At 70.0% G+C, this 113741-nt stretch carries 111 protein-coding genes, 4 tRNA genes and 1 other RNA gene (2 of these 116 running past the window's edge); 71 read left to right on the top strand and 45 right to left on the bottom strand.

The window, feature by feature from the left end; all coding sequences use genetic code 11:
* The 3 genes from ACSQ18_RS11335 to ACSQ18_RS11325 all read left to right on the top strand — a co-directional run.
* On the top strand, positions 1-911 hold the 3' portion of the coding sequence (locus ACSQ18_RS11335) for an ABC1 kinase family protein (protein ID WP_436037441.1). The gene continues 778 nt to the left of window position 1, outside the view; the window shows 911 of its 1689 coding nt (coding positions 779-1689); its start codon lies off the left edge, out of view; its stop codon occupies positions 909-911.
* Positions 912-1059: 148 nt separating this feature from the next.
* Positions 1060-2280 (top strand): MFS transporter, encoded by a 1221-nt coding sequence (locus tag ACSQ18_RS11330; protein WP_436037440.1) that lies wholly within the window; start codon positions 1060-1062, stop codon positions 2278-2280.
* Positions 2281-2434: 154 nt separating this feature from the next.
* Complete coding sequence (locus tag ACSQ18_RS11325; RefSeq protein ID WP_436037439.1) at positions 2435-2989, top strand: NYN domain-containing protein; 555 nt, start codon at positions 2435-2437, stop codon at positions 2987-2989.
* A 212-nt stretch (positions 2990-3201) separates the two neighbouring features.
* Here ACSQ18_RS11325 and ACSQ18_RS11320 read toward each other — a convergent pair whose 3' ends face one another.
* The 3 genes from ACSQ18_RS11320 to ACSQ18_RS11310 all read right to left on the bottom strand — a co-directional run bounded on the left by ACSQ18_RS11320 (position 3202) and on the right by ACSQ18_RS11310 (position 6468).
* Positions 3202-3660 carry a hypothetical protein gene (locus tag ACSQ18_RS11320; protein ID WP_436037438.1) on the bottom strand — a complete coding sequence of 153 codons (459 nt, stop codon included), beginning with the start codon at positions 3658-3660 and terminating at the stop codon, positions 3202-3204.
* A gap of 338 nt (positions 3661-3998) precedes the next feature.
* Entirely contained in the window at positions 3999-4910 is a 912-nt protein-coding gene (locus tag ACSQ18_RS11315) for an ATP-grasp domain-containing protein (RefSeq protein ID WP_436037437.1), read from the bottom strand.
* Between the two features lie 118 nt (positions 4911-5028).
* Entirely contained in the window at positions 5029-6468 is a 1440-nt protein-coding gene (locus ACSQ18_RS11310) for a DUF222 domain-containing protein (protein WP_436037436.1), read from the bottom strand.
* A gap of 458 nt (positions 6469-6926) precedes the next feature.
* On the opposite strand from ACSQ18_RS11310, the gene ACSQ18_RS11305 reads away from it, so the two are divergent.
* From ACSQ18_RS11305 to ACSQ18_RS11295, 3 genes are all read left to right on the top strand, one after another.
* Positions 6927-7103 (top strand): hypothetical protein, encoded by a 177-nt coding sequence (locus tag ACSQ18_RS11305; RefSeq protein ID WP_174236249.1) that lies wholly within the window; start codon positions 6927-6929, stop codon positions 7101-7103.
* A gap of 51 nt (positions 7104-7154) precedes the next feature.
* On the top strand, positions 7155-7931 hold the full coding sequence (locus ACSQ18_RS11300; protein ID WP_436037434.1) for an isocitrate lyase/PEP mutase family protein: 777 nt from the start codon (positions 7155-7157) through the stop codon (positions 7929-7931).
* Between the two features lie 72 nt (positions 7932-8003).
* The gene (locus tag ACSQ18_RS11295; protein WP_436037433.1) at positions 8004-8405 is read left to right on the top strand and encodes a hypothetical protein; all 402 of its coding nucleotides are present in this window, start codon (positions 8004-8006) and stop codon (positions 8403-8405) included.
* A gap of 32 nt (positions 8406-8437) precedes the next feature.
* On the opposite strand, the gene ACSQ18_RS11290 is transcribed toward ACSQ18_RS11295, so the two are convergent.
* The 4 genes from ACSQ18_RS11290 to ACSQ18_RS11275 form a co-directional block, all read right to left on the bottom strand.
* Positions 8438-8821, bottom strand: a complete 384-nt coding sequence (locus tag ACSQ18_RS11290; protein WP_436038435.1) for a hypothetical protein — start codon at positions 8819-8821, stop codon at positions 8438-8440.
* Entirely contained in the window at positions 8821-9117 is a 297-nt protein-coding gene (locus ACSQ18_RS11285; RefSeq protein ID WP_436037431.1) for a hypothetical protein, read from the bottom strand. Before ACSQ18_RS11285 ends, ACSQ18_RS11290 begins: the two co-directional genes overlap by 1 nt.
* Complete coding sequence (locus tag ACSQ18_RS11280) at positions 9114-9650, bottom strand: PadR family transcriptional regulator (protein ID WP_436037430.1); 537 nt, start codon at positions 9648-9650, stop codon at positions 9114-9116. The genes ACSQ18_RS11285 and ACSQ18_RS11280 overlap by 4 nt, the downstream gene beginning before the upstream one ends.
* A 67-nt stretch (positions 9651-9717) precedes the next feature.
* Positions 9718-10755, bottom strand: coding sequence for a lactonase family protein (locus ACSQ18_RS11275; RefSeq protein ID WP_436037428.1), 1038 nt, complete (start codon positions 10753-10755; stop codon positions 9718-9720).
* Between the two features lie 89 nt (positions 10756-10844).
* On the opposite strand from ACSQ18_RS11275, the gene ACSQ18_RS11270 reads away from it, so the two are divergent.
* Both ACSQ18_RS11270 and ACSQ18_RS11265 read left to right on the top strand, forming a co-directional pair.
* A complete protein-coding gene (locus tag ACSQ18_RS11270) occupies positions 10845-11570 on the top strand; it encodes an NUDIX hydrolase (protein ID WP_436037426.1) in 726 nt (241 codons plus the stop codon).
* 63 nt (positions 11571-11633) lie between these two features.
* A tRNA-Ser gene (locus tag ACSQ18_RS11265) sits at positions 11634-11724 on the top strand.
* 67 nt (positions 11725-11791) lie between these two features.
* Here the strand turns inward: ACSQ18_RS11265 and ACSQ18_RS11260 are convergent.
* The 5 genes from ACSQ18_RS11260 to ACSQ18_RS11240 form a co-directional block, all read right to left on the bottom strand.
* Positions 11792-12538, bottom strand: coding sequence for an ATP-binding cassette domain-containing protein (locus ACSQ18_RS11260; protein ID WP_144806015.1), 747 nt, complete (start codon positions 12536-12538; stop codon positions 11792-11794).
* Positions 12535-13527 (bottom strand): ABC transporter permease, encoded by a 993-nt coding sequence (locus ACSQ18_RS11255; RefSeq protein ID WP_144806014.1) that lies wholly within the window; start codon positions 13525-13527, stop codon positions 12535-12537. The genes ACSQ18_RS11260 and ACSQ18_RS11255 overlap by 4 nt, the downstream gene beginning before the upstream one ends.
* A gap of 44 nt (positions 13528-13571) precedes the next feature.
* Complete coding sequence (locus ACSQ18_RS11250) at positions 13572-14615, bottom strand: substrate-binding domain-containing protein (RefSeq protein WP_436037423.1); 1044 nt, start codon at positions 14613-14615, stop codon at positions 13572-13574.
* Between the two features lie 107 nt (positions 14616-14722).
* Complete coding sequence (locus ACSQ18_RS11245) at positions 14723-15886, bottom strand: LacI family DNA-binding transcriptional regulator (RefSeq protein ID WP_436037421.1); 1164 nt, start codon at positions 15884-15886, stop codon at positions 14723-14725.
* Complete coding sequence (locus ACSQ18_RS11240; RefSeq protein ID WP_436037419.1) at positions 15879-17261, bottom strand: FGGY family carbohydrate kinase; 1383 nt, start codon at positions 17259-17261, stop codon at positions 15879-15881. The genes ACSQ18_RS11245 and ACSQ18_RS11240 overlap by 8 nt, the downstream gene beginning before the upstream one ends.
* 143 nt (positions 17262-17404) lie before the next feature.
* Here ACSQ18_RS11240 and ACSQ18_RS11235 point away from each other — a divergent pair, with 143 nt between their 5' ends.
* A complete protein-coding gene (locus ACSQ18_RS11235) occupies positions 17405-18373 on the top strand; it encodes a ketose-bisphosphate aldolase (RefSeq protein WP_436037418.1) in 969 nt (322 codons plus the stop codon).
* Between the two features lie 69 nt (positions 18374-18442).
* Here ACSQ18_RS11235 and ACSQ18_RS11230 read toward each other — a convergent pair whose 3' ends face one another.
* From ACSQ18_RS11230 to ACSQ18_RS11220, 3 genes are read right to left on the bottom strand one after another with little or no spacing between them, the layout of a single operon-like run.
* Positions 18443-20722: a transglutaminaseTgpA domain-containing protein gene (locus tag ACSQ18_RS11230; RefSeq protein ID WP_436037417.1), complete on the bottom strand. Its 2280-nt coding sequence runs from the start codon at positions 20720-20722 to the stop codon at positions 18443-18445.
* Complete coding sequence (locus ACSQ18_RS11225; RefSeq protein WP_436037416.1) at positions 20709-21956, bottom strand: DUF58 domain-containing protein; 1248 nt, start codon at positions 21954-21956, stop codon at positions 20709-20711. Before ACSQ18_RS11225 ends, ACSQ18_RS11230 begins: the two co-directional genes overlap by 14 nt.
* 8 nt (positions 21957-21964) lie before the next feature.
* The gene (locus ACSQ18_RS11220) at positions 21965-22987 is read right to left on the bottom strand and encodes an AAA family ATPase (RefSeq protein WP_436037415.1); all 1023 of its coding nucleotides are present in this window, start codon (positions 22985-22987) and stop codon (positions 21965-21967) included.
* Between the two features lie 83 nt (positions 22988-23070).
* Between ACSQ18_RS11220 and ffs the strand changes: the two genes are divergently transcribed.
* Positions 23071-23165: signal recognition particle sRNA small type (gene ffs / locus ACSQ18_RS11215), an RNA gene on the top strand.
* Positions 23166-23215: 50 nt separating this feature from the next.
* Here ffs and ACSQ18_RS11210 read toward each other — a convergent pair.
* The 5 genes from ACSQ18_RS11210 to ACSQ18_RS11190 all read right to left on the bottom strand — a co-directional run bounded on the left by ACSQ18_RS11210 (position 23216) and on the right by ACSQ18_RS11190 (position 27072).
* On the bottom strand, positions 23216-23809 hold the full coding sequence (locus tag ACSQ18_RS11210; RefSeq protein ID WP_436037414.1) for a hypothetical protein: 594 nt from the start codon (positions 23807-23809) through the stop codon (positions 23216-23218).
* Positions 23810-23841: 32 nt separating this feature from the next.
* Positions 23842-24435, bottom strand: a complete 594-nt coding sequence (locus ACSQ18_RS11205; RefSeq protein ID WP_436037413.1) for a hypothetical protein — start codon at positions 24433-24435, stop codon at positions 23842-23844.
* 56 nt (positions 24436-24491) lie between these two features.
* The gene (locus ACSQ18_RS11200; RefSeq protein WP_436037411.1) at positions 24492-25124 is read right to left on the bottom strand and encodes a hypothetical protein; all 633 of its coding nucleotides are present in this window, start codon (positions 25122-25124) and stop codon (positions 24492-24494) included.
* Positions 25121-26713, bottom strand: coding sequence for an alpha/beta hydrolase (locus tag ACSQ18_RS11195; RefSeq protein WP_436037409.1), 1593 nt, complete (start codon positions 26711-26713; stop codon positions 25121-25123). Before ACSQ18_RS11195 ends, ACSQ18_RS11200 begins: the two co-directional genes overlap by 4 nt.
* A 74-nt stretch (positions 26714-26787) precedes the next feature.
* Entirely contained in the window at positions 26788-27072 is a 285-nt protein-coding gene (locus ACSQ18_RS11190; protein WP_436037407.1) for a hypothetical protein, read from the bottom strand.
* Between the two features lie 184 nt (positions 27073-27256).
* Between ACSQ18_RS11190 and pta the strand changes: the two genes are divergently transcribed.
* Genes pta through ACSQ18_RS11170 form a run of 4 tightly spaced genes read left to right on the top strand, consistent with a single transcriptional unit; the run spans position 27257 to position 33975 of the window.
* Positions 27257-29401 carry a phosphate acetyltransferase gene (pta, locus tag ACSQ18_RS11185; RefSeq protein WP_436037405.1) on the top strand — a complete coding sequence of 715 codons (2145 nt, stop codon included), beginning with the start codon at positions 27257-27259 and terminating at the stop codon, positions 29399-29401.
* Positions 29398-30603 carry an acetate/propionate family kinase gene (locus ACSQ18_RS11180; protein WP_436037403.1) on the top strand — a complete coding sequence of 402 codons (1206 nt, stop codon included), beginning with the start codon at positions 29398-29400 and terminating at the stop codon, positions 30601-30603. The genes pta and ACSQ18_RS11180 overlap by 4 nt, the downstream gene beginning before the upstream one ends.
* Positions 30604-30653: 50 nt before the next feature.
* Positions 30654-31385, top strand: coding sequence for an HAD family hydrolase (locus ACSQ18_RS11175; RefSeq protein WP_436037402.1), 732 nt, complete (start codon positions 30654-30656; stop codon positions 31383-31385).
* 49 nt (positions 31386-31434) lie between these two features.
* Entirely contained in the window at positions 31435-33975 is a 2541-nt protein-coding gene (locus tag ACSQ18_RS11170) for a glycoside hydrolase family 65 protein (protein WP_436037400.1), read from the top strand.
* On the opposite strand, the gene ACSQ18_RS11165 is transcribed toward ACSQ18_RS11170, so the two are convergent.
* Positions 33972-35141: an NAD(P)-binding domain-containing protein gene (locus ACSQ18_RS11165; RefSeq protein WP_436037399.1), complete on the bottom strand. Its 1170-nt coding sequence runs from the start codon at positions 35139-35141 to the stop codon at positions 33972-33974. The genes ACSQ18_RS11170 and ACSQ18_RS11165 overlap by 4 nt on opposite strands.
* Positions 35142-35212: 71 nt before the next feature.
* Between ACSQ18_RS11165 and ACSQ18_RS11160 the strand changes: the two genes are divergently transcribed.
* From ACSQ18_RS11160 to ACSQ18_RS11150, 3 genes are read left to right on the top strand one after another with little or no spacing between them, the layout of a single operon-like run.
* Entirely contained in the window at positions 35213-37426 is a 2214-nt protein-coding gene (locus ACSQ18_RS11160) for a DNA polymerase III subunit gamma and tau (protein WP_436037398.1), read from the top strand.
* Between the two features lie 2 nt (positions 37427-37428).
* On the top strand, positions 37429-38022 hold the full coding sequence (gene recR, locus ACSQ18_RS11155) for a recombination mediator RecR (RefSeq protein WP_144805995.1): 594 nt from the start codon (positions 37429-37431) through the stop codon (positions 38020-38022).
* A complete protein-coding gene (locus ACSQ18_RS11150) occupies positions 38022-38942 on the top strand; it encodes a DMT family transporter (protein ID WP_436037396.1) in 921 nt (306 codons plus the stop codon). The genes recR and ACSQ18_RS11150 overlap by 1 nt, the downstream gene beginning before the upstream one ends.
* Before the next feature lie 57 nt (positions 38943-38999).
* On the opposite strand, the gene ACSQ18_RS11145 is transcribed toward ACSQ18_RS11150, so the two are convergent.
* Entirely contained in the window at positions 39000-39416 is a 417-nt protein-coding gene (locus ACSQ18_RS11145; protein WP_436037395.1) for a DMP19 family protein, read from the bottom strand.
* Positions 39417-39549: 133 nt separating this feature from the next.
* Between ACSQ18_RS11145 and ACSQ18_RS11140 the strand changes: the two genes are divergently transcribed.
* Complete coding sequence (locus ACSQ18_RS11140; RefSeq protein ID WP_436037394.1) at positions 39550-40836, top strand: aspartate kinase; 1287 nt, start codon at positions 39550-39552, stop codon at positions 40834-40836.
* 238 nt (positions 40837-41074) lie between these two features.
* Here ACSQ18_RS11140 and ACSQ18_RS11135 read toward each other — a convergent pair whose 3' ends face one another.
* Positions 41075-41824, bottom strand: a complete 750-nt coding sequence (locus ACSQ18_RS11135) for an SDR family oxidoreductase (RefSeq protein WP_436037393.1) — start codon at positions 41822-41824, stop codon at positions 41075-41077.
* A gap of 87 nt (positions 41825-41911) precedes the next feature.
* Here ACSQ18_RS11135 and sigJ point away from each other — a divergent pair, with 87 nt between their 5' ends.
* From sigJ to ACSQ18_RS11100, 7 genes are all read left to right on the top strand, one after another.
* A complete protein-coding gene (gene sigJ / locus ACSQ18_RS11130) occupies positions 41912-42811 on the top strand; it encodes an RNA polymerase sigma factor SigJ (RefSeq protein WP_436037392.1) in 900 nt (299 codons plus the stop codon).
* Between the two features lie 120 nt (positions 42812-42931).
* Positions 42932-44002, top strand: coding sequence for an aspartate-semialdehyde dehydrogenase (locus ACSQ18_RS11125; protein WP_436037391.1), 1071 nt, complete (start codon positions 42932-42934; stop codon positions 44000-44002).
* A gap of 104 nt (positions 44003-44106) precedes the next feature.
* Entirely contained in the window at positions 44107-45579 is a 1473-nt protein-coding gene (locus ACSQ18_RS11120; protein ID WP_436037390.1) for a malate:quinone oxidoreductase, read from the top strand.
* A gap of 24 nt (positions 45580-45603) precedes the next feature.
* A complete protein-coding gene (locus tag ACSQ18_RS11115; protein WP_436037389.1) occupies positions 45604-47541 on the top strand; it encodes a DUF2207 family protein in 1938 nt (645 codons plus the stop codon).
* 21 nt (positions 47542-47562) lie between these two features.
* A complete protein-coding gene (locus ACSQ18_RS11110) occupies positions 47563-48219 on the top strand; it encodes a thymidine kinase (RefSeq protein ID WP_436037387.1) in 657 nt (218 codons plus the stop codon).
* A 210-nt stretch (positions 48220-48429) separates the two neighbouring features.
* Entirely contained in the window at positions 48430-49152 is a 723-nt protein-coding gene (locus tag ACSQ18_RS11105) for a FadR/GntR family transcriptional regulator (protein WP_436037386.1), read from the top strand.
* 41 nt (positions 49153-49193) lie between these two features.
* Positions 49194-50465, top strand: coding sequence for an alpha-hydroxy acid oxidase (locus ACSQ18_RS11100; RefSeq protein WP_436037384.1), 1272 nt, complete (start codon positions 49194-49196; stop codon positions 50463-50465).
* A gap of 37 nt (positions 50466-50502) precedes the next feature.
* On the opposite strand, the gene ACSQ18_RS11095 is transcribed toward ACSQ18_RS11100, so the two are convergent.
* The 4 genes from ACSQ18_RS11095 to ACSQ18_RS11080 all read right to left on the bottom strand — a co-directional run bounded on the left by ACSQ18_RS11095 (position 50503) and on the right by ACSQ18_RS11080 (position 55068).
* On the bottom strand, positions 50503-51267 hold the full coding sequence (locus ACSQ18_RS11095; protein WP_301037816.1) for an HAD-IIB family hydrolase: 765 nt from the start codon (positions 51265-51267) through the stop codon (positions 50503-50505).
* Between the two features lie 77 nt (positions 51268-51344).
* Positions 51345-51418 (bottom strand) — tRNA-Pro (locus tag ACSQ18_RS11090).
* 33 nt (positions 51419-51451) lie between these two features.
* Positions 51452-52393, bottom strand: a complete 942-nt coding sequence (locus tag ACSQ18_RS11085; RefSeq protein WP_436037382.1) for a metallophosphoesterase — start codon at positions 52391-52393, stop codon at positions 51452-51454.
* 44 nt (positions 52394-52437) lie between these two features.
* Positions 52438-55068, bottom strand: coding sequence for a transglycosylase domain-containing protein (locus ACSQ18_RS11080; protein ID WP_436037380.1), 2631 nt, complete (start codon positions 55066-55068; stop codon positions 52438-52440).
* A gap of 88 nt (positions 55069-55156) precedes the next feature.
* Here ACSQ18_RS11080 and ACSQ18_RS11075 point away from each other — a divergent pair, with 88 nt between their 5' ends.
* Entirely contained in the window at positions 55157-55372 is a 216-nt protein-coding gene (locus ACSQ18_RS11075) for a hypothetical protein (RefSeq protein ID WP_436037378.1), read from the top strand.
* Positions 55372-55839, top strand: a complete 468-nt coding sequence (locus ACSQ18_RS11070; RefSeq protein WP_436037376.1) for a RidA family protein — start codon at positions 55372-55374, stop codon at positions 55837-55839. The genes ACSQ18_RS11075 and ACSQ18_RS11070 overlap by 1 nt, the downstream gene beginning before the upstream one ends.
* 335 nt (positions 55840-56174) lie before the next feature.
* On the opposite strand, the gene acs is transcribed toward ACSQ18_RS11070, so the two are convergent.
* Positions 56175-58139 carry an acetate--CoA ligase gene (acs, locus tag ACSQ18_RS11065; RefSeq protein WP_436037375.1) on the bottom strand — a complete coding sequence of 655 codons (1965 nt, stop codon included), beginning with the start codon at positions 58137-58139 and terminating at the stop codon, positions 56175-56177.
* 402 nt (positions 58140-58541) lie between these two features.
* Between acs and ACSQ18_RS11060 the strand changes: the two genes are divergently transcribed.
* From ACSQ18_RS11060 to ACSQ18_RS11010, 11 genes are all read left to right on the top strand, one after another.
* Positions 58542-59597: a TadA family conjugal transfer-associated ATPase gene (locus ACSQ18_RS11060; RefSeq protein WP_436037374.1), complete on the top strand. Its 1056-nt coding sequence runs from the start codon at positions 58542-58544 to the stop codon at positions 59595-59597.
* Positions 59594-60502: a type II secretion system F family protein gene (locus ACSQ18_RS11055; RefSeq protein ID WP_436037372.1), complete on the top strand. Its 909-nt coding sequence runs from the start codon at positions 59594-59596 to the stop codon at positions 60500-60502. The genes ACSQ18_RS11060 and ACSQ18_RS11055 overlap by 4 nt, the downstream gene beginning before the upstream one ends.
* Positions 60503-60555: 53 nt before the next feature.
* Complete coding sequence (locus ACSQ18_RS11050) at positions 60556-60795, top strand: DUF4244 domain-containing protein (RefSeq protein WP_436037370.1); 240 nt, start codon at positions 60556-60558, stop codon at positions 60793-60795.
* Between the two features lie 71 nt (positions 60796-60866).
* Positions 60867-61199, top strand: a complete 333-nt coding sequence (locus tag ACSQ18_RS11045; protein ID WP_436037368.1) for a TadE family type IV pilus minor pilin — start codon at positions 60867-60869, stop codon at positions 61197-61199.
* Positions 61200-61215: 16 nt separating this feature from the next.
* Positions 61216-61533, top strand: coding sequence for an Rv3654c family TadE-like protein (locus ACSQ18_RS11040; RefSeq protein ID WP_436037366.1), 318 nt, complete (start codon positions 61216-61218; stop codon positions 61531-61533).
* Positions 61534-61787: 254 nt separating this feature from the next.
* The gene (gene topA, locus ACSQ18_RS11035) at positions 61788-64427 is read left to right on the top strand and encodes a type I DNA topoisomerase (protein WP_436038434.1); all 2640 of its coding nucleotides are present in this window, start codon (positions 61788-61790) and stop codon (positions 64425-64427) included.
* On the top strand, positions 64424-65080 hold the full coding sequence (gene tmk / locus ACSQ18_RS11030; RefSeq protein ID WP_436037365.1) for a dTMP kinase: 657 nt from the start codon (positions 64424-64426) through the stop codon (positions 65078-65080). The genes topA and tmk overlap by 4 nt, the downstream gene beginning before the upstream one ends.
* Before the next feature lie 42 nt (positions 65081-65122).
* Positions 65123-66313, top strand: coding sequence for a DNA polymerase III subunit delta' (locus tag ACSQ18_RS11025; RefSeq protein WP_436037364.1), 1191 nt, complete (start codon positions 65123-65125; stop codon positions 66311-66313).
* A complete protein-coding gene (locus tag ACSQ18_RS11020) occupies positions 66310-67872 on the top strand; it encodes an alpha/beta hydrolase (protein ID WP_436037363.1) in 1563 nt (520 codons plus the stop codon). Before ACSQ18_RS11025 ends, ACSQ18_RS11020 begins: the two co-directional genes overlap by 4 nt.
* A 108-nt stretch (positions 67873-67980) precedes the next feature.
* Positions 67981-68053: transfer RNA gene (locus tag ACSQ18_RS11015), tRNA-Thr, on the top strand.
* Between the two features lie 80 nt (positions 68054-68133).
* Positions 68134-68526 carry a hypothetical protein gene (locus ACSQ18_RS11010; protein ID WP_436037362.1) on the top strand — a complete coding sequence of 131 codons (393 nt, stop codon included), beginning with the start codon at positions 68134-68136 and terminating at the stop codon, positions 68524-68526.
* Between the two features lies 1 nt (position 68527).
* Here ACSQ18_RS11010 and ACSQ18_RS11005 read toward each other — a convergent pair whose 3' ends face one another.
* On the bottom strand, positions 68528-69421 hold the full coding sequence (locus ACSQ18_RS11005; RefSeq protein WP_436037361.1) for an EamA family transporter: 894 nt from the start codon (positions 69419-69421) through the stop codon (positions 68528-68530).
* A 102-nt stretch (positions 69422-69523) separates the two neighbouring features.
* On the opposite strand from ACSQ18_RS11005, the gene ACSQ18_RS11000 reads away from it, so the two are divergent.
* The 15 genes from ACSQ18_RS11000 to ACSQ18_RS10930 all read left to right on the top strand — a co-directional run bounded on the left by ACSQ18_RS11000 (position 69524) and on the right by ACSQ18_RS10930 (position 83722).
* Positions 69524-70105 (top strand): isochorismatase family protein, encoded by a 582-nt coding sequence (locus ACSQ18_RS11000; RefSeq protein WP_436037359.1) that lies wholly within the window; start codon positions 69524-69526, stop codon positions 70103-70105.
* The gene (locus ACSQ18_RS10995) at positions 70102-71097 is read left to right on the top strand and encodes a DUF2510 domain-containing protein (RefSeq protein ID WP_436037358.1); all 996 of its coding nucleotides are present in this window, start codon (positions 70102-70104) and stop codon (positions 71095-71097) included. The genes ACSQ18_RS11000 and ACSQ18_RS10995 overlap by 4 nt, the downstream gene beginning before the upstream one ends.
* 1 nt (position 71098) lies before the next feature.
* Entirely contained in the window at positions 71099-72094 is a 996-nt protein-coding gene (locus ACSQ18_RS10990; protein ID WP_436037357.1) for a hypothetical protein, read from the top strand.
* Between the two features lie 46 nt (positions 72095-72140).
* The gene (chrA, locus tag ACSQ18_RS10985; protein WP_436037356.1) at positions 72141-73331 is read left to right on the top strand and encodes a chromate efflux transporter; all 1191 of its coding nucleotides are present in this window, start codon (positions 72141-72143) and stop codon (positions 73329-73331) included.
* Positions 73332-73495: 164 nt separating this feature from the next.
* Positions 73496-73636: a hypothetical protein gene (locus ACSQ18_RS10980; protein ID WP_436037355.1), complete on the top strand. Its 141-nt coding sequence runs from the start codon at positions 73496-73498 to the stop codon at positions 73634-73636.
* Entirely contained in the window at positions 73633-73722 is a 90-nt protein-coding gene (locus ACSQ18_RS10975; protein WP_436037354.1) for a potassium-transporting ATPase subunit F, read from the top strand. The genes ACSQ18_RS10980 and ACSQ18_RS10975 overlap by 4 nt, the downstream gene beginning before the upstream one ends.
* The gene (gene kdpA / locus ACSQ18_RS10970) at positions 73722-75395 is read left to right on the top strand and encodes a potassium-transporting ATPase subunit KdpA (protein WP_436037352.1); all 1674 of its coding nucleotides are present in this window, start codon (positions 73722-73724) and stop codon (positions 75393-75395) included. Before ACSQ18_RS10975 ends, kdpA begins: the two co-directional genes overlap by 1 nt.
* The gene (gene kdpB, locus ACSQ18_RS10965) at positions 75392-77527 is read left to right on the top strand and encodes a potassium-transporting ATPase subunit KdpB (RefSeq protein ID WP_436038433.1); all 2136 of its coding nucleotides are present in this window, start codon (positions 75392-75394) and stop codon (positions 77525-77527) included. The genes kdpA and kdpB overlap by 4 nt, the downstream gene beginning before the upstream one ends.
* A 21-nt stretch (positions 77528-77548) precedes the next feature.
* On the top strand, positions 77549-78163 hold the full coding sequence (gene kdpC, locus ACSQ18_RS10960; RefSeq protein WP_436037350.1) for a potassium-transporting ATPase subunit KdpC: 615 nt from the start codon (positions 77549-77551) through the stop codon (positions 78161-78163).
* Between the two features lie 2 nt (positions 78164-78165).
* Positions 78166-80658 (top strand): DUF4118 domain-containing protein, encoded by a 2493-nt coding sequence (locus ACSQ18_RS10955; protein ID WP_436037348.1) that lies wholly within the window; start codon positions 78166-78168, stop codon positions 80656-80658.
* Positions 80655-81341, top strand: a complete 687-nt coding sequence (locus tag ACSQ18_RS10950) for a response regulator (RefSeq protein ID WP_436037346.1) — start codon at positions 80655-80657, stop codon at positions 81339-81341. The genes ACSQ18_RS10955 and ACSQ18_RS10950 overlap by 4 nt, the downstream gene beginning before the upstream one ends.
* A 114-nt stretch (positions 81342-81455) precedes the next feature.
* Entirely contained in the window at positions 81456-81785 is a 330-nt protein-coding gene (locus tag ACSQ18_RS10945; protein ID WP_144808788.1) for a PadR family transcriptional regulator, read from the top strand.
* A gap of 1 nt (position 81786) precedes the next feature.
* Positions 81787-82155, top strand: a complete 369-nt coding sequence (locus ACSQ18_RS10940) for a DUF1048 domain-containing protein (RefSeq protein WP_436037344.1) — start codon at positions 81787-81789, stop codon at positions 82153-82155.
* Positions 82152-82964 (top strand): ABC transporter ATP-binding protein, encoded by an 813-nt coding sequence (locus ACSQ18_RS10935; RefSeq protein ID WP_436037342.1) that lies wholly within the window; start codon positions 82152-82154, stop codon positions 82962-82964. The genes ACSQ18_RS10940 and ACSQ18_RS10935 overlap by 4 nt, the downstream gene beginning before the upstream one ends.
* Positions 82961-83722, top strand: coding sequence for an ABC transporter permease (locus ACSQ18_RS10930; protein ID WP_436037340.1), 762 nt, complete (start codon positions 82961-82963; stop codon positions 83720-83722). Before ACSQ18_RS10935 ends, ACSQ18_RS10930 begins: the two co-directional genes overlap by 4 nt.
* A gap of 163 nt (positions 83723-83885) precedes the next feature.
* On the opposite strand, the gene ACSQ18_RS10925 is transcribed toward ACSQ18_RS10930, so the two are convergent.
* Positions 83886-84473 (bottom strand): hypothetical protein, encoded by a 588-nt coding sequence (locus ACSQ18_RS10925; protein ID WP_436037338.1) that lies wholly within the window; start codon positions 84471-84473, stop codon positions 83886-83888.
* Positions 84474-84582: 109 nt separating this feature from the next.
* On the opposite strand from ACSQ18_RS10925, the gene ACSQ18_RS10920 reads away from it, so the two are divergent.
* Positions 84583-84813 carry a hypothetical protein gene (locus tag ACSQ18_RS10920; RefSeq protein WP_436037336.1) on the top strand — a complete coding sequence of 77 codons (231 nt, stop codon included), beginning with the start codon at positions 84583-84585 and terminating at the stop codon, positions 84811-84813.
* Between the two features lies 1 nt (position 84814).
* Here the strand turns inward: ACSQ18_RS10920 and ACSQ18_RS10915 are convergent, their stop codons facing one another.
* Positions 84815-84937, bottom strand: a complete 123-nt coding sequence (locus ACSQ18_RS10915) for a hypothetical protein (RefSeq protein ID WP_436037334.1) — start codon at positions 84935-84937, stop codon at positions 84815-84817.
* Entirely contained in the window at positions 84934-85068 is a 135-nt protein-coding gene (locus ACSQ18_RS10910) for a hypothetical protein (protein WP_301037788.1), read from the bottom strand. Before ACSQ18_RS10910 ends, ACSQ18_RS10915 begins: the two co-directional genes overlap by 4 nt.
* Before the next feature lie 92 nt (positions 85069-85160).
* Between ACSQ18_RS10910 and dinB the strand changes: the two genes are divergently transcribed.
* Entirely contained in the window at positions 85161-86357 is a 1197-nt protein-coding gene (dinB, locus tag ACSQ18_RS10905) for a DNA polymerase IV (RefSeq protein WP_436037332.1), read from the top strand.
* Positions 86358-86366: 9 nt separating this feature from the next.
* On the opposite strand, the gene ACSQ18_RS10900 is transcribed toward dinB, so the two are convergent.
* Both ACSQ18_RS10900 and ACSQ18_RS10895 read right to left on the bottom strand, forming a co-directional pair.
* Positions 86367-87146, bottom strand: coding sequence for a response regulator transcription factor (locus ACSQ18_RS10900; protein ID WP_436037330.1), 780 nt, complete (start codon positions 87144-87146; stop codon positions 86367-86369).
* Between the two features lie 23 nt (positions 87147-87169).
* A complete protein-coding gene (locus ACSQ18_RS10895; RefSeq protein WP_436037328.1) occupies positions 87170-88471 on the bottom strand; it encodes an ATP-binding protein in 1302 nt (433 codons plus the stop codon).
* Between the two features lie 146 nt (positions 88472-88617).
* Between ACSQ18_RS10895 and ACSQ18_RS10890 the strand changes: the two genes are divergently transcribed.
* The 3 genes from ACSQ18_RS10890 (at position 88618) to ACSQ18_RS10880 (ending at position 91763) form a co-directional block, all read left to right on the top strand.
* Complete coding sequence (locus ACSQ18_RS10890; protein ID WP_436038432.1) at positions 88618-89628, top strand: tripartite tricarboxylate transporter substrate binding protein; 1011 nt, start codon at positions 88618-88620, stop codon at positions 89626-89628.
* Positions 89629-89872: 244 nt separating this feature from the next.
* Positions 89873-90217 (top strand): tripartite tricarboxylate transporter TctB family protein, encoded by a 345-nt coding sequence (locus tag ACSQ18_RS10885; protein ID WP_436037326.1) that lies wholly within the window; start codon positions 89873-89875, stop codon positions 90215-90217.
* A 1-nt stretch (position 90218) separates the two neighbouring features.
* Positions 90219-91763 carry a tripartite tricarboxylate transporter permease gene (locus ACSQ18_RS10880; protein ID WP_436037324.1) on the top strand — a complete coding sequence of 515 codons (1545 nt, stop codon included), beginning with the start codon at positions 90219-90221 and terminating at the stop codon, positions 91761-91763.
* A 6-nt stretch (positions 91764-91769) separates the two neighbouring features.
* On the opposite strand, the gene ACSQ18_RS10875 is transcribed toward ACSQ18_RS10880, so the two are convergent.
* From ACSQ18_RS10875 to ACSQ18_RS10850, 6 genes are read right to left on the bottom strand one after another with little or no spacing between them, the layout of a single operon-like run.
* Complete coding sequence (locus ACSQ18_RS10875; RefSeq protein WP_436037322.1) at positions 91770-92651, bottom strand: hypothetical protein; 882 nt, start codon at positions 92649-92651, stop codon at positions 91770-91772.
* Between the two features lie 49 nt (positions 92652-92700).
* Complete coding sequence (locus ACSQ18_RS10870; RefSeq protein ID WP_436037320.1) at positions 92701-95130, bottom strand: DUF6493 family protein; 2430 nt, start codon at positions 95128-95130, stop codon at positions 92701-92703.
* Positions 95127-96470, bottom strand: coding sequence for an SWIM zinc finger family protein (locus ACSQ18_RS10865; protein WP_436037318.1), 1344 nt, complete (start codon positions 96468-96470; stop codon positions 95127-95129). The genes ACSQ18_RS10870 and ACSQ18_RS10865 overlap by 4 nt, the downstream gene beginning before the upstream one ends.
* 32 nt (positions 96471-96502) lie before the next feature.
* Positions 96503-97129, bottom strand: coding sequence for a hypothetical protein (locus tag ACSQ18_RS10860; protein WP_436037316.1), 627 nt, complete (start codon positions 97127-97129; stop codon positions 96503-96505).
* A gap of 10 nt (positions 97130-97139) precedes the next feature.
* The gene (locus ACSQ18_RS10855; RefSeq protein ID WP_436037314.1) at positions 97140-97460 is read right to left on the bottom strand and encodes a winged helix-turn-helix transcriptional regulator; all 321 of its coding nucleotides are present in this window, start codon (positions 97458-97460) and stop codon (positions 97140-97142) included.
* Positions 97457-97861 carry a VOC family protein gene (locus tag ACSQ18_RS10850; protein ID WP_436037313.1) on the bottom strand — a complete coding sequence of 135 codons (405 nt, stop codon included), beginning with the start codon at positions 97859-97861 and terminating at the stop codon, positions 97457-97459. Before ACSQ18_RS10850 ends, ACSQ18_RS10855 begins: the two co-directional genes overlap by 4 nt.
* 87 nt (positions 97862-97948) lie before the next feature.
* Here ACSQ18_RS10850 and ACSQ18_RS10845 point away from each other — a divergent pair, with 87 nt between their 5' ends.
* The 3 genes from ACSQ18_RS10845 to ACSQ18_RS10835 all read left to right on the top strand — a co-directional run bounded on the left by ACSQ18_RS10845 (position 97949) and on the right by ACSQ18_RS10835 (position 99581).
* Positions 97949-98473 carry a hypothetical protein gene (locus ACSQ18_RS10845; protein WP_436037311.1) on the top strand — a complete coding sequence of 175 codons (525 nt, stop codon included), beginning with the start codon at positions 97949-97951 and terminating at the stop codon, positions 98471-98473.
* Positions 98474-98665: 192 nt separating this feature from the next.
* Entirely contained in the window at positions 98666-99064 is a 399-nt protein-coding gene (locus ACSQ18_RS10840) for a hypothetical protein (protein WP_436037309.1), read from the top strand.
* Entirely contained in the window at positions 99057-99581 is a 525-nt protein-coding gene (locus ACSQ18_RS10835) for a 2'-5' RNA ligase family protein (protein WP_436037307.1), read from the top strand. The genes ACSQ18_RS10840 and ACSQ18_RS10835 overlap by 8 nt, the downstream gene beginning before the upstream one ends.
* A 41-nt stretch (positions 99582-99622) precedes the next feature.
* Here the strand turns inward: ACSQ18_RS10835 and ACSQ18_RS10830 are convergent, their stop codons facing one another.
* Positions 99623-100318: a hypothetical protein gene (locus tag ACSQ18_RS10830; RefSeq protein ID WP_436037305.1), complete on the bottom strand. Its 696-nt coding sequence runs from the start codon at positions 100316-100318 to the stop codon at positions 99623-99625.
* Positions 100319-100421: 103 nt separating this feature from the next.
* Between ACSQ18_RS10830 and ACSQ18_RS10825 the strand changes: the two genes are divergently transcribed.
* The 3 genes from ACSQ18_RS10825 to ACSQ18_RS10815 are packed head-to-tail and all read left to right on the top strand — an operon-like array spanning position 100422 to position 102333.
* Positions 100422-101129 (top strand): HEAT repeat domain-containing protein, encoded by a 708-nt coding sequence (locus tag ACSQ18_RS10825; protein WP_436037303.1) that lies wholly within the window; start codon positions 100422-100424, stop codon positions 101127-101129.
* A 10-nt stretch (positions 101130-101139) separates the two neighbouring features.
* Positions 101140-101514, top strand: a complete 375-nt coding sequence (locus ACSQ18_RS10820) for a hypothetical protein (RefSeq protein WP_436037302.1) — start codon at positions 101140-101142, stop codon at positions 101512-101514.
* Positions 101515-101517: 3 nt separating this feature from the next.
* Positions 101518-102333 carry a hypothetical protein gene (locus tag ACSQ18_RS10815; protein ID WP_436037301.1) on the top strand — a complete coding sequence of 272 codons (816 nt, stop codon included), beginning with the start codon at positions 101518-101520 and terminating at the stop codon, positions 102331-102333.
* A gap of 73 nt (positions 102334-102406) precedes the next feature.
* On the opposite strand, the gene ACSQ18_RS10810 is transcribed toward ACSQ18_RS10815, so the two are convergent.
* Complete coding sequence (locus ACSQ18_RS10810) at positions 102407-102883, bottom strand: DNA alkylation repair protein (RefSeq protein ID WP_436037300.1); 477 nt, start codon at positions 102881-102883, stop codon at positions 102407-102409.
* A gap of 65 nt (positions 102884-102948) precedes the next feature.
* Here ACSQ18_RS10810 and ACSQ18_RS10805 point away from each other — a divergent pair, with 65 nt between their 5' ends.
* Both ACSQ18_RS10805 and ACSQ18_RS10800 read left to right on the top strand, forming a co-directional pair.
* Complete coding sequence (locus ACSQ18_RS10805; RefSeq protein WP_436037299.1) at positions 102949-103818, top strand: aminoglycoside phosphotransferase family protein; 870 nt, start codon at positions 102949-102951, stop codon at positions 103816-103818.
* A gap of 65 nt (positions 103819-103883) precedes the next feature.
* Complete coding sequence (locus ACSQ18_RS10800) at positions 103884-104273, top strand: YybH family protein (RefSeq protein WP_436037298.1); 390 nt, start codon at positions 103884-103886, stop codon at positions 104271-104273.
* 567 nt (positions 104274-104840) lie between these two features.
* Here ACSQ18_RS10800 and ACSQ18_RS10795 read toward each other — a convergent pair.
* Complete coding sequence (locus ACSQ18_RS10795) at positions 104841-105914, bottom strand: hypothetical protein (protein ID WP_436037296.1); 1074 nt, start codon at positions 105912-105914, stop codon at positions 104841-104843.
* A gap of 300 nt (positions 105915-106214) precedes the next feature.
* On the opposite strand from ACSQ18_RS10795, the gene ACSQ18_RS10790 reads away from it, so the two are divergent.
* The gene (locus ACSQ18_RS10790; protein WP_436037295.1) at positions 106215-108596 is read left to right on the top strand and encodes a hypothetical protein; all 2382 of its coding nucleotides are present in this window, start codon (positions 106215-106217) and stop codon (positions 108594-108596) included.
* A gap of 276 nt (positions 108597-108872) precedes the next feature.
* Here the strand turns inward: ACSQ18_RS10790 and ACSQ18_RS10785 are convergent.
* Both ACSQ18_RS10785 and ACSQ18_RS10780 read right to left on the bottom strand, forming a co-directional pair.
* Positions 108873-108945 (bottom strand) — tRNA-Lys (locus ACSQ18_RS10785).
* 118 nt (positions 108946-109063) lie between these two features.
* Complete coding sequence (locus ACSQ18_RS10780) at positions 109064-109717, bottom strand: fasciclin domain-containing protein (RefSeq protein ID WP_144805931.1); 654 nt, start codon at positions 109715-109717, stop codon at positions 109064-109066.
* Between the two features lie 155 nt (positions 109718-109872).
* On the opposite strand from ACSQ18_RS10780, the gene ACSQ18_RS10775 reads away from it, so the two are divergent.
* The 4 genes in view from ACSQ18_RS10775 to ACSQ18_RS10760 are tightly spaced (at most 49 nt apart) and all read left to right on the top strand, a layout consistent with a single transcriptional unit that may run on beyond the window.
* Complete coding sequence (locus ACSQ18_RS10775; RefSeq protein WP_436037294.1) at positions 109873-111603, top strand: cytochrome c biogenesis protein DipZ; 1731 nt, start codon at positions 109873-109875, stop codon at positions 111601-111603.
* A 34-nt stretch (positions 111604-111637) separates the two neighbouring features.
* Positions 111638-112237, top strand: coding sequence for an ECF RNA polymerase sigma factor SigK (sigK, locus tag ACSQ18_RS10770; RefSeq protein ID WP_174236244.1), 600 nt, complete (start codon positions 111638-111640; stop codon positions 112235-112237).
* Entirely contained in the window at positions 112234-113205 is a 972-nt protein-coding gene (locus ACSQ18_RS10765) for an anti-sigma factor domain-containing protein (RefSeq protein WP_436037293.1), read from the top strand. The genes sigK and ACSQ18_RS10765 overlap by 4 nt, the downstream gene beginning before the upstream one ends.
* 49 nt (positions 113206-113254) lie before the next feature.
* Positions 113255-113741, top strand: the 5' portion of a protein-coding gene (locus tag ACSQ18_RS10760; protein WP_436037292.1) for a DNA-directed RNA polymerase subunit beta. 152 nt of this gene lie beyond the right edge of the window; the window shows 487 of its 639 coding nt (coding positions 1-487); it begins with the start codon at positions 113255-113257; its stop codon lies beyond the right edge, outside the window.

Here is a 113741-nt window from a genome sequence, read left to right as displayed (position 1 = left end):
CGGCGGGCATCGACCCGGCAGAAGTCGCCACCGAGTTCGCGGCCGTCATGTTCGACCAGCTCTTCGGAGACGGCTTCTTCCACGCCGACCCGCACCCGGGCAACATCTTCGTCACCCCGCACCCTCCCGACGAGGCGGGCCGCACGTGGCGTTTCACCTTCATCGACTTCGGCATGATGGGGCAGGTTCCCGAAGGACTCCGCCGGGGGCTCCGACGCGTCGTCATCGCGGTCGCCGCGCGCGACGGACGGGGGCTGGTCGCCGGCATCCAAGAGGTCGGTGTGCTGCTGCCCTCCGCCGATACGGCCGACCTGGAGCGCGCGCTGACGCAGCTGTTCGCCCGCTTCGGGGGCATGGGGTTCGCGGAACTGCAGGAGGTCGACCCGCGCGAGTTCCGCGACTTCGCCGACGAGTTCGGCGAGGTCGTGCGCTCGCTCCCGTTCCAGTTCCCCGAGGACTTCCTCCTCATCATCCGCGCGATGTCCCTGACGTCGGGACTGTGCAGTGCGCTCGATCCGTCGTTCAACATCTGGAATGCGGTCGAGCCGTACGCCCAGCGCCTCCTCAGCGAGGAGAGCGGCGGCGTCGTCCGCGACGTCGGCGCACGCGCATGGGGCGCCGTGCGGGGTCTCGCCGCCGTGCCGGGGCGCCTCGACGAGCTGCTGACGCGGGTGGAGGAGGGGCGGCTGGAGGTGCAGAGCCCGTCGGTGGAACGCCGCCTCGGACGCCTCGAACAGGGCCTCCGCCGCCTCGTATCGGCCGTCCTGTTCGCGGCGCTCTTCGTGGGCGGGATCGCGCTGCGCGCACAGGATGCCGTCTTCGGCACGATCGTCATGGCGCTGTCGGTGCCGCCGCTGCTGCACGCCGTCCTCGCGGGCATCGGCTCGCGTCGCTCGCGCTCTCGACGGTAGACGCTCCCGCTCTGTCAGGTGGACGATTCCGCTCTCGACGGTAGAATGGGGGTCTGTCCGCGCCGTCCGGCGCTGGACTCGGTGCATCTACCTGCTTCTGGAGCAAGGCGGCACGTACACACGAGCTGACCGTTCCGGAGGCACCTGCATGACGTCGATCGTCGACGACCGTTCCCTCATCCAGCACACCGGCTGGGGCTATTTCCCCGTCGCGTTCGTTGCGCGACTCCCGTTCGCGATGATGGTCGTGGGGGTGCTCACCCTCGTCGCGTCCGCGACCGGGTCGGTCGCGCTCGCCGGCCTCACCTCGGGTGTCGTGGGCGTCGGTGTCGTCGTCGCGGGGCCTATCATCGGCGACCTCGTCGACCGGCACGGGCAGCGCGCGGTGCTCGTCCCCGTGGGGCTCGCCAACGGCATCCTTCTCGCGCTGTTCCCCGTCGTCGTGCTCGCGGGGATGCCGGAGCCGCTCATGCTGGTCGCCGCCGCGCTGATCGGGCTCTCCGCGCCGCAGGCCGCCGCCCTGTCCCGCACGCGTCTCGTGGCGATCGCGCGGGATCGCGTGCACGGAGCGCGTCGCGAGCGCACCCTCTCCCGCGTCATGTCGTACGAGTCCGCGGCGGACGAGACCGCCTTCGTGATCGGACCAGTGCTCGTCGGCGTGCTCGCCGCCTTCCTCGCGCCCTGGGCGCCCATCGCGGTCGCCGCCGCCCTGAGCTTCGCGTTCGTGACGGCGTTCGCGCTGCACCCCACCGCGGCGCTCGCCGACGGTGACCCCGCGGTGCCGACCGAGCGCGCGCCGTGGTCGGCGGTGCTGTCGCGGCCCGTGCGGATCCTCGCGGCGGCGACGTTCGGCGTCGGACTGTTCTTCGGGTCCACGCTGACCTCGCTCACCGCATTCGCCCAGAGCGCGGGCGACGGAGAGATGGCCGGGCTCCTGTACGGACTCATGGGAGTGGGATCGGCGGCCCTCGCGCTCACCGTGATGCTCCTCCCGGCGCGCTTCTCGCTGCGCGCGCGGTGGCTGGTCTTCGGCGGCGTGCTCGTGGCATCCGCGGCGGGTTACGCGCTGTCGCGCGATCTTCCGGCTGTCATCGTCATGCTGTGTCTCATGGGGCTGGGAGTCGGACCGACGCTCGTCACGCTCTTCAGCCTCGCCGGTCAGCGCAGCCCCGTGGGGCGATCCGCGTCGGTCATGACGCTGCTCGGCTCGTCACTCACCCTCGCGCAGGCGCTGTCCTCGGCGGTCACCGGTGCGCTCGCCGAGGCGACGTCCGCTCAGGTGGCGATGGCCCTCCCGCTCGTCGCGTCGGTGCTCGTGCTCGCCCTGGGGGTCGCCAACGCCGCCCAGACCCGTCGTCGCCGCCGCTGAGACTCAGGTCGGCGCTGAGGTCGAGCCTGAGGCATCGCGGTGATTCGTCCTGCGAGGTGTCGCGCTGATTCGTCCTTGGGCGCGCGGGCCCGGTGCGCGGCGCGGGCCCTGCTACGGTACGGGGGCAGTGGTCCTCAGAGCGGTGGGAGTTTCCGTGGCCGAACGCAACACCTGGGTCCTCGTCGACGGCGAGAACATCGACGCGACCCTCGGTGGATCGATCCTCGGGCGCAGACCCCAGCCCGATGAGCGCCCGCGCTGGGATCGTCTGCTCTCGTTCGTCGCCGGCCGGTGGAACCAGCAGGCGAAAGGCCTCTTCTTCCTCAACGCCACGGAACATCTGCCGATGTCGTTCGTGCAGGCGCTCCTCGCCCTCGGCTACCGGCCGGTGCCGCTCTCGGGCCCGTCGGATGCCAAGGTGGTCGACCTCGCCATTCAGCGGACGCTCGCGGCACTGGAGGCGCGGGATGCCGATGTCGTGCTCGTCAGCCACGATCGCGACTTCGTCGAGGGTGTCGCCGCCCTCGCCGGGCCCGAGCGCCGCGTCGGGGTCATCGGCTTCCAGGAGTTCCGCAGCGCCGAGCTGACCGCCATCCCCGACGTCGAGTTCTTCGATCTGGAGTACGACGCGCAGGCGTTCGACGCCCGTCTCCCGCGCGTGCGGATCATCCCCATCGAGGAGTTCGACCCCGCCGCCTTCCTCGACTGACTCCGCGGCCCCGCGCGTCGGTGCGGTGCGGGCGGTGGGAGGTGGTGCGTGCGGTGCGGTGCGTGCGAGGTGGTGCGGTGCGGTGCGCGGTGGCGTGCGTCGCGGGCACAACGGAGGAGAGTCGCGTTGGGGAGGGAGCGCTTTCGGCATCCCGTCCTCCGAAACGTCGATCTCCTCCGCTGTGCCGCACGGTCTGTGCCGCACGGGCGTGGTCAGGATGCCGCGTCGTCGTCGCCGGTGTGCTCGCCCGAACCTTCGCCGATCCCGTCGGACGGCGGGAGAGCACGGCGACTGCTCGCGCGGGCGATGCCGTCGAGGTCGCGCTTCCCGCCGCTGCGCCGCGTCGCCGACCGGTAGGAGGAGCGGATCTCGCGGGTGACGAGGTCGACGACGAAAGTCCACGGGTCGGTCGTCACGAGGAGCCAGCTGCGGCGTCTGCTCCACGCCTCGTCCTCCACGACGTCGAGGGCGACGCGCGCGATCCCGCCGGGGTCGGTCGTGGCGCCGATGTCGGCGAGGAGCCGCTGCTGCACGGAGGGAGCAATGCGCACCCGCGCCTGCGCGAGGAAGCGGTCGCGGGCGTCGTCGTCGCGGTCGGAGCCGCACACGTCGGAGCGCAGCGCTGCGAAGAAGGAGCGGAACTGGTCGTCGCTCCACAAAGGAGTGTTCATGATGGGTGTCTGTTCTGGAGAGTGGGTCGATCAGAGGGCACGTGCCGGCGGGATGCCGACGCGTGCGCGCTATGCCTCTGGGAAGGCACAGCCTCCGAAGCCCGAGGAACACGTCACGGTCGCACGCCGAACGGCGCCGAGAGCGGCGCGGTAGGGGCGATCGGTGACAGACACGGTCACTGAAACTAGCGGTGCGAGTCGCTCCGGGTCAAGCGCGGCGGCTGCGGGTCAAGCGAGGCTCAGGGCGACGGGCGACGGGCGACGGGCGGCTCACGGTCGACGAGAGCTCCGGGTCAAGCGAAACTCAGGATGACGGGCGGCTCACCGTCGACGAAAGCTCAGGATGTGGTCGCCGCGGCGATGATCGCGTCGGCGACGATCGCGGTGGCATCCGGAGCGACGTGGAGGTTGAGCGCGGGTTCGATGAGCTCCGCCTCGAGGACGACCAGTCCGTGTTCCTCGGATGCCACGGTGTCGACGCGGGCGTAGAGGGGGAGCCCCGCGCCCGTGATGCGAGCGACGGCGGCGAGCACGTCGCCCGCGAAGGCGCGTTCGACGTCGCTCGTTTCGACGGGTTCGGGATGCTCGACGTAGACGCCGCCGATCAGCCCGCCGCCGTGCGCGAGCAGCGCGCCCTTCGCGATCGCGTGGCTGAAGTGTCCGTCGAACAGGTACAGGGCCCTCTCCGCCCCGGCGGTGAGTTCCGCGATCTCGGGCTGGATCATCGCCACGCCCCCGGCGGCGATGATGCGTTCCGCCAGCGCGAGGGCGGCCGGGTCGGACGCGTCGTAAAGGCCGGTGTCTCGCGCGCCGGCGGACACGGTGGGCTTCACGACGACGCGATCGTGACCTCGCGCGGCGAGATCTTCCCGCGCTTGCGTGACCGTCGTGGCGTAGACCGTTGGCACCGTGCGGATGCCCTCGGCTTCGAGGTCGCGCAGGTAGGACTTGTCCAGGTTCCAGCGGACGACGCTCGGCGGATTGAGAACACGAGTCGCCCTTTCCGCGCGGTCCAGCCACGCGGCGAACTCGGGAGCGCGCTCAGGGTAGTCCCAAGGTGAGCGGATGACCAGCAGGTCGTATGCCGCGGGGTCGTCGCCGCGATGCCATACGACCGATTCGGCATCCACGCCTCGCTCGCGCAGCGCGCGGAGCAGCAGGGGCGTGTCGTGGTCGGGGTCTTCCGCCGAATAGCTGTCGGTGACGACGATCCCGATGCGCGCGTCGACGCGGGGCGAGGTGGATGACACGACGCCCCAGCGTACCGGTGCTGTAGGTCTGCGTCGTTTCGGCCTGCACCGCTTCGGCCTGCGTCGCTTCGGCCTGCGTCGCTTCGGCCTGCATCGATGAGGGCTGCATCGATCGCGCTCAGGATGATGCTGGCTCGGTGGGCGGACCGGTGCCGGTCGGCTCTGTCGCCGTCGCCTGTTCTGTGGTGAACACGATGGTGCGGGCGGGGTGGTCGGGGTAGTGGCGTCCGGTGGGGCTGGTCCAGTGGAGGATGCCGTCGGGTGTCTGCCTGACCCGCCAGGCGGAGTGGTGTTTGAGGGTGTGGTGGCGGCGGCAGAGGTGGGCGAGGTTGGTGAGTTCGGTGGGTCCGTCGTGTTCTCTGGCGGTGGTGTGGTCGATGTCGGACCGGTGGGTGGGGATGCGGCAGCCGGGGAATCGGCAGTGTTCGTCTCTGACGCGGAGGGTGCGTTTGAGGTGGTCGGAGGGTCGGTATCGGTCTACGGCGAGGACGGTGCCGGTGATGGGGTGGGTGAGCACCCGGTCCCACCCGGTCGCGGTTCCTGCGAGGCGGAGGGCGGTGGCGGTGTCGATGGGGCCTTTCCCGATGAGTTCGGCGGGGGTGTCATCGTGTCCGACCGCGGTGAGGGCGGGGACGGTGACCTGCACGCGGGCGATGATCGCGTCCCCGGCGGGGATGGCGTCGTTGGTGGTTTCGGGGGTGGCGTGTCCGGTGAGGAGGAGGTCGGCGAACACGTCAGCCCGCACCTCGCTGACGCGGCGGGCGTCGATGGGGCGGGTGTCGGGGCGAGTGCCGGGCGTGTCGGGGTGGGGGAGGAGCGCACCGTCGGAGGTCGCGCCAGTTGCGGCGCCCGCGCCCGCGTTCACTCCGCCAGCGGTGCTGCCCGTCTCCGTTCCGCCGCCCGTGAGCGCGCCTCGGGCGTCCATGACGCGTCTCGCGTATTGGTCGATGCGGTCGCGGATGCCGTGCGCGATCGCCGCGGGAAGGATCGCGATCAACTCCGCCATCCCGTCGTCGAGATCACGCACCCACACCTCCCGCTTGGTAGCGGCAGCCGTGTGGCGTTCCTGCAGCGGGATCGGGTGCAACCGTGCGGCAAGGACCCGTGCGGCGGGCTTCAGGCGCCCCGGAGTCTCCCGCCGCGCGACCCCTAGCGCCGCGTCTTCGAACACGGCCCGCGCCGCGTCGTCTTCGATCGCGACCCCCGCGTCGACCACCACGCGCACGTGCCCGCGGGATACGTCTCCGGCGGCCCACGCCGCGAACGTCGCGGGGAACCGTTCGACGAGTACGACGGCATCGGACATGTGCTTCTGTACCGTCCGGTCCGACACCCGCGCGGCGGCACCGATCTGTGCCGCAAGGGAGCGGATCGGGATGTCGGTGACGGACGTCGGGCCGCCGGCATCCTGTGCCATCGCCTGCGCGATCTCGACTGCCTCGGCCAGCAACGCGACCTCACGGGCTTGGGCTGCGGCGGCATCGCGGCGGGCGTCGGCGAGCGCGCACAGCAGCGTGTCGATGCGCTGTTGCCATGCGGTCGGCGTGGTCCCTGTCATGCTCCGATTCTTCTCGGGGGCACCGACATTCAGGTCGACAAAACCCAGATCAAGAGTGCTTCCTGTGGACAACTGCCGACACGCCGAGGCTGTGGAGGAGGGTGCGCCGTTTCGTCTCGCTGCGCTCGCTCAACGACCGAGTGCCGTTTCGTCTCGCTGCGCTCGCTCAACGACTGGTGCGGCGTTTCGGCTCGCTGCGCTCGCTCAACGACCGGTGCGGCGTTTCGTCTCGCTGCGCTCGCTCAACGACCGAGAAGGCGACGGCGTTTCGGCTCGCTGCGCTCGCTCAGCGACCGGTGCGGTGTTTCGTCTCGCTGCGCTCGCTCAACGACCGAGTGCCGTTTCGTCTCGCTGCGCCTGCTCAACGACCGGGCGGCGTTTCGTCTCGCTGCGCTCGCTCAACGACCGGACCGCCGCCCCGCTCCGACCGGCCCGGCTGGCTCGCCTACGCTGGAGGTATGAACAAGAGCACGCTGTGGACCGTCGTCGGAGTCATCGTTGCGGTGATCATCGCCTGGGTGCTCGTCAACGTGCTGTTCAGCCTCATCGCCTTCGCCTTCAAGCTGCTCGCCGTTGCGGTCGTCGCGCTCATCGTCTTCTTCGTGCTGCGCCTCGTCTTCCGTCGCGCCGACTGAACGCTCGCCGGGATCGGCCCCGCCGCGCCGCTTCGTGGGTAGCGTGGAAGCATGACCACGAGCCAGCGCGCCCAGACCCTGTCCGCCCTCCACGCCGCGCCGGAGATCCTCCGCGTCGTGAACGTGTGGGACGTCGTGTCCGCCCGTGCGGTGCTCGACCTCCCCGAGACGAAGGCGATCGCCACCGCCGGGCACTCCATCGCGGCCACCTTCGGGTATGCCGACGGTGAGAACATCCCCCTCGACCTGGTGCTCGACATGGTGGGTCGCATTGTCGCGGTCGCCGGAGACGTGCCCGTCAGCGCCGACCTGGATGCCGGTTTCGGCGACCCCGGCGAGACCGTCCGCCGGGCGATCGGTGTCGGCGCGGTCGGCGCGAACGTCGAGGACCGGCTGAAGCCCCTCGCGGAGTCGGTCGCCGCGGTCGAAGCGATCGTTCGCGCGGGAGAAGCGGAGGGTGTGCCCTTCGCGCTCAACGCCCGCACCGATGCGTTCGTGCGGGCCGGCGACCGGCCGCTGTCGGAGTCGATCGCCGATGCCGTCGAGCGCGGGCGGGCCTACCTCGCGGCGGGAGCAGATGTCGTGTTCGTGCCCGGCATCCTCGACGCCGACACGACGCGCCAGCTGGTCGAGGGGATCGGCGAGCGCAAGGTCTCCGTCATCGGTCTGCCCGGTGCGCTGACGGCGGCCGAGTACGAGGCGCTCGGCGTCGCGCGCATCTCCTACGGTCCGATGACGCAGCGCGTCGCGCTCACCGCCCTGCAGGATCTCGCCAAGGATCTCTACGCCGACGGAGCGATCCCCGCCTCCACGCGCGCGCTCAACTGACCGACGGCCGCGGCGCGGCGCAGTGAGGTCGCACAGGATGCCATGTCGGCGGCCGGTGTCAGACTGACGGTCATGACGCGATTCGCCATCGACGCCGCCACCGCGCTGCGGCTGGTCGCCGACGGTCGCGTGCCCATCGCGCCGCACACGCTCGTCGGGCCCGCCGTGCTGCGCACCGACGCGCTGGAGAGCCTCTATCGAGACCTGCGCGAGGGTCGGATCGACGATGCGGAGGGGCGCCGGCTCCTCGACGGCATCGCCACGCTGAGGATGCGGCTCCTGGGCGATCGCGTGTCGCGGGCGACGGCATGGCGTCTCGCCGTGCGTCTCGACGCGCACGACACCCGGCAGGCGGAGTACCTCGCCGTCGCGGTGCTGCAGGCCGACGCGCTCGTCACCGAAGATCCCGAGCTCTGGGAGGCCGCCGCGCGCATCGACCTGCCCCTGGCCGGCTACGCCGACCTGCTGCGCTGACGACTCCCGGCTGCCGACTCACCGCTTCCGACTCACGCCAGCGCGACGATGAGCGTCGTCCCCGCGAGCACGAGGCACGTCGGTGCCATGACGGCACGCTCCGGAACGCTCCGGGATGCCAGATTGACGAGGATGCCGAGGCCGAAGTAGGCGACCATCACCCACGCAGCACCCTCGATCACGGGTGAGCCGGCGCCGCCGGCAAGACCGCCGCTGACCGCTCCCGACCGCAGCAGCAGCACCGCCGCGAAGGCCGCGTAGATCACCACCGACACCGCGCTGCCGACCCGCAGCCGACGGGGCAGTACGCGGTGCGCACCGCCCCACACCAGCCGACCCCAGGGCGCACCCGCCGCCACCGCGATCTGCAGCGTGGCGAGGGCGGCGAGGACTGCCGTTGCGATCCACGCCGCCATCACGGCCACAGGAACACCGCCGACAGGAACAGGAGATAGAGCCCACCGGCCGCGAGGGCGAGCACCTGCGAAAGACGTCCCCACCGACCGCGCACGGCCGCGCTGAGGAAGGCGAGCGCCAGGAGCATCCAGACGAGGGTGTGACCGGCATCGATGACCACGGCACGCACCCCGGATGCCGTCGGCACCTCCACGCCGTCGCCGACCGTGGCGAAGACGGTCGCGATCAGCGCGGACGCGGCGGCGGCGGCGGCGAGCCACGCGCGACGAGGACGTGCCGGCCGCTCGCCGCTCACGGGGCCACCGCCCGCAGACCGTCGACCCAGTCCACGGCGAGGCGGCTGGACCGGATGCCGTAGTCGAGCACGGCGCGCTGATACGCGAAGGCGTCGGCCTGTTCGGCCGGCACGTCGGCGGCGACCGTGTCGAGTTCGGCGGAGAGCGCCTCCAGTTCCCGCAGGCTCGCGTCGGCCCGCGCCGCCGCCTCCTCGAGCACGCGGGAGCGATCGGAGGGCTCCAACCTCCCGAGCAGGAACACCTTGGCGAGCGTCAGTGTCTCGGCATCCACCCCGGCGGGGATCGGCGCGAGCATCCAGGCGTGCCAGCGAGCGCGGCCGGACGGGGTGATCGAGTGGAATTTCCGACCCCGGGTGCTCTCGGCATCCTCTTCGACCGTGACGTCTCCCTGCGCGACGAGCTGCGCCAAGTTGCGCTGGATACTGCCGTAGCTGGCGCTGTAGAAGAGCGAGACACCGGCGCGGAACCGCTTATGCAGGTCGTAGAGCGACAGGGGGCCGGACAGCAGCAGTCCGAGGATGACGAAGGGCATGCGCGCTCACTCTCACGATATATCCGTGAGATATATCAATATCTCCTCAGGAGATATTGCGCAAGCGTCAGACGAACCGTACCCAATTGGCCCCGCGGCCGGTCTCGGTCCGCTGCAACAGGTGAAGGTGCGCGCCGTCGACGGCGTAGAGCGACACCTCCGTCGACCTCTCGCCGGCCGCGACGAGGAATGCGCCGTCCGCACTCGTCGCGAATCCGCGCGGCTGCGGCTCCGTCACCGTGAAACTCTGCGCCGCCGACAGGCCGCCGTCGGCGTGCACGTCCAGTGATCCCAGCGTGCTCTCGGTGCGCTCCGAGGCCCAGAGGCGCCCGCCCGCACCCCAGTGCAGGTCGGCTCCCCAGATGAAGTGGTTCGCCATCGGATCGGCACCGAACACGCTGTGACCGAGGCCCTTCGAGGGGTCGACGAACGAGGCGGCTCCCCGAGGGGACAGTGCGCCCGTCTCGGTGTCCCGCGCGAAGTGCAGCACCTCGCCGGAGAACTCGGTGATGACGTACACGGCATCCTGCGCCTCGTTCAGCTGAAGGTGGCGAGGCCCGCTCCCGGCCGGGGCGGGAGCCGTCGCCGGAGCGAGGGGGGCGAGCGCGAGGTCGTCGCCGAGGGCGTACTGGGCGACGAGATCGGCCCCGAGCGACACGAAGTACACGAACCGGCCGTCGGTGCTCGGCATCACCGAGTGGAGGTTCGGGTAGTGGATGGTGGAGACCGGCTCTCCGACGACGCCGTCGACGACGGGGGCGCTGATGCCGTAGCCGCCTCCGTAGGACGCTGCCAGAAGGGCCGTTCCGCCTCGCGTGAGGGCGAGGTAGTTGGCGTTTCCGGCAGGGAGGTCGCGGCGCGTCAGCAGAATGAGCCGGCCCGTCGTGCGGTCGAGCGAGAGGGTCTGGATGCCGGGCGGCTGCTCGGCCGTCGAGCCCTTCACGGCGGCGAACACGAGGTCGCGCTCAGGGTCGACGGCGAACGTCGAGCAGCCCGGGAGGCCGTCGGTGACGGAGAGGCGATCGAGCCGCTCCCCATCGAAGCGGAAGGTGCTGATTCTGCCGTCGGCGGCGTTCGCGACGAGGACGAGGGAGGGAGAGGTCACGCTTCGATCGTAGGCCGCGCCGGTGGGACAACGGGCGCGGCCGTCGCCCGCCTCGCCTCGGCGTCGCCGGCGCGTCGTAGCCTGGACGGGTGTCGACCGAACCGCTTCCGCCCGCCGCTCGCGACGGGCTCACGGATGCCGGTGCCCGCGCAGAGCTGACGGCCCTCGCCGCCGCGGGCGGTCCTGCCTTCGCACGCGACGCGCCGCCCGCGGCGGAGGGAGCGCGGGCCGCGGCGGTGCTCATCCTCTTCGGCGTCCTCGACACCGTTCCCGCCGGCCGCGACGCCGCGGATGCCGTGGTGTCGCGCGATCTCGATGTGCTCCTCCTCGCGCGCGCCGCGACGCTCCGCTCCCACCCCGGACAGGTCGCCTTTCCCGGCGGCCGCGTCGACCCGGGCGACGACGGCCCCGTCGCTGCCGCGCTGCGTGAAGCGCAGGAGGAGACGGGGCTCGATCCGGCCGGCGTCGACGTGCTCGGCATCCTCGACGAGATAGCGCTCGACTACTCCCGCCACCTCGTGACACCCGTGCTCGGGTGGTGGCGGCAGCCGTCGCCGGTGCGCGTCGTCGACGTCGCGGAGTCGTCGGCGGTCTTCCGCGCGCCCGTCGCCGATCTCCTCGACCCGCGTCGTCGTGGCGTGACCGTCATCCGCCGCGACGGTCAGGAGTGGCGGGGACCGGCCTTCCTCGTGCCGCGGGAAGGCGGCTCGCATCTCGTCTGGGGGTTCACAGGGATCGTGCTGGACACCCTGTTCACCCGTCTCGGGTGGACCGAGCCGTGGGACGAGTCCCGCGAGATCCCGCTCGAGGGCTGACCGCCGCGATCGACGGTGGCCCGGGAACGGACCACGGATGCCGTACTGATAGAATCGACCCTTGGAAGTGTGTCCGAGCGGCCTAAGGAGCATGGCTGGAATCCATGTATACGGTTTTCCCGTATCGCAGGTTCAAATCCTGTCACTTCCGCCACAGATGAAGAGCGCCACCCCGTCGGGGGTGGCGCTCTTCGCTTTCCGGGGTCGGCCTCCGGGACGCCTCAGACGGTGCGCACGGCGCCGGTGACCATCCCGACGAGCTGCTCGCCCGTCACCTCCTCGGTGCGCGTGCCGCCCACGACGCGGCCGCCGCGCATCACCCACACCTGCTGCGACAGGCGCTTGACCTGCTCGAAGTTGTGCGACACGACGAGCACCGTCTTGCCGCCCTCCACGACGCGGCGGATGAGCGCTTCGACCTGCGCCGTCTCGTTCAGACCGAGCGCGGCGGTCGGCTCGTCGAGGATGATCATGTTCTTCGCCCACATGACGCCCCGGGCGATCGCGACGGCCTGCCGCTGACCCCCGGACAGTCGCTTGACCGAGCGGCCCACACCGGGCACGTTGACGGCCAGGTCGGCCACGAGCTCCGCCGCACGCCGCTTCATCTCGCCGCGGCGGAGGAAACGGAAGCCCGGGATGCCGGAGACGAGCTCACGGTCCATGTACATGTTCTGCCAGACGCTCAGCTGGTCGCTGAGGGCGAGGTCCTGGTAGACCGTCTCGATGCCCTTGTCCCGGGCGTCGCGAGGGCTGGAGAAGCGCACCGGTTCGCCATCGATGCGGATCTCGCCCTCGTCGGGCGTGTACAGGCCGGTCAGGCACTTGACGAGCGTCGACTTGCCGGCGCCGTTGTCGCCGACGATCGCGGTGATCTCGCCCGCCTTGATCGTGAGCGACGCGCCCTTGAGGGCGTCGACGTTCCCGAAGGACTTGTGGATGTTCTCGACGACGATCTTGTCCGTCACTTCCGCCCCCTCATGAGCGTCGCGGCCGCGATGACGACGATGCCGATCATCAGCGGCGAGTAGAAGGCGCTCACGCCGAGCAGCGTGAGGCCGGACTGCAGGAACGTGAGCAGGATGGCCCCGATCACCGGACCGTAGATGGTGGCGCGTCCGCCGAAGAGGCTCACTCCGCCGAGCACGACGGCGGCGATCGCCTTCAGCAGGTAGTCGGTGTTGGTCGCCGGCTGGCTCGATCCGATGTAGCTGGTGAGCATGATCGCGCCGATCCCCGCCATGCCGCCGCAGATCATGTACCCCGCGAGCTTGATGCGCGGCACCTTCAGGCCCATGGCCTTCGCGGCATCCGGATTGTCGCCGACGGCGAGCAGGTGGGTGCCGAAGCGGGTGTGGAAGAGCACGACGTGCAGCACGATGGCCAGGGCGATCGCGATGAGGAAGTTCACGCGGATGCCGCCGAGGTTCGCGGTGCTGATCGCGGTGAGCGCGCGCTCGGGGATCTGCACGGGCTTGCCCTGGGAGATGATGAGGCTCAACCCCATCACGACGCTCAGGGTGCCGAGGGTCACGATGAAGTCGGGGATCCTCACCCAGCCGATGAACGTGCCGTTGAGCGTTCCGATCGCGAGCCCCGTGAGGAGTGCGATCCCGCAGCACGCGAGCAACGGCAGCCCCGCCTGGTACGCCGTCGCCAGCGTGACGCTCCCCAGGGCGACCGTGGCCGCCAGAGAGAGGTCGATGCCGGCGAGAGTGACGGCGAACGTCGCACCGAGGGCGAGGATGATCGGGATCGTCGCGTCCGCCAGCATGCTCGTGATGCTCGGCCACGAGAGGAATCTCGGGTTGATCGAGCCGAGCACGATGGCGAGCACGACGAGCGCCACGGGCGCAGCGAGCTTCATCCACGTCTCTTCCGAGCCGAGGGTGCGGCGCACGGCGTGAGCCGCGTCGTCGACGCTCGGTCGTGTGCGTGAGGGCGTCTGGGTGGTCATGGGTGAGGATCCCCGTCTCTTCCTGTGTTCTCTGGCTGTCCGGGTCAGTCGAACGGGTTCGGCACCTCGAAGCCCTCCGGCGGAGCCGGGAAGGCGTCGAGCGCGGCCTGCGCGTTGTCCTTGGTGACGATCAGGACGGGCGTCTCGACGTTGTCGGGGATGTCCGCCCCGCCCATCGCCGCGACGCAGGCCTGCACGGACTGCACACCCATGAGGTACGGGAACTGCTCGATCGCGGCCGGCTGACCACCCGCGACGATGTCCTTGAGCTGGTCCTGCGTGCCGTCGATGCCGACGACGGCGACCTCACCGGTCTTGCCGGCTTCCTCGACGGCCTGCTGGATGCCCATCGCCATGTCGCCCGACGGGGTGAAGAAGCCCTTGATGTCGGGGTTCGCGATCAGGATCGTCGCCGCCGCGCTCTTGGCCTTCGCCTTGTCGAAGTCGGCCGCGACCGTCTGGGTGATCTCGAGCTTGCCCTCGACGGCCTTCTCGAAGCCCGCGAGGCGCGCGATGTTGCCCGGGTCGGCGACCAGTCCGCCGATGAGCGCCACCTGCGAGCCCTCGTCGACCAGGCCGAGCATGGCCTCGCCTCCGGCGGCGCCGGCCGTCTCGTTGTTCGTGCCCACGTAGGTCGTGACGTCGACGCCCGCGTCGGCGGCGGCATCCAGGTCGATCGGCAGGTCGAGGTTGACGATCGGCGTGCCCGCCTCGCTGACGGGGACGAGACCCGTGAGCAGGTTGGTCTGGCTCGTCGGGTTGACGACGTAGCAGTCGTAGCCCGCGGTGACGAGCGCGTTGAGCTTGGAGGCCTGGCCCGAGTCGTCGGTGACGTTCTCGGCCGCCACCACGGTGAGCTCGACTCCCGCCTCGTCGGCGGCCGCCTGGGCACCCTCGGCCATCGCGCCGAAGTACGTGTTGTCCAGCGGCTTGATGACGAAGGCGATCTTGCCGCCCTCCGTCGTGGTGCCGCCGGGCTCGGTCGCGTCGGGCGTCTCGGTGCCCGCGCAGCCGGCGAGGGCCAGCGCTAGGATGGTCGCCGTCGCAGCGGCCGCTCCCGCGGTCCGCATCCGGGTGATCGTGGTCATTTCTCTCCTTCGAGTGTGATTCGTTCTCTGGTGCGACGCGGCTGGCCGCAGTGGTTGCTTTGCTGGCACACTGCGGTCAGCTGACCCGTCCGTCGCCGACGGGAGTCTCAGGATGCCGGGAGCGGCCCCATCATCAGCGGCGCCTGCGTCAGCGGTATGCATCCGCACGTGGTGCCGAACTCGATGTCGATGTCGACACTGACGCTCCGCGGCGGCAGCGTCGGGTCTTCCGTTCGCTCTGCGAGCAGCTTCATGGCCTTCGCCGCCACCGTGTGCACGGGCACCACGCCCTGCGTGGGCTTCAGCCCCGTCACCGTCGCCTCGCCGATCGAGTCGATCGTCGTGACGAGGACGTCGCGGGGGATGTGCAGCCCGAGGCGCGCGATCGCCGCCATCGCGCCCCAGAACATGCGGTTGTTGGTCGTGAAGACGCCGAACGGCGGCGTGAGCGTGCGGAACAGCTCCAGGGCGCCGGCCGCCGCGTCGTCGGGGGTGGTGTGGCCCGCGCTGACGTGGTGCTCCAGCCCCGCCGCGTTCATCACCCGCGCGTATCCACTCTGGCGGTCGCGGACGTTCGAGATGGCCGTATTCCCGGCCAGCAGGGCGACCTGGCGCAGCCCGTGGTGCGTCACGAGGTGGCCCACGAGCCGTTCGGCGGCGCGCCGATTGCCGGCGAGCACGTGATCGGCGGTCTTGCGCACCGAGGGCACGGTGCGGTCGACGATCACGGTCGGGATCTCCGAGACCGCGTCGGGCAGGCTCGGCGCACCGCTGGGGAGCACGATCAGGCCGTCGACGCGCTGCTGCCGGAAGGTGCGCAGGTAGCGCTCCTCCTGGTCGGCCTCCTCGTCGGAGTCGCCGAGGAGGAGGGTGGGGGAGGTCGGCGCCAGCCGCTCCTCGATCGCGCGGGTCAGCAGGGCGAAGAAGCCGTTGCGCACGTCGGGGATGATGAGGCCGATGAATCCCGACCGCTTCGTGCGCAGGCCGGTCGCCGCGGCATCCCCGACGTAGGCGAGCTCCTCGACGGCGGCCATCACCTTCTCGCGCATGGCGGGCGCGACGTAGGCCTCGCCGTTGAGCACGCGCGAGACGGTCTTCGTCGATACGCCGGCGTGCTGGGCGAGGTCGACCAGCCGTGTCGGGCGGCGGAAGCCGCGCGGTGCACCCGCGTCGAGCTCGCTCACGACACCCGCCGGTACACGCAGGCGGTGCAGGACGACGATGCCCAGGATGATGACGCACGCATGGATGGGTGCTCCTCTCTCACCCATGGCGCAGCGCGCTCGGGGACTCGGGGACGACGGCGGACAGCGGAACGGTGTCGGCGGGCGGGTACTGCTCCGGTGTCCACCATCCTGCCGCGACACCGGCCAGCAACCCGGCGCCGCGCGAGACGGCCTCGCGTTCGGCGGCCATGGCGAGGGGATGCCGTGCCCGGCGCAGCTTCGCCTCCACCCACCGGCGGCTGCGCAGGCCGCCCCCGATGAGCAGCGTGGGTCCGGTGACGCCGCTCAGCGCGCGCAACTGGGCCTCGGCCTCCGCCGAGGCGGACGCGTAGCCCTCGAGCGTCGCCGCCCAGGCCTCCTCGGCGGGACGGGCGAGGAGATCGGTCGGGATGCGTCCCTCCTGCATGTCCACCAGGGTGGCGAGGTCGAGCGGCTCGGCCTCGACGCGGATCGCGCGGAACTCGATGTCGTCGCGCTTGACGCGCAGCGCCCGCTGCAGGTGCCGGGTCGCGAGGCCGGGACGAAGCGTCTCCCACAGCAGCATGTGCCGCGGGGTGCCGGGCCACGCGGTGACGGTGAGGTCGCCGAGCTGGTCGGGCCAGGCCGGATGGGGCTGCGCGGGGTCGGCCTCCCAGGCGACGACGAGCGGCTCGCCGGTGCCCATGGAGTCGATCACCTCGGTGCGGTCGCCTCCCGCGCCGATGACGCCGACGGGGTGATCGTGCCCGGCGATGGTGACCGGGATGCCGGCGGGCAGCCCGCTCCAGGCGGCCCCGTCGGCCGAGATGTGTCCGAGGGAGGTTCCGGCGATGCGGGCGGGAGCCCACACGAGGGAGTCGAGACCGACGCGTGCCAGGATCTCGCGGTCGTACTCGCCGCGGGTGGGGTCGAACGCGCCGCTCGTGGCGGCGAGGGAGTGCTCTTGCGCGAGGGCGCCGGTGAGGCGCCACACCGTGAGGCCGGCCACGCCGGTCCACGTGCCGCGTGCGTCGTAACCGTGCCGGGCGAGCCAGCCGAGCTTGGCGATGCTCGTCACGCTGCGGGCCTGGCGGCCGGTGCGCCGGTGGATCTCGGCCTCGCCGAACGCCTCGAGAAGTTCGTCGACGATCTCGGTTCCGCGTTCGTCGTGCCAGGCCACGAGGGGGAGGTCGCTCGGTCCGTCGGCGTAGATGGCCGTGCCGGTCTCGCCCATGCTGGCCACGCCCACGGCGGCGATGCGCGTGGCGAGGACGCCAAGATCCTGGATCGCGGCGCGGATCGCGGCGAACAGAGCCTCCGTCGACATCTCGACTCCGAAGGCGCTCGCGGCGAACGGCGTCGGCGCGACCCCGATGCCGAGGGAACGGCCGTGGCGGTCGATCGCGTTCGCCTTGATCGACGACGTGCCCAGGTCGATGCCCAGCAGCAGCTCGTCGCGCATTCTCACTCCTCGTCTTCCTCGACTCCGGCGGACAATCTCTGTCCATCGATGGACAAACTAACACCCGACACCTAGTCTGTCTACCGTTGTCAGAAATCACCGCCCGTCGTCGCAGACGGGCACGAGAAACGGAGGACGAGCTCTTGGCTCTCATCACTCTCAGGGCGGCGCTGGATGCCGCACGCGCAGGAAGCTACGGTGTCGGAGCCTTCAACGTGACCGATCTCGCCCAGGCCGAAGCGGTGCTCGACGCCGCCGCGGCCACCGACTCCCCGGTGATCGTGCAGACGATCGCCGGAGCCTCGGTGCACGGTCGCGACGAGCTCTTCTGGCAGGCGCTCGTGAACCTCATCGGCAATTACCCCGATGTGCCGGTCGTGCTCCACCTCGACCACGGCGCCTCCTACGACGACTGCGTGCGGGCGATCGGCGCCGGCTTCACGAGCGTCATGATCGACGGCAGTATGCGGGACGACCACGTCACCCCGGCGACCTTCGAGGAGAACGTCGAGGTCACGCGCCGCGTCGTCGAGTACGCCCACGCGCGCGGTGTCTCCGTCGAAGGCGAGCTCGGCACGATCGGCGGATCGGAGGACGGCGGGGCGAGCAGCAAGGAGATCATCCTCGCCGACCCCGACGAGGCGGCACGGTTCGTCGCCGAGACGGGCGTCGACGCCCTCGCGGTCGCCATCGGCACCTCGCACGGCGCGTACAAGTTCACGAGCCCGCCCGACGGCACCGTGCTGCGCATGGACCTCATCGAGGAGATCGCCGCGCGCATCCCCGACACCCACCTCGTCATGCACGGGTCGTCCTCGCTCCCGCCCGATCTGCGCGAGACGATCAACGCGCACGGCGGCAAGCTCCCCGAGTCGTGGGGCGTTCCCGAGAGCGAGAAGGCGCGCTCGACGAAGCTCGGCATTCGCAAGATCAACCAGGGCATGGACTCCCACATGGCCCACAGCGCCGCGGTGCGGGCTTACCTCGACGCGGACGGCATCGGCGTCGACCCCGCGCTGTATGGCAAGCCCGGCCGTGAGGCGATGCAGCGCATCGTCGCCGATCGCATGCAGGTGTTCGGCCAGGCGGGCCAGTCCTACCGCCACCGCTGAGCGGGCCAACCGAGCAACCCGATCGCCGGATCGGCCCGACCCGCGAGCGTCCGCTCGCCGGTCGGGCCGTCAGCTCGCCGGTGTCGCCGAGGAGCCGGCGAAGGCGGAGCCGGGCCGCACCACGAGCGATCGCGGCAGGAACACCGCGGCAGCACGGGTGCCCGCAGACAGCTCGGACAGTAGCGCGGTGCGCACCGTCTCGGCATCCTCCCCGAGCGTCGCCGATCCGGTGACGCCCTTGCTGTCGCGGGCATAGCTCGCCCGTTCGATCGCGGCGACGAGACGCGCGACGACGGCATCCGGCGCTCCGTGCTCCGCGACCAGACGCGCGCCGAACCCACGGGGCGACTCCGCCGCGGGAACGGAGATGCCCACGTCGATCGCCGCCTCCTGGAGCATGCGCCATGCGGCACCGGCATCGCCGTCCGCCGCCCGCCGGGAAAGGCTCCGCCGGCGCACCGTGCGCACAAGTACGGGCAGACCGCCGACGACGAGGATGCCGCCCACGGTCAGCAGGTACGGCCGCAGATCGACGAGGCGCAGGGTGGAGGCCGTGGCATCCGTCGGGATGTCGTCGGGACGCTCGACGGGCGCTGCCGAGGCCGTCGAGGTGGGCGTGGTCGTCGGCGTCGGGCCCGCGATATCCTCCCCGCCGTCGTCGACGCCCGCCTCACTCGCGGGCAGGAAGCGCGTCTCGTTGCCGAGGCTCTTCGTGGGCTCGAAAGCCACCCACCCGATGCCCTCGAAGTGCACCTCGGGCCAGGCGTGCAGCTGGCTGGTCTTGACCTCCGCGAGCCGCTGACCCTCTTCGGTGTCACCCGTGTAGGTGCCCGGGAGGAATCCGACGACGATCCGTGACGGCATGTCGAGGGCGCGAGCCATGAGCGCGAACGCCCCGGCGAAGTGGATGCAGTACCCCTCCTTCGCCTGCAGGAACGCGGCGACGGCATCCGAGCCCGTCCCGTCGAAGCCCTCCAGCACGGGGGCTTCCAGCGAGTAGGTGAACTCGGGTCCGCGGAACCACTCCTGCAGTGCATCGAGTCGGTCGTAGTCCGTCCGGGCGCCGGCCGTCACCTGCTCCGCCAGCTCTCCCACCAGCGCGGGCGTGGACTCGGGGAGAGCCCGCACATCGAGCGTGAGCCCGCGCACCGTGGCCCGTGAGGCGCGCACCTGCTCCAGCGTCGGGCGCGGCACCTGCGAGACCACTTCGTACCGTTGGCCCTGGGTGCTCGCCTGACCGCTGAGCACCGTCCGGCTGTACGGCACGGCGCGCCACAGCCCCTCCAACCCGTCCACGCCCACCGCCGGGTACGACACCGGCAGGTAGGAGGAGGAGAGATTGGAGATCGCGATGTTGGTGCGGTACTGCGTGACCCGGATGCCGTCGTCCACGACGACGGGCTCCATCCCCTCGTCCCACAGGGGCACCGAACGCGGTCGATCCGGTCGCCACACGTCACCGTCGAACTCCGACAGCGTCGCGACCCTCAGATAGGGGAGCGTCGGTCCGTCGGTGCGCACCGTCATCACCGTCACGTCGTCGCGGCGGCGCAGATCGTTGCCGAGATCGAGGGTCGGGTCGATCGTCGCCAGTGTTCCCGTGCCCGATCCTGCGGCGACGGGCGCCGGGAGCGCGGGCGCGCTGATGAGCGTCGCCACGACGGTCACGACGCCGATGGTCGCTGCCATCGCGGTCACACCGGACGAGGTTCCCGGCTCGGGCGCTTCCCGGGTGCGCGTCTCGGCGCGGATCAGCGCGAGCACCGCGCACGCGAGGAAGACGAACGCCAGCACGTTGACGCCGCTCGGGACGGCGATCGCGGGGATCAGCCAGACCGCGACGAGAGCGATGGATGCCAGAAGCGGCATACGCGCGGTCAGCACGACGTGGTCGAGGGCGATCGTGAGGATGCCGATCGCGCCGATGATCAGAAACGTCAGCGACTCCGATGGTGCCATCGGCGCCACGCCCAGCAGGATCTCGGCCGACGCCTGCTGCACCGCGGCGACCGCGGCGTCGACGACATCCGGCGTGGGCACGATTCCCAAGAGGGCCTCGCGCCCGAAGAACACCGCCGTGATGCCGGCGGCCCACACCGCCACCTCGGCCAGCGTCACCCCGACGGCGGGGGTGCGCAGACGCCGCAGCGCCCCCCCCACCAGGAGGAGCGTTCCCGTCACCGCGGGAACCCCCCACAGCCAGGCGCCCGGGGCGACGACCGTCAACAGGGGAGCCGCCGCCGCGATCATCCCGAGCCAGAGGGCGATCGACAGGCGTCGTTCGCCGCGCCGATGCGCCGACTCCGCCTCGGGCGCCGCGAGGGCCGTCGCCGTGTCAGACGCCGACACGGCGGCCTCCTCGGTCGACAGCTCCCGCCCAGGCAGCGGCGAGGTCGCTACCCGGCGGGATGGATGCGGTCCGCCACCCCGTCGCCGCGGCCCGTGCGAGCGCATCGGCGCGGGGTGCCACGACCAGCAGGAGGGGGAGGGCGCTGTGGTGAGGCAAGGCCGCCAGTGCGTCGGCATCCGTGCCGTCGAACACACCCGTGACGACGACGAGCGGACCTGTCTGCACCCCCGCGAACAACCGCACGAGCGGCGTCGGATCGGCCGACCGGCGCACGGCGGTCACGCGCGCGAAGCTCGTCAGGAGCCGGTCGACTCCCGCGGCGTCGCCGCCGTCGATCGGCTCGGCGAGTTCGGACCCGTCGAGGTCGATCACGGTGACGCGATAGCCCTCGCGCACGAGACGGGCGGCGGCGGAGACGCACGCCGTCACGGCGGCTTCGAATCCCGCGTCCTCGCCGGGTGCCCGCATCGCCTCCTCGCTCCAGCGCGCGGCGCTGCAGTCGAGCACGACCACCGCTTCCGGCGTCGTCTCCTGTTCTTCCTGCCGCACCATCAGTTCGTCGCGGTGCGCACTGGCACGCCAATGGATGCGGCGCATCGAGTCGCCGGGCACGTAGTGGCGGGGGATGAGGTTGTCCGCGCCCTGGCCGAGCTGGTTCGTCGTCGAGTGCATGCTGCCGCCGGCTTCCCCGGGTAGTTCGGAGAGGGCGCCGAGTTCGACCGCCTGCGGCGCCACCGTCAGCAGCGACGGCTCGCCGACGGTCGTGCGGCGCCGGGCGAATCCGAACGGGTCGGTCGAAGTGACCGTGAGCGGGCCGACCGGGTGGATGCCGCGTCGCCCCGGGGTCAGGTCGTACTCGAGGTCGACGCCCCGACTCGCGATCCCCATGCCGGATGCCGTGGCGGGGAATCGGCCGTGCGCTTCGGCATCCATGCCCGGGGCGAGCGCATCGCGCCACGCCCCCTGCGCGACGGGGAGCGGCGAGCGGATCTGCACCCGCGCGTGCACACGAACGTCTTGGCCGGTCGTCGCGACGTCGGGGTGGAACGACCGCGTCACCGTCTCGGACCGCCGCACGACGTACAGGGTCACGATGCTCGCCGCGACGGCGGTGAGCAGCAGCACACTGACGTAGATCAGCTCCGTGACGACGAACTCGTGCGCCAGCACGAAGCAGAGCACGCCGAGAACCACCGCACCGGTGCCTCGGAGCGTCAGCGGCCAGCGATTCACGGTGGGCCTCAGCGGGTGGCGAGCGGCACGCGCACGGAGTCGGCGATCGAGCGCAGGACGGAGCTGACGGCATCCGAGGCGGTGCGTCCGCGGGTCGCGCTCGTCCCCCGGGCGGCGATCATGCGGTGCGCGAAGACCGGGTCGAGGAGGGTGACGACGTCGTCGGGGATGACGAACTCGCGACCGTCCAGCGCCGCCCAGACCTTCGCGGCGCGCACGAGCTGCAGCGTGGCGCGCGGGCTCGCGCCCAGACGAACATCGGGATGCGACCGCGTCGCCCGCGCCAGCCCCACGGCGTACTCCTCGACGGCGGGGGAGACATGGACGTTGCGCGCCCACGCGATGAGCTGCCGAACGCGCGACGAGGCGACGACGGGCCGAACATCGTCGAGCGGATTCAGGGTGTCGCGCTGGCGCAGCATGAGCGCTTCGGATGCCGCGTCGGGGTACCCCATCGAGACGCGCATCATGAAGCGGTCGCGCTGCGCCTCCGGGAGTGCGTACGTGCCCTCCATCTCCAGCGGATTCTGCGTGGCGACGACGAGGAACGGGTCGGGAAGGGCTCTACTCGTTCCGTCGACGGTCACCTGGTGCTCCTCCATCGCCTCCAGGAGGGCGGACTGCGTTTTCGGTGAGGAGCGGTTGATCTCGTCGGCGATGACGATGTGGGCGAACACCGCGCCCTGCTTGAACTCGAACACCCGGTCCACCGGGTTGTACACGCTCACGCCGGTCACGTCGCCGGGAAGGAGGTCGGGGGTGAACTGGATGCGGCGGACCGTGGCATCCACCGTCGCCGCCAGCGCCCGCGCGAGCATCGTCTTGCCGACGCCCGGGACGTCCTCGATGAGAAGGTGCCCCTCGGCGAGGAGACATACGAGCGCCGCGCGGACGGCGTGGGGCTTGCCGTCGATCACTCGCGTGACGGACTCGGTGATCGCCGTGGTCTCCCGCGCGAACTGCTCAGCCGTGACGTCCTCGCGAATCGGTGGAGCGTCGTCACGGAGCGTGTGGGTGTGATCGTCGGGCATGCGTTCCCCTTCGCCGCGGCGGTGCGTTTCTCGATGCTAACCCGGGGCGGCATGCGCGCGGCCGGACGTCGGGTAAACTTGCAGAAGCTCTCCGCGAGACGGCATCCAGGCCAACTCCCCCAGGACGGAAACGTAGCAAGGGTAACCAGGCTCTGCCGGGTTCGCGGAGAGTCTTTCTTTTGCCCGGGGACTGCCGGCCGCACGGCCGCTCGATCCCGCGCCTGGGGTTCATGGGCTCGGGGTAGCGGGGGCGTCGAGGGGGAACAGGAAGAGAGGTTCGGCGTCCGGGCGTTCGGTTTTGGGGAAGTAGGGGGTCGCGTCGAACACCGGAGTGGGTTCGTCGAAAAGGAGGGTGACCAGTTCCTCGCTGTCGCCCGGGTGGCAGTCGGTGGTGATGCTCAAGTGGAATCCGCCGCCGCGGGGGGTGGAGTCGAACACGAGCCGGCTGATTCCGTTGCCGCGGGCGATGATCACCCAGATCGCGTCGGGATCGTCGGACGGACTGACCGACGCGTCCAACCCCGCGGCGGTGATCGCCGCGGCCGCCGCTTCATACCGTTCCAACCGCAACGCCGGATCGGCCGAGCGCAGATACCGCGTGAAGTAGAACTCGTATCCGCGACCGTCGCGACACGAGTCCGGCAGAGCGCCGTATCCTGCGCCCGCCCCGCCGACGTCCCATTCGCCGTCGTAGACGGCCGTGAGGATATCGGCTGCGATCGCCCGGTAGGCGAGGTAGTGACTCTTCGCCTGTGCATACAGCTCCGATCCCGTCGGCACCGGCTGCGCCGCGCAGCCCGTCACCACAGCCACCACCAGCACCACCACACCAAACCACCGCCCACGCCTTGGTCTCATGGTGTGGGGGTCGGGTCGGGGTATCGGGGGGCGTCGAGGGGGAACAGGAAGAGCGGTTCGGCGTCCGGGCGTTCGGTTTTGGGGAAGTAGGGGGTCGCGTCGAACACCGGAGTGGGTTCGTCGAAAAGGAGGGTGACCAGTTCCTCGCTGTCGCCCGAGTGGCAGTCGGTGGTGATGTTGAGGTGGAATCCGCCGCCGTGGGGGGTGGAGTCGAACACCAGACGGCTGATTCCGTTGCCACGGGCGATGATCACCCAGATCGCGTCGGGGTCATCGGTCGGACTGACCGACGCGTCCAACCCTGCGGCGGTGATCGCCGCGGCCGCCGCTTCATACCGTTCCAACCGCAACGCCGGATCCGGCGAGCGCAGATACCGCGTGAGACGAAAGTCATACCCGCGGTTTCCGTCACATGACCCGGGGAGCGCACCGTAGTCGCCGACTTCCCACTCGCCGTCGTACACGGCCGTGAGGATATCGGCTGCGATCGCCCGAAAGGCGAGGTAGTGACTCTTCGCCTGCGTATACAGCTCCGCTCCCGTCGGCACCGGCTGCGCCGCACACCCCGTCACCACCGCGACCACCAGCACCACCACACCAAACCAACCGCCATGCCGCAGCCGTCCTCTCATTCCGACCCGACCTGTCATGGTGTGGGGGTCGGGTCGGGGTAGCGGGGGGCGTCGAGGGGGAACAGGAAGAGGGGGTCGGCGTCGGGGCGTTCGGTTTTGGGGAAGTAGGGGGTGCGGTCTCCGATACCGGTCTCTTCGAACATTTCGGCTTTGAGCGCCCGGTTGTTGCCGGGGTGGCAGTCGGTGGTGATGCTCAAGTGGAATCCGCCGCCGCGGGGGGTGGAGTCGAACACGAGCCGGCTGATTCCGTTGCCGCGCGCGATGATCACCCAGATCGCGTCGGGATCGTCGGACGGACTGACCGACGCGTCCAACCCGGCGGCGGTGATCGCCGCGGCCGCCGCCTCGTACCTTTCCAACCGCAACGCCGGATCGGCCGACCGCAGATACCGCGTGAAGTAGAAGTCATACCCGCGGGTTCCATTACATGACCCGGCGAGCGCGCCGTAGTCGCCGACTTCCCATTCGCCGTCGTAAACCGCCCTGAGGATATCGGCTGCGATCGCCCGGTAGGCGAGGTAGTGACTCTTCGCCTGCGCATACAACTCCGCCCCCGTCGGCACCGGCTGCGCCGCGCAGCCCGTCACCACCGCCACCACCAGCACCACCACACCAAACCAACGCCCATGACGCATCCGCCCTCTCATTCCGACCCGATTCCTCCCTGCGCGGTACCCGGGGAACCCGTCGCGATGATCGAGACGAAGTTGTAGAACGACTCCGTTCCATCGACGAGGTAGCCCTGATCGGTGAAGTCCCACGGCGCTTCTGCGCCCAGGCCCGAGGCGTGCGTCGAATGGCCCGGTGTCGGAGTGAGCCGCGTTCCCGTGTGCTGCGACGACGTCGCGAGCGAGCCGTCGTCGTTGCGCGGGTATCCCCCGTCCGAGTCGAACGTCGTCACGCCGGGCACATCCTCGGGCGCGACGGCGTGCACGCCGGACGCCCGGCCGACGATCGCCAGCGAGTCGCCCGGTGCCCGTGTGGCGAACATCTCGACCCCGGAGAAATCTCCGCGGGCCGTCAGCGGCTCGTGCCGCGTCGTTGCCGTGAGGTCGGGGATGAGCCCGGCGCTGCCGAACGTCACGAAGCGATCGACCGAGAGGTTGTGGGCGTCGGCGCCGATGGCTGCCGCCGCCGTCGTCGAACCGTACGAATGCGCACCGACCGTGAGCGTGGCCGCCGCGTTCGCGCTCCGCACGCCGCCGAGGAACGTCGTTAGCCGGCCCGCCCCATCGTCCGCATGGGCGTTGCCGGGCTCCTCCACGAAGTTGGGGGTGTCATAGCCGAACCACACGATCGATGCTGCCGATGGCACCTCGTCGAGTACCCGATTGATGTCTCGTGCCGTTTCGGCCCACGGTTCGAGGTCGGCCGTCGTCGTCATCATGCCGGGCACCAGCACCGTGACGTGGGACGCGCGTGCGACGTCGCCGAAGCTCACCGACGCGAGCACCTGCGACTCGGCATCCGGCTGGAAAGATAGGAGCTTTCCGCCGCTTCGGATGGACTTCGCGATGGCCGTGAACTCCGCGTTCTCGGGGTCAGCCGCGATCACGCGTTCCAGACGCACCATGTTCGCGGTGTGACGCGCGGCATACGGGATGCCTTCCAGATTTCCGATGATCTCCGGAGACGTCGCGATCAGCTCCTCGCGCACGGAGGGGGACAGGGCGGCCCATTCCTCCGCGACTCGATCGGGGTCGCCCGAGATCACGGCGTGTAGACGCGATCGCAGCGCGAGCCCGGAGTCGCCCGTGACCGCGATCACATCGGCGAACTCGTCGAGCGCGCGTTCGTAGGCGGCATCCCACCGTCCGAACCAGTACTCGTAGTCCTCCCACGCGGCATCCCGTCGCGCTGTCGCGGCCGTCGTGGCCTCGTGCGCCGTCTGCCGCGCCGACGTCGTTGCCGGGTCATCGTCGTCGAGCAGGCGCGTCGCCGCCTCTTCCTGCTGGGCTGCCTGCGCCGCCGCGTGCGCCGCCGTGATCTCCGCGACGAGGTCGCGGATGCGCGGGTCGGCCGCGTCGAACTCGTCGAGGTAATGACCGAGCGCGCGTTCCACGCGACCGGCCAACGTCGTCACGGCCGAGAGGACATCGCCGGCCGTGGTCGCGTCGGCACGCAGCGCATCGATCGCCTTCCCCTCGCCGTCGATCCGCGCGACGCCGTGAACGAACGGTGCGAGCCCATCCAGGTCGTCGCGGAGCATGCCCATGACCCGCACCACTTCGGTCATCCGACCCGACCGGCCATCGAGCTCCAGAAGGGGGTACCCGCGCGTGGGTGAGATAAGGGAGACGACCTCGACCATCAGCTGACCGCCCGCGCGATCTCGACGTCGAGCGCGGGGAAGTCGGCGACGATCGACTCGGCCCTCATCCGCAGGTCGCTGAGCCGGGAGTCCAAGAGGGTGCGCGAACGCTCGAACTCCTGGAGCGATTCGCCCGCGATGACGATCAGCTGCCCGCGGTTGGCGGGGAATCCGATTCCCGGATCTTCGGAGAACTCGCCGCCGCCGGCCAGCATGCTCTGCAGCGCCGCCAGGGTCGAGGCCACCATCTCGAGGCTCTGGGTATCGACGTCCACATCTGCCACGCGCCACCGCCGCCTTTCCTCATCGCCTGCATCGACGCTTCGCCGATTTCTCTCCTTTCGTGGACGCGCGAGGGCCCGACATCTGACGGCGCGCTCGCAGACACCTCCGATTTCCGGGGGACCGGGAGGTTTTGTCCGGGGCCCCTCCTGGCCGCCTCTCGGGCGCGCCGCCTAGGCTGAAGCAGTGGCCAAGAGCATCTACATCACGTCGACCGAAGGTCTCTCGGGAAAGTCCACGATCGTCCTCGGGGTGATCGACGCCCTCACCCGCGTGTCACCCAAAGTCGGTGTCTTCCGAGCGATCGCGCGGTCGACGACCGAGCGCGACTACGTGCTGGAGATGCTCCTCGACCACGTCGGCGTCGAGCTCAAGTACGACGAGTGCATCGGCGTCACCTACGACGACGTGCGTCGGGATGCCGATGCCGCGCTCTCCAAGATCGTCGAGCGGTTCAAGGCCGTCGAGGCCAAGTGCGACGCGGTCGTGATCGTCGGCAGCGACTTCACCGATGTCGGGTCGACCTCGGAACTCGGGTACAACGCGCGGATCGCCGCGAACCTCGGCGCGCCGGTGCTCCTGGTGCTCAACGGCCGCGCGGGGGAGGGTGACCGGCTGGGCGTCAGCGTCGCGCGCACCCCCGAGCAGCTCGCCCAGGTCACCGAACTCGCCGTGGCGGAGGTGCGCATCCACCGCGCCGAGTTGTTCGCCGTCATCACGAACCGGGCCGACCCGGTCAAGCTGCACGCGATCAACGACGGCATCCGCAAGGTCGTCGCCGATGTCCCCGCCGCCGACGGGCACCGCGAGGCGGCTGTCGGAGTGTGGTCGATCCCCGAAGACCTCTACCTGGTGGCTCCGGCCGTGCGCGACGTGATGCTCACGCTCGAGGGGCGTCTCCTCCGCGGCGACGAGGACCTCCTCACGCGAGAGGTGCTCGACGTCGTGGTGGCGGGCATGTCGCTCAACAACATCCTCCCGAGGCTGCGCGAGGGCGCGATCGTCATCGTCCCGGCCGACCGCACCGAAGTGCTGCTCGGGCTTCTGCTCGCCAACTCCTCCGGCACCTTCCCGTCGATCTCCGGGATCATCCTCAATGGCCCCTTCCCGCTCCCGGATGCCGTGGAGCGCCTCATGGTGGGCCTCGACTCCTCCCTGCCGATCATCCAGACCGACCTCGACACCTATGACACGGCGGTGCGCGTGATGGGCACGCGCGGGCGTCTCGCGGCCGGTTCGCAGCGGCGCTACGACACGGCTCTCGCCCTCTTCGAGCAGAACGTCGACACCGAGGAGCTGACGACGTCGCTCGGCCTCACGACCTCGCACGTCGTCACGCCCCTCATGTTCGAGTACCAGCTGCTGGAGACGGCGCGCGCGTCGCGGAAGCGCATCGTGCTGCCGGAGGGCGGCGACGATCGCGTGCTGCGCGCCGCCGCGACGGTGCTGGCCCGCGGCATCGCCGACCTCACGATCCTCGGAGACGAGGCCGAGGTCCGCGGACGCGCGGTCGAACTGGGCCTCGACATCAGCGCGGCGCAGGTGCTGAGCCCCTTCGACCCCGCGACGGTCGACCGCTTCGCAACCGCGTATGCCGAGCTGCGCAAGCACAAGGGCGTCACCTACGAGAAGGCCGCCGACACCATCACCGACGTCTCGTACTTCGGCACGATGATGGTCCATCTCGGGATGGCGGACGGCATGGTCTCCGGCGCCGCGCACACGACCGCGCACACGATCCGGCCGGCGTTCGAGATCATCAAGACGCGCCCGGGTGTCTCGGTCGTCTCCAGCGTCTTCCTGATGGCCCTCGCCGACCGGGTGCTCGTCTACGGCGACTGCGCGGTGATCCCCGATCCCAGCAGCGAGCAGCTCGCCGACATCGCGGTGTCGTCGGCGGCGACGGCCGCGCAGTTCGGCATCGAGCCGCGCATCGCGATGCTGTCGTACTCGACGGGGGAGTCGGGCACGGGCGCCGATGTCGACAAGGTGCGCGCGGCCACCGTGCTCGTGCGCGAGCGTGCTCCGGAGCTGCTGGTGGAGGGCCCGATCCAGTACGACGCTGCCGCGGATGCGGCCGTCGCGAAGGCGAAGATGCCCGAGTCCGAGGTCGCCGGGCGGGCCACGGTGTTCGTGTTCCCCGACCTGAACACCGGCAACAACACCTACAAGGCGGTGCAGCGTTCGGCGGGCGCCGTCGCGATGGGCCCCGTCCTGCAGGGACTGAACCGCCCGATCAACGACCTGTCGCGCGGCGCTCTCGTCGAAGACATCGTCAACACCATCGCGATCACCGCGATCCAGGCACAGAACCAGGGAGAGCACGCGTGACCGTCGTCCTCGTCATCAACAGCGGCTCGTCGTCGTTCAAGTACCAGCTCCTCGACGTCGAGAGCGAGCGGTCGCTGGCATCCGGTCTCGTCGAGCGCATCGGCGAGGAGCTGGGTTCGGCGCGTCACAAGGTGATCGGGGCGGAGGGGGATGCCGAATCGGCGCGGGAGCTGCCGATCCCCGACCACGCCGCGGGCTTCGCCGTCATGCTCGCCGCGTTCGCGGAGAACGGCCCGTCGCTCACCGACAGCCCTCCGGCGGCGATCGGTCATCGGGTCGTGCAGGGCGGCGCCCGGTTCTTCCAGCCGACCTTGATCGACGACCTCGTGGAGATCAACATCGACGAGCTCTCGGTGCTGGCGCCGCTCCACAATCCGGGCGCCGTCCAGGGCATCCGCGCTGCTCGGGAGGCGTTCCCCGACCTCGCTCACGTCGCCGTGTTCGACACGGCGTTCCACCAGACACTGCCGCCGGCGGCATACACCTACGCGATCGACCGCGACATGGCGCGCAAGCACCGCATCCGGCGCTACGGGTTCCACGGCACGAGCCACAAGTTCGTCAGCCGCGCGGCCGCCGAGCACCTCGGCAGGCCCCTGCGCGAGCTGAAGCAGATCGTGCTGCACCTGGGCAACGGCGCGTCGGTGACCGCGGTCGACGGCGGGCACTCCGTGGAGACCTCGATGGGGCTCACGCCGCTGGAAGGGCTCGTGATGGGCACCCGATCCGGTGACATCGATCCTTCCGTGCTCCTCGTGCTCGCCCGTCGTGAGGAGATGAGCCCCGGCGAACTCGATGCGTTCCTCAACAAGCGCAGCGGCATGCTGGGCCTGGCCGGTGTCTCCGACATGCGCGACATCGAAGAGCGCAGGGATGCCGGCAACGGCGCCGCGATGCTCGCCTTCGACGTCTACGTCCACCGGCTGCGGGCCTACCTCGGCGCCTACATCGCGCAGATGGGCGGCGTCGACGTGATCTCGTTCACGGCGGGCGTCGGCGAGAATTCGCCGCTCGTGCGGGCCGCCGCGCTCGAGACACTCGGCTTCCTCGGCATCCGGGTCGACCCCGTGCGCAACGAGGCACGCGTCCGCGGCATCCGCGCGATCTCGACCGACGACTCCGACGTCACGGTGCTCGTCGTGCCCACGAACGAGGAGCTCGAGATCGCCCGTCAGACGATGTCGATCGTCGGGCGCGCCTGATCCCGCACACGCCTCTCCCACGCGTCGGGCCTCGCGACTACGCTGGTCGAGTGACAGCCGCTCAGCTCCCCGATCTGACCTCGTACGACGGCGTGCTCTTCGACCTCGACGGAGTGCTCACTCCCACGGCGGAGGTGCACATGCACGCCTGGCAGACCATGTTCACCGAGCTCTTCACGGCGTGGGACATCACCCCGCCGTACTCGGAGCGCGACTACTTCGAGTACCTCGACGGCAAGAAGCGCTACGACGGCGTCGCGAGCCTCCTGCGCTCGCGCGACGTCGAGGTGCCGTGGGGTGACCCGTCCGATCCGCCGTCGGCCGACACCGTCTGCGGCATCGGCAACCGGAAGAACGACGTGTTCTCGAGCGTGCTGCGCGCCGAGGGGATCGCGCCGTACCCCGGCTCGCTGGCCCTCGTCGATCGGCTGCGGGCCGCGGGCGTGCCGATCGCGGTCGTCTCCAGTTCCAAGAACGCGGAGGAGGTGCTGCAGGTCGCCGGCATCCGAGACCTCTTCCCCGTCGTGATGGACGGTGTCATCGCCGAGCGCGAGGGCCTGCCGTCCAAGCCCGCTCCGGACGTCTTCGCGGAGGGGGCGCGCATGCTGGGCGTCGATCCCGCTCGCAGCGCCGCCGTCGAAGACGCGCACTCCGGCGTACAGTCCGCCGCCGCGGCCGGGTTCGCGCTCGTTGTCGGTGTCGACCGCGGCGTCGGTGCCGACGTGCTCCTGTCCTCGGGGGCGCACGTCGTCGTCGACGACCTGTCCGCCTTCGTCTCCTGAACGACCCCTTCGTTCCGTTCTCCGTCGACCTCCAGACCAGAGGAGCTCCATGATCGATCGCGATCGCTTCCCCGTCGACCCGTGGCGTCTCGTCGAGCGCACGTTCTCCCTCGACGATGTGGGGGTCACCGAGACCCTCTTCGCCCAGGGGAACGGCTATCTCGGCCTCCGGGGTAATCACCCGGAGGGTCGCCACGCCCACGAGCACGGCACTTTCGTGAACGGCTTCCACGAGATCTTCCCGATCCGCCATGCCGAGCAGGCCTACGGCTTCGCCGAGGTCGGGCAGACCATCATCAACGCGCCCGACGCCAAGGTCATGCGCGTGTACGTCGACGACGAACCGCTCTCGTTCGACGTGGCCGACGTGCGCGAGTACGAGCGGGCGTTCGACTTCCGCACGGGAGTGCTGACGCGGCACGTGCGGTGGACCACCCCGAGCGGCAAGGACGTCGTCATCGACTTCGAGCGCATCGTGTCGTTCGAGGAGAAGCATCTGGCGGTCATGCGCGTCACCGTCACGGTGCTCAATGCCGACGCCCCGGTCACCGTGAGCTGCCAGCTCATCAATCGGCAGGACGGCCAGGACGTCTACGGCGGCGGCGGACCCGCCGGGAAGGCCAAGGCCGGCTTCGATCCCCGCAAGGCGGAGAAGATCGACGAGCGGGTGCTCCAGCCGCAGGAGTTCTGGCAGGACGGCCTGCGCTCGGCGCTGGCGTACCGCGTCACCGCCTCCGGCATGACGATCGCCGTCGTCGCCGACCATGTCGTCGACACCGAGAACGAGTACTCGGCGCGCACGCTCGCCGAGCCCGACATCACCAAGAACGTCTTCCGCATCCAGGCGAAGGCGGGCGTTCCCACGACGGTCACGAAGCTCGTGAGCTACCACACCTCCCGCGGCGTGCCCGCGCGCGAGCTCGTCGACCGCGGTCGCCGCACCCTCGACCGCGTCGGTGCGGAGGGCGTGCAGGAGCAGTTCGACCGCCAGGCCGCGTGGGCCGAGGCGTTCTGGCAGCGGTCCGATGTGGTCATCGAGGGTCGCGACGACCTCCAGCAGGCCACCCGGTGGTGCCTCTGGCAGTTGGCGCAGGCGGCCGCGCGGGCCGACGGGCAGGGGGTGCCGGCCAAGGGCGTCTCGGGCTCGGGCTACAGCGGCCACTACTTCTGGGACACGGAGATCTACGTGCTCCCGTTCCTCATCTACACGACGCCGCTGTGGGCGCGCAACGCGCTGCGGATGCGGTACCTCATGCTGCCGTCGGCGCGGAAGCGTGCCGGTCAGCTCAACGAGGCGGGTGCGCTCTTCCCGTGGCGCACGATCAACGGCGAGGAGGCGTCGGCCTATTACGCGGCCGGCACCGCGCAGTACCACATCAACGCCGACGTCAGCTTCGCCCTCGGCAAGTACGTGCGAGCGACGGGCGATGACGAGTTCCTCCACCGCGAGGGCGTGGACATCGCCGTCGAGACCGCTCGCCTGTGGACCACGCTCGGTTTCTGGCGCTACAACGAGACCGGCGACCCCGAGGTGTTCCACATCCACGGCGTCACCGGTCCCGATGAGTACACGACGGTCGTCAACGACAACCTGTTCACCAACGTCATGGCCCGCTACAACCTGCGCTTCGCGGCGCGTGCGGTGCGTGAGATGGAGGAGAACGAGCCGGAGCGCTACGCCCACATGGTCGACCGGCTCCGCCTCGAGCCGGGAGAGCCGGATGCCTGGGACCGTGCCGCCGAGGCGATGCACATCCCGTACAGCGAGGCGCTCGGCATCCACCCGCAGGATGCCGTGTTCCTGGAGCGGGAGGTCTGGGATCTCGAGAACACCCCGCCGGAGCAGCGCCCCCTCCTCCTGCACTTCCACCCGCTGGTGATCTACCGCTACCAGGTGCTCAAGCAGGCCGACGTCGTGCTCGCGCTGTACCTGCAGGGCAACCACTTCACGGCGGCGGAGAAGCTCGCCGACTTCCAGTACTACGACCCGCTCACGACGGGCGACTCGACGCTGTCCGCCGTCGTGCAGTCGATCCTCGCCGCCGAGGTGGGGTACCAGGATCTCGCGCTGGAGTACTTCCGGGAGTCGATCTTCGTCGACCTGGGTGACCTGCACCACAACGCCGCCGACGGTGTGCACGTCGCGTCTGCGGGCGGTGTGTGGACGGCGTTGGTGGCCGGTTTCGGCGGCATGCGCGACCACTTCGGCGACCTGTCGTTCGACCCTCGCCTCCCGGCCGACTGGCCGTCGCTGTCGTACACGCTGCACTGGCACGGCACCGAACTGAAGATCACGGTGACCGCGGACGCTCTCACGGTCGTGGCCGGCCCGGGTGAATCGGTGGGCTTCGAGGTGCGCGGGGCCTGGTACACGGTCGAGGGCGGAGAGACCGTCGTTGTGCCGCTCGAGGGTCAGGGGCCCGTGCTGCCGGGCCGCCCGACTCTCGGCGACATCAGCGAGCAGTTGCGCGAGGACGGGTCGATGATCTCGGCATCCGTCCCCATCTCCACGGCCACGTCGTCGATCCCGGTGATCACCGGATCGTCGCCCACGTTGACCGAGAACGGCAACCTCGGCGTCGACTCCTAGGTCGCGGCGAACCCGGCGGGTGCGGAGGCGACGGCTTCCGCATCCGCCGTTCGCGATCCTGCCGCCTCGACGGAGGCGCCGCGACGGTCGGCGACGATGGCGCGCACGGCGTCGCGGCCGGCGCGATTGGCCCCGACGGTGGACTGTGAGGGCCCGTAGCCGATGAGGAAGAGCCGCGGGTCGTCGAGCGAACGTCCGTCGGCCACGCGGATGCCGCCGGCGGGTGTGCGCAGCCCGAGCGGCGCGAGGTGGGCGATGTCGGCGCGGAATCCGGTGGCCCACAGGATGACGTCGGCCGGTTCGAGGGAGCCGTCCGGCATCCGCACGCCGTTCTCCTCGATCGAGACGAACATCGGATGCCGTGCGAGCACACCCCGTGTGCGAGCGGCGCGCGCCCACGGCGTCCAGTGCTGGCCGGTCACGGAGATGACGCTGCCGGGCGGGAGGCCTCGGCGCACGCGCTCTTCCACGCCGGCGATCGCGGCGATCCGCGCGGCCGTGTCGAAGTCGCCGGCATCCCACTCGACCTCGCGGCGCGTCACCCAGAACGTGTCGGCGACGCGGGAGATCTCGTCGAGGAGCTGGATCGCGGAGACGCCTGCCCCGACGATCACGACGCGGCGGCCCGCGAACTCCTCGGCGGCGACGTAGTCGTGGACGTGGAGCTGCCGGCCCGCGAACCGGTCCTGCCCCGGATAGTGCGGCCAGAACGGCCGCCGCCACGTGCCGGTCGCGTTGATCACGTACGCGGCACTCCACGTTCCCGCGTCGGTCTCGACGAGGAGACGCCCGTGCGGGTCGTCGTCGGCGCGACGGACGGCCGCGACCCGCACGGGACGGCGTACCCGCAGGTCGAAGCGCGCCTCGTAGTCGGCGAAGTACGCGGGCAAGACGTCGCGGCTCGCCGCTGCCGGGTCTGCCGGAGGCACCGCGAATCCCGGGAGTTCGTGGATGCCGTTGACCGTCGCCATGCGGAGAGACGCCCAGCGGTGCTGCCACGCACCGCCCGGTGCGGTCTCGGCGTCGAGCACGACGAACGACCCGGCTCCCGCGTCGCCCGGCGGTCCGTCGACGGGACCGAACCCTCGGCGGCGGAGGTGATAGGCGGCCGAGAGGCCCGCCTGCCCGGCGCCGATCACGACGACGTCGACGGGTGAGGGCTCCATGCCGGGGGCAACGTCCGCGGGGGCGGGGTTCTTCCCGTCGCGATGTCTGCGGGACGCCGTAGTCTGTTCTGGTGACCACCGCCCTGTATCGCCGCTACCGGCCCGAGTCGTTCGGCGAGATGATCGGGCAGTCCCAGGTCACGGAGCCGCTCATGACCGCGCTGCGCGGCGACCGCGTGGGTCACGCCTACCTCTTCTCCGGCCCTCGCGGCTGCGGAAAGACCACGTCGGCGCGCATTCTCGCCCGGTGCCTCAACTGCGCTCAAGGCCCCACCGACACGCCCTGCGGAATGTGCGACAGCTGTGTCGAACTCAGCCGCGGCGGCGGTGGTTCGCTCGACGTCGTCGAGATCGACGCGGCATCCCACAACGGCGTCGACGATGCGCGCGACCTGAGGGAGCGCGCGGTGTTCGCGCCGGCGCGCGACCGCTTCAAGATCTTCATCCTCGATGAGGCCCACATGGTCACGGCGCAGGGCTTCAACGCGCTGCTCAAGCTCGTCGAGGAGCCGCCGGCGCACGTCAAGTTCATCTTCGCGACGACCGAGCCCGAGAAGGTCATCGGCACGATCCGCTCGCGCACCCACCACTATCCGTTCCGGCTGGTCGCCCCGGCGGCCATGCTCGAGTACGTCGAGCAGTTGTGCACGGCTGAGAACGTCTCGGTGGAGCCGGGCGTGCTGCCGCTCGTCGTCCGTGCCGGTGGCGGATCGCCGCGCGACACGCTCTCGTTGCTCGATCAGCTCATCGCCGGTTCCGACGACGGCGTCGTGGGATACGAGCGGGCCGTGGCACTGCTCGGCTACACGCACGGCGAGCTGCTCGACGAGGTCGTGGAGGCGTTCGCGCGCCACGATGCCGGAGCGGCCTTCGCCGCCGTCGACCGCGTCGTGCAGACCGGTCAAGACCCTCGACGCTTCGTCGACGACCTCCTCGAGCGCCTGCGCGATCTCATCATCGTCTCCGCCACCGGGGCCGGGGCCTCTGCCGTGCTGCGGGGAGTTCCGGTCGACGAACTGGAGCGCATGGGCGTGCAGGCGTCTGCCTTCGGCGCCGACCGTCTCTCGCGCGTCGCCGACATCGTGGTGACGGCCCTCGACGACATGTCCGGCGCCACGTCGCCGCGGCTCCAGCTCGAGCTGCTGGTCGCGCGGGTTCTGGCGAGCGCCGCGCCCGCGCCCCTCGTCTCCGCGGCGCCGTCCGCTGCTCCTGCTGCGCCGGTATCGGCTCCGGCGGCCCCGTCGCCCGCTGTTCCCGCTCCTGCTGCACCGGTCTCGGTTCCGGCGGCTGCGTCGCCCGCCGCTCCTGCTGCGCCGGTCGCGGCTCCGGCCGCCGCTGCCGCCGCGGCACCCGAAGCGGCTCCCGTCGCCGACGCGGTCCCGGCCGCACCCGCCGTGCCGTCCGGCCCGCTTGCGCTGTCCGACGTCGTCACGGCGTGGCCCCGGGTGCTGGCGGCCCTCGAGCCGGTCAGCCGATCGTCGTGGATGCTCGCGTCCGCCGCGCATCCCGTCGCCTTCGCCGGTGACGTGCTGACCCTTGCCTTCCACAGTGCGTCCGACGTCACGTCCTTCAAGAAGCTCGCCGGCGGCAAGGGCCCGCGCGAAGACCTCCGCGGCGCGATCGTGCAGGTGCTCGGCGTGCGGGTCAAGTACGTCGCACGCCACGACCCCGCGATCGGCACTCCCGGCGATGTCGGCGGCCCCGCCGGTTCCGGTGGCACCGCTGCGTCCGGCGACGCCGATGCGGAGGGTGCGTCAGGTCCGGTACCCGATACCGGGCCGGACGGCGATCGCCGCGACGCGCCGTCGGCACGACGCCCCGGTGTGCCGGCCGCCTCGGCGGTGTTACGACCTGCCCCCGCCCGCGCGCCCGAGCCCACGCGATCCGCGCCCGTCGCCTCGGCAGCCGCCGCTCCCGTGACGGAGTGGGCCGTCGCCCCGATTCCCGGAGGTGACGCCGCTCCCGCACCGCTCGCCGTCGATGAGGAGCCCGAGGATGCCGCGGCCCCGGCATCCGTTCGCACGCTCACGCGTGAGCACGACGGCGACGTGCTCACCGACGCGGACGCACCGATGACAGCCGAGGAGGAGGAAGAGCTTCCGCCTCCCGTGATCGCCGACGCTCCGCTGCCGCCTCGCGCTCCCGTCGCCGTCGAGCGCGCCGCGCCCGCCCGGACGTCGAGGCCCGGCGGGATCGAGCGTGTCGGCGAGGCCGTCGTCCGCCAGATGCTCGGCGCGACCTTCGTGCGCGAAGAGCCGTACACCCCGCCCGCGAGGTTCCAGTAATCATGTACGACGGCATCGTCCAAGACCTCATCGACGAGTTCGGTCGCCTTCCCGGCATCGGACCCAAGTCGGCGCAGCGCATCGCGTTCCACATCCTCCAGACGCCCACGTTCGACGTGTCCCGGCTCTCGCACCTGCTGGGGGAGCTGCGTGAAAGGGTGCGGTTCTGCGAGATCTGCGGCAACGTGTCCGAGCAGGAGCGCTGCGGCATCTGCCGGGATCCGCGTCGCGATGCCACCTTCATCTGTGTCGTCGAAGACGCCAAAGACGTCTCGGCCATCGAGCGCACGCGGGAGTTCCGAGGGCTGTACCACGTGCTCGGCGGCGCGATCAGCCCCATCGCGGGGATCGGTCCCGACGACCTGCGCATCACGCAGCTGATGCAGCGACTCGCCGACGGCACGGTGCAGGAGGTCATCCTCGCGACCAATCCCAATCTGGAGGGCGAGGCGACCGCGACCTACCTCAGCCGGCTGCTGCATACGCTCGAGATCCGCGTCACCCGCCTGGCATCCGGGCTGCCCGTGGGTGGCGACCTCGAGTACGCCGACGAAGTCACCCTCGGCCGCGCCTTCGAGGGGCGTCGCACCGTCTGATGGTCGCGACCACGGTCTCGGCGCGCGGTTGGCTGCTCTACGGCGCCATGGCCGTGCTGTGGGGCATCCCGTACCTGTTCATCAAGGAGGCGGTCGACTCCTATTCGCCCGCCGCCATCGTCGCCGGGCGCACCCTGTTGGGGGCGCTCATCCTCCTCCCGCTCGCTCTGCACCGACGCGCGCTCGGTCCGGCGCTTCGCCTCTGGCCGTGGGTGCTCGCTTTCGGCGCCATCGAGATGGCCGGTCCGTTCCTGCTCCTCGGTCACGCCGAGCAGACGCTCTCGTCGGGACTCACGGGTCTTCTCGTCGCCACCGTGCCCCTCTTCGCCGCGATCATCTCGCTGCTGCGCGGGGATCGCGGCGTGCTGTCCCCGGCACGCGCGATCGGTCTGGGTGTCGGCTTCGCGGGGGTCGCGGTCATCGTCCTCGGACCGGGACTCGCCGTCGCCGATCCTCGCGACGCGCTCTGGGCGGTGGGACAGGTGCTGCTGGTCGCCGTCCTCTACGCCATCGCGCCGTTCCTCATCGCGACGAAGCTGAAGGACGTGCCATCGCTCGGCACGATCACGCTCTCCCTCCTGATGATCGGCATCGCCTACCTGCCCTTCGGCCTACTGACGCAGCACGAGGTGCCGACCGTCCGCTCCACCGTGTCACTGGTGGCCCTCGGCATCCTCTGCACGGCCGTCGCCTTCCTCGGGTTCTTCGCGCTCATCCGCGAGGTGGGCCCGGTGCGGGCGCCGCTGTTCACCTACGTCAACCCCGTCGTCGCGATCCTCCTGGGGGTCGTGATCCTGGGCGAGCCCCTCTCGCCCGGACTCCTGCTGGGCTTCCCGCTCGTCATCGTCGGATGCTGGCTCGCGGCGACGGGTGGACGGTTGCGCAGGCGACCGATCGCGAACGAGCTCCCCATCGTCTGAGCCTGCATGCCTCGCGCCCGGAGGCGTCTGCGGGAACGGGTGCGTCTGCGGATGCCGTCAGTCGAGCGGCGCGAAGGTGTCGGGATCGTTCGCGAACGCGACCTGCAGTGCGGCATCGATGTCTTCGTCGGTGAGGGTGTAGGTCGCATCGATGCGTTCCGCCGCGTCGGAGAAGTCGTCGTCGTCATTGTCGTCGTCGTCGCCGGTGACGAGGTCGCGCTCCTCCAGCACCGCGTTGTCGATCGCGGCGGCGGCGTCTTCGAGGCCGAGGAAGCGGTATGCGTCGACGACCGCGTCGCTCGTGTAGACGTCGTCGTGCGCGTGCAACTCGACGGCGTTCAGCAGCCCGCCGTTGCGGACGAGGCCGTGGAACGTCAGCACCGTCAGGAGGGCGGCGTCACCGGGGTGAGTGGCATCGGCGGGAGAGGCGAGGTCGAGGGCGCGGTCCCAGATCGCGTCGGTATGAGCGCTCATGCGTTACACGCTACGCGCTCGGGCCCGTACGTCACATGGCCGTCGTGGCATCCGCCCCCTCCTAAGATGGGACGTCGGGGCCGGTTCCGGCCCGCCCGGCCCCTGCGGCCGGAGGTTTCCCGGGAGTTGTGCAGTGGCGCTGATCGTCCAGAAGTACGGCGGATCGTCGGTCGCCGACGCCGAGAGCATCAAGCGCGTCGCGAAGCGGATCGTCGACGCCCGCCGCGCGGGTCACGATGTCGTCGTCGCCGTCAGCGCCATGGGCGACACGACCGACGAACTCCTCGATCTCGCGCACGCCGTCGCGCCCATCCCCGCGCCGCGGGAGCTCGACATGCTGCTCTCCTCGGGTGAGCGCATCTCGATGGCGCTCCTCGCGATGGCGATCCACTCCATGGGTTTCGAGGCCCGCTCGCTCACCGGCAGCCAGGCGGGCATGATCACGACGGCGCACCACGGTGCTGCCCGCATCGTCGACGTCACACCGGTGCGCGTGCGGGAGGCGCTCGACGAGGGCGCGATCGTCATCGTCGCGGGCTTCCAGGGCTTCAACCGCGACACCCGCGACATCACGACGCTCGGGCGGGGCGGGTCCGACACGACCGCCGTCGCTCTCGCCGCCGCGCTCGACGCCGACGTGTGCGAGATCTACAGCGACGTCGACGGCATCTTCACGGCCGATCCGCGCGTCGTTCCCAAAGCTCGCAAGCTCGGCACGATCGGTGCCGAAGAGATGCTCGAGCTGGCCGCCAACGGCGCCAAAGTCCTGTACATCCGTGCGGTGGAGTACGCTCGCCGCCACGGCGTCATGATCCATGCCCGCTCGACGTTCAGCTCGGGGGTGGGCACGTTCGTGCTCGGACCCGGGATGACCATTCCCGAGGGCGTAGAAGGGGTTGAAGTGGAAGAGCCGATCGTCGCAGGAGTCGCGACCGACCTCAGCCAGGCGAAGATCACGGTCATCGGGGTTCCCGACGTGCCCGGCAAGGCCGCGGAGATCTTCAAGATCGTCGCGCGCAGCGGGGCGAACGTCGACATGATCGTGCAGAACGTCTCGGCAGCCGCCACGGGGCGCACCGATATCTCGTTTACGCTTCCCAAGGCGGATGCCTCGGCGGCGCTGCGGGCGCTCGCGGCCGAGCAGCAGGGCGTCGGCTTCGAGAGCCTCGTCCACGACGATCAGATCGGCAAGCTGTCGGTCGTCGGTGCGGGAATGCGCGCCCACAGCGGCGTCTCGGCGACCCTCTTCGAGGCGCTGTCGACGGCGGGCGTGAACATCGAGATGATCTCCACGTCCGAGATCCGCATCTCGGTCGTCGTCCGCGGCGACGAACTGGCCGATGCTGCGCGCATCGTCCACACCGCCTACGGTCTCGACGGCGACGCGGAAGCGGTCGTCTACGCCGGCAGCGGCCGCTGATCCGGCCTTTCCCCGGTCGTTGAGCGAGCCGAAACGCGTTCTCCGTTTCGTCTCGTCGCTGCGCTCCTCGCTCAACGACCGGGGGTGTTCTCCGTTTCGTCTCGTCGCTGCGCTCCTCGCGCAACGACCGGGGGTGTTCTCCGTTTCGTCTCGTCGCTGCGCTCCTCGCTCAACGACCGGGGGTGTGGCGGGCCGTTTCCCCGGTCGTTGAGCGAGCGCAGCGAGTCGAAACGCAGCTTCAGCCCTGCGCGGCGAGCCAGGCGGTGAAGGTCGGGCCGAGCAGCTGCGCCTCCGGTCCCGGTAGCGCGAGCCCGTGCCGCATCCCGCGCATCTGCGGTCCGGGAATGCTCACCGGCAGCACCGGTCCCCGACGGCCCTCGTGTCGCACCCACGCGCGGACCATGTCCGACAGCGCCTCCTCGTGGGGGCCGGCGATGTCGTCGGCGTGCCCCGCGGGAGCACCTTCCGCGAGGGCCACGAGTCTCTCGGCCACGGCCGACGCCGCGATCGGCTGCACGCGGGCGCGCGGGGCGATCTGCAGGGGTCCGAGTTTCGCCTGAGCGGCGACCTGCTGCGCGAACTCGTGGAACTGGGTGGCGCGCAGGATCGTGGTCGGCACCGTGCCCGCCGCGTACTCCGCCTCCTGGGCGACCTTCCCGGCGTAATAGCCGTGCGGGTTGCGATCGATCCCCACGATGGACAGGACGACGACGTGGCGGATGCCGGTGTCGACGGCGGCCGCGACCAGGTTCCGCGACGCCTGCCGGAAGAACGCGACCGACTCTTCCGCGCTCATCGTCCCGACGCTGGCCACGTCGATCGCGACGTCGGCACCGGCGAGGGCGGCGGCGAGACCCGCACGAGGCGGCTGCAGCACGTCGACGCCCGTCGAGCGCGCCACGACGACCGTGTCGTGCCCGCGGGCGTGTGCGGCAGCGACGACCTCCCTTCCGACGGTGCCTGTTCCTCCGATGACGGCGATCCTCATGGTGTTCCCTTCCTTGGTCGGTCACTGTAACGACGACGCAGCCCCGCAGAATGTGAGGTGACGCGTGGGCGCACGAGAGGGCGGGGTGTGGACGAGACGACGAGCGAAGCGGAATTGGCCGGCGGCGGACTGCTGGCGGCGGAGCGACCGCGTCTCCTTGCCGCCGCCTATCGGATGCTCGGTACCCGTGCCGATGCCGAGGATGCCGTTCAGGAGGCGTTCGCCCGATGGCTTCGCCTGAGCGACGAGGAACGCGGCGGCATCCGTGCTCCCGGCGCCTGGCTCCTCCGCGTCACGGGGCGCGTGTGCCTGGACGTCTGGGGCTCGGCGCGGCGCAGGCGCGAGCTGTACGTGGGGGAGTGGCTCCCGGAACCCCTCCCGGTGCATGCGGATGCCGCGGACGACGACCCCGCCGCGCGAGTCGAACGGGCAGACAGCGTCTCGACCGCGCTGCTCCTCGTGCTGGAGACGCTGACGCCCGCCGAGCGGGTCGCGTTCGTGCTCCACGACGTGTTCGCGGTGTCGTTCGCCGAGATCGCCGAGGTCGTCGGCCGGTCGCCGGCGGCGTGCCGTCAGTTGGCGGCGTCGGCCCGTCGCCATGTGGGATCGCGGCCGGGCGCCGGGGTGTCGCGCGAACGCCACTCCGCCCTCGTCCGCGCCTTCGCGGATGCCGCGGGGTCCGGCCGCCTCGATGCGCTGGTCGCCGTCCTCGACCCCGACGTCGTGCTGCGCTCCGACGGGGGAGGCCGCGTCTCCGCCGCGCGGCGTCCGGTCCGCGGCTCCGACGACGTCGCCCGCTTCCTTCTCGGCCTCGCGCGGAAGCAGCCGGAGGCCACGTACGAGCCCGTCGTTCACGGCGACGGCGACGGCATCCTGATCCGGCTGGACGGTGCCGTCGCCGCAGTCATCTCCTTCGCCACCGATGGGGCACGCGTGACCGACATCTGGATGATGCGCAATCCCGAAAAGCTCGGTGCCTGGCGCTGACGGATGCCGGTGCGTGCCGGTGCACGGGCGTCATACGGTCGGGGTGGTGGTGAGCGGCCGGTAGAATCGCGGCAAACGCCCCCTCGGGCAACGCCCCCGCTTCACCGGCAAGGATCCACCATGACTCGCATCTCCGAATCCGGACTCTCCGTCGCCGTCGTCGGCGCCACCGGCCAGGTCGGCACGGTCATGCGCGAGATTCTCGCCGAGCGCGATTTCCCGATCCGCGAACTGCGTCTGTTCGCCACCGCCCGCAGCGCGGGCACGTCGGTCGAGTTCGCGGGCGAGTCGATCGTCGTCGAAGACGTCGCCACGGCCGACCCGTCGGGCATCGACATCGCGCTGTTCAGCGCCGGCGCCACCGGCTCTCGCGCGCACGCCCCACGCTTCGCCGAGGCCGGTGCCGTCGTCATCGACAACTCCAGCGCCTGGCGCATGGACCCCGAGGTACCGCTCGTCGTCAGCGAGGTCAACCCGCACGCGATCGAAGACCTGCCCAAGGGCATCATCGCCAATCCCAACTGCACCACGATGGCCGCCATGCCCGTGCTCAAGCCGCTTCACGCCGAAGCGGGGCTCGAGCGCCTCATCGTCAGCACCTACCAGGCGGTCTCCGGCTCGGGACTCGCGGGAGCGCAGGAACTCCTCGGCCAGGTGGAGGGGGTCCTCGCGCAGGGCAACACTCTCGATCTCGTCCACGACGGCTCCGCTGTCGACTTCCCCCAGCCGGAGAAGTATGTGGCGCCGATCGCCTTCGACGTGATCCCGCTCGCCGGCTCGCTCGTCGACGACGGACAGGGTGAGACCGACGAAGAGAAGAAGCTCCGCAACGAGAGCCGGAAGATCCTGGAGCTGCCCGACCTCCGCGTCGCGGGAACCTGCGTCCGTGTGCCGGTCTTCACCGGTCACTCGCTGTCGATCCACGCCGAGTTCGCTCGGGAGCTCACGCCCGAGCGGGCGCGCGAGGTCCTGGCATCCGCTCCGGGCGTCGCGCTCGAAGAGGTCCCGACCCCCCTGCAGGCCGCCGGGAACGACCCGAGCTACGTCGGTCGCATCCGCGCCGACCAGTCCGCCCCGGAGGGCAAGGGTCTCGTGCTGTTCATCAGCAACGACAACCTCCGCAAGGGCGCCGCGCTCAACGCCGTGCAGATCGCCGAGCTCGTCGCGGCACGCCTCACCGCCGCCGTCTGACCGGGGCGCCGCGCATATCCGGGGTGAAAGAACCCCGATCCTTGACGGATGAGGATGCCGCAAGCCGTCGGAGCCGGGGAAAACCGGGCCTAGACTGGAACATCGTGAGTGAACCAGTCGACGTCGTCCTGATCGGCGGTGGCATCATGAGCGCCACCCTCGGAACCCTCCTGAAGCAGTTGCAGCCGGAGTGGAAGATCGTCGTCTGCGAACGCCTGTCCGAGGTGGCCCAGGAGTCCTCCAACGCGTGGAACAACGCGGGCACCGGGCATGCGGCGCTGTGCGAGCTCAACTACATGCCCGAGGCTCCCGACGGCACGGTCGATCCGGCCAAGGCGGTCGGCATCAACGAGCAGTTCCAGCAGAGCCGCCAGCTGTGGACGTCGCTCGTGGAGCGGGGCATTCTCGACGAGCCGTCGACGTTCATCAACGCCGCGCCGCACATGACGTTCGTCCGCGGCGAGAAAGACGTCGCCTACCTGAAGAAGCGCTACGAGGCGCTGAAGACGCAGCCGCTGTTCGCCGGCATCGAGTACTCCGAAGACTCGCGCGTGATCAACCAGTGGGCACCGCTGCTCATGCAGAAGCGGCGCAAGGGCGAGCCGTTCGCGGCGACCCGCGTGCCGGCCGGTACCGACGTCGACTTCGGCTCGCTCACCCGCCAGCTCTTCGACGACCTCACCGACAAGGGTGTCGAGGTCGTCACCAACCGTGAAGTGCGCAACCTCACGCGCCAGAAGGACGGCACGTGGAAGGTCTCGTACCGCCACTCGCTCGGAAAGACCCCGGGCAGCCTCACCGCGCGTTTCGTCTTCGTCGGCGCGGGCGGCTGGGCCATCAAGCTGCTGCAGCGCTCCGGCATCCCGGAGATCAAGGGATACGGTGTCTTCCCGATCGGCGGGCAGTGGCTGAAGACCAGCAACCCCGCCATCGTCGCCCAGCACAAGGCGAAGGTGTACTCGCAGGCGTCGGTCGGCGCGCCGCCCATGTCGGTGCCCCACCTCGACACGCGCATCGTCGACGGCGAGGCGTCGCTGCTGTTCGGACCGTTCGCGACGTTCAGCCCCAAGTTCCTCAAGAACGGGCGGATCACCGACATCATCGCCCAGGTTCGCCCTTCCAACCTGTGGCCCATGATCAAGGTCGCGATCGACAACCCGGGCCTCATCGGCTACCTCGTCAGCGAGCTTCTCAAGAACCACAAGAAGAAGGTCGACTCCCTGCGCACCTTCATGCCGACCGCGAAAGACGAGGACTGGGAGCTCCTGCAGGCCGGTCAGCGGGCGCAGGTCATGAAGAAGGATCCCGAGAAGGGCGGCGTGCTGCAGTTCGGCACCGAGGTCGTGACGTCGGCCGACGGCTCGATCGCGGGGCTCCTGGGTGCATCGCCGGGCGCGTCGACGGCGGCGTCGATCATGCTCGGTCTCCTCAAGCGCTGCTTCCCCGACCGGCTCGCCGAGTGGGAGCCCACGCTGCGCGAGCTGATCCCCAGCTACGGCGACACGCTCAACCCCCGTCCCGAGGTCGCCGAGGAGTCGCTGCGACGCACGGCGGCGGCCCTGCAGATCAACCCGTGACAGCGGTTCGATAGCCTGGAGCGCGTGCCCAGACGACGGATGCCGCGCGCCCTGCTGACCCTCAGCCTCCTCGTCGGAGTGCTCCTTCCGCTCGGGGCTCCGACCGCCGCGCACGCGGGTGTCGACGACTTCACGTTCGACTCGTTCACGGGCGACTACTACGTGAGTCGCTCGAGCTCCGACGCGGGCGAGCTGTACGTCATCGAGACGCTCGTGGCATCCTTCCCGGACTTCGATCAGAACCGGGGGATCGTGCGGGCGCTCCCGCGCGTGCAGTCGGGGATCGATCTCGCGACGCGTGTCGTCAACGTCGTCGGGGCCGACGGTGAGGCCGTGCCGTGGTGGACGGAGTCCGACGACGAGTGGGTCTACGTGCTCACCGGCGACGATTCCTTCGTGCACGGCGATCAGACCTACGTCATCAGCTACACGATGAGCGACGTCGTCGTGCGCTATCCCGACACCGAGGCGGACGAGTTCACGTGGGACACCGTCGGCGTCGATCATGCGCAGCCCTTCGACGACGTGACACTGACGGTGCACCTGACGGGCGACGTGGCCGCCGACCTGCTCGACGATCGGACCGCGTGCTACCAGGGGCCCGAGGGATCGACGACTGCCTGCACCCTCTCCGGCCCCGAGACCGACGCCCCGTGGCCGGCCGAAGTGACGTCATGGGCCGGATGGCACGGATCGTCCGCCGCCGGCGCGCAGGCGTTCTCGGTCGCGGCGGGTGCCCTCGGACCCGGTGAAAACGTCACCGTCTCGCTGGGGTTCCGCCTGGGCAGCTTCGCGGCCGCCAGCCCGCCTCCGCCGCCGCCCTACCCGTGGTGGCAGTGGATCGTGCCCGCGCTCGCCCTGCTCGCCGGTGGCCTCGGCATCCCGATCATGCTCGTCGTCCGCGCGCGGATGCGGCGCAATCCCGACACGACGCCGGTCATCGTCCGGTACGAGCCCCCTGCCGACGAGTCGCTCACCCTCTCGGCGGGCACCCTCGACGTTCCCGCCCGAGCACTCGCCGCGCACACCGTCGACCTCGCCGTGCGCGACAAGATCGCCCTCCACGCAGACGGAGGCCGCGACGATCCGGCCGACTTCACCGTCGAGCTGATCGACCGCGACGGCCTCGACCACGACGACCGTCGCGTCATCGAGCTGCTCTTCGGACGCGCCGCCGAGGTCGGTGCGACCGCGTCGCTGGCCACGTTCGCCGAGCGGCCACCCAAGCGTGCGGTGACCTACGTCCGGCGCATCGACGAGTTCACGATCCAGCGCGGCTATCGCGCCGCCGCTCCGGGATGGGTCGCCTCGCTGCGAACGTGGCTGCAGTTCGGGAGCCTCCTGCTCGGCCTCGTCCTGCTCATCGCGCCGGAGTGGTTCACGGCCGTCGACGACGGCGGATTCGGGTGGGTGCGCGTGCTCGCTGTCGTCCTGTGCGGTGTGACGATGTTCGGGATGCCGTTCGTGCCGCTGCCGCGATCGGTGCTCACCGTCGCCGGCGGCGAGCACGTCCACGAACTCGACGGCATCCGCACCTACCTGGCGCTCGCCGAAGAAGAGCGGCTCCGTGCCTCCCAGTCGCCGGCCACCGCCGATCTGGTGTCGTCGGGTCGCCGCGCCTTCGGTGACGACACCCCGGGCTCCGTCGTCAACCTCTACGAGAGGCTGCTGCCGTACGCCGTCCTGTTCGGACAGGAGCAGGAGTGGGCGAGGGTGATCCGAGCGCGGCTGCCCGAGACGGCGGTGTCGCAGGTGGCGCTGCTCGACGCATTGGGATCGCACGCACTCGCGGATGCCTCGGCGTCGGTGGGCCGGTTGGCCGCCACGCCGATCTCCTCACCCGGAACGAGCCGTGGGTCGTCGTGGAGTTCATCGAGCAGTGGATGGTCCAGTTCGGGGTCGTCGTCGGGCGGCGGCTTCTCCGGCAGCGGCGGCGGGGGCGGCAGCTTCGGCGGACGCTGACGGGCCGCATAGACTCGTCCGGTGGCCAAACTGTACTTCCGCTACGGCGCGATGAACTCCGGGAAGTCGACGGCTCTGCTGCAGGCGGCGTTCAACTACGAGGAGCGCGGTCAGCACGTGCTCCTGGCCAAGCCCGAGATCGACACGAAGGGCGCCGATCGGATCTCGAGTCGCCTCGGCGTCGATCGCCTCGTGGACTTCCTGATCACCCCCGGCGACGATCTCCGCGCGCTGTTCGGCGTGCATCGAGAGCGGGTGCGGGCCGCCGCCGAGCAGGAGGCGCTCATCCCGGAGTCCGCCGCGACGGGAGCGCGTCCGGATGTCGCGTGCCTCATGATCGACGAGGCGCAGTTCCTCACCCCGGCGCAGGTGGACGATCTGCTGCGGATCGTGGTGGAGGACGGCATCCCGGCGTTGGCGTACGGCATCCGCACCGACTTCCAGACGCGGGCGTTCCCCGGGTCGGCCCGCCTCATGGAGCTCGCGCACAGTCTCGAGGAGCTCAAGACGATCTGCCGGTGCGGGCGCAAGGCGCTGTTCAACGCGCGGCTCGTGGGAGGCCGGTTCGTGTTCGACGGCGATCAGGTCGCGATCGACGAGCTCACAGCCGACCGGATCACGTACGAGTCGATGTGCGCGGAGTGCTATCTGCGCGAATCCGGTGGTCGTCTCAGCTGACGCGCGTCGGCAACTCCTTCGAAACGTGAGTCTACGCGGCCGGAAGTCGCGGGATTCCAGGGGAGCGGTCGCACGAGAGGCGCACGGTGGAGGAGTTGCCGACATCCGCCTCGTGAACGCGCCGACCGCGGGAACTGTTGTAACGTTTCATTCGGTGGTGGCGCGGCCAGACCACACGAGGTAATGTGGCCAGACCACGGAAGGGATCCGATGACCGACTCCACACCGGCACGCGCCTGGCGCGTCGTGCTCGAGAAGATCGAAGCCGACCTCCTCGAAGGGCGACTCGGGCCCGGCGATCGCCTGCAGCCCGAGCGCGAGCTCGCCTCCACGCTCGGCGTCGGGCGGTCGAGTGTGCGTGAAGCGCTGCGAGTGCTCGAGGTCATGGGGCTCATCCGCACCGCGACCGGCTCCGGGCCGACCGCCGGCGCGATCGTCACCGCCACGCCCCACGGCGGACTCGCCCAGCTGCTGCGCCTCCAGGTCGCCGCGCAGGGCTTCCCCATCCCCGACGTGTACGAGACCCGCCTCCTGCTCGAGGAGTGGGCGGTCGCCCACCTCGCTGCGCAGTCCGACGCCGACCTCGGCCCGGCCCGGGCGACGCTCGAGGCGATGGATGCCGAAGGCCTCACGGCCGAGGAGTTCCTCGCCCTCGACACCCAGTTCCACCTGCGCCTCACCGACGCGGCGGGCAACATCGTGGTGGCGGCGACGATGGCGGGCCTTCGCACGACGATCGAGAGCTACATCCGCGCCGGCGCCGAGCGGATCCCCGACTGGGACTCGACCTCGACCCGCCTCCGCCACGAACACGCCGACGTGCTCCAGGCGATCGAGGGCGGCGACGCCGGCCGGGCCCGAGAACTGCTGCGCGCGCACATCACCGGCTACTACGCCGACGCCGGCCTCCCGGCTCCCGCACATTCCCTCTGACGACCCCCACCCCGGCGATCCCGCCACGAGAAGGACGACACATGGTTCAGCGCCAGCTGCCGAAGATCCCCGAGCTCCTGGAGCTCATGCAGTTCAAGAAGCCCGAGCTCGACGGCACCAAGCGTCGCCTCGAGTCGGCGCTGACGATCTCCGACCTGCGTACGATCGCGAAGCGTCGCACCCCGAAGGCCGCGTTCGACTACACCGACGGCGCCGCGGAGGGGGAGCTCTCCCTCTCGCGAGCGCGCCAGGCGTTCGAGGACATCGAGTTCCATCCCGACATCCTCCGCCCCGCAGAGCACGTGGACACGTCGGTCGAGATCCTCGGCGGACCGTCCGCTCTGCCGTTCGGCATCGCGCCGACCGGCTTCACCCGGCTGATGCAGACCGAGGGGGAGATCGCCGGCGCAGGCGCTGCGGCGGCCGCCGGCATCCCGTTCACCCTGTCGACGCTCGGCACGACGTCGATCGAGAACGTGCGGGCCGCCAACCCCCACGGACGCAACTGGTTCCAGCTGTACGTCATGCGCGACCGCGAGATCTCCTACGGACTCGTGCGACGGGCGGCGGATGCCGGATTCGACACGCTCATGTTCACCGTCGACACGCCGATCGCCGGCGCGCGGCTTCGTGACAAGCGCAACGGCTTCTCGATCCCTCCCCAGCTGACCGTGGGCACGATCGTCAACGCGATCCCGCGGCCCTGGTGGTGGATCGACTTCCTCACGACGCCCAAGCTCGAATTCGCCTCGCTCACGACCACGGGCGGCACGGTGGGCGAGTTGCTCAACGCCGCCATGGACCCGACGATCAGCTACGACGATCTCGCCGTCATCCGGGAGATGTGGCCCGGGAAGATCGTGGTGAAGGGCGTGCAGAACGTCGACGATTCGAAGCGCCTCGTCGACCTCGGGGTCGACGGGATCGTGCTGTCCAACCACGGCGGGCGCCAGCTCGACCGCGCGCCCATCCCGTTCCATCTGCTCCCGCAGGTGGTGCGTGAGGTCGGCAAGGACGCCACCGTCATGATCGACACGGGCATCATGAACGGCGCCGACATCGTGGCATCCGTCGCTCTCGGCGCGAAGTTCACGCTCATCGGCCGCGCCTACCTGTACGGCCTCATGGCCGGAGGGCGTCGCGGAGTCGACCGGACGATCGCGATCCTGAGGTCGGAGATCGAGCGCACGATGACGCTCCTGGGGGTGTCGTCGCTGGCCGAGCTCGAGCCGCGTCACGTCACTCAGCTGCAGCGGCTCGTTCCCGTCGCGGCACCCGCCGCGCGCCGTTCGCCGACGCGCGTCAAGGCCTAGCGGGGCTCAGCGCACCGGGGTTTCAGAGCGCCGGGGCTCAGCGCACCGGGAGGGTCGGCAGGAGCGCCTCGAGATAGGTGACGGTGTCTTCCCACCCGGTGACCGCGTGGCAGGTCACACCCATCGCGAGCACGGGGTAGTCGTTGCCGTGCTCGTCGAGCCGGTCGCCGACGAAGAGCATGTCGTCGAGAGGGATGCCGGTCTGCTCCGCGAGCTGACGCATCCCGTAGGCCTTGTCGATGCCGCGTCGTGTGATGTCGACCGACGTCGATCCGCCCGAGCGCACTTCCAGGTCGGGAACGCGCGCGGCGACCGCGTCGCGCAGGGCGTTCTTCTTCGCACCGTCGGGGTCCCAGGCCGTCTTCGCGTCGACGGGGGCCTTCTGGCCGAGCGCCGAGAAGGTGATCTGCGACCCGCGGTCTTCCAGGATGTCGCCCCAGGTGTCGGACTCCCACACGCCCAGCCGGCGCGCTTCCTCTTCCACGGCGGTCAGGGCGCGCTGCTTCTCGTCATCGGTGAGTGCATGGGCGTAGACGGTGCGGATGCCGTCGCCCTCGATGCGGTAGTACTGCGTGCCGCAGGTGGGCAGCAGGTGGAAACGGCCGAGGGATGCGGCATCCGCTTCGGGCAGGCGGTCGACGACCTGCGCCGTGAACTGCTGCAGCTGCCCGCCGGAGATGATCGCGACATCGACGCGCTCGGCCAGCGCGAGCAGGAGCTCTCCCATGCGGGGGGAGATCGCGCTCTTGGACGGTGCGAGCGTGTCGTCGAGGTCGAAGGCGACGAGGCGGGGCGTGGTCATGGCGCAGACTCCGTATCGGCGGTGGTGCGAGAAAGGCTCCGCCCGTGATCGAAATCAAAGGCGGAGCCCTCGTGCAGTCGGGGTGACAGGATTTGAACCTGCGGCCTCGTCGTCCCGAACGACGCGCGCTACCAAGCTGCGCCACACCCCGTGGCAACCCTCCGAGTCTACCCCGTTCCGGCGCTCACACCGAATCGGCGCGCGACTCGTGCTCCGGGCGACGAGCGACCAGCTGCAGCACGGAGGCCTCGGGACGGCATCCGAAGCGCACGGGCGCGTAGATGGAGTGTCCGAGCCCGGCGCTGACGTTGAGCGGCACGGTGCGACCCGCGTGATGCCACTCGCTGAGACCGCGCGCCTGATCGAGCGGGATGTCGCAGTTGGCGACGAGAGCACGCCGTGAGAACGGGATACGGACCTGCCCGCCGTGCGTGTGCCCGGCGATCAGCATGTCGGCGCCGAGCTCCGTGAAACGGTCGAGTACGCGGCGATACGGCGCGTGCGTCACGCCCACGGTGAGGTCGGCGGGCGCGGGCACCTGCCACCAGCGACCGCGTCGCACACGATCGAGCGCCGCAGCACTCGCGTCGATATCGTCCCAATCCCGGTGCGCGTCGTCGACGCCGAACGCGTCGATCACGAAACCTCCGACGGTGCGTCGCGCCGCGGTGTCGTTCACGTCGGTCCAGCCGAGCTCGTCGGTGAAGAACGCGTCCATCGCGGGGGTGTCCAGGCTCGACGCGCGTGCCTGATGGCCGGACGGACCGGTGAAGTACAGCAGGGGATTGCGAGCCGAAGGCCCGACCACGTCGTTGGAGCCGTGGACGAAGAAGCCCGGGACGCCTCGCAGGGGAGCGAAGGCCGAGCGGATGCCGCGAAGTCCCTCTTCGTGGCCGAGGTTGTCGCCCGTGTTGATGACGAGATCGGGCTGCACCGCCTCGGCAGTCGCCGCGATCCACTGCTGCTTGCGTCGCTGCCACGGAGCCATATGCGCGTCGGACAGGTGGAGCACCGTCAGTGAGGGCGCCCCGGGCGGGAGCACGGCGAGCTCGTGCCGGCGGACGGTGAACAGGAAGCGCTCGATGCCGATACCCCAGACGGCCGACCCGACGCCGACCGCCCCCACGGCTGCAAGAGCCGTGAGGGCGGTGCGGGTCGCGGCGGAGGCGCTCAGTCGTTGCCCCCGTCGTTGCCGTTCCCATTGCCATTGCCGCCACAGTTGGGGGCCTGGTACTGGATCGTGATCCGGTCGTTGCGACCGACGATCGTGCCGGCGGCCGGATCGGTGCCGGTCACGACACCCGGACCGGGCGCGCCTTCGGTCTGCGTGCACTCCCGCTCGAGCCGACTGAATCCGGCGGCACGCAACGCGTTTTCCGCGTCGTCGGGGGTGCCACCCACCGACGGCACGGCGACACCGCGACCGTTGGAGGGGGTGATCGTCACGGTGGTCCCGCCGGCCACACGGCCGGCACCGGGGTTCTGCTCCACGATCGTGCCGGCAGCCTCGGTCGCATCGATCTCATCGGCGACGGTAACCGAGAAGCCTTCGGCGCGCAGCGTCGAGGTGGCCTCGTCCACCGTCATACCGACGACGTTGGGGAGCTCGACCAGCACGCGCTTGGTGAGCTCCTTGTCGGGGCTCGGGAAGGCGTCGCCACCGTACTTCGCGTTGGCCGCGCGCTGCATGTTCGGCCAGATGCTGTTACGGATCCGCGACAGTCGGTAGCCGGCCATGTAGTGGTTGTCGAGGCGCTCTTCACCCTTGACGTTCCCGACCCACACGACGGTGGTGACCTCGGTGCTCGATCCATCCATCCACGTGTGGAGGAACTGGTGGATACCGGTCTTGCCGAAGATCGGCGTGCCGTCGTAGGTGCGGGCACCCGAACCGGTGCCGTCGCCCTGCATGACGCCCTGCAGCGTGTACGCCGTGGTCGAGGCGACAGCCTCGCTCAGCACGCGCTTGCAGGTCGTCTCGGGGATGGCGTGGTCGGTGCCGTCCGCGTTGACGACGCGATCGATGGCCTTCGACTCGCAGAGGGTGCCGTTCGCGGCGATGGCCGCGTACGCCTGTGCCATGTCGATCGGCGCGACGTCGACCGAGCCCAGCACGTCGTACGGAGCGTTGTCGCCCTCGGCGATCGACTTGCCGTTGCCGAACGTGACGCCGAGCTTGCCGGCCACCTTGTTCGTGCTGCACACCGAGATGCGCTCGGCCATCGCGATGAAGCCAGAGTTGAGCGAGTCCTTCGTGAAGTTGTAGATCGAGCCGTTGTAGCCCTGGCTGTTCTCGAAGTTTCCGACCTTGTTGTTGCCGTTGGCATCCTTGCCGGAACCCGTCTGGACCACCTGGGTTTGGCCGTCGCAGCGGTCGACCGTCTTGGGTCCGACGCGCCCGTTGAGGTACTCGTTGACAGAGTGTCCCTGCTGCAGCCAGTTGATGAGGCTGAAGACCTTGTACGTCGATCCCGCGGCGTGACCGCCACCGCCGTCCTTGCTGCGGACGTTGTAGTTGACCGCGGTCGTCTTGCCGTTCTCCTTGGTGGCCGCGGCTTCGTAGTCGCGGTTCTGGACCATCGAGAGGATGCGGCCGGTACCGACCTCGACCTGGATGCCGGACGCACCGAGGTTCATGTAGTCGACGCGCGGCTCGACGATGGAGATGGCGGAGTTCGCGGCCTTCTGGAGGTCGTAGTCGAGAGTCGTGTAGACCTTGAGTCCACCGCGACGGAGGGCGGCGGCGCGCTCTTCCTTCGTCTCGCCGAAGGCCTTGTCGTTACGGATGATGTGGGTGACATAGTCGCAGAAGAATTCCGCGCCCTTGGCCTGCCCGCAGCCGCTCGTGCGCTTCTTGATCTTGGGCTCGATCTTCGAGGCTTTCGCCTCGTCGTACTCGTCCTTGGTGATCTTGCCGTCGGCGAACATGCGACCGAGCACGTAGTTGCGTCGGTCGAGCGTGTCGGCATAGCCGTCCTCCGCGCTGTTGCGCGCGTTTCCGTCCTTGTCGGTCCAGGTGCCGTCGGGGCGGTCGATCCGGAAGGTGTTCGGCTCCTGCACCATGCCCGCGATGGTGGCGGCCTGCGCGATCGTGAGCTTGTCGGCCGAGGTGCTGAAGTAGTACTGGGCGGCGGCGCCGATGCCGTAGACGGTGCCACCGAACGACGCGATGTTCAGGTAGCCGAGCAGGATGTCGTTCTTCTCGTACTCCTTTTCGAGCTGGATCGCGTAGCGCATCTCCTGGAGCTTGCGCTGGTAGCCTTCCGCGCCCTTATTGACCGTCGTCTGGAGGTAGCACGCCTGCACTTCCTCGTCGGTCGTCGCGTCGAACTCGCAGTTCTGCTGCAGCACGTTCTTGACGTACTGCTGCGTGATCGTCGAGCCACCGCGGGTGTCGCTGCCCGATGCGTTGCCCGCGAGCGCCTTCAGCGTGCCGAGGAGGTCGACGCCGCCGTGCGAGTAGAAGTTCTTGTCCTCACTGGAGAGGATCGCGTCGTACATGACCGTCGCGACCTGGTCGTACTTCACAGGGATGCGGTTCTGGTCGTAGAACTGCGCCATCAGCACGTTCTTGCCGTCGGCGTTCTTCTTGTAGATGCGCGTCGGGAGCATGAGCGAGGCGGGCTCGAGATAGCTCGGCATCTTGTCGAACATCGTGATCGCGCTGGAGGCCGCGTATCCGGACACCGCGATGGCGGGGGTCACGGTCGCGGTGATCAGCACACCGGCCACGGTGCTGAGACCGATGAGGCCGAGAAGGCCTCCGAGCACGCCGGTGGCTGTCCGTTTCGATTGGGGCATAGGCTTGATCGTAAGGGAGATACCTGGGGGAAGCCTCGGTAGGGCCCCGCATGCCGCGCCTATCCGTGACGTCGAACGGGAGCACCGAATGACCACGTGGGAGTACCTCACCACGCCGCTGCTGATCCACAACACCGCTGCGATCCTCAACAACTGGGGTAAGCAGGGGTGGGAGCTCGTCCAGGTGGTGCCGGGGCCGGAGGGCGGACTCGTCGCCTACTTCAAGCGTCCCACCGGCGGTGGAGCGGCCAACGCCGGACTCGGTGCCGCCGCCCAGGCGGCTCAGCAGTTCGAGGAGGCGTGATGAGCATCTCCCAGCGGCTCGCCGAACTCGGCATCGACCTTCCTCCCGTCGTCCCGCCCGTCGCCGCGTACGTGCCGGCGACCGTCCACGGTGACCTCGTGTACACCGCGGGGCAGTTGCCCATGGTCTCCGGTGCGCTTCCCGCGACCGGCAAGGTCGGCGACGGCCACGGGCTTGTCCCGCCCGCCGACGCGCAGGCCTACGCCCGCCAGTGCGCGCTGAATGGAATCGCCGCTGCGGCCGCTGTCGCCGGCGGCGTCGACAATCTGGCGAGGGTCGTCAAGGTCACGGGCTTCGTGGCATCCGTGCCCGAGTTCACGGGTCAGCCGCTCGTCGTCAACGGCGCGAGCGAGCTACTCGGTGAGGTGTTCGGCGAGGCAGGCGTCCACGCGCGTTCCGCGGTTGGTGTGCCCGTCCTGCCGCTGGACAGCCCCGTCGAGGTCGAGTTCATCTTCGCCCTCGCCTGACGGTCTCTGTCGGCCCGCCTATGGCTGCGGCCGGCGATGCGGCTAATGCGGCCGGGGATGCGGCGGACCATGTCCCACTTTGTGCGGCCGCAATGGCTGCGGCCGCGGCGGCGGCGGACCATGTCCCACTTTGTGCGGCCCATGTCCCACGTTGTGTAGACCATGTCCCAGTTGCGGTCGTTCGGCGGGTGCAAAAGCGACCGAAACTGGGACATGCCGAAGCGAAAGAGACGACCGACCGAAACGGGGACATGCCCAAGCGAAAGACACGGCTGCCCGAAAGTGGGACATGACCCGACCGAAACCGGGACATGCCCCACCAGGGATGCCGCGGGCTACTTGACCTGCGCCGAGATCACCGACATCACCGCGGTGTCGGCGAGGGTCGTCGTGTCGCCGACCTCGCGTCCCTCGGCGACGTCGCGCAGCAGACGGCGCATGATCTTGCCCGACCTCGTCTTGGGCAGTTCGCCCACGATGTAGACGTCGCGCGGCCGAGCGATCGGCCCGATCTGTTCGCCGACCCACGCGCGGAGCGTTCCCGCCAGGCCCTCGGGGGAGTGCGCGTCGAGGTAGGACTGCTTGATGATCACGAAGGCGACGACCGCCTGACCGGTCGTCTCGTCGGACGCTCCCACGACGGCCGCCTCGGCGACGGCCTCGTTGCCGACGAGGGCCGACTCGATCTCCGTCGTCGACAGGCGGTGGCCCGAGACGTTCATGACGTCGTCGACGCGACCGAGGAACCAGACGTCGCCGTCGTCGTCCAGCCGCGCGCCGTCGCCCGCGAAGTAGAAGCCCTGCTTCTCGAACTTCTCCCAGTAAGTCTCCCGGAACCGCTCCGGGTCTCCCCAAATGCCCCGCAGCATGCTCGGCCACGGCTCGGTGAGCACGAGCAGCCCGCCGTTGCCGTTGCCGACGTGCTCACCGCTCTCGTCGACCACGTCGACGGAGATGCCCGGCAGCGGCACCTGCGCGGAGCCGGGCTTCGTCTCGGTCACGCCGGGGAGGGCCGACACCATGATCGCGCCGGTCTCGGTCTGCCACCACGTGTCGACGATGGGGGCCGTCTTCCCGCCGATGATCGAGCGGTACCACATCCAGGCCTCGGGGTTGATCGGTTCGCCGACCGATCCGAGCAGCCGCAGTGACGACAGGTCGAACTTCTGGGGGATCGCGCGGCCGAGCTTCATGAACGAGCGGATCGCCGTCGGGGCGGTGTAGAGGATCGTGACGCCGTACTTCTCCACGATCTCCCACCAGCGTCCGGGATGCGGGGTGTCCGGCGTGCCCTCGTAGAGCACCTGCGTCGCTCCGTTGGCGAGCGGGCCGTAGGCCACGTAGGAGTGGCCCGTGATCCAGCCGATGTCGGCCGTGCACCAGAAGACGTCGGTCTCGGGGTGCAGGTCGTGGACCACCTTGTTCGTGAAGGCCGCCTGCGTCAGGTAGCCGCCGGAGGTGTGGAGGATGCCCTTCGGCTTACCCGTCGTGCCCGACGTGTAGAGGATGAAGAGAGGGTTCTCGGCGGGGAACGGCTGCGCCTCGTGCTCGGCGGATGCCGCGGGCACCACGTCGTGCCACCACACGTCGCGGTCGGCCTTCCACGTGACCTCGTTCTCGGTGCGGCGGACCACGAGGACGTGTTCGACGCTCTCCTGCGGACCGGCGCCCCGGTCGGAGAGCGCCTGATCGACGGCAGGCTTCAGGGGTGAGACGCGGCCCTTGCGGTAGCCGCCGTCGGCCGTGATCACGAGCTTCGCGCCGGCATCGTCGATGCGCGTGCGGAGGCTGTCGGCCGAGAAGCCGCCGAAGATGACGGAGTGGATGGCGCCGACTCGCGCGACGGCGAGCATCGCGGCGATGGCCTCGGGGATCATCGGCATGTAGATCGCCACGCGGTCGCCGTGGCCGACGCCGAGGTCGCCCAGCACGTTCGCGAGACGCTTCACCTCATCGGTGAGTTCGGCGTACGTGACGCGACGCTCATCGCCCGGTTCTCCCTCCCACAGGAGCGCGACACGGTCGCCGTGGCCGGCCTCGACGTGGCGGTCGAGGCAGTTGTACGCGACGTTCAGCTCGCCGTCGGCGAACCATTCGGCGAACGGCGGGCGGGACCAGTCGAGAACCGTCGAGAACGGGGTGTGCCAGTGCAGCGCGCGCGCCTGCTCCGCCCAAAAGGCCTCCCGGTCGGCCGTCGCCTGCGCGTACAGGTCGGCGGTCGCAACGGCATTGCGGGCGAACTCCTCGCTCGGCGCGAACCGGCGATCCTCGTTCAGCAGGTGGTCGATCTGGCTGCTCATGCGCGCTCCCTTGCGGCTCGGGCTCACGGGACGACGTCGTGACTCCGTGACGATTGCGCACAATCTATCCGCGGCGCGCACCGTCGACTACCGCCGATAGTGGGTGGCACGCTGAGGGTGATATATCGGTGCGCCACGCGCTCCGGGTGTTTGGCCGGTTTACGGCCTCCGCGTATGCTCGGAGCCGGCCGAACTCAGATTCTGGCGTGACGGCGTGCCCGCAATCCCCCGTAGCGGACGCCGTCCCGGGCGGCATCCTTCCCCCCAAAGGATGCCGCCCCTCTCCATCTCCGGAGAGCCGTCGCGCTCGGCGGTTCCTCCCCAATACCCTGCGGCGACAGGTCTTCCACGGTGGGTGCCGGCGGCCCGGGCTCGCGTCGTTCGCCGCCCTAGCGTCGGGGGATGACCGCACCGTTCCTCGTCCGCCCTCACGCTGCCCAGGCCGCCGGACCGTCCCGCGCTGCGGCGGATCCCGTCGCGGGCGTGCCGTCGGCGCGACGGGTCGGCTCGGGGGATCGTGCGCGTGTCGTGCCGGAGCATCCCGCACTCGGCGCCCTGTCACCGCACCTTGCCGACCCCGAGGTCACCGACGTGTTCGTGAACGGCGTGGATGGGCTCTTCGTCGACCGGGGTCGCGGGGCGGAGCGCATCGCCGGCTGGCATGCCGACGAAGAGTCGGTGCGGGAGCTCGCGGTCGCGGTCATCGCTCTCGGAGGCCGCCACCTCGACGATCTCTCCCCGCTGGTCGATGTGCGCTGGGACAACGGCGCACGGGTCCACGCCGTGCTCCCTCCGGTCGCGTGTGCGGGGGCGACCGTCTCCATCCGGTTGCCTTCCGCCGTGCCTCCGTCGCTCGACGAACTGACGCGGCGAGGTGCGATGGACGCCGTGGTCGAACGGCGGTTGAGGGAGCTCGTCGTGCGCCGTGCGAATCTGCTCGTCACGGGATCGACCGGAGCGGGCAAGACCACCCTGTTGGCGAGCCTGCTCGGTCTCGTGCCCGCTACGGAGCGGATCGTGACGATCGAAGACGTCGCCGAGCTGCGCATCGACCATCCGCACCACGTGCGGCTCGAGGCACGCCAGCCCAATCTCGAGGGAGCCGGCGGCGTGGGGCTCGCGCGGCTCGTCCGCGAAGCGCTGCGGATGCGCCCGGATCGCCTGGTGATCGGAGAGTGCCGCGGCGAGGAGGTGCGCGAGCTGCTCACGGCGCTCAACACCGGCCACGACGGCGGTGCCGGCACCGTCCACGCCAGCGGGCTCGCCGACGTTCCGGCCCGGCTCGAAGCACTCGGCGCGCTCGCGGGCATGAGCGACCGCGCGATCGCTCGCCAGGTCGTCAGCGCCATCGATGCGATCATCCACATCGAGCGCGGACGAGACGGCATCCGCCGGGTCACCGGGATCGCGCGTCCCGTCGTCGTCGACGACCGCCTGTCGATAGCGGAGACGTCGTGACGAGGGCGGAACGTCGATCCATCCCGGATGTCGAGACGGTCGCGACCGACGTCCACCGGCTCGCGGTGTTGCTACAGGCGGGTCTTGCTCCGGCGCGGTCCTGGGAGGAGATCGCGACGAGCCGCGCACCGGTCGAGCGTGCGGCAGGCCCGATCGATGATGCGGCGATCGCGAGCGAGGTGATCGACGGTGCCGGGGTCGCCGAGGCGTGCCGGCAGCGCGGCGGTGCGTGGGCGGAGGTGGGCATCGCGTGGCGCGTGGCCACGACGGTGGGCGCGCCCCTCGCGCCGAGCCTGCGGACGGTGGCCGAGGCCCTGCGCGACGCGGAGCAGGCCCGCCAGGACGTCGCCGTCGCGCTGGCGGAGCCCGCGGTGACCGCGCGGCTCATCGCGTGGCTTCCCCTCCTCGCGATCGTTCTGGTCGCCGCCTTCGGCTTCGACGTCGCCGGCGCGCTGTCCAGTCCGCCGGGGCTCGCCAGCGCCGGGGGCGGCATCGCGCTCATGGTCGTCGCTCGACGGTGGACGGCGTCGCTCGTCCGGCGAGCCCAGCCGCCCGACGGCATCGCGGGATGGCCGCACGAACTCGTGGCGATCGCGCTCAGCGGGGGCGTGTCGATCGATCGCGCACTCACCGTGGTCGAGGGTGCGGGGTGCGCCGATGCGCGGGATGCCACGGCCTCCGTCCTCGCGCTGTCACGCCGATGCGGCGCACCGGCCGTCGAGCTTCTGAGAGCGGAGGCGGCAGACCGCCGCCGCGCCGCGCGGACCGAGGGGCGGCTGCGGGCCGCGAAACTGAGCGGCCGGCTCCTCCTGCCGCTCGGGGTGTGCACCCTGCCCGCCTTCCTGCTCCTGGGGGTGGCGCCGATGCTCCTGTCCGTCCTCTCGTCCGCCCCCGTCGTCTTCTGACCGTCGAGCTCGCTTCCAGACCGCCCAGCCACCCGAACCAGAAAGGAGTCCTCATGACTCATCACCGCCGGCTCTCCCGGAAGCCTCATCTGCGTCCGGCCGGCTTCCCCGATCTCACTCGTCGACGGTCGGCGCGGCTGTTCGCCGACGAGACGGGCGCCGCCACCGCGGAGTACGCGATCGCGACGATGGCCGCGGTCGCCTTTGCGGGTCTCCTCGTCGTGATCATGCGCAGCGACGAGGTGCGAGGCATCCTGACCGACCTCGTGCGTCGCGCCCTCACCGTCGGGTGAGCGGCCAGCGGGTGACCGGCGGTCGGGTGAAGCGCCGTCGGGCGAGAAGCCGTCGATGTATCGGCGGTCGGGTGATCGGTGACGACCGCGGCTCGGCGGCGGCGGAGTTCGCGGTCGTCGTCCCCGCCGTCGTGCTGGTCATCGCGCTCGCCGCGGCCACCCTCGCGGGCACGTCCCGGCAGGTTCGACTCGAGCAGGCGGCAGCGCAGGGCGCGCGACTCGCAGCACGTGGCGAAGGTGACGGCCGCGTGCGCGAGGCGGCTGCCGGCCTCGTCTCCGGTGCTCGCGTCGCGATCGGCTCCGACGGAGACTTCGATTGCGTCGAGGTCTCCGCTCCCAGCGGAGTGCCGCTGCCGCTGCCCGCCCTGACGGCGAGATCGTGCGCCCTCTCGGGAGGACTCTGATGGCGGGGTCGCACCCGTGAGCGGCCTGGCGCTCGCCGTCGGCGCCGCAGCCGTCGTGGCGACGCTCGCGGTGGGCTGCGGCACCGCCGGCGCGGTATCAGTGCGCATGGTTCGGGCGGCGGGTGCGGCCGACGCCGCCGCGCTCGCCGCGGCCGATGCGGCATCCGGAGCCATCGCGGGGGAGCCCTGCGCGCGGGCGACCGAGACGGCTCGGCGCGTGGGCGGCGTCCTGCTCGGGTGCGACATCGAGGGGATGGTGGCGACGGTCGCCGTGACCGTGCCGCTCGGCCCGTTCCAGCCGACGGCGAGGGCACGGGCGGGGCCGCCGGGGTGAGCTCGCCCCGTACCGTCGTCTCGCTGGGCGCCGCACCTGCGCCCTGAGAGACAGGGGTGCTGAGAGAACCTGCGCCCTGAGAGAACACGGGTGCTGCGACCTCGATCCCCGGGCGCTCTCGGAGATTGCACCCCTGTGCGGTGTGTATGGTGTGCATCGAAGAAAGGACGCCAGTGGCTGAAGGCACCAAGGGCACGAAAGGCGCGGGCACGAAGAGCGCGACCGGCACGAAAGGCGCGAGCGGCAAGAAGCTCGTGATCGTCGAGTCGCCGACCAAGATGAAGTCGATCCAGGGGTACCTGGGCGACGGCTACGAAGTGCTCAGCTCCGTCGGTCACATCCGCGACCTCGCAGAGAAGAAGGACATCCCCGCCGAGCTCAAGAAGACCTCCGTGGGCAAGTACTCGATCGACATCGAGAACGACTTCACCCCTCTATATGTGGAGAGCGATCGCGGCAAGAAGACCGTCGCCGAGCTCAAGCGCGCACTGAAGACCGCGGACGAACTGCTCCTCGCCACCGATGAGGATCGCGAAGGCGAGGCCATCGCGTGGCACCTGCTCGAGGCGCTGAAGCCGAAGGTGCCCGTCAAGCGCATGGTGTTCCACGAGATCACGAAGGATGCCATCCGCGCCGCCGTCGACAACACCCGCGAGCTCGACCTCGCGCTCGTCGACGCGCAGGAGACCCGCCGCATCCTCGACCGTCTGTACGGCTGGGACGTCTCCGACGTCACGCGCCGCAAGGTGGGTCAGGGAACATCTGCGGGCCGCGTCCAGTCCGCCGCCACCCGTCTCGTCGTCGACCGGGAGCGCGAGCGCATGGCGTTCGTGTCCGCGTCGTACTGGGACGTCGAGGCGCACGCGGCGAAGGAGTCCTCCGACGCCTTCGCGACGCGACTCTCCCGGCTCGACGGGGCGCCGCTCGCCCGGGGCACCGACTTCGACGACCGCGGTGAGCTCAAGAAGGCCGTCGTCGTGCTCACGGAAGGCCAGGTGCGCGACCTTGCCGCCGCCATCGAAGCCGTCGGCACCGGCACCGTCACCTCCGTCGAGGCCAAGCCCGGCACCCGCAGCCCCAAGCCGCCGTTCACGACCTCCACGCTCCAGCAGGAGGCCGGTCGCAAGCTCTCGATGAGCGCCAAGCACGCCATGGGCGTCGCGCAGCGGCTCTACGAAAAGGGCTTCATCACCTATATGCGCACCGACTCGACGGCGCTCTCGACGCAGGCCGTGTCGGCGGCACGCGCACAGGCCGTCGCGCTCTACGGCGACACGGCGGTTCCGGCGAACCCGCGCAGCTACCGCAACAACAGCAAGAACGCGCAGGAGGCGCACGAAGCGATCCGCCCGTCCGGCGAGGACTTCCGCACCCCCGCCTCCGTCGCCTCGTCGCTCGACCGCGACGAGATGCGTCTCTACGACCTCATCTGGAAGCGCACCGTCGCCAGCCAGATGGCCGACGCGAAGTACGAGACCACGACCGTCACGATCGATGTCGCCGCCGGCGGCAAGGTCGCCGCGTTCACGGCATCCGGGACCGTCTACACCTTCAAGGGGTTCCTCGACGCCTACGAGGAAGGACGCGACGAGAAGCGCGGCGACGCCGACAAGTCCGACGACCAGTCGCTCCCGGCGCTCGCCGTCGGCGACGCGGTCACCCTTCGCGACATCGAGGCGAAGGGGCACGCGACGAGCCCGAAGCCCCGCTACACGGAGGCGTCGCTCGTCAAAGCGCTCGAAGAGAAGGGCATCGGTCGGCCCTCGACGTTCGCGAGCATCATCGACGTCATCCTCAACCGCGGGTACGTCAGCAAGCGCGGCCAAGCGCTCGTGCCCAGCTGGCTCGCGTTCAGCATCGTCCGCCTCCTCGAGCAGCACTTCTCCGACCTCGTCGACTACGACTTCACGGCGGCACTGGAGGACGACCTCGACGCGATCGCCCGCGGTGAGCAGGACCGCGCCGAGTGGCTCCGGAAGTTCTACTTCGGCGCCGACGACCACGTCGGGCTCCGCAACGTCGTCGACAACCTCGGTGACATCGATGCGCGCGAGATCAACTCGACGCCGATCGGCGACGTGGCCGTGCTCCGGTTCGGCCGCTACGGGCCGTACCTGGAGGTGCCCGGCGACGACGAGAACCCGCGCCGGATCAACGTGCCCGACGACCTCGCACCCGACGAGCTCACGCCCGCGAAGGCTCAGGAGCTCATCGACGCTCCCGTCGGCGGCGACCGTGTTCTCGGGCAGAACCCCGAGAACGGTCGCGACATCGTCGTGAAGGACGGCCGCTTCGGTCCGTATCTGGAGGAGCTCCTGCCGGAGACCGAGGCGCCGGTCGAGGAGGCGCCCAAGAAGCGCGGAGCGAAGAAGGATGCCGCACCCAAGCCCCGCCGCGCCTCGCTGTTCAAGAGCATGTCTCCCGAGACGATCGACCTCGACACGGCACTGAAGCTCTTCGGACTGCCGCGCGTCGTCGGCGTCGACCCCGAGACGGGCGTCGAGATCACCGCTCAGAACGGTCCCTACGGCCCGTACATCAAGAAGGGCACCGATTCGCGCAGCATCGGCAGCGAAGAGCTCATCTTCGACATCACGCTCGATCAGGCCCTGGAGATCTACGCGCTGCCGAAGTACGCCAACCGCGCCGCCACGTCGCTCAAGGAGTTCGAGGCCGACCCGGTGAGCGAGAAGCCCATCCGCATCAAGGACGGCCGCTTCGGTGCCTACGTCACCGACGGAACCACGAACGTCACGATCCCGCGCGGACAGACGCCCGACGACATCACCTACGAGATCGCCGTGCAGATGCTCGCCGAGAAGCGTGCGAAGGGTCCCGCCCCGAAGCGCACGACGCGTCGGACCACGACGCGCAAGACGCCGGCCAAGAAGTGAGCTCACCCGCGCCGCAGCCTGCCCCGGCTTCACCGGGCGGGCTGTGGATCACCTTCGAGGGCGGCGACGGCTCCGGCAAGACCACGCAGGCGACCCGACTGGAGGAGTGGCTGAGCGGCGAGGGACGCACCGTCGTGCGCACGAGGGAGCCCGGCGGAACCGCCGTCGGCAATCTCGTCCGCGACATCGTGCTCCACCACCGCGGCGACATCGCCCCCCGCGCCGAAGCGCTTCTGTACGCCGCCGACCGCGCACATCACGTCGCCACCCTCGTGCAGCCGGCCCTCGCGCGCGGCGAGGTCGTCATCCAGGACCGCTACCTCGACTCCTCGGTCGCCTACCAGGGCGCTGGCCGCGTGCTCGATCCGGGCCAGATCCGCGACCTGTCCCTGTGGGCGACGGGCGGCGCACTTCCCGATCTCACCGTGCTCCTCGATCTCGATCCCGCCGCGGCGCGGCACCGTCTCGATGCCGACGACAAGCCGTTCGACCGGCTCGAGGCGGAGCAAGCCGACTTCCACACCCGGGTGCGAGAGGCCTACCTCGAGCTGGCTCACGCCGAACCCGACCGCTTCCTCGTGCTCGATGCGACGCGACCCGTCGAAGAGCTCGCGGACAGCGTGCGCACGCGCGTGGCCGCGCTGCTGTCCTGACCGCCCGACGCGGCGTCGTCGGCACCCCGTAGGCTGGTCGCCATGACGACGGCACCCTCGGCACGCCCCGCGTCGCCCGGGGCGCCAGCCGCGGCGCGAGAGGTCCCCTGGGGTGAGGTGTGGGGCCAGGCGGATGCCGTCGCGCAGCTGCAGGCGGCCGCGTCCGACCCGGCGCAACTCGCTCATGCGTGGTTGATCACCGGACCGCCCGGGTCGGGCCGTTCGACCCTCGCCTACGCTTTCGCCGCCGCCCTCATCGCCGAGCCCGGCGATGAGACGGCCATGCGCCAGGTGCTGGCCGGCACACACCCCGACCTCGCGGCGCTGCGCACCGAGGGCGTCATCATCTCGATCAAGGACGCGCGGGCGCTCGTGGAGAGGTCGTACTTCGCACCGTCGCTCGGCCGCTACCGCGTGATCGTCATGGAAGACGCCGACCGCATGGTCGAACGCACGAGCAACGTGCTGTTGAAGGCCCTCGAGGAGCCGCCGGAGCGCACCGTATGGGTGCTGTGCGCACCGAGCGACGCCGACCTCCTCCCCACGATCCGATCGCGCGTGCGCACGCTCCGGCTGCGCGAGCCCGACGTCGACGATGTCGCCCGCCTCATCACACAGCGCACCGGTGCCGACCCGGCCGTCGCCGAACAGTCCGCGCGCCTGGCCCAGCGCCACATCGGCATGGCCCAGCGCCTCGCCACCGACGAAGCCGCCCGGGCCCGCCGCGACGAGACGCTGCGCGCGGTGCTGCGCGTGCGCGGCGTCGGCGATGCCGTGGAGGTCGCGGCGCGTGTCGTGCAGGCGGCCACGGAAGATGCCAAGGCGCTGACGGCGGAACGCGACGAGAGCGAGCGGGAGGCGCTGCTGCGTACCCTCGGCATCCCGGCCGGCAGCGCCGTGCCGCCCGCAGTCCGCGGACAGCTGAGCGCACTCGAAGACGACCAGAAGCGGCGCGCCACGCGCAGCCTGCGCGACGGCATCGACCGCGTGCTCACCGATCTCGAGTCGATGTACCGCGACACGCTCATGCTGCAGTTCTCGCGGGGCGACGACCTCATCAACCGCGAACTCGCCGACGAGCTGACGGCCTTGGCCGCCGCGTGGGACGCGCCCCGCACGCTCACGGTGCTCGACCAGATCTCCGTCACCCGGACCAACCTGGAAGGCAACGCCGCGCCTGCGCTCGCGCTGGAGAGCCTCCTCATCACCGTCGCCAGCGGAAGGACCCCGTGAACCGCACCCGTCGCCTCCTGACCGTCACCGCCGGGCTGGCGGTGGCCGCCCTCGCCCTCAGCGCCTGCGGCATCCTGTGGGATCCGAAGTCCGAGGCTTCGCCCTCCGCGGCGCCCAGCTCGTCTCCGAACCTCGACAGCGTTCCCGCCGGCTTCGAGGACTTCTACGGGCAGGCGCTGTCGTGGGACGACTGCGAGGGCACCGACCCGGGCAGCTACGACTGCACGACCGTGACGGCGCCCCTGGACTGGAGCGACCCGGATGCCGGTGAGATCGAACTGGCGGTCATCCGCCGGGCGGCGTCCGGCGGCGACGCGCAGGGTTCGCTGCTCACCAACCCCGGCGGTCCCGGTGCCAGCGGCTACGACATGATCGCCGACAGCGCCCTGTTCGCCGTGGGCGACGAGCTGGCCGACGCGTACGACGTGATCGGGTTCGACCCGCGCGGTGTCGGGCGGTCGACCGCCGTGACGTGCCTCGACGCGGCGAAGATGGACGCGTACCTGTTCGACATCCCCGCCGACCCGCGTGGCAGCGCCGGTTGGGAGGCCGAGCTCACCGAACGCAACGACGAGTTCGTGCAGGCGTGCATCGACGGCAGCGACGGCATCCTCCCGTTCATCACGACCGACAACGCAGCCCGCGACCTCGACCTCCTGCGGGCGGTGCTCGGCGATGCGAAGCTCAACTACCTCGGCTACTCGTACGGCACCTTCCTCGGCGCCACGTACGCCAAGCTGTTCCCCGCACAGGTCGGGCGCCTCGTGCTCGACGGGGCCATCGATCCCGCCATCCCGGGTCTCGACGTCGGCACGATCCAAGCGGTCGGCTTCGAGTCGGCGCTGCGTGCGTACATGGCCGACTGCCTCGACGGCAGCGACTGCCCCTTCGGCGGTTCGGTCGACGAGGCGATGGCCGACCTCGGCACGCTGCTCGCGAGTGTCGACCGCTCGCCGCTACAGGCGTCCGACGGCCGGGAACTCGGCGCCGACTCCCTGCTGACGGGCATCATCGCCGCGCTCTACTCGCAGGAGAGCTGGGGCTTCCTCTCGATGGCGCTCGAGGACGCTCTCGGCGGGAACCCGGACACGGCCTTCCGACTCGCCGACTTCTACTACGGCCGCTCGCCCGATGGCACGTACGCAGACAACTCGACCGAAGCGTTCCGCGCGTACAACTGCATGGACTATCCGCTCGACACCGACGAGGCCGATCAGGCGGCCGCCGAAGCCCTCATCGCGCAGAAGGCGCCCACGATCGCGCCGTATTGGCAGGGCGTCGACGTCTGCGAGGTGTGGCCGGCGGAACCCACCGGCGTGCGCGAGCCGATCACCGCCGAGGGCGCTGCCCCGATCGTCGTCGTCGGCACCACGAACGACCCCGCCACGCCGTACGAGTGGTCGGAGTCGTTGGCCGACCAGCTGTCGTCCGGCGTGCTCGTCACGCGCGTGGGAGAGGGGCACACGGGATTCAACAAGGGCAACGCGTGCGTCGACGACGCCGTCGTCGCCTACCTGGTCGACGGCACGGTGCCCGAAGACGGGCTGCGGTGCGAGTGACGCTCATCGACGTGGCGGGGCGTTCGAGGCAGGACCGCGGAGCGCGGTTCGCGGCACCCTCGCCGACCCTGTAAGATCGTTGATCGTGCATGCGAGAGCAGAGCACGCGCCACCTTAGCTCAGACGGCAGAGCGATTCACTCGTAATGAATAGGTCAAGGGTTCGATTCCCTTAGGTGGCTCGACAAGCAAGGCCCGTCGCTCGGCGGGCCTTCGTCGTACGGGTCGCGCGCGACGGCGACCCGAGGGCTCAGGAGGCCGGGTGGACGCGCTCGATGCGGTGATCGAGGTCTTCACGTGGCTCGGGTTCGGCGGTGCGGTGGCGCTCGGCATCCTCGCTCTCATCCTGTGGGCGGTCGACGGCACGTGGCTCCCCGCTGAAGCGCTCGTCGACCACGAGGATGCCGAGACGTTCGTGCGCTGGTACGACGCCGACGGCGACGCGAATAGTGCCCGCCTGAACGACCACGATGCCGCCGATCTCGCGGGGGTCGACCGCGTGTCGATCTGGTACCGCTACGGGTGGCGCGACCGCATGCGCCGCACGCGGCGTCCGCCCGCGCTCACGGGCGTCGTCGTCGCCTCGGCGGGGCTGCTGGCGCTCGGCGTCATCGCTCTCGTCACGTCGTGGGTGCTGCTGTTCGTCCGCGGCTGAGCTACGACAGCGCGAGCAGCACGCCGGCCGTGAGGGCCAGCGCGAGGCCGACCAACTGCACCCGTGCGATGTGCTCGCGCAGCACGACCGCGGCCAGCAGCACCGTTCCCGCGGGGTAGAGCGCGGTGAGTGCGGACACCACCGCGAGATCGCCGCCGGAGCGGAGCGCGACAACCAGCAGCAGGTTCGCGGTCGCGTCGACGCAGCCGCACGCCGACGCGAGCAGCCACGCGCGGCGAGCGGGGGGCGAGTTCTCGGCGCTCGTCAGCACGGAGGCGGCCGGGCGTCCGCGCCGAACGGCGACGGCGAGGGCGACGAGCACGACCACGCTCGCGATCGTTCCCGCGACGGCACGGTTGACCAGCAGCGGAACGACGCCGCTGTCGGCGCTCGTCTGATCGAGGAGGATGAGGAAGGCGCCGATGGCGACGCCCGAGCCGACGGCCATGACAACGGCCTTTAGCGACGGTCGCGTGATGCGTTCGCCGGGCAGGAACGCGACGAGGACGATGGCGACGACTGCGACGACGAGACCGACGTAGCCGATCGGCGCGAGCCGTTCGCCCTCGACGAGGAGCCCCCACAGCATGGGGGCGACGGCTGACACCACGGCCGTGAGCGGCGAGAGCACGCTCATGGGCCCGATCGCGAGACACGCGTAGAGGAGGCCGACCGCCACGGCTCCTGCAAGGCCCGAGGCGGCGCCCCACGCGACATCTTCCGCCCGCCACACACCTCCCAGCACCGGGGAGGCGATCGCCAGCACGAGCACGCCCGAGAAGGCCGCGACCGCCGTGACGAGAAGCGGCCGCAGGCGCCGTGCCGCCAGGCCGCCGAGGAAGTCGGCCGATCCGTACACGAGCGCGCCGAGGAAGGCGACGGAGGCGGCGAGCATGATCGACAGCCTAGGGAAGCGGCGCGGGCGAGTGCTTTCTCGGGCTCCCATGATCCGGCTTTCCGGAGTTGTGAACGCGGCGGGCCCGGCTACGCTCGACGTATGACCCGGGCGCTGTTCATCGTCGACGTGCAGAACGACTTCACCGAGGGCGGCGCCCTCGGCGTGGCGGGCGGGGATGCCGTCGCCGCCGGCATTTCACGCCATCTCGCCGCGCATGCCGGTGAGTATGCGCTCGTCATCGCCTCGCGCGACTGGCACGACGCCGACAACGACAACGGGGGACACTTCGCGGACGGCGACCCCGACTTCGTCGACACGTGGCCGGTGCACTGCGTCGCAGGCACGCCCGGCGCCGAGTACGACCCGGGCCTGGACACGACCGCGGTGACGCATCACGTGAAGAAGGGCCAGGGCCGCCCGGCGTACTCGCTGTTCGAGGGTGTCACCGACGCGGGGGAGACGGTCGGCGACCTCCTCACCGCGTTCGGCGTGGTCGACGTCGACGTGACCGGCATCGCCACCGACTACTGCGTCCGGGCCTCCGCGCTCGACGCCCTCGAGCACGGCCGTCACGTGCGCGTGCTCACCGACCTGGTCGCGGGCGTCGCCCCCGCATCCTCCGAATCCGCCCTTGCCGAACTCGCCCACGCGGGCGCCGACCTCCAGGAGAGCACACGATGACGACCCCCGCCGGCTGGTACGCCGACCCGACCGACCCGACGCGCACCCGCTGGTGGGACGGCGCGCAGTGGACCGAGCACACCGCGCCCCTCCCGACGGCCCCGGCCGCGCCCGCCACCCCGGCTGCGGAAGCCCCGGCTGCGGAGGCCGCTGCGCCCGCCGAGGCCGCTGCGCCCGCTGCCGAGGCCGCGCCCGCTGCCCAGGCCGAGCCGATCGCCCCGTCCGAGCCGATCGCGCCGTCCGAGCCGATCGCGCCCGCTGCTCCGCCGCTCCCGCGATACGGCGAGTACGCACCCGCGGCACCGGCACCGGCACCCGAGGCGCCGCTCGCCCACCCGGTCTCCGCGCCGGCGTACGGCGCTCCCGCCGCGTACGGTCAGGCCGCGTACGGTCAGGCTCAGGGAGCTCCCGCCTACGGTCAGTCGGCGCCGGGCTACGGCCAGACGGCTCCCGCGTGGCCCGCTGCGGCCCCGCCGGTGGCGTACGGGCCGTCGGCGCCCGGCGCCAACACCCACACGGTCTGGATCTACCTCGCGATCGTGGTCTCCACCCTGCTCCCGGTGTTCAGCCTCTTCCTTCTGAACCCGAGCTCGTTGGGCGACCTGGTCCGGATCGAGACGATGGGCGGCTCGGATTCGGCCGCCGTCGCCGCGGTGATGTCCGACTGGATGCTCGCGAGCATCCTCATCCAGGTGCTCGTGTATGCGGGGATCGGTGCGTCGATCGTCTTCTCGTGGCTCGACTGGCGGGAGCTCAAGAAGCGCGGCGTGGCCCGTCCGTTCCACTGGGCGTGGTCGTTCTTCGCCCTCATCGTCTCGATCGGCGTCTACGTGATCGGTCGGACCGTCGTGCTGCGTCGCGAGACCGGATCGGGACTCGCGGCCCTGTGGGTGTGGATCGGCTCCATCGTCGCGAGCATCGTGATCGCGCTCGTGTGGTTCAGCTACTTCTGGCAGCAGATGATGATCCTCCTCACCCACACCGGCGCCTGACATGTTGCGGCGCGCGCTGGCGGTCGTCCTGATCGTCGTGGGCGTCGTGCTGACGCCGGTCGCTACCGTCGCGGCGTGGGCGCGCGTCGCGCTGGTCGACACCGACCGGTTCGTCGCCGTGCTGTCGCCGCTGGCTACCGACCCCGCTGTCCAGGGACTGCTCGTCGACCGCTCGACGACGGCGATCGCAGACCGACTCGACGCCGAGACGCTCCTCGGCGACCTCTTCGCCGGTCTCGACGGCCTCGATCTGCCGCCCCGGGCCCGCGCCGCCCTTCCACTCCTGCGAGGAGCGGCCGCCCAGAGCGTCGAGACCCTGATCGAACGGACGGTGACCGACCTCGTCACGTCGGACCGGTTCGCCGGCACGTGGACGGTCGCCCTGCGCGCGACGCACACGGCCGCCCTCGCCGTGCTCACGCGCGACCCGGGCGACGCGCTCGGGGTCAGCGACGACGGTGAGCTGCAGCTGCACGTCGATGCGGTCGTCGCCGCGGCGCGGCAACGCCTGATCGACGAGGGTGTGGTGGCGGCAGCTCTCCTGCCCGCCGTGCCGCTGACGGTGACGCTCGGGTCTGCGGAGACGCTGCTGACGGCGCGAGCGGTGTACGCCGCGGCCGTCACGGTGGGGGCGTGGATGCCGTGGGCGGTCGCCGTGCTGCTCGCCGCCGGTGTGCTGCTGAGCCGCCGCCGGGGGCGCGTGCTGGCGTGGACCGCGGGTGCGGTGGCGGCCGTCGCTGCGCTCGCGCTCGTGGCGCTCGCCGTCGCACGCGGTGTCTTCGCGGATGCCGCGGGGGATGCCGGGACGGCGGCAGCGTCGATCTACGACGCGGTCGTCGCGTCCCTCGCGACGACCTTCGGTGTGCTGGCGCTCGTGGGCGCCGCCTCGGCGGCTGCCACGCTCCTCCTGCGACGGATGCGCGCCGACCGCAACGGTCTTCCCGTCGCGGTCGGGCACGCCGATGTCGTGGCGGCCGAGGGTCCTCTCACCGACTGACACCCGCTTCACTCCCCGTTCACCCGAGTCTGGAAGAGAGGAAGGCATGCCCCGCGCGCTCGCCGTGTTCCTCGTGTTCCTGCGTCTGGGGCTGACGTCGTTCGGCGGTCCGATCGCGCACATCGGCTACTTCCGCGCCGAGTTCGTCGAGCGCCGGAAGTGGCTCACGGAGGACGAGTTCGGTGAGCTCGTCGCCCTCTGCCAGTTCCTGCCCGGCCCGGCATCCAGTCAGCTCGGCTTCGCGATCGGTCTGCTGCGCGCCGGGACGGCGGGTGCCCTGCTCGCCTTCGTCGCCTTCACGCTCCCCTCGAGCCTGCTCATGTTCGCTGTCGCCGCCGGGGCGTCGGTGCTCACGGGAGACGTCGCCGAGGGAGCGATCCGCGGCCTCCTCATCGTGGCCGTGGCGGTCGTCGCGCATGCCGTGTGGGGCATGTCGCGCACGCTCACCCCGGATGCCGTCCGCGCGCTGATCGCGGCGGGTGCGGCGGCCATCGTGCTGTTCGTGGGCGGGTCGTGGAGTCCGCTCGCGGCGATCGGGCTCGGCGCGCTCGCCGGGCTCCTGTGGTGTCGCACGGGAGCGGATGCCGGCGCCGCCGCTCCGCTCGGGTTTCGGATACCGGTCGTGGTGGGGGCGGGGAGCCTCGTCGTGTTCGGAGTGCTGCTCGTCGGTCTCCCGCTGCTCGCCGCGACGACCGGCGAGGGCACGATCGCTCTCGTGGACGCCTTCTTCCGTTCCGGTGCGCTCGTGTTCGGCGGCGGTCACGTCGTGCTGCCCCTGCTCGACGCCGCCGTCGTGCAGACGGGGTGGGTCTCGCCCGACCAGTTCCTCACCGGGTACGCCGCCGCGCAGGCCGTGCCCGGCCCGCTGTTCACCTTCGCGACGTACCTCGGCGCGCTCGCGACCACGGGTCCCGGCGGCGCCGTCGGGGCGATCGTCGCGACGCTGGCGCTGTTCCTCCCGGGGTTCCTCCTCCTCGTCGGCGTGCTGCCCTTCTGGAACCGCCTGCGCCGGCGGACAGGGGTCGCGGCGGCGATGCGCGGGGCGAGCGCGGCGGTCGTGGGCATCCTGGGCGCCGCGCTGTACGACCCGGTCTTCGTCGAAGCGGTCCGCGGACCGGTCGACCTGGCGTTCGCCGTCGCGGCCTTCGTGCTGCTCGGGCCGGCGCGGGTGCCGGCGTGGGCCGTCGTGCTCGCGGGCGGGGTCGCCGGCGCGCTCGCGGGCGCCTTCGCGGGCTGAGGCGGCGCCCCGGCGTGAGTACCGCGTAAGGGTCGACGCGTTGCCCGTATGGATCCCGTGAGGACGCCGCCGCGCGGCACGGGACGGGTGTGTGATCGGGAGTCGCGCCCCCTCGGCGCACGGCCCGCCTCCCGCGGGTCGCCCGCTCATCGATCGGACTTCCCGTGCTCGACCTCCTCTTCGTCGCCGGCATCCTCTTCCTCTTCCTCGTCGTCGGTCTCGTCGCGACCGCCCTCGAGCGGCTGGGGCCGCCCGCCTCCGGCGCGGCAGCGCTCCCCGCGCGCGCGAAGGAGGAGCGTCGATGATCGTCTTCGACATCCTCGCGGCCCTCCTCGGTGTCGCCGCCGTCGGCTACCTCGTGGTCGCCCTCCTGAAGCCGGAGTGGTTCTGATGGAGTGGCTGTATGCCGCTGCCGGCCTACTGACGGTGGTGCTCGTCCTCGCGCTGGCCCACCGCCCCCTCGGGGACTACATGGCGTGGGTGTACACGTCGCCGAAGGATGCCGCCGTCGAACGCGGCCTGTACCGCGCGATCGGGGTCGACCCGCGATCGGGGCAGACCTGGTCGTCGTACGTGCGCTCGGTGCTCATCTTCTCGGCCGTCGGGGTGCTGGTCGTCTACGCCCTGCAGCGGCTGCAGCCGTGGCTCCCGTTCGCGCTCGGACTCGACGCGCCCAGTGAGCACCTCGCATTCAACACGGCGGTGTCGTTCGTCACCAACACCAACTGGCAGTCGTACTCGCCGGAGCAGACGCTCGGCTACACGGTGCAGGCGACGGCGCTCGCCGTGCAGAACTTCGTTTCGGCCGCCGTCGGCATGGCCGTGGCGATCGCCCTCGTGCGCGGCTTCGCGGCCAGACGTGAGGTGACGCTCGGCAACTTCTGGGTCGATCTGGTGCGGGGCACGTTCCGCATCCTCCTGCCCTTCTCCCTCCTGGCCGCCGTCGTCCTGCTCGCAGGCGGCGTCGTGCAGAACCTGTCGGGATTCGTGGAGACGGCCACCGTCTCCGGCGGAACGCAGCTGCTTCCGGGCGGTCCGGTCGCCTCGCAGGAGGCGATCAAGCTGCTGGGCACCAACGGCGGCGGGTTCTTCAACGCCAATTCGTCGCACCCGTTCGAGAACCCGACGGGCTGGACCAGCCTGTTCGAGATCGTGCTCATGCTGCTGATCCCGTTCGCGCTGCCCCGCACGTTCGGAGCGCTGCTCGGCGATCACCGGCAGGGGCGGGCGATCCTCGTCGCGATGGTGACGCTCTTCGTCGCCTCGACGCTGGCACTCACCGCCCTCGAGCTCGCCGGCGACGGCACCGCTCCGGAGGCGGCCGGGGCCGCGATGGAGGGCAAGGAGGCGCGCTTCGGCATCATCGGGTCCACCCTGTTCGGCTCGACGAGCACCCTCACCTCCACCGGCGCCGTCAACTCGATGCACGACTCCTACACCGCCCTCGGCGGCATGATGCCGATGCTCAACATGATGGTGGGCGAGCTCGCGCCGGGAGGCGTGGGCTCGGGGCTCTACGGCATCCTCGTGATCGCGGTGATCGCCGTGTTCATCGCCGGGCTCCTCGTGGGTCGGACCCCCGAGTACCTCGGGAAGAAGATCGGCCCGCGCGAGATGAAGCTGGCGAGCCTCTACATCCTCGTGACCCCCGTGCTGGTGCTGGTGGGCACGGCGGCGAGCTTCGCGATCCCGGGCGTGCGCGAAGACGTGCAGAACACGTCGATCTGGAACCCCGGCGTCCACGGCTTCTCCGAGGTGCTGTACGCCTTCACCTCCGCGGCCAACAACAACGGCTCGGCCTTCGCGGGGCTCACGGCCAACACGCCGTGGCTGAACACGGCGCTCGGCGTCGCGATGCTCCTCGGTCGGTTCGTGCCGATCGTGATCGTGCTCGCGCTTGCGGGCTCCCTCGCGGCACAGGATGCCGTGCCCGCGACGGCCGGAACCCTCCCCACGCATCGCCCGCTGTTCGTGGGCCTGCTCATCGGGACGATCCTCATCGTCACCGCGCTCACCTATTTCCCCGTACTCGCGCTGGGTCCCCTGGCGGAAGGGCTGGTCTGACCGTGTCCACTCTCACCGACGCCTCTCCGAGGCCCGTTCCCGCCCGTCGGGGAATCGGGGGCGCCGCACTGGCGGCCGCCCTTCCCGTGGCGCTGCGCAAGCTCCACCCGCGCGCCCAGTGGCGCAATCCCGTGATGTTCCTCGTCTGGATCGGAGCTGTCCTCACGACCGCGATCGCGGTGGCAGAGCCGTTCCTCGGAGGTCCGCGGCCGTCCGGCGGCGCGGCGGTGCCCGTGTCGTTCACCGGCGTCATCGCCGCGTGGCTGTGGCTGACGGTCCTGTTCGCGAACGTGGCCGAGGCGGTGGCGGAAGGGCGCGGCAAGGCGCAGGCCGACAGCCTCCGTGCGACACGGACGAGCACGGTCGCCCAGCGGGTGGCCTACGACCCCGACGGCGACCCCGACGCGACGGATGCCGTGCCCACCGCCGTCTCGTCGGCCGACCTGCGCGTCGGCGACATCGTCGTCGTCACCGCGGGAGACCTCGTCCCCGGCGACGGCGACATCGTCTGGGGCATCGCGTCGATCGACGAGTCGGCGATCACGGGGGAGTCCGCCCCCGTCATCCGGGAATCCGGCGGCGATCGCAGTGCGGTCACGGGCGGCACGCGCGTCCTCTCCGACCGGATCGTCGTGCGCATCACGTCCAAGCCCGGCGAGACCTTCGTCGACCGGATGATCGCTCTGGTCGAGGGGGCGGCCCGGCAGAAGACGCCGAACGAGATCGCGCTCGGCATCCTGCTGGCGAGCCTGTCGATCGTCTTCGTCGTCGTGGCGCTCGTGCTCAACCCGCTCGCCGCCGCCGCCGCATCGCCCGTGAGCGTGCCGGTGCTCGTCGCGCTGCTGGTCTGCCTCATCCCCACGACGATCGGCGCGCTCCTGTCGGCGATCGGCATCGCCGGAATGGACCGGCTCGTCCAGCGCAACGTGCTCGCCCTGTCCGGCCGCGCCGTCGAGGCGGCAGGCGACGTCACGACGCTGCTGCTGGACAAGACCGGCACCATCACCTACGGCAACCGGCGGGCGACCGAGTTCGTGCCGCTCGCGGGCGTTCCCGAGCACGAGCTCACGGCCGCCGCCGCACTCTCCTCGCTCGCCGACCCCACGCCCGAGGGCAGTTCGATCGTGGCGCTCGCCGCCGCGCAGGGCGTGACCCCGACGGCGGCGGACGGGCAGGTCGTGCCGTTCACGGCGCAGACGCGCATGAGCGGACTCGACCTCCCCGACGGCACCCGCATCCGCAAGGGGGCCGGCTCTGCCGTGCTCGCCTGGCTGGAGGATGCCGGTGCGACCCCCGCACCGGAGCAGCGCGGGGAGCTCGAGCGCGAGGTCGAACGCATCGCCGGCTCGGGCGGGACCCCGCTCGTGGTCGCCGAGCTCGGCCCGCGCGGCGGAGGGCTCCGGGGCATCGTCCACCTGAAGGACATCGTCAAGGACGGGCTCACGGAGCGCTTCGCCGAGTTGCGCGCCATGGGCATCCGCACCGTCATGATCACGGGGGACAACCCGCTCACCGCCGCCGCCATCGCGCGCGAGGCGGGAGTGGACGACTTCCTCGCCGAGGCGACCCCCGAGGACAAGCTCGCCTACATCCGGGCCGAACAGGCCGGGGGCAGCCTCGTCGCGATGACCGGCGACGGCACCAACGACGCCCCCGCGCTCGCGCAGGCCGACGTCGGCGTGGCGATGAACTCGGGCACCTCGGCCGCCAAGGAAGCGGGCAACATGGTCGACCTCGACTCGGACCCGACGAAGCTCATCGACATCGTGCGGATCGGCAAGCAGCTGCTCATCACCCGCGGCGCCCTGACCACCTTCTCGATCGCCAACGACATCGCGAAGTACTTCGCGATCATCCCCGCGATGTTCCTGAGCGTGTTCCCCGGGCTGTCCGCGCTGAACATCATGGGGCTGCACTCCCCGGCATCCGCCGTGCTCTCGGCCATCGTATTCAACGCGCTGATCATCGTGATCCTCATCCCGCTCGCCCTGCGCGGCGTGCGCTACCGGGCCGCGGATGCCTCGGCGATCCTCGGCCGCAACCTGCTCGTGTACGGGCTGGGCGGCGTCGTCGCCCCGTTCGCGGGGATCTGGGCGATCGACCAGCTCGTGCGCCTCATCCCCGGATTCTGACCTTCGTCTGGAGACATCCCCATGAACACCACCGCTCGCGCCACCGTGCGCACCTTCGGGGTCGCCGTCCGGGCCCTCGTGATCCTCACCCTCGTGCTCGGCGTCGGCTACACCGCCCTCGTGACCGTGTTCGCGCTGACGGCCTTGCCGGCGCAGGCGAACGGGTCGCTGCTGCGCGACGCCGACGGCACGGTCGTCGGGTCGAGCCTCCTCGGACAGAGCTTCACGGATGCCGACGGCCTGCCGCGACCGGAGTACTTCCAGTCCCGCCCCTCGGCCGCCGGCGACGGCTACGACCCCACGAGCTCCAGCGGCAGCAATCTCGGCCCCGAGAACCCCGACCTCGTGGCGGCGATCGAGGAGCGGCGTGCGGCCGTCGCGGCCCTCGAGGGTGTCGCGCCCGGCGACGTTCCCGCCGATGCGGTGACGGCATCCGCCTCTGGGCTCGACCCGCACATCTCACCCGCCTACGCTCGAATCCAGATCGATCGCGTCGCCGCCGCGCGCGGGCTCGACCCCGAACGGGTACGCGAGCTCGTCGCGGACCACACGCAGGGGCCCGACCTCGGGTTCCTGGGCGAAGCGGTCGTCAACGTCGTGGAGTTGAACGCGGCGCTGGATCGCCTGGGAGGCTGAGAATGACCGCACGTGGGCGGCTGCGCGTGCTGCTGGGGGCCGCACCCGGCGTCGGCAAGACGTACGCGATGCTCGAAGAGGGCGCTCGCCGCCGCGCCGAGGGCGCCGACGTCGTCATCGCGGTCGTCGAGACGCACGGGCGCGCCGAGACGCTCCGCCTGACCGACGGGTTCGAGGTCGTGCCCCGACGGGCCGTCGCTCATCGCGGAGTCACGCTCCAGGAGATGGACCTCGACGCGGTGCTGGCACGGTGGCCCGAACTCGCGCTCGTCGACGAACTCGCGCACACCAACGCGCCCGGCTCCGCCCACGAGAAGCGCTGGCAGGACGTCGCCGCCCTGCTGGAGGCCGGCATCGACGTGATCTCCACGGTCAACATCCAGCACATCGAGTCGCTCAACGACGTGGTGGAAGAGATCACGGGCGCCGTGCAGCGGGAGACCGTGCCCGACGAGGTGCTGCGGGCGGCCGATCAGGTCGAGGTCGTCGATCTCGCGCCGCAGGCGCTCCGCGACCGCCTCTCCGGCGGCTTCGTCTATCCGGCCGAGCGCATCGACGCCGCCCTCTCGAACTACTTCCGCCTGGGGAACCTCACGGCGTTGCGGGAACTCGCCCTGCTGTGGCTGGCCGACGAGGTCGACCACGCCCTTCAGGGCTACCGCGCCGAGCACGGCATCGATCGCCGCTGGGAGGCGCGCGAGCGCGTGGTCGTCACGTTGACCGGCGGTCCCGAGGGGGAGACGCTGCTGCGCCGCGGTGCGCGGATCGCCGCGCGCTCCGGCGGCGGACAGCTGCTCGCGGTGCACGTGACCAGTCAGGACGGGCTGCGTGCGGCGCACCCGGCATCCCTCGCGGAGCAGCGCGCTCTCGTCGAGAAGCTCGGCGGCACCTTCCATCAGGTCGTCGGCGACGACGTGCCGCGCGCGCTCGTGGAGTTCGCGCGCTCGGTCGACGCGACCCAGCTCGTGCTCGGGGTCAGCCGCCGCAGCCGCCTCGCGGCGCTGCTCACCGGACCCGGCATCGGCGCGACCGTGATCCGCGAGTCAGGCGACATCGACGTGCACATCGTCACGCACTCGGCCGCGGGCGGACGCTTCGCCCTGCCGCGCCTGGGAGGCGCTCTGACCATGCGCCGCCGGCTCGCGGGCTTCGCGGTCGCGATGCTCGGCGGTCCGCTCCTCACGTGGCTGCTGGTGACCTTCCGCTCCGCCGAGTCGATCACGAGCGATGTGCTGAGCTACCAACTGCTGGTGGTGATCGTCGCCCTCGTCGGCGGCATCTGGCCGGCGCTGTGGGCCGCGGTGCTGAGCGGGATCACCCTCGACTTCTTCTTCGTCGAGCCGCTCTACACGATCCGGGTGCACGAGCCGCTGCACCTCCTCGCGCTCGCGCTCTACGTCACGATCGCGGTGCTCGTGAGCTTCGTCGTCGACCGGGCCGCACGCAAGACCCGCGCCGCGCGGCGGGCGGCGGCCGAGTCCGAACTCCTGCAGACCGTCGCCGGGAGCGTCGTGCGGGGGAGCGGGTCGGTCGAAGCGCTCGTCGAGCGTGCCCGCGAAGCGTTCGGGCTGGCCGGTGTGCGGCTCACGAACGACGGCGACGTCGTGGCGACGAGCGGGGAACCGCTGCCCGACGGCCGCCATGCGACCGTCCCCGTCGGCGACCGCGCCGTGCTCGAGCTCCACGGCCACGATCTGCCGGCGTCGGAGCGGCGGCTGCTCGCCGTGATCGTCTCCCAGCTCGAGGCGGCCCTCCAGCATCGCGACCTCGCCGAGACGGCGCGCGAGCTCGAGCCCCTCGCGGCATCCGATCGGGTGCGCAGCGCCCTCTTGTCCGCGCTCAGCCACGACCTGCGGCGCCCCCTGGCGGCCGCGACGGCGGCGGTCGGCGGGCTCCGCGTCGGCGTCGCGAGCGAGAGCGACCGCGACGAGCTGATCGAGACGGCCGGCGAGAGCCTCGCGACCCTCGGAACCCTCGTGACGGATCTGCTCGACGTCAGCCGCCTGCAGGCGGGCGCCCTCGCGATCTCGCTCGCCGATGTCGACCCCGCCGACGTCGTGCTGCCGGCGCTCGACGAGCTGGGCCTCGGTCCGGGTGTCGTCGACCTCGACCTCGCTCCGGTAACCGTCCGCGCCGATCCCGTGCTGCTGCAGCGCGCCGTGGTCAACGTCCTCGCCAACGCCGTGCGCCACTCGCCGGCCGGGCGCAAGGTGCGTATCGCGACGAGCGTTTTCGGCGACACGGTGGAGATGCGCATCGTCGATCACGGTCCCGGGGTGCCGGCCGATCGTCGCGACGACATTTTCCTGCCGTTCCAGCGACTCGGCGACACCGACAACACGGCGGGGCTCGGCCTCGGCCTCGCCTTGTCGAAGGGGTTCGTGGAGGAGATGGGCGGTACGCTCACGCCGGAGGACACACCCGGAGGAGGGCTCACGATGGTGATCGCGCTGCCGCTCGCACCGGCGTGGAGCTGGAACGGGGCGCCGGAGTGAGGATCCTCATCGCCGACGACGATCCGCAGATCGTCCGTGCGCTGCGCATCACCCTCTCCGCGCAGGGATACGACGTCGTGACGGCCGCCGACGGCGCTCAGGCGATCGCCACCGCCGTCGACCGTCGTCCCGACATCTACCTGCTCGATCTCGGCATGCCCGCCCTCGACGGCCTCGACGTGATCCACGCGATCCGCGGCTGGTCCGACGCCCCGATCCTCGTGGTCTCGGGCCGCACCGGCTCCGGCGACAAAGTCGACGCCCTGGATGCCGGGGCGGACGACTACGTCACCAAGCCCTTCGCCGTCGACGAGCTGCTCGCCCGCATCCGCGCGCTCACGCGGCGTGCCCCGCAGCAGGAACCCGACCCGGTCGTGGAGCTCGGCGACGTGTCGGTCGACCTCGTCGCGCGCAGTGTGACGCGCGTCGTCGACGGGCGCACGGAACGCATCCGGCTCACCCCCACGGAGTGGCAGCTGCTGGAGATCCTCCTGCGCAACCCCGGCCGGCTCGTCACGCGGCAGACGATCCTCACGACCATCTGGGGCTCGGAGCACGTGAGCGACACCGGCTACCTGCGGCTGTACATCTCCCAGCTGCGCCGGAAGCTCGAACCCGACCCCGCGCACCCGCGATACCTGCTCACCGAGGCGGGGATGGGCTACCGCCTGCAGCTCGACTGACGACACCGGCATCCGCTCGGTATTCAGTCTTGCTATCTACCGGTACTCGGCGTTACTATCTAGCGGTAGTCAGTGACAGTGACTACCACACGATCGACACGCGACGGAGGCGGCATGGGCAAGCAGGCGACCGAGATGCTCAAGGGCGTCCTGGAGGGCATCGTGCTCGCGCTCCTCGCGGACCGGCCCGCCTACGGCTACGAGATCACCGCATCGCTGCGCGACCGGGGCTTCTCCGACATCGCGGAGGGCACCATCTACGCGCTGCTCGTGCGGGTGGAGCAGCGCGGCCTCGTCGACGTCGAGAAGGTGCCCTCGGAGAAGGGCCCGCCTCGCAAGGTGTACTCGCTCACCGACGACGGCCGCGCCTACCTCACCGAGTTCTGGAGGACCTGGAGCTTCCTCACCGAACGACTCGACCAGCTCCAGCACGGAGGACACTGACATGGCCGCGAAATGGATCGAGGCCCTCACCGGGTCTCTCGAGCAGAAGAAGCAGTACCGGCAGAGCATGCGTCGCATCGACGCGCTGCCCGAGCCGTACCGCAGCGTCGCCCAGGGCTACCACCGCTACTTCATGTACTACGGCGGCTTCCTCGACGGAGAGACGCTCGTCACCCTCATCGGCGACTTCGTCGATCTGTGGGAGCGCGCCGCCGTCGACGGCTCGACCGTCCACGACATCGTCGGCGACGACCCGGTCGCGTTCGGCGAGGAGTTCGCGAACGCCTACGCGGGACGGCACTGGATCGACAAGGAGCGCACCCGGCTGATCGAAGCCGTCGAGAAGGCGCAGCGGGAGGCGGGATCATGACCGCGACGCTGACGGCATCCGCGGTCCGCATCGAGGGGATCCGGAAGTCGTTCGGTGACGTCGAGGTGCTCCGCGGCGTCGACCTCGACATCGCTCCCGGCAGCGTCTTCGCGCTCCTCGGGTCGAACGGCGCGGGCAAGACGACGCTCGTGCGCATCCTGTCGACACTCCTCCGAGCAGATGCCGGCAGGGCATCCGTGCAGGGCTTCGACGTCGCGGACCGACCGGGCGACGTGCGCCGCGCGATCAGCCTGACGGGCCAGTTCACCGCGGTGGACGACGTGCTCACCGGGCGGGAGAACCTCCTGCTCGTCGCACGGCTGCGACACGTGCCCCAGCCGGATGCCGTCGCCGACCGTCTCCTCGCCCGGTTCGCTCTCACCGACGCCGGTGGCCGCCGGGCGGGAACCTACTCGGGCGGCATGCGTCGCCGGCTCGACATCGCGATGAGCCTCATCGGCGACCCCGCGGTGATCTTCCTCGATGAACCCACCACGGGCCTCGACCCGCAGGCGCGGATCGACGTGTGGGATGCCGTCCGCGAACTCGCCGCCGGGGGCACCACCGTGGTGCTCACGACCCAGTACCTCGACGAGGCCGAACAGCTCGCCGACCGCATCGCGATCCTCCACGAGGGGCGCATCATCGCCGACGGGACGCTCGCCGAGCTGAAGAAGCTGCTCCCTGCGGCGACCGTCGAGTACGTCGAGAAGCAGCCGACGCTCGAGGAGGTGTTCCTCGCCGTCGTGGGGCGGGGCGCCGCCGGCGGGCGGGGCGCCGCCGGCGACGCACCCAAGGAGGAATCATGACCACGCACGCTCTCGGCGACACCGCCGTGCTCACCGGCCGGTCGCTGCGCCACATCCTGCGCAGCCCCGACACCATCATCACGACGGCGATCATGCCCATCGCCTTCATGCTCCTGTTCGTGTACGTGTTCGGGGGTGCGATCGACACGGGGGAGACCCCGTACATCGACTATCTGCTCCCCGGCATCCTGCTCATCACGATCGCCTCCGGGGTGGCGTACACGTCGTACCGGCTCTTCCTCGACCTGCAGGGCGGCATCGTGGAGAGGTTCCAGTCCATGCCGATCGCCCGGTCGAGCGTCCTGTGGGCGCACGTGCTCACCTCGCTCGTCGCGAATCTCGTCTCGCTCGCCATCGTCGTCGGCGTCGCGCTGGTGCTCGGATTCCGTTCGCCGGCCGGGGTGCTCGCGTGGCTGGCGGTCATCGGCATCCTGACGCTGTTCACGCTCGCCCTCACGTGGATCGCCGTCATCGCGGGACTGTCGGCCAAGACGGTCGACGGTGCGAGCGCCTTCAGCTACCCGCTGATCTTCCTGCCGTTCATCAGCTCGGCCTTCGTGCCCACCGAGACGATGCCCGGCCCCGTGCGGTGGTTCGCCGAGAACCAGCCGGTGACCGCGATCGTCGACGCGATCCGGGCGCTGTTGACGGGCAGCGCTCCGGGTGGCGCGCTGGCCGTGGCGCTCGCGTGGTGCGGCGCGCTCCTGGTGGCGGCGTTCGCGGTGGCCGCCGCGATCTACCGGCGGCGCGTGCGCTGACTCCGCGGCGCGTGTGCCGACTCGAGCGGGTGTGCTGCTCTCGGCGTGACGGATACAGGGGAAATCGACGCGTCGCGAGGTCGCTGAGGCGACGGCGGCCGGTTTCCCCTGTAATCCTCACTCCACCGACCGCCGGGTGCCGCGGAAACCGGCGGCCAGGGGGTCAGACGGCGGCTTCGTCGGCGGTCTTGGACTTCTGAATCTTGCTGATGAGGTCGCCGAGGCCCGCCGAGCCGCCCATGATGGCGGTCGCGGTGATGACGATGTCGACCACGGACGGCACATTCGTGTAGCCGAGCGAGGCCAGCAGCGAGAACTTGAACAGCGACACGAGGAGCATCGCGAGGAGGAAGGCGAGCCCGTTCGTCAGCAGCGCCTTCTCGACGTTCGCCGTCGTCACGGCCTTGTCCGCCTCCGACTGGTCGTCGACGGAGTAGACGAGCGGTCCGAGTCCGCGCAGGGCGGCGGCCTGCATGCGCACGGCCGCCAGCGCCTCCTGCTTCTTCACCGTCGCAGTCGGCGCGCCGCTCACCTTCGAGAGCAGGCGGTCGATCACGGGCACGAGGATCTGATTCACCCGCTCGATGGCCTGCGCCAGCACGTAGAGAATCGCGAACGCGGCGATCCCCTCGACGGGCGTCTGGGTGATCGTCGAGCTGGTGAGGAGGATCGGTCCGAGGACCAGTCCCGCCACCACCAGGATGATCGTCGTGACGATGTATGGCATGCGGATGCCGGTGTCTGCGCTCATGAGATTCCCCCATCTCCCCGTCGAGATGGCCCTGAAGATACTCCTGTGGGGAGCGCGCCGACAGACCCCTCGTCCGTGGCGGTTTCGGCGTCGGCGATAGAGTGCGCACATGCAGCGGAATCCCTACGCGCTCGTCCTGTGGACGGCGACCATCGCGTGCGCCGTCATCCTCGTGTTCATCTGGATCGCGCTGTCCCGTGATTCCTTCGACGCGTCGGAATACTCCGTGGACGTACCGGGACTCTCCCGTGCCGCCCTCTACGTCTTCGCCGCTGGCGTCGTCACGGGCACCGGCGCGTGCGTGCTGAGCGGCGTCGCCTGGCTCGGACGCCAGCGCTGAATCACGACTCCGGCGATGCCGTGCGGGCACGCGGCGCGCGGCCGACGCGCCAGCGCCCGATGAGGTAGCTCAGCGCGAACAGTCCCGCGACGGCGAGCGCCGCTCCCCACGGAGCGCGCGTCACACGGGTTCGGTCGTGCGGATCGGGCCGCAGGTGAGGCACGACCACACGACGAGGAAGCGCTCGTCGTCGAGGATCTCGAAGCGCAGCGGGTCGCCGCAGGTCGGGCAGGTCCACGGCTGAGAGGGGCGCATGCCTCTATCTTCCGCCCGGGCAGCGCCGGCGGCTCCGGTATGTCGGGGGTGGGTGCGACGATCCTGTCCTCGGGCCCGAGGGGGGAGGCGACATGCGCGGGGAGGCGACCGTGCTCCACGCCGATCTCGACGCCTTCTACGCGTCGGTCGAGCAGCGCGACAACCCGGCGCTGCGGGGGAGGCCGGTGATCGTCGGAGGCGGGGTGGTGCTCGCCGCGAGCTACGAGGCGAAGGCGCGCGGCATCAAGACAGCGATGGGTGGCCGGCAAGCGCGCGAGCTGTGCCCGGATGCCGTGGTGGTCCCGCCCCGGATGGATGCCTACGCCGCCGCCAGCCGTGCCGTGTTCGACATCTTCCGTGACACGACGCCGCTCGTGGAGGGCCTGTCGATCGACGAGGCGTTCCTCGAGGTCGGGGGACTGCGGCGGCTCGTCGGCGACCCCGTGCACATCGCCCGAGGGCTCCGGGAGCGCGTGCGGGGCGAGGTGGGGCTGCCGATCTCGGTCGGCGTCGCGCGCACGAAGTTCCTCGCGAAGGTCGCGAGCGCGGTCAGCAAACCCGACGGTCTGCTGGTCGTGGAACCCGACGGGGAAGCGGCGTTCCTGCTCCCGCTGCCGGTGGAACGGCTGTGGGGCGTGGGGGCGGTCACGGCCGAGAAGCTGCACCGCTTCGGCATCCGCACGGTCGGGCAACTGGCGGAGATGGAGGCGGCGACGGCCGAGCGGCTGCTCGGGCGGGCCGCGGGGGCGCATGTGCACGCGATGGCGCGTCTGCTCGATCCGAGACCCGTCGTCACGACGCGGCGGCGCGGGTCGGTCGGCTCGCAGCGGGCGCTCGGCTCACGCCCGCGCGCTCCGGAGGAGGTGGAAGTCATCCTGACGCAGATCGTCGACCGGCTGGCCCGTCGGCTGCGCGACGGTGAGCGCGGATGCCGTACCGTCACCCTGCGGCTGCGGTTCGCCGACTTCACGAAGGCGACGCGGTCGCGCACGTTGCGCTCGCCGTCCGACCGCACGGCGGTGCTGCTCGGTGCGGCGCGGGGCCTGCTCGCCGCCGCGCAGCCGGAGATCGCGGCGCGGGGGCTGACACTGATCGGGGTGTCGTTCGGTCAGCTCGCGCGGGGCGAGGAGGTGCCGCCGGAGTTGCCCATCGACTGGGGCGACGGGGCGCGGCTCGACACGGTCTTCGATGCGGTGCGCGACCGGTTCGGCGCCGGGTCGCTCGGTCGCGCGATCCAACTGGGGCGGGATGCCGGGTGGTCGACGCCGCTCCTGCCGGAGCACGAGTGACGCCGTTCGTCAGGCGTCGGGGAGGGGAGCGGTGTCGGGTGCGAGGCGGTAGAGCACCTGCGGGCGTCCGCGGCGTCCGTACCGGTGGGCGAGGTCGGCCGCACCGGTTTCGACGAGGTGGGTGAGGTAGCGGTGCGCCGTGGGTGCGGAGAGTCCGCACGCGGCGGCCACGTCGGCGCCGGTCATCGGGGTGACGGGGTCGAGCGCGGCGATGACACGATCGAGGGTCGTCGGCGCGAGGCCCTTCGGCAGCGACGCGGGAGTGCCCCGGCCGGGGGTGCCCGGGCCTGGGGCACCCGGGCCGGGAGCGCCCTGGCCGCGAGCACCCTGCCCCCGGCCGGAAGCATGCCGGGCGGTGCGGATGCCGCCGGTGAACAGCCGATCGATCTCACCCTGGCCGAGGGGAACCTGTCTCGGAGGCTCCGCGTCGTCCGGGCGCTCGGTGCGGGTGGCGGCGTAGTGGGCGAGGCGCTCCTGCAGGGCCTCCTTCGTGAACGGCTTCACGAGGTAGCCCACGACGCGGCCCGCCATCGCCTGTCGCACGGTGGTCTGGTCCCGCGACGAGCTGATCACGAGCACGTCGCGTTCGGGGCCGGCCATGGTGCGCATGCGGTGGAGCACTTCGATGCCGCTGATGTCGGGGAGGCGCATGTCGAGGAGCACGAGGTCGGCGTCCGCCGCCAGCCGGAGGGCGTCCGTTCCGGTGGCCGCCGTGCCGATCACGACGAAGCCGGGGGTCGCGGCGACGAATCCGGCGTGCAGGGCCCGCGCCCCGCGGTCGTCGTCCACGACGAGCACCCTCACGAGCGCGCTCACGTGCGTGCCGCCAGCTCGAACGAGAAGCGCGCCCCGCCCAGCGTCGACGCGCCGACTTCGACCGAGCCGTCCCGCGAGGTGACGAGGCGCCGCACCAGATCGAGTCCGATCCCGCGGCCGCGGCCGTCGGCATCCGCTTTCGTGGAGAGTCCGCGCGTGAAGATCCGGGCGGCGACGTGGCGGTCGACGCCCGGTCCGTCGTCGTCCACCGCACCGTACAGGCGGTCGCCCGAGCGACGGAGCGTGCAGCGCACCCGCGACGCGCCCGCCTCCCCGGCGTTGCGGCTGAGGTTCGTGAGGATCGACACGACGTCGTCGTCGAGGTCGGCGCCGGGTTCGAAGTCGAACTCGGCCAGGGCGCCGCGTTCGAGGAGGTCGGCGCGGATGGCGTGCATCGCGGCATCCCGCAGAGCCGATGCCGCCACACCGCCCTCGGCGCCGCCGCCCTCGCCCGGCGCACCGCCCGGGGTCGCGTCGCTCACCGCGACGACGTCCTCGATGTAGTCCAGCGCGGCGTGCGGTTCGCCGGCCGTCACGAGGCCGTGCACGACGTGCAGTCGGGTGTGGAACTCGTGCGCCTGCTCCTGGAGGGCGGCGGTCGTGCGCTGCATCTGGGCGTGCTCGGCGGCGAGCCCGTCGAGCCGGCGGAAGCGGCGCTCGACGGCGGCCGTGACGAGCGAGCTCACGATCGTGGCGACGACGAGTGCCCCCGCGGCCCAGGGGAGGAGGCCCGCGAGCGCTTCGACGCGCTGCGACTCGATGTCGGATTCCAGCACCCCCACGGCGACCATGCCGACGACGTCGGCGTCGGCGCCCCGCACGGGAACCTTCGCGCGCAGCGACCGGCCTGACGGACCCGTCTCGGTGCCGAGGAACGGTGTGCCGGCGAGCACGGACTCGTTGGTCGTCGACACCTGGATGCCGCGCTCCGACGCGAGCGGGTGGGTGATGCGCACCCCTTCGTCGTCGGTGATCACGGCGTAGTAGACCCCCGCCGCCTCCGCCACGAGGTCGGCGATCGGCTGCAGGGTGGAGGTGGCGTCTGCGAGGTCGTCGGCGTCGGCGAGGTCGGCGGGTGTTCCCGCGCCGACGTTCGCCGCGAGCGTGGCGCGCACCTGCGGCAGTTCCGCGAGGCTCGACGCCACCTCCTGCACGCGTTCGGCCGTGGCATCCCGGATGCTCTTCTCCTGCAACCAGAGGGCGATCATGACCGTCGCGGCGAGCGCGGCGAGGGCGACGACGGAGGGCAGGAGGATCATCGCCAGGCGGATCGCCCGGGGGCTCGGCCGCATCGCCATCGTCGTCACTCTCCCGTCGGGGTCCACGCGTCGGCATCCATCGGCGTTTAAGAGAACAAATCGCCGGCGGCGCGACGGTGCGGACCGGCGGTGCCATCCTAGGTCGATCCCGCGGCGACGACGATGTCCGCGCGAATGGAGCAATGATGACCCAGGAGCCCCTTCCCCCCAGATCCGGGCCAGGACGAGCGATCGGCCGCGCTGTCGGCGGTCTGATCGCCGTCGCCGCCATCGGTGTCGCGGCGTTCGGTTCGATCAGCTCGGCCGCGTCCGGTCAGGACATCAGCGCGTCGATGACGATCATCGCCCCCGCGGCCGCCGGCGGCGGCTGGGACGGGGTGGCGCGCGAACTGCAGCAGGCGCAGAAGGCGAACGGCCTCGTCAACAATGTGCAGGTCGTGAACATGCCGGGAGCCGGCGGAACGATCGCGCTCGGCAACGTGTCGGTGCTGAAGGGTCAGCCGAACAACCTGCTCGTCGGCGGCACGGGGCTGCTGGCGGCGACGATCCAGTTCGGTTCGGCCGCCACCCTCGACGACGTCACGCCGCTCGCGGTGATCGTCGAGGAGTACGACGTCATCGTCGTGCCGGCCGACTCGCCCTACGAGACGCTCGACGACCTTGTCGCGGCGTGGCGTGACGACCCGAAAGCGCTCCCGTGGACCGGCGGCGGCTCGTTCGACCAGCTCGTCGTCACCGATCTCGCCCTCGCGGCGGGGATCGACGCGCTCGACACCACCTACATCTCCTCCGACGGCGGCGGCGAGGCCATCCAGGCGCTGCTCAACGGCACGGCGCAGGCAGCCACGGGAGGCTATCCCGACAACATCGACCAGATCGAGGCGGGGCGTCTGCGCGCGCTCGCGCTCGTCGCGCAGGAGCCGATCGACGGGATCGACATCCCCACGGCGGTCGACCAGGGCTACGACGTCACCCTCACCAACTGGCGCATGCTCGCCGCGCCTGCCGAGCTCGAGGAGGCGGAGGTCGAGGGCCTCACGCAGCTCGTGCTCGACAGCGTCGAGACGCCGCAGTGGCGGGATGCCATCGACCGCTACCGCTGGACCGAACGCATCATCACCGGTGACGAGCTCGCGACGTTCCTCGACGACGAGGAGAGCCGCATCCGCACCCTGTACGAGGAGATGGGCCTGTGACCTTCCCACCGAACCCCACATCGGCATCCGCTGTTCTCGGCGACCGGCTGCGCATCGTCTCCCGTCCCGGGATGGCGGCGCTGGCGAAGGCGCTGACGATGCCGGTCGTCGTGGCGGCGTTTGCGACCTACCTGCTCGTCGGCATCATCACGATGCGCGTGCCGAGCTCGGCCGACTTCCCGGGGCCGCAGTTCTTCCCGGCGATCATCACGGTGGGGCTCTACGGCTCGCGATCGCCCTGGCGGTGTCGGGCATCCGCGAGGTGCGGAGCCTTCCCGACCCCCACACCGCCGAACTCCTCGCGGCGGGGGCCGGAGAGGATGCCGCGGACGAGCCCCGCGCCGTCCGCATCGACGTGCGTTCGCTGCTGTGGATCCTGGGATCGTTCCTCACGTTCGCGTTCCTGTTGAACGTGCTCGGGTGGGTCATCGCCGCGGGACTGCTGTTCTGGGGCGTCACCCGCGGCTTCGGATCCACCAGGCCGATCGCCAGCCTCGTCGTCGGACTGACGATGAGTTCCCTCGCCTACATCGGCTTCGACATGGCCCTCGGCCTGCCGTTGCCGTCCGGCATCCTCGGAGGTTTCTGACATGGACGCTTTGCAGATGCTCGGCGAGGGGTTCCTCGGCGCCTTCACGCCCATCAACCTCATGTGGGTGCTCATCGGCTGCCTGCTCGGCACGGCGGTGGGCGTGCTGCCCGGTCTCGGGTCGTCGATGGCGGTGGCGCTGCTGCTCCCCATCACGTTCTCGCTCGACCCCACCGCGGCGTTCATCATGTTCGCCGGGGTGTACTTCGGCGGCCTGTTCGGCGACTCGACGATGGGCATCCTGATGAACACGCCGGGCCAGGCGTCGGCGATCGCGTCGACCTTCGAGGGCCACAAGATGGCGCTCAACGGGAGGGCCGCCCAGGCTCTCGCGACCGCCGCGATCGGCGCCTTCATCGGCGGTTTCGTCGCGTGCGTCGTGCTCGTGTTCCTCGCCCCCGCCCTCGCCGACTTCTCCAGCCGGTTCGGGCCCGCCGAGTTCTTCGCGCTCGCTGTCTTCGCCTTCGCGGCGACGTCGTCGGTGGTAACCGACAACGCCCTGAAGGGCCTCACCGCGCTGTTCCTCGGGCTCGGCATCGCCGTCATCGGCGTCGACGGCGTCTCGGGCGCCCCCCGGTTCACGATGGACTCGCCGTACCTGTTCGACGGGGTGTCACTGGTCACGGTGACGGTCGGCATCCTCGCCCTCGGCGAAGTGATCTACGTCGCCTGCCTGGAGCGTCATACGTCGAACAAGAAGCTGCTGCGTCCGACGGGCCGCCCGTGGCTCAGCCGGAAGGAGCTGCGCGAAGCGACCCCGGCGTGGCTGCGCGGCACCGCGATCGGCCTTCCCTTCGGCGTCATCCCCGCCGGCGGATCGGAGATCCCCACCTTCCTCGCCTACGGGCTGGAGAAGCGGCTCGACGCGCGTCGCCCCCATCCGCAGTTCGGCAAGGGAGCCATCCGCGGCCTCGCGGCGCCGGAGGCTGCGGGCAACTCGACCACCGGCATGGCGATGGGGGCGCTCCTCGCGCTCGGTCTGCCGATCTCCGCCACGGCGGCGATCATGCTCGCCGCGTTCCGCCAGTACGGGCTGCAGCCGGGACCACTCCTGTTCGACCGTGCGCCCGACCTCGTGTGGTCGCTGCTGGCGAGCTTCTTCATCGCGATGGTGGTGCTGCTCATCCTGAACCTGCCGTTCGCGATGCTGTGGGCCAAGCTCCTCCTCATCCCGCGCCCCTACCTCTTCGCGGGCATCACCGTGTTCTGCGCGCTCGGCATCTACGCGACGTCGGGTTCGCTCGTCGACCTCCTGATCCTGCTCGGCATCGGTGTCGTCGGGTTCCTGCTCCGGGCGCTCGACTACCCGCTCGCCCCGCTGATCATCGGCATGGTGCTGGGTCCGCTGGCCGAGACGAGCCTGCGGGATGCCGCGATGAGCGCGAACGGAGACTTCTCGGTGCTCGTGCACAGTCCCATCAGCATCGGCCTCTACGTCGTGCTCGCGGCGGTGCTCGCCTTCGCGATCCGCGGGCGGATCGTCGCGCGGTCACGCGCCCGCGCCGCAGCGAAGAGCGAGCGGGTGACGGAGCCGGTGGGTCGCTGACGCGGGTCAGTCGGCGGTGGCGGTTGCGGCGGTCTCCGTCTGCCGCGCGGGGGCGGAGAGGGCGAGGACGCCGCACATGATCAGCATCCCCACGACGGCCAGCGCGGTCCCGATGAACGAGGCCGTCACCCACCCGCTGGTGTCCGCTACCTCGATCAGGTAGATGGAGGAAGACGGAACAGCGGGCATGATCTCGGCGTAGTCCGGGGCAGGGGGGAGGGTCACGCGAGAGATCACGAGCACCGCCAACCCGACCGCGCTGAGAGCGACCCCACTCCACCAGATGCCATTCCACCAGATGGCTGGCCCGCGACGGATGCCGGAGAGGAGCGCGGTCGACGGGCGGCCGGTGACCACGGCGCGGCCGATCAGAACGCTCATCGCCAGAAGTCCCGCCCAGAGCATCCCGGCACCCACGAACGTGGACGATGCGACATAGATGGTGTCGAAGAGCATTCTCGGGTCTTCGATGACAGACGGGGACGCGAGGTAGGAGGACTCGTACGAGAAGAACGGCTGCGGAGCGCTCATGCCGATGATGACGGTGAACAGGCCGATCACGATGAGGGCGGCAGCACCCCACCAGGCCACCGCGAGAGCCCGAGATCGATGTCCCCGGCTCGGCGCATCATCCCGGCGCAATGACCACCACCGATCCGAAAGGAACGCGATGGTCATCGTGGCGACACCGACGAGGAGGAAGCCCGCGACGGCACCGGGTCCGACCGAGACGTGGTCGACCAGCGCGAACATCTCGCGGACGTACTCCAGCCAGCCGATGCCGGCGCCTCGCCCGGCGCCGACACCGAGGTAGACGAGGATCGACCCGACCAGGACGCTGAGGAGCGCGACGGCCCAGACCGTCCTCTCGCGCCGCGTTGACTCCACGTCGTCAGCCTAGTGAGCGGATGCCGGGGTGCTCGGCTGAACGCCGGGCTCAGCGCTGGCGGGTGAGAAGAGCGCGCGCGTTGACGGCGGCCCGCGACGAGCCGCGGAACGTCTCCAGCCACTCCCGGAGCTTCGGATCGGCGGCCGCGATCGTTTGATCCTCGGTCGTCGCGATCAAGACGTCGAGCAACTTGTCCACGCCGCGGCTGTTGTTCGGGATGCGGGGGAGGAACGCCGAGAGCGTGTCGGCGACGGCCGTGCGCGCCTCGGAAGAGATCGAGCTCGCGTCGGCGAGGGCCGTCGCCCATCGGGGGAGGACGCAGCCCGGGGCATGCCGAACGAACGCGTCGGCGACCGTCGCCACGGACACGCGCCGCGGTACGGCGGCCGCGAACAGCTCGGCGGCATGGATTCTCGTGAGTGCGGGCCGCTGGCCTAGCGCGAGCACCAGCGCAGACGCCGACAAGGGTCCCCACTCGCCGCGATGACGCGCGAGGCCGTCAATGATCTCGGCCTGACCGAACTCGGTCACCGACTCCAGCCCCGAGACCAGCATCTGCAGTCCCAGCAGCGACGCGACGTCGGCGTCAGCCGGGCAGACGATGTCGCCGAAGATCTGTCCTGCGTTGCCCCACTCGAACGATGAGTAGCGACGGCGCTTCGTGCTCGGCGCGCAGGTGGGCCGAAGCGGCTCGATGCGGGACGACGCGCCGCCGACAACCATCAGCCGCATCGAGCGGCCCCCTTTCCAGTGGTCAGCCTGGGTCGGCTCCCATTCCTCGGTCACGGAGGTGCGGGTGCCCGCACCGGGGTAGTCGTGGCCGGCCGCGATCAGGAGCGGGTCGTCGCCCAGCGGGTTCCGCGCGCGGGCGGCGGCGATCCACCAGTCGAGAGGCTCGATCGCCCGCATCTCGCCGCCGAGGGCGTACCGGAGGGCGTCGGCCGCGACCCCGTTCGCGTCGACCACCGGGCGAGACGGCACCCGCGCCAGCGCCGCTGCGCGACCGTCTGCGGACACGCGCAGGAGTGCGGCGACCAGGTCTGCTGGAAGCACCCTTCGCCCCGCCTGATCGCGTTCGATGAAACGGTCGACCAGCGTCGCCGGGCTCACCCCGCCAGCGCTGTCCTCGGGCGTGGCGAGCAGCACCCCGGCCGGCATCCCGCGCGCGAGCTCCCTGCCGACCTCGTCTGATCGACACTCGACCACGGTGTCATGCTCCGCACTCCCCGTGGCGCCGTAGTACGTTTCGCCGTGCATGCGGACTAGCACTCGGGCGATGAGCATTGCCGCCGTTTGGCCGCCGCGAGGCCAATCCGGGGGCTCCGTGCGCTTGCGCGCGACCTTCATGAGCGGCGCGAGAAGAGAGCGGTCCGTGAGGGTCGCGAGGGCGGCGAGGGCGAGTTCGAACTCGATCCCGTCCGCATTCCCCGCGAGCACGGCTCCGAGACGCTCGCCGATGTCGCTCTCCGGCCACGGGTAGACCGCCGAGGGAGTCTCCAGGCCCTCGTCGGGCGACGGCCCGGCAACGGATGCCGCGGCAGCAGGAGTCGATGTCGGAAGCAGGTCGAGGCGCCCCATGTGTCGCAGCGCGTCCTCCGCGGCCGATCGAATGTCGGGGTGCGGGTGATCCAGGGCGTCGGCGATGGCGTCGGCGCGCGCGGTCGCATCCTGATCGCCGACACCGCTTCTCAGCATGGTCACCAGGTGGGCGACGTTCGCTTTGCCCGCAGACATCGCCGGAGCGGCAAAGTCCGCGAGCCTGTCGACGTCGAGTCTCCGCGCCTTGTGAAGCGACCACAGTGACCGAACGGCAACCGTGACCGTCGGCCCGACGCGCGAGGACAGCAGGGCGAGAAGGCTCGCCTCCAGACGGCTCAGTTCGTCGACGGTCGGGCGGAGCGAGGTGAAGAGACGCGAGTACCAGCCTGAGGTGTAGGCGGAGAAGTCGCGCGTGAGCGCATCGAGGCACGCGGTGAGCACTCGTTCCCGTGGCAGTACCCCTTCGTCGGTGAGCTGGAGGACGACGCCGTGCCAGGTGGCGGACTCCTCGAAACGGGTGAACTTGTCGACGTTGGCGAGCGAGACCTCGCCTCCCCCTTCGACCTCGAAGATCCGCCAGAAGACCTCTTCGCGTAGGCGAGTGTCGTGTCGGAGAAGGAACAGCCGCGCGCCCGGGATCGCCCCCATCGCGGCGACCATGGCCAGCACGTAGTCGTCGTCGTGGGGGACGGTGATCATCCCCGCAAGCTCTTGGAGTCTCATCTCGACGAAGACGTCTCGAGGCGAGTAATGCGAACTGTGGAAAGAGGACATCCAGGTCACGTCATAGGGCCCCGGCCAGTCGTCTTCGATCCGCCGGGCGAGGGCGATGGCGTCGTCGAGGGTGGTCTGAGGGTCCGCCAGCATCTTCGTAAGAAGTCGGCTGAACGCCGCTCCGCGCAGCGGGCCGGTCGTGCGCAAGGCTCGGCGCCAACTCACCGGACCCCTCCCTGCAGACGGGCAGCGAGGATGTGTTTGCACGGGCCGCGCGACGAGGCGTGTCGGGCGTACCACGCGCAGGTGCAGGAGAACGTCGCGTCCGGTCGCCGCCGCACCTGATACACCTCGTCACCGGACCGCACCAGAAATGGGTCACCAGTCCCGGTGACGGCGCCCTCGCTGACAAGAGCTCGGGCCGCGACAAGCCTCGGATGTGCCTCTTCGATCCGCGAGAAGTCGATGGTGTCGAGCGGAAGTGGACGGTGGAAGTATGCCGCGGATTCCAGGTCGTAGCCGAGGCGTCCACCGGTGGCGAGCACCGCGACCGCCGCATCGAACTGGGCCGTCTCGAGGCCCAGCCCGTCGCCGGTGGGCGGCAGGTAGGTTCCCGCGCTCAACGATGAGTCGAGCAGCTGTGCATCGTGGGAGCGCCCCGGACCGTCGACCAACAGCTTCTCCAGGAGTCCGCCCTCGCCGGAGAAGCCGCGACTCTTGTCGGGAGACAGGCACAGGGTGAACCGGCCACCCGGCACGTCCACCACCCACGCGGACGCCACTGAATGGGATCCGTAGCCGCGGAGCGAGGTCGCGTGGCGCAGAAGAGGGTCGATTGCTCGCAGTCGTTCGGGGCCCGCCACGGGAACCCCCGCCCCGTCGGAAGCCGCGCGTGTGGCAAGTCGCACCTGCGTGCCGCTCGTCGGTACGACCCACACGAGCGAGCGCGTGGGCGACGACGACGGCAGGGACCGAATCATGCGGCGGGCGCTCGCCGCGTCGAGACGGAGCTGCTCCGACATGAAGCTCAGCGCCACTTGCGTTTCGGCGAACCCTCGAACCCACCGGTTGGGGAGCGTCACCTTCTCCTCCCGCACCGTGGCATCCATCGTGGACACCTCCATCGCGTCGGACGTGACGACGAGGTGGAGCGGCTCGTGCTCGCGGAGCGCGGCGAGGGCCGCCCGGAGAGGAGGATTCACGTCGACGTTCGTCACTCCGCTCGTCCGCGAGCCGACCTCCATCCCGTCGGACGTCACGTCGAGACGCGCATACACGCCGCAGCAGGCGCTGAACGCCTCGAATCTGAGCGAATCGGGCGCGACGGTGACGACCGGATCTGCCGCACGCAGCACGGCTGCGAGCATCCCGGGCGGCACGTAGTAGCGGGTGCGAGAGATCCGTGCGAGCACCAGAAGTGCGTCCGCGAGCACCTTGGGGTGCTCGACGAAGCCCGAGAAGAACGACGCGTCCGTGCGGGTCGTCGCAAGGCGGATGCCATCGCGGTCGATGACGGACTCGAACGCGTAGCGATACACCGCCTCCGTCGTCCCCGCGTCCGTCACGACGTCAGCCTAAGGGCACGAGTCGCGGGGATTCACACGCCGCGATCCGGGTCGTCGCCCGCGGAGCTCGACGCCGGGGTGGCCGCGCTCGAGATCGCCTCCGCGAGCTGGTCGAAGCGAAGAGAGGGTGAGAGGCGTGCCGCCGTGCTGCGGCCGATCGAGTCGACACCGAGCTCGATCAGTTTCGAGCGAGGAATCACGAAAAACTCCCACGCGCTCACATCCAGAGGGTCGTAGTCGGCGTGGGAGGTGGTCGTCAGTGCAGCGAGCACGTAGACGTCGGCCTTGTAGGTCTTCTCGGCCGACATGCCCTGAGTGATGTCACCCCACGAGTGCCCTCGGAGCCCGGTGAAGCGCAGCTGCGACGGAGCTCGCTGAGGCCAGGCTTGCAGATACGCGGACGCCTTCACTTCGATCTTGATGCCTCGCCAGAGGACGTCGTAGTCGTCCCATTCGACTCGGTGCGCGCTCGATCCCAGCGCTCGCGCCACCAAGAATTCCGCGAGGTATCCGCGCGTGTTGTTCACTCGGAGATCTGACATCGCGAACCTCCAGAAGTCCGCGACCGTGGCCGCGACTCCCACGAAGCGCTCTTCGCCATTCAGCGGCGGGACCTCCGGCGCGGGTATCCATTCGGGCTGCTGCGGCGCGTCGCTCATGGGGTTGACGCTACCTCGCGCCCGCCCCGCTGTGCCCCGACGGGGAGTCACCCGGCGCGTCTGCGCCCCACGCGGCGAGGGCCTCGATCGCGGGGCGCAGGGCGCGTCCGCGTTCGGTGAGGGCATAGGCGCGGGTGTTGTGCTTCAGGGGCAGGCGGGTGAGCACGCCCGCCTCCTGGAGTTCGCGCAGGCGCGTCGCGAGCATGTTGGTGGGCACGCCGAGGTCGCGTTGCAGGTCGCCGTAGCGCTGCGGCCCGTCGAGGAGGCGGTCGACGATCAGCAGCGCCCACCGCGCCCCCACCACGTCGAGGGACTTCGCGAGGTCGCTCACGCGGGCGCGTCGGAGTCCGGCTTCATCCAGAACGGCGAGTAGTGGTAGCCGTCGGGGTCGTCGAACTGCCGCTGGTACATGAAGGGGTAGTCGTCGGTGTCGCCGACCCGGCCCCCGGCGGCTGCGGCGCGAGCGACGAGTTCGTCGACGGCATCCCGGCTGTCGAGATCGAAGGACACGGTCACCTTGGAGGGCGTGTCCGGGCCGCCGATCAGGTCTTCCGTGCCGCCGACGGCCGCGTACATCGCGCGGCTGCCGAGCATGACGTACTGGTCGGGCGCGATCGCGAAGCACGACACGTTGTCGTCGGACATCTCGGTGTTCAGCGCCCAGCCGAGCGCGGTATAGAAGGCGGTCGCGCGTTCGACGCTCTCGACCGGGCAGGTGATGAAAAGGCTCATGACGTGATACTTGCAAAATGCAAGTGCGCCGTCAAGAGGGCCCGAAAAGTGGTGTGCGCGCACGGAGTGCGGCGATAACGTGACGCCATGCGATCGACGAGTTCCCAAGCGCCCTGCGACGACATCGTCTGCCAGCTCATGTCCTTCCGACACGCGTGGGATGCGCTCGCGGCGTGGATCTCGATCGCGCTGGCCGTGTTCGTGGTCATCGGCATCCTGGGGCTCGTCACCGCGTGGGTGGCGGTGCGGCATACGCGCCTTGCGGCTCAGTCCGCGCGCGACCGCCGCGTCGCCGATGCCTGGATGAGTGCCATCACCGAGGCGCAACTCTTCGTGACGACAGCTGAGGGGATGAGCGAGACCGATCGAGGTCTCGCACGTCAGGAAGTGACCCGGCGCGTCGCCGCCGCCCAAGGGGTGTCCGCCCTCGACGAAGCCGATCCCGGCACACGCCTCGGCGCGGCGGTGCGCGAGCGCATCAGTGCCGCCGTGAACAGTGACGACGCGGAATACGCGAACGCGCAGTTGCGCGACGCGCGGCTGTCCCTCCGGTCATGGGTGCGCAACGACGCGGCGGCGCTGAAGCGTGACTCGGCGCTCGACCATCGCTGAGGCCCCTCACGCCGTGTGACATGATGCGCAGGTGCGGAAGACCTGGGTGAGCATCATCGCGCTGACGGCTGTGCAGGGTTCGCCCGAGAGGCCTGAAGCGAAGCGACTGCTGGTGCCGGGCTCTCGCTCTACTCAGATAGCCATGCCCTGGACGACGGAAGCGGTCCGGCAGTGACACCGGATCAAGCGGTTGTGCTGTTCCGCGAACTCACGGCGGGAGTTCCTGCGCGCGTCGGCATCTCTGACGGGATCGCCTTCGCGGAGCTCCACGGGTCTGCCGACGGCCGAACGGCGAAAGTCGGCACACCGGGCTCCGGCTGGTACGCGCTGGCCGTAGACGGTGGATTTTCGCTCGATCACTTCGGCGAGGATGACACGACCGAGGAGATCACCGAGATACTGCGGGAACTCGTTGTCGTAGGAACGGCCTACCTTGAGCGTGGTGGCGTCGTTGAGAAGCCTCGGTCGTTTTCGCCGGCGCTCATGGTCAAGGTCGGCGCAGACAGTTTCGTACTTCGGCGCTCTCTCCTAGACGAGCTCCGTCGTGCATGGCGCCGGTCGTGGCCATTGAAGAGGCAGACGCGTGGCTGACGTCGTGAGCATCGAGCTGCTGCTCGATCCCGCCACCGAAGACCGGGTGCGCGACGATTGGCGGCGCCTCGCCGACGCGGGCCTGTCGAGTCTCGCCGCGCACACCTCGCCGTCGAACCGGCCGCACGTCACCCTGCTCGTCCGCGCTACCGTGCCGCCCGTCGACTTCGCCGGGGCCGTGCGCATGCTCCCGGTGTCGGTCGGGCTCGCGGAGCCGGTCGTGTTCGCGCACGGTGACCGTGGCGTGCTCGCGTGGAGAGTGGCCGTGACGGATGCCGTGACCGCGCTGCACGAGGCCGTCCACTCCGCCGTGCCGACGGGTGAGGACGCCGATGCGCCCCACACGAAGCCGGGGGAGTGGACCCCGCACGTCACCCTCGCTCGGCGCCTCCGCCTCGACCGGCTGGACGAAGCGCGGTCGTTGCTCGGACCGCCCGTGTCGGGCTCCGCGGTTGCGCTCCGCCGATGGGACGCCGCGGAGAAGCGGGTGACGGAGATCGGCGGCGCGGCATCCTGATCAGGCGCGCACCCTGAGTCGGGGGCGGCGAAGGGGCACCCTCAGCCGAGTTGGTCGAGGATCCCGCTGACCTGGTCGACGATCTGTTCGTCGGTGGCGATCCCGTCGCGATAGACCAGCAAAGAGGTATAGGTGCCGTCGATGCATTGCTGGCCCGACACGGCCACCGCTGACTCTCGATCGGGGAGGTAAGCGATGGAAGAGACCAGTCCGGCCCCCTGCCCGGCGGCCTCGAGCAACTGTGAGAAGTACCCGCACGCGGCCTCAGGTTCGATCGTGGAGCCGCTCTCTACCGCGTTCACGGCATCCTCGATCTGCGAGCGGAGCGAATCAGGGACGGCGCCCTCCGGCAGCGCGAGGATGCTTTCGACGAGCGCGGGAAGTGCGCGAGCCCACTCCGCCGCCGGCATCTGTGCGACCTGAACGCCACCGCCGTCCGTGGCGGCGTACTGACAGACCGGCAGCTCCGTACCCGGCGGCGTCGTCTCAACGCCAGCGCTCGACGCTCCCACGAGGTCGGCGACCGTTTCATCGTCCAGCAGTGTGCACGGCGAGCCGGGGGCAGCATCTGAGGACGCGGTCGGCGATGCCGTGGGCGAGGCGTCGGAGGCGCGAGGAGTTGGCTGGTCGTCGGCGGCGACGGAGCACCCGGTGATCGTCGCGGCGAGCGCGCCCGCCAGGATCAAGGGCAGGAGGCGAGACCGACGAAAGTGGCGGTGGGCAGAGGTAGGTGCCATGAAGCGAGGCTATCGCGCACGTGGTTACGCGACCCGCCGACGTGGGATCGCCGTCAACTCGAACGGCTCGCATTGCTCGTGCCAAGGTGGGGCTGTGGCATCCGTGAGTGATCCGAACCGCGACGAGTGGTACGCGATGAAGCGCGTGCTCGAAGGGCCGATCGGTCGGCGCGAGACCGCCGCCCTGCGCGAATTCAACGAAGCGGGTGGTGCCGAGATCGCGCGTGCCCTCCGCGAACTCGGACTCGACATCGAAGACCTCGGTGACCTCCAGCGAAACGGGCTCGACGGCACCCCCGCAGTGCCCGTACTGGTTGAGTGGCTGCCGCGCGTCGACTATCCGCCGCTGAAGCTCGAGATCATCTTCGCGCTGGGGCGGCCGTGGGCTCGAAGTGGCATTCCGAATCTCATCGAGGAGTTCTTGCGCATCGATCCTGGAACGGATGAGGGGTGGGGGTCGATGCGAACCACGATCGGCGGGGTGCTCATGTTCCGGGTCACGGCCGAGCACCTTCCCGCGGTTTTGGAGATCGCGACCGACGCCTCTCACGGCATCCATCGCTTCGGATTCGTCCGCGCACTCGGGCGCTACCCGAAGGAGCGGGACCGCCTGATTCCGGTGCTGGCAGAGCTGCTGGCGGATGAGGACGTGCGCATTCCCGCGATTCATGCGCTGACGCGGCTGAAGGCGGTCGAACATCTGCCGGCCATCGTCGAGTTCGCGGACTCGTCCTACCCCGAGGTACGCAGGATGGTGCGGCAGGCGATCAAGCGGCTCGGGGCGATCGATCCGAGATCCACGGAGTTGTAGTGTCACCGGTATGGGACGGGGATCGGAGCTCGCGGTCGTCGAGCTGATCCGCCGGTTTGTTTCGATTCCCGCGGAGTCAGCGTCCACGCTCGATCACGTTGCCGTGCGGCTCCGCCCCTACAGCTCCAACCCCGACGACACCTGGAGGTGCGTCGACCTCGATCGCCATGACGAGACGAGCGAGACGCACGCGACGACCCCCTTGGTCGCGGACGTGTGCCTCAGCGACAGCACTTACGCCGCGCTATTCGACTGGGGAGGGGGAGACCTCGTGCTGCAACTGGATTCGGCCCGACCGCAAGAGACCGCCGAGTCAGCGGCACGGCGCATCCTGGCGGAGATCGCGGCGGGGAGTGCCGCCGTGGAATGGGCGAAGCCGGGGTGAGACGTGGGGCTTGATGTGCGTCGCGTCGACAATGCGGGAATCCCTGCGCTGGTGACGCCGGGCGAGGTGACGGCCGATGATCTGGCCAAGGTGAACGATCGATTCGTTCACTCCATTGCGATCGACGGGAGGTCGTTCCGGCATCCGGGAGCGTCGCTCTCGTGGGTGGCGCAGCTGCCGCGAGTGCACAGTGTCTTCATTCTCGGCGCGGCTAAGACCCCCGACTTGAGCACTCTGCCTGAGTCTGTCTCCGAACTCTTTGTGATGACGTCGCGCGCTGAACCGGTGGACTCTCGACAACTGGCGCACTTCGACCGCATTCACTCGGAGAGTGAGAATTTCTCGCGGGATGGGTACATCAACCTGCCGCGTCTCAGACAACTTTTCGTTGGACGGGTGCGGTCGGAAGAGATCTCGATCGGTGCCGGATGCGATTCCCTCACCTATCTCACGATGCGGGGAACGAAGCAGCTGGCAAGGGTGGCGTGGTCTCGTGCGCCGCGATCGCTTCGAACATTCATGACGCATGACCTCTACTGGAGCGATGTCGCACCGCTCTCGGGCTGCGCTCATCTCGAATCGCTGCAGGTCTACAACTCGGCGGCGCGGATCGGCGTGGGCAGTCTCGATCTCACTCCACTGAGCGCCTGCACAGAGCTCACGTTGATCAACGCGGCCGAGAACCTTCCGCAAACGGGACTGTCGCCGCTGCTGAAGAGCATCCCGACGGTCGTGGTGCAGGTCGCGAAAGACATGCATGACGGCCCAACGGGTGAACGGCGCCTGCACGTCGCGCCCGTTCGCGTGAAGGACGGTTGAAGCTCACGGGCACATCGCGAGTGAGGATCGCTGTGAAACTCACCTGCTCAGCACCGGGGTAAGGACCCCTTCTTCACAGCAACGCAGCGGCGGCGCGCAGGCTGTCGGCATCCGATGTCGCCCAGCGGGCCACGATGCGTTGCGCGCGGTCGGCCTCCACTCCGGTCAGCCGCGCGAGCAGCGGGCGCACCACGTCGAGCGTGAGCGGCTGGATGAGCTCGGGCACGCGGGCGTCGCGGAGGAATCCTTCGATGCGGGTGAGGTCGTTTCCGGTGAGGAGGTCGGTCTGGCCTTGCAGCAGGACGATGGCCGCCAGGCGGCGCTCGAAGACCGGCGTCGCCCACAGTTCCGACGCGAGGGCGGTGATGTCGTCGTGCTGCAGATCTCGATGCCGTCGCAGTGCGTCGCGGACGGTCCCGCGGATCGCGCCGACCGAGGCGCCGTACACGCCCAGACCCCCGACAGACGGATCGCCGTTCGCCCAGGTGCGCCACTCCGACGCCTCCGACCGCAGCGTGTGGTCGATGAACTGAGCCGCGGGAGAATCCACGCTCCCATCCTCTCCCTTGGGACGGCGCGGTGGCGCGTGCGGGGGCCGGTTGGCAGTCTGGGGACGTGGAGATCGACGAAGAGCTGGTGCACCGGCTGGTGGACGAGCAGTTCCCCCAGTGGCGGGAGCTGAGCATTCGTCGGGTCGTTCCCGGCGGGTGGGACAACCGGACGTTCCGGCTGGGTGACGAGCTGCTGGTGCGGATGCCGAGCGCAGACGGCTACGCCGTCGCCGTCGCGAAGGAGCAGCGCTGGCTGCCGGTGATCGCGCCCCGCGTTCCGCTCGCGGTGCCGTCGCCCGTCGCTCTGGGCAGTCCCACCGGCGAGTTCCCACGCCCCTGGTCGGTGTATCGCTGGATCGACGGAACGCCCCTGGGCGACGCGACCCACATCGACCTCCAGGATCTCGCCGCCGACCTCGCAGGGTTTCTCACGTCGCTCGCGAAGGTGGAGACGGATGCCGCGCCGGCGGCGGGCCCGCACAGTTTCTGGCGCGGGGCGCACCCGCGCGTGTACGACGACGATGTGCAGCGTTGCCTCACGGCGCTGGAGGGTCGGATCGACACGGCCGCGGCGCGCGCGGTGTGGGACGCGGCGATGGAGACCGAGATCACCGCACCGCCGGTGTGGTTTCACGGTGACATCGCCCCGGGCAACCTCCTGGTTCGCGAGGGACGCTTGAGCGCCGTGATCGACTTCGGCACGTCGGGCGTGGGCGATCCCGCCTGCGATCTGGCCATCGCCTGGACGGTGTTCGACGACGCGGCACACGAGGTCTTCCGCAGCAGGATGCCGTGGGACGACGACACGTGGAGCCGCGGTCGAGCCTGGGCGCTGTGGAAGACGTTGCTGACGCTCGCCCACCCGTCGAACACTCATGACCCCGAGGCCGAGGCGCGTGCGTCGCTCGCGGTTCTGGGCCGCGTGCTCGCGTGATCCGCACTCAGTCGTCGACGTACCAGGATCTTGCGCGGGCGCGGGTCGTCGGGGACCCTGTGGGCATGTGGGATCGAGAATCAGCGGCCGCCGCCGCACGCGACTGGATGGACCGCTACGTCCACGCCTGGACGACCAACGAGCCGGACGACATGCGAGCGCTCTTCACGCCGGATGCCGAGTACCGGGACGGCCCGTCGACCCCGCCCTGGGTCGGTCACGATGCCATCCTTGCGGGATGGCTCGGCCAGCAAGACGAGCCGGGAACGTGGTCGTTCGACTACGAGCTCACGGCCGTCGACGGAGACGTCGCCGTCATCCGCGGCCGGACGACCTACACCGGGGCGACGGACAAGAGCGACCTCTACGACAACCTCATGGTGATCCGGCTCGACCCCGACGGACGCGCCCGCTCGTTCACCGACTGGTGGATCGCGTCTAAGGCAGGCGGCTGAAATGCACGGTGGGAACTGTGCGCTCGGTAGTTGAGTACGCGGAATGAACGGTCATCGCACACGCCGTTGGGGCGCGAACGATGCTGGCTTCTTCGTCGCGCTCGAGATGAACGACAGCGTAGGAAGGGGCGAGCCCACTCTCGGAGTGCGCGACGGTGCTGTTGCGGAGCCGCATCAATGCCTCGTGCGCCGACTTGAGTTCATCCGGGACCTCGATGACGTCACCCAGGTTGCGGCCCTTCCGGAGACTGGACGTCGTGAAGCTGCGGCCATATGCGACTACGGCGTAATTGGCGAGTGGGCGACGAGGTTCGGTCCAGAGACGTGTCTGACATCGCCATGACGTTAGCGATCGTGAAGGAAGCCAGCGCCTCGCCCAGATCGGCGTTGAACACCGCCAGTCCAGCGAGTCGCAATGCCTCGGGCGACCGCAGCGTGAAGACCAGTTTCCGCTCGTCACTGGTACATCATGCGTGCGTTCGAGCCCAGACCACGAGTTCCGCCGAATACCGGCTCGCGACCTGAAAGACCGCCGTGCTGCGCTCCGCCGAACTGACGGCGGGCGTCCTACGACAGATCTCGCGTATCTCTCGCGCTACGGAGCGCGCTCAGAGGCAGGTAGCGATGGCTCTTCACGAACGCGCTGCCTCTCCCCGTGCGCGTGTGTGCGACCGGCCCCGACAGGTGGACTGTCGCGGAGTCAGACTCAGCAGACAGCAGGAAGACCTGATAAACACTGCCACTCCACCCTTTCGCAGTCGTTGCCGAGATGACCTTCGAGAGAGTCTGGTCGTAAGGGTCGGAGGATGCTTTGAGCCGCCTCGCGTTGGCGGCGTTCCAGTCGACGGCGTCGTACCACTTGGTGATGCGGGGGATCGTTTCCTTGACCTCGCGGTCTTCGTAAAATGCCAGGTACTCAGGCACGCGAACTGACCTACCGGGCGGAAAGACGAACGCTGGCTGCTTGTATTCCCTATAAAGCTTCCACGCGTCCTTCGCGGTAATTACCACCGTGTCGCGAGAAGTTTGCACCGGACGTCTTGAGGCTACGGTGGTCACGCGCTCGATGGAGCGGAGCCATCCTTCAGCCACCGGGTCAATCCAGCTCGTCAGGCGGAAGAGCTTCGTGGCCTCCACGATGATGTCATATTCGAGCAGACTGCCGTGATGCGCGATGCGGTTGCGCAGTTGGTTGACTGATTCGAGGTACTCCGCGATGACCTGTCTGTTCGCACGCGAATGCCGGAACACGTGGCGGAGCGAGTGTCGCCACAGCTCCTCATTGTCGGCGCCGAAGAGGCTCCGCCAGAACCCGAAGGTCAGCCCGGCGTACACTCGTCCGGCAGTCTGCGGCTGCTTTCGGGCCTTTAGACGGGAAATGACTTCCTCGATCTGGCGGTGCCCCTGTAACCATGGCGTTCCGGGAACCAGCATCGGACTTGGACCTGCGCGGTCAAACTCCCGCACGATGGCATTACGCAGAATCACCTCGAAATGTGCCACCAACTCAAACAGCGCAGATGCAGCGCTCACGTTCCACTCGTACAGACGGCTTGCAAGCGCGATGTCCCCGCCTGTGGCATCGAGGTATTCTGCGAATCGCTCAGTCGACAGCCAGCTCGTGTCTACGCTCGTGGTCACCCCGCATGGTATCCTGAAGCCAGCCCCGGCCCGGCCTCTATCGGCATCCGCAAGGATTCGCGCGACACGCCCCCGGGGCTTTGCACTGCCCGCCAGCTGACGGCAGGTCCGGCGGGTCGAGGGTCTACTTCCCCACACGTTGGTGAACCGGCCTCAAGTTTGCATGAGGGCCGCGAACTTCGCCTCGGTGGCTGAGCCGGGTGGCTTCAGAGCGGGCTACTTGCGGCGCCCAGCCGCAATTGACCGCCTCAATGTGGCCCCGGCTGGTCACTGGACGAAGCCTTGCGCTTCAATACGAGGGTGACTTCCGATATCGGTTTCGTGACCGCTACGCTCAGCCTCCGCCCGCCTCGACTCGTCGTACTAGTGCGCAACGATGCCCTGTGGCGTGAGTGGTCGATGCGAGCGTTGGCGGTCGCGGCAGAGTACTGGGGCGGAAGCGGATGCATACTGGTTCCGTTTGATCCTCTCTCAGGGGATCCTGCGGACGCCATGGCCGATGCGGTTCGTGCCTTCGACCCCGATCACGTCGTATCGCTCCGTCTTTCGTTCGCTGAGTGGGAAGAGTTGTACCCAGGGACGATTGAGATCGACGGTGTGGTCGATGAAGCTGAGCGCCTCCGGATGATTCAGAGCACCAATCTCAATCACGTGGATCAGGCGGCGGAGGTTGCCCGCTCAGTGGTCGCCTCATGGTGTTCGCCTCTTCGAATGGCCCGCGTCCGCGGAGAGTCTGGTCCGTCTCTGGAGGTTCTCAAGTCGCTCGGTCGGGTTGATACCTCCCGTCCGAGCAGCGGTCCCATTGCACCGGCGCCCGCTACGCATCCTGACCTCTCAATGGTTGCGTCAGCGCATTGGCGCACTGACCAAGGCCTTCTTGCCGCGCTGAGGCTCGGTGTCACGGCTGATTTCCCGGGCAGACGCGAACCGTCCACGGATGTCCTCACCTGGCTGATTGACTCCGATCAAGACCTCGCTCCCAGCCCTCTTCGAGCCGGGGATCTGACCAGTTTGGACGCGCCGCAGGCCTACTGGGCCGATCAAGGCATTGTGCGAGTGGGTCGAGGACACACGCAAGATGGCAGCGTGATCGTGGTCGGGGACACGGCTGAGGACTACGCGCTCGCGCTCGCCTATGACCGACTCGTGGGGAACGCTATATGGCTCACGAGCGATTTATTGGAGGACGACGAGATTTGGAACCGGCGGATTCGTCCGGGGGTTCAATCGATTGTCTTCAGGTTGGAGAGTCAAGGCAGACGACTGGCAGTCACGTCCGCCTCATTAGAAGATCTCGCAATGCAGGTGTTCGTGGAGCGCCTTCAAGGCGCTGACATTGGTCTAGTAGCGCCTTCGCAAGAGGACGGGTTAGATAGTCGCCCTCGAACCATCCAGCTTAGGCGTCCAAGCCTTGCGAGCGGGCTCACATCTCTACTCGTGGATGAGCACATTGGGGCGACGGTCTCGCTTCCGGTCACCACTGAGCTTGACGGGTCCAAGGTGGCGCTATTCGGGTTGGACACCCCGATACCCGCCAAGCTCTTGTTCCCACCGTCGAGCCCTCACGTCCCGTATTGGTACGTTGATGTTTCCGTAAGCGGAGATGCGACACCTCGTGCGCGGGATGCGCCCATCGCCGCGATGCCGGTGGACAACAGCCCTTTCCCAGCGGTGAACCTCAGGGCCAGTAAGGAGGGCGTCAGCTTTAGCCCTCGCTATATGGGATTTGTTGCCTCTGGATCGCTGCTCACCTCACGAATCGGACGCCCGCGCGTCAATTCGCGGTCAATGATGGCGTGGGTTCGTGCGATGGCTTCGCGCGACAATCTGGACGTCAGGCTGTCTGACGCTGGGAGACGGGCGGAACTGGTGCGGTCCCGCCTCGGTACTCGCCAGGAATTTCTCGACTTCGCCTCGCCAGCAAATCTGTCGGCGCTGCGAGCGTTCGTGCCCCGTGACAGAAAGCCAAAGCCGTCAGAACGCGACCCCGATACCGTCGTGATTGGAGTCGATCCTTACCTCTCATTTCCCGCGATTCAACAGCGGATGCCGCAAGCATCGGCGACGGAGGCGCTTGACCTGGTGGATCGATTGGCCGCTGCGCGTCTGCTTCGCCGGGGTCTGATCCTTGGATGCGAAGACTGTGGACGTCCGTCGTTCGTGTACGCGGAGCGTCTTGGGCCGACTTACGAGTGCACGCAGTGCTCCGCGCTGAACTCGCTCGTTTCAGCGAGTTGGAAACGGGTGGCACCTGAGCCGACGTGGTTCTACGATCTTCATCCGAATTTTCGGGAACTGCTCGAAGCGAATGGCGATGTTGTGCTCCTCGCCTCAGCGCATATTCGTAGCTCCGGTAGGGAGTACGTTGACGCACCCGAGCTCGAATTCGTCGACCGCGACTCGGGGTTGGCGATCGCTGAGATCGACGTGGTGGCATGCGTGGAAGACCAGGTCGTCATCGCGGAGGCGAAGGCCAACGGGAAGTTTGACGCGAAACAGCGGGGCGCAAAAGCAGCCAAGCTCCTCCGAGTTGCATCAGCTCTGCGCGCCGATCGAATCCTGCTCGCGACGACGGCGGATAGCTGGAATGCACTTGATGTGACTCACATGGAGCACTCGGCCTCGAAGTTGTTGCCCTTCCCTGCGACTGTGGATGTCATCGCGTCCCTTGGATCCGGTTGAGGAAGGATGCGTACTGAGAGAACGTTGCCGCGCGGGTGCCGAGCGGCTGTGCAGAGGTAGCACTAGGGCCGCCGGACATGGATGCCACCCGCATGCCAGTCGGTCGGCGGGCAGCTACTGACGTACCCCACACCGCAGGCCGCCGCCGATGGCAGGCGTCTCAGAAGGCCCGTCCCATGTTGGGCCCGCTGACGGCCCCGTATTCGAGCGCAAGAAGAGCCGCATCCCGGCACCGACTCTCGCAAGAAGCCAGTGCCCGCGACACCGCTTCGAAGGTGGGCCCCGTGGGGCTCGAACCCACGACCCGCGGATTAAAAGTCCGATGCTCTACCGACTGAGCTAGAGGCCCTCGGCATCCAGCCTACCTATCCCGGGACACACAAACGGCACCCGCCGAAGCTGTTGCTCCAGCGGGTGCCGTTGTGCTCACCGTCCGAATATCCCCGATACCGGAACGGGAAGTGTCATCACTCGGTCGGCGGCATCAGCACCGTGTCGATGAGGTAGACGGTCGCGTTGGCGGTCTGAACGCCACCGCAGATGACGCTGGCGTCGTTGACCATCAGGTTGTCGCCGGAGCCGGTGACCTCGAGGTCGGCGCCGTTGACGGTGGTGTGCATGCCGTCGATGTCAGCCGGCTCGATCTGGCCGGGGACGACGTGGTACGTGAGGATCGAGCTCAGCAGGTCGCTGTCGGTCTTCAGCACCTCGATGGTGTCGGCGTCGATCTTCGCGAAGGCGTCGTCGACGGGGGCGAAGACGGTGAACTCGCTGCCGTTGAGGGTGTCGACGAGGTTCACGTCGGGGTTCAGCTGACCGCTGACGGCCGAGACGAGCGTCTTCAGGAGCGGGTTGTTCGACGCGGCGACCGCGACCGGGTCCTGCGACATGCCCTGGACCGACCCGGCGCCGTCCGGCACGGCTTCGGCGTACGCGGCGCAGCCGGGGCCGACGAGGTTGGCGGCGGGGTCGTTCTCCATCGCGGGGGCGCTCTCGGACATCGAGGGCTCGGGAGCGGTGGACTCCTCTGCGGTCGTTCCGCCCATGGAACAACCGGCCAGCGCGAAGGCGGCGGCGAACGTCAGAGCGAGAGCTGCGGTGGTCTTCTTGGTGCTGAGCATGGCTTGTCTCCGTTTCTCAGGTCCGCCTCGGTTTCCGGCGGCTTGACGGTTCTTCGGAGACCGTCCGAGATCGGATGGGAACGGATTCGAAAAAGTTCGCGATCAATCCGAATGGGCCATGCTGACGAATGCTCTTCGACGAACGAGGAGCTCTCATGGACCTGATCATCATCGGCCTGCTCGGCGGGCTCATCACGGGAATCTCCCCGTGCATCCTGCCGGTGCTGCCGGTCATCTTCCTGACGGGCGGTGCGCAATCCGCCCGCTTCGACAAGACAGAGGACGGAAAGGATGCCGGTCCCCTCCCGGCCCGCCGCAGCCGCCCCTACCTGGTGATCGCGGGCCTGGTGGTGAGCTTCACGCTCGTGACCCTCGTGGGGTCGCTGATCCTCGGCCTCCTGAACCTGCCGCAGGACATCATTCGCTGGGTCGGCATCGGCGTGCTCGTGCTGATCGGCGTGGGCCTCCTGATCCCGCGCTTCGAGCAGATCCTCGAAAAGCCGTTCCAGTGGCTTCCGCGCCGCGAGGTGCAGAACCGGGGGAGCGGCTTCGGTGTCGGACTCGCCCTGGGCGCGGTGTTCGTCCCGTGCGCCGGTCCGGTGCTCGCGGCGATCATCGTCGCCGGCGCGACGGGACGCATCGGTGCCGACACGGTGCTGCTGACGGCATCCTTCGCCATCGGCGTCGCGATCCCGCTCCTCGTCTTCGCGCTCGCCGGACGCGGGCTCGTCGAGCGCATCCGCGCGTTCCGCAGCCGTGAGCGGGGCCTGCGCATCGCGGCCGGCGTCGCGATGCTCGCCCTCGCGGTCGGACTCGTCTTCAACGTGCCGCAGGCTCTCCAGCGCCTGCTGCCCGACTACACGGCGCAGCTGCAGCGCGACCTCACCGACAACGAGCAGGCATCCGAAGCGCTCGGCCTCGGCGGACTCGTCACCGACGAGAACCGCGACCTCGACAAGTGCACCAACGGCGCCGAGGAGCTCGAATCGTGCGGCACCGCGCCGTCGATCAAGGGCATCGAGAAGTGGCTGAACACGCCGAACGGCGAAGCGATCGACCTCGCCGACCTCCGCGGCAAGGTCGTGCTCATCGACTTCTGGGCCTACTCGTGCATCAACTGCCAGCGCTCCATCCCGCACGTCGTCGCGTGGGATGCCGCCTACCGCGACGCAGGGCTGGACGTCATCGGCATCCACTCGCCCGAGTACGCGTTCGAGAAGGATGCCGCGAACGTCGAAGCCGGCGCTCGCGACTTCGGGATCACCTACCCGGTGGCCCTCGACAACAACCTCTCGACGTGGACCAACTACCGCAACCGCTACTGGCCCGCGCACTACCTCATCGACGCGGAGGGCACCGTCCGCCACATCTCCTTCGGCGAGGGCAACTACGCCGCGACGGAGAAGATGATCCGCGAACTGCTGCAGGATGCCGATCCCGACGTGCAGCTGCCCGCCGCAACGGACGTCGCCGACACGACGCCCGAGCTCGGCTCGACGACGCCCGAGACCTTCCTCGGCTCGTCGAAGGACCGCAACTTCGCCGGTCCCGACGCCTACAGCGCCGGTCAGGGCACGTTCACGTTCCCCGCCGACCAGGCCCCCGACACGTTCGCCCTCGACGGCGACTGGGACGTGCAGACCCAGTTCGTGACGCCGACCGGTGACGACGGGCGCGTGCGCCTGACGTTCCGCGCATCAGAGGTGCGCATGGTGGCCGCCGGCGAAGGCACCGTCACCGCCGACGTCGACGGCCAGAAGTCCACGATCGACGTGGGCGGAACTCCGCGCTCCTACGCGATCGTCGAGGCCGGCGACGCGAAGGAGGGCGTCATCACGCTCGACGTCCCGGCCGGCGTTCAGGTCTACTCGTTCACCTTCGGGTGAGCAACGGGTGAGGGCTTGAAGGGAGAGATGGTGCATGCTTGTCGAGATGGTCATCGACGGTGTGGAAGTACGCGACGACGGCGAGAGCGCCGATCGGGTGGCGGAGTTGCTCGTGCGAATCGCCGACGGTGACGAAGGCGCCTTCGGGAGCCTCTACGACATGCTCTCCTCCCGCGTGTTCGGCCTGATCCTCCGTGTGCTCGTCGACCGCGCCCAGAGCGAGGAGGTGCTGCAGGAGGTCTTCCTCGAAGTGTGGCAATCCGCTGGCGCGTTCGCTCCGAATAGAGGACAAGGAAGGTCGTGGGTGCTGACGATCGCACACCGACGGGCCGTCGACCGGGTCCGGTCCGCGCAAGCGGCCGGTGACCGGGACGTGCGGGCCGGACTGCGCGAACTGAACACACCCTCCGCCGGAGTAGAAGAACAAGTAGAGCTGCGTATCGAGAGTCGGCGCGTCGCCCGAGCGTTGCAGGCCCTGCCCGACCTGCAGCGTGAGGCACTGACCCTCGCATACTTCGGCGGCTACTCTCAGAGCGAGATCGCCGCGATGAGCGGAACTCCTCTGGGCACCGTGAAGACGAGAATGCGCGACGGACTGTCGCGCCTGCGCACCGAGATGGGGGTGACCGCATGAACATCCAGGAATTCGCCGAGCTTTCCGCCGGACGCGCCCTCGGCGCCCTCTCCGACGACGACGAGCGCGCCTTCCAGGAGGCCCTCCGCCTCCACCCGGAATGGCAGGGGATCGCCGACCTCGACGTCGAGACCGCCGCCACCCTCGGAGAGTCGGTCGCGCCCGTCGCCCCGCCGCTCGCCGCCCGCTCGCAGATCCTCGGCCGCATTCGCGGTGCACGAGAGACACCGGATGCCGTGGCATCCGACGCCGGCTTCGCGCCCGTGTCCGCCGCGGGTGTCGCGGGTGCGGATGCCGCGGCCGACGACCTGAACGACACCGTCGCCCTCGACCGAGAGAGCCGCGCGCGACTGCGGGAGGCGTTCGCCGCCGACCAGGCCCGCGCCGAGGCCGCAGCGGATGCGGCTGCCGAGGTGCCGCCGCTGCCGGAGACCGCCGCCCCTGAGGAGGCCGCTCTTCGCGCCGCCGCCCCGCCCACCGAGATCATCCAGGCGATCCAGCGCAAGAACTGGACCCGCGGACTGTTCGCTCTCGTGGCGTCCATCGCCCTTCTCGTCGGTGTCGGGTGGGGTGTCGGAGCCATCACCGATGCGCTGCGCACACCGCCCGAGATCGCGACCCTCGCCCAGATCGAGGCGGCGCCCGACGCGCAGGAGGCGTCCGGAGAGCTCTCCGGAGGTGGGCAGGCGACGCTGCACTGGTCGCCGTCCGTCGGCGAAGCGGTCATCGTGGCATCCGGACTCCCGGCGATCGAGGCCGACCGCACGTTCGAGCTGTGGTTCGTCCGCGATGGCACCCCCATCTCGGCGGGCACGTTCGACGCCGCCGACGGCGAGGCGACCGCGGTGCTGGCCGGTGACGTGCAGGTGGGCGACACCGTCGCCGTGACCGTCGAGCAGGCCGGGGGCTCCCCCGACGGCGCACCGACCACCGACCCGCTCGTGGCGATCACCCCCGCCGACGCCTGACACGGCCGACCGGCCTGACGGTGCGTCCGCGCGGGTAGCCTGGTACGCGATGTCTGACGACCCCCGCGCCTTCCACAAGCCCGTTCGCCGACCGGCCGAGCTGTTCGACAGACTGTTCAGCGCGGAAGACCCGGCGGAGGTCTCCCGCGTCGCGCACGCGACGGCCGTCGCCCTCCTCTCGCGGGTTCGCGCCGAGCCGGCCGACGCCGTCGTGGAGCGGCTCATCGCTTTCACCGACGAACACGGCATCGACACGATCGCCGAACTGTGGTCGCGGTCACCCGCGAAGTCGCTGCCGGGAACGCTGTGGCGCCTGTACCTGCTGCAGTTGATGGTCCACGACGACCCCCGGTCGGCGGCGCTGCTGTACGAGCGGGGAAGTGCGAGGCTGTCGACGGCCGATCCTGTTGTGGCCGGTGCGCCGACGCCGGCCGGTCCGGAAGAGCTCGTCACCCTGAGCGACGCCATCCTCCGGGGTGCTTTCACGGGCGACTTCGCCGTCGCGCTGGAGCGTGCCGCATCCTTCTGTCGCGTGG

This window comes from Microbacterium sp. LjRoot45, assembly GCF_964253325.1.
GTDB lineage: Bacteria > Actinomycetota > Actinomycetes > Actinomycetales > Microbacteriaceae > Microbacterium.
The sequence above is the reverse complement of the archived record's forward strand: the minus strand, read 5'-3'. Positions and strand labels throughout refer to the sequence as shown.

Coding starts and splice junctions, on each gene's coding strand:
- ACSQ18_RS11050 (WP_436037370.1), top strand. CDS start 60,556: ATGACTCATCACCGCCGGCTCTCCCGGAAGCCTCATCTGCGTCCGGCC.
- ACSQ18_RS11220 (WP_436037415.1), bottom strand. CDS start 22,987: ATGCCCGACGATCACACCCACACGCTCCGTGACGACGCTCCACCGATT.
- ACSQ18_RS11195 (WP_436037409.1), bottom strand. CDS start 26,713: ATGACCGAAGTGGTGCGGGTCATGGGCATGCTCCGCGACGACCTGGAT.
- ACSQ18_RS10780 (WP_144805931.1), bottom strand. CDS start 109,717: ATGCTCAGCACCAAGAAGACCACCGCAGCTCTCGCTCTGACGTTCGCC.
- ACSQ18_RS10990 (WP_436037357.1), top strand. CDS start 71,099: ATGTTGCGGCGCGCGCTGGCGGTCGTCCTGATCGTCGTGGGCGTCGTG.
- ACSQ18_RS10925 (WP_436037338.1), bottom strand. CDS start 84,473: ATGAGCGCAGACACCGGCATCCGCATGCCATACATCGTCACGACGATC.
- ACSQ18_RS11145 (WP_436037395.1), bottom strand. CDS start 39,416: ATGAGCGCTCATACCGACGCGATCTGGGACCGCGCCCTCGACCTCGCC.
- ACSQ18_RS10850 (WP_436037313.1), bottom strand. CDS start 97,861: ATGAGCCTTTTCATCACCTGCCCGGTCGAGAGCGTCGAACGCGCGACC.
- ACSQ18_RS11135 (WP_436037393.1), bottom strand. CDS start 41,824: ATGAGGATCGCCGTCATCGGAGGAACAGGCACCGTCGGAAGGGAGGTC.
- ACSQ18_RS10880 (WP_436037324.1), top strand. CDS start 90,219: ATGGACGCTTTGCAGATGCTCGGCGAGGGGTTCCTCGGCGCCTTCACG.
- ACSQ18_RS11165 (WP_436037399.1), bottom strand. CDS start 35,141: ATGGAGCCCTCACCCGTCGACGTCGTCGTGATCGGCGCCGGGCAGGCG.
- ACSQ18_RS11070 (WP_436037376.1), top strand. CDS start 55,372: ATGAGCATCTCCCAGCGGCTCGCCGAACTCGGCATCGACCTTCCTCCC.
- ACSQ18_RS10935 (WP_436037342.1), top strand. CDS start 82,152: ATGACCGCGACGCTGACGGCATCCGCGGTCCGCATCGAGGGGATCCGG.
- sigK (WP_174236244.1), top strand. CDS start 111,638: ATGCTTGTCGAGATGGTCATCGACGGTGTGGAAGTACGCGACGACGGC.
- recR (WP_144805995.1), top strand. CDS start 37,429: ATGTACGACGGCATCGTCCAAGACCTCATCGACGAGTTCGGTCGCCTT.
- ACSQ18_RS11080 (WP_436037380.1), bottom strand. CDS start 55,068: ATGCCCCAATCGAAACGGACAGCCACCGGCGTGCTCGGAGGCCTTCTC.
- ACSQ18_RS10895 (WP_436037328.1), bottom strand. CDS start 88,471: ATGGCGATGCGGCCGAGCCCCCGGGCGATCCGCCTGGCGATGATCCTC.
- kdpC (WP_436037350.1), top strand. CDS start 77,549: ATGAACACCACCGCTCGCGCCACCGTGCGCACCTTCGGGGTCGCCGTC.
- ACSQ18_RS11250 (WP_436037423.1), bottom strand. CDS start 14,615: ATGACCACGATCACCCGGATGCGGACCGCGGGAGCGGCCGCTGCGACG.
- ACSQ18_RS11005 (WP_436037361.1), bottom strand. CDS start 69,421: ATGCTCGCCGCCTCCGTCGCCTTCCTCGGCGCGCTCGTGTACGGATCG.
- ACSQ18_RS11245 (WP_436037421.1), bottom strand. CDS start 15,886: ATGGGTGAGAGAGGAGCACCCATCCATGCGTGCGTCATCATCCTGGGC.
- ACSQ18_RS11075 (WP_436037378.1), top strand. CDS start 55,157: ATGACCACGTGGGAGTACCTCACCACGCCGCTGCTGATCCACAACACC.
- ACSQ18_RS11300 (WP_436037434.1), top strand. CDS start 7,155: ATGACCACGAGCCAGCGCGCCCAGACCCTGTCCGCCCTCCACGCCGCG.
- kdpA (WP_436037352.1), top strand. CDS start 73,722: ATGGAGTGGCTGTATGCCGCTGCCGGCCTACTGACGGTGGTGCTCGTC.
- ACSQ18_RS10860 (WP_436037316.1), bottom strand. CDS start 97,129: ATGAGCGACGCGCCGCAGCAGCCCGAATGGATACCCGCGCCGGAGGTC.
- chrA (WP_436037356.1), top strand. CDS start 72,141: ATGCCCCGCGCGCTCGCCGTGTTCCTCGTGTTCCTGCGTCTGGGGCTG.
- ACSQ18_RS11290 (WP_436038435.1), bottom strand. CDS start 8,821: ATGGCGGCGTGGATCGCAACGGCAGTCCTCGCCGCCCTCGCCACGCTG.
- ACSQ18_RS11025 (WP_436037364.1), top strand. CDS start 65,123: ATGACGACGGCACCCTCGGCACGCCCCGCGTCGCCCGGGGCGCCAGCC.
- ACSQ18_RS11330 (WP_436037440.1), top strand. CDS start 1,060: ATGACGTCGATCGTCGACGACCGTTCCCTCATCCAGCACACCGGCTGG.
- ACSQ18_RS10890 (WP_436038432.1), top strand. CDS start 88,618: ATGACCCAGGAGCCCCTTCCCCCCAGATCCGGGCCAGGACGAGCGATC.
- ACSQ18_RS10800 (WP_436037298.1), top strand. CDS start 103,884: ATGTGGGATCGAGAATCAGCGGCCGCCGCCGCACGCGACTGGATGGAC.
- ACSQ18_RS10955 (WP_436037348.1), top strand. CDS start 78,166: ATGACCGCACGTGGGCGGCTGCGCGTGCTGCTGGGGGCCGCACCCGGC.
- ACSQ18_RS11000 (WP_436037359.1), top strand. CDS start 69,524: ATGACCCGGGCGCTGTTCATCGTCGACGTGCAGAACGACTTCACCGAG.
- ACSQ18_RS11150 (WP_436037396.1), top strand. CDS start 38,022: ATGGTCGCGACCACGGTCTCGGCGCGCGGTTGGCTGCTCTACGGCGCC.
- ACSQ18_RS10920 (WP_436037336.1), top strand. CDS start 84,583: ATGCAGCGGAATCCCTACGCGCTCGTCCTGTGGACGGCGACCATCGCG.
- ACSQ18_RS10940 (WP_436037344.1), top strand. CDS start 81,787: ATGGCCGCGAAATGGATCGAGGCCCTCACCGGGTCTCTCGAGCAGAAG.
- ACSQ18_RS10765 (WP_436037293.1), top strand. CDS start 112,234: ATGAACATCCAGGAATTCGCCGAGCTTTCCGCCGGACGCGCCCTCGGC.
- acs (WP_436037375.1), bottom strand. CDS start 58,139: ATGAGCAGCCAGATCGACCACCTGCTGAACGAGGATCGCCGGTTCGCG.
- ACSQ18_RS11100 (WP_436037384.1), top strand. CDS start 49,194: ATGGTTCAGCGCCAGCTGCCGAAGATCCCCGAGCTCCTGGAGCTCATG.
- ACSQ18_RS10930 (WP_436037340.1), top strand. CDS start 82,961: ATGACCACGCACGCTCTCGGCGACACCGCCGTGCTCACCGGCCGGTCG.
- ACSQ18_RS10845 (WP_436037311.1), top strand. CDS start 97,949: ATGCGATCGACGAGTTCCCAAGCGCCCTGCGACGACATCGTCTGCCAG.
- ACSQ18_RS10820 (WP_436037302.1), top strand. CDS start 101,140: ATGGGACGGGGATCGGAGCTCGCGGTCGTCGAGCTGATCCGCCGGTTT.
- ACSQ18_RS11105 (WP_436037386.1), top strand. CDS start 48,430: ATGACCGACTCCACACCGGCACGCGCCTGGCGCGTCGTGCTCGAGAAG.
- ACSQ18_RS11305 (WP_174236249.1), top strand. CDS start 6,927: ATGAACAAGAGCACGCTGTGGACCGTCGTCGGAGTCATCGTTGCGGTG.
- ACSQ18_RS11200 (WP_436037411.1), bottom strand. CDS start 25,124: ATGAGAGGGCGGATGCGTCATGGGCGTTGGTTTGGTGTGGTGGTGCTG.
- dinB (WP_436037332.1), top strand. CDS start 85,161: ATGCGCGGGGAGGCGACCGTGCTCCACGCCGATCTCGACGCCTTCTAC.
- ACSQ18_RS11310 (WP_436037436.1), bottom strand. CDS start 6,468: ATGACAGGGACCACGCCGACCGCATGGCAACAGCGCATCGACACGCTG.
- ACSQ18_RS11280 (WP_436037430.1), bottom strand. CDS start 9,650: ATGCCCTTCGTCATCCTCGGACTGCTGCTGTCCGGCCCCCTGTCGCTC.
- ACSQ18_RS11125 (WP_436037391.1), top strand. CDS start 42,932: ATGACTCGCATCTCCGAATCCGGACTCTCCGTCGCCGTCGTCGGCGCC.
- ACSQ18_RS10910 (WP_301037788.1), bottom strand. CDS start 85,068: ATGCGCCCCTCTCAGCCGTGGACCTGCCCGACCTGCGGCGACCCGCTG.
- ACSQ18_RS10775 (WP_436037294.1), top strand. CDS start 109,873: ATGGACCTGATCATCATCGGCCTGCTCGGCGGGCTCATCACGGGAATC.
- ACSQ18_RS11060 (WP_436037374.1), top strand. CDS start 58,542: ATGACCGCACCGTTCCTCGTCCGCCCTCACGCTGCCCAGGCCGCCGGA.
- ACSQ18_RS10975 (WP_436037354.1), top strand. CDS start 73,633: ATGATCGTCTTCGACATCCTCGCGGCCCTCCTCGGTGTCGCCGCCGTC.
- ACSQ18_RS11095 (WP_301037816.1), bottom strand. CDS start 51,267: ATGACCACGCCCCGCCTCGTCGCCTTCGACCTCGACGACACGCTCGCA.
- ACSQ18_RS11170 (WP_436037400.1), top strand. CDS start 31,435: ATGATCGATCGCGATCGCTTCCCCGTCGACCCGTGGCGTCTCGTCGAG.
- ACSQ18_RS11240 (WP_436037419.1), bottom strand. CDS start 17,261: ATGCGCGACGAGCTGCTGCTGGGCATCGACCTGGGCACGTCGTCGATC.
- ACSQ18_RS10945 (WP_144808788.1), top strand. CDS start 81,456: ATGGGCAAGCAGGCGACCGAGATGCTCAAGGGCGTCCTGGAGGGCATC.
- ACSQ18_RS11295 (WP_436037433.1), top strand. CDS start 8,004: ATGACGCGATTCGCCATCGACGCCGCCACCGCGCTGCGGCTGGTCGCC.
- ACSQ18_RS10995 (WP_436037358.1), top strand. CDS start 70,102: ATGACGACCCCCGCCGGCTGGTACGCCGACCCGACCGACCCGACGCGC.
- ACSQ18_RS10830 (WP_436037305.1), bottom strand. CDS start 100,318: ATGGCACCTACCTCTGCCCACCGCCACTTTCGTCGGTCTCGCCTCCTG.
- ACSQ18_RS11320 (WP_436037438.1), bottom strand. CDS start 3,660: ATGAACACTCCTTTGTGGAGCGACGACCAGTTCCGCTCCTTCTTCGCA.
- ACSQ18_RS11255 (WP_144806014.1), bottom strand. CDS start 13,527: ATGACCACCCAGACGCCCTCACGCACACGACCGAGCGTCGACGACGCG.